This is a genomic window from Micromonospora sp. NPDC023737 (assembly GCF_040639715.1).
GTDB lineage: Bacteria > Actinomycetota > Actinomycetes > Mycobacteriales > Micromonosporaceae > Micromonospora.
In genome coordinates this window covers 1-115343 of the sequence record NZ_JBFAAL010000013.1, presented here as the reverse complement: position 1 = coordinate 115343, position 115343 = coordinate 1, and the positions used below count along the sequence as shown (strand labels likewise).

Annotated in this window: 103 protein-coding genes, 1 pseudogene and 1 riboswitch (1 of these 105 running past the window's edge); of the genes and pseudogenes, 50 read left to right on the top strand and 54 right to left on the bottom strand. The window is 73.3% G+C overall.

Features of this window, described 5'->3' with window-relative positions:
* Positions 1-37, bottom strand: the beginning of a protein-coding gene (locus AB0F98_RS24390; protein ID WP_357739288.1) for a MarR family transcriptional regulator. 413 nt of this gene lie to the left of the window's left edge; 37 of the gene's 450 nt are visible here — the first part of the coding sequence; its start codon is at positions 35-37; the stop codon falls past the left edge of the window.
* Between the two features lie 138 nt (positions 38-175).
* On the opposite strand from AB0F98_RS24390, the gene AB0F98_RS24385 reads away from it, so the two are divergent.
* The 4 genes from AB0F98_RS24385 (at position 176) to crcB (ending at position 3359) form a co-directional block, all read left to right on the top strand.
* A complete protein-coding gene (locus tag AB0F98_RS24385) occupies positions 176-1402 on the top strand; it encodes an MFS transporter (RefSeq protein ID WP_357739285.1) in 1227 nt (408 codons plus the stop codon).
* 173 nt (positions 1403-1575) lie between these two features.
* Positions 1576-2334: a class I SAM-dependent methyltransferase gene (locus AB0F98_RS24380; protein ID WP_357739281.1), complete on the top strand. Its 759-nt coding sequence runs from the start codon at positions 1576-1578 to the stop codon at positions 2332-2334.
* Between the two features lie 192 nt (positions 2335-2526).
* Positions 2527-3000 (top strand): CrcB family protein, encoded by a 474-nt coding sequence (locus AB0F98_RS24375; RefSeq protein WP_357739278.1) that lies wholly within the window; start codon positions 2527-2529, stop codon positions 2998-3000.
* Positions 2997-3359, top strand: a complete 363-nt coding sequence (crcB, locus tag AB0F98_RS24370; RefSeq protein ID WP_357739275.1) for a fluoride efflux transporter CrcB — start codon at positions 2997-2999, stop codon at positions 3357-3359. The genes AB0F98_RS24375 and crcB overlap by 4 nt, the downstream gene beginning before the upstream one ends.
* Positions 3360-3431: 72 nt before the next feature.
* Here the strand turns inward: crcB and cobA are convergent, their stop codons facing one another.
* The 12 genes from cobA to cobN all read right to left on the bottom strand — a co-directional run bounded on the left by cobA (position 3432) and on the right by cobN (position 20020).
* Complete coding sequence (gene cobA / locus AB0F98_RS24365; RefSeq protein WP_357739272.1) at positions 3432-5099, bottom strand: uroporphyrinogen-III C-methyltransferase; 1668 nt, start codon at positions 5097-5099, stop codon at positions 3432-3434.
* The gene (locus AB0F98_RS24360; protein WP_357739269.1) at positions 5096-5686 is read right to left on the bottom strand and encodes a precorrin-8X methylmutase; all 591 of its coding nucleotides are present in this window, start codon (positions 5684-5686) and stop codon (positions 5096-5098) included. The genes cobA and AB0F98_RS24360 overlap by 4 nt, the downstream gene beginning before the upstream one ends.
* A gap of 58 nt (positions 5687-5744) precedes the next feature.
* Positions 5745-5942 carry a 4Fe-4S binding protein gene (locus tag AB0F98_RS24355; protein ID WP_357739266.1) on the bottom strand — a complete coding sequence of 66 codons (198 nt, stop codon included), beginning with the start codon at positions 5940-5942 and terminating at the stop codon, positions 5745-5747.
* A complete protein-coding gene (gene cobJ / locus AB0F98_RS24350; RefSeq protein WP_357739263.1) occupies positions 5930-7705 on the bottom strand; it encodes a precorrin-3B C(17)-methyltransferase in 1776 nt (591 codons plus the stop codon). The genes AB0F98_RS24355 and cobJ overlap by 13 nt, the downstream gene beginning before the upstream one ends.
* A complete protein-coding gene (cbiE, locus tag AB0F98_RS24345; RefSeq protein WP_357739260.1) occupies positions 7702-8985 on the bottom strand; it encodes a precorrin-6y C5,15-methyltransferase (decarboxylating) subunit CbiE in 1284 nt (427 codons plus the stop codon). The genes cobJ and cbiE overlap by 4 nt, the downstream gene beginning before the upstream one ends.
* A 421-nt stretch (positions 8986-9406) precedes the next feature.
* A complete protein-coding gene (locus AB0F98_RS24340) occupies positions 9407-10558 on the bottom strand; it encodes a cobalt-precorrin-5B (C(1))-methyltransferase (protein ID WP_357739257.1) in 1152 nt (383 codons plus the stop codon).
* Positions 10555-11376 (bottom strand): precorrin-4 C(11)-methyltransferase, encoded by an 822-nt coding sequence (cobM, locus tag AB0F98_RS24335; RefSeq protein ID WP_357739254.1) that lies wholly within the window; start codon positions 11374-11376, stop codon positions 10555-10557. The genes AB0F98_RS24340 and cobM overlap by 4 nt, the downstream gene beginning before the upstream one ends.
* Positions 11373-12122, bottom strand: a complete 750-nt coding sequence (gene cobI / locus AB0F98_RS24330) for a precorrin-2 C(20)-methyltransferase (RefSeq protein ID WP_357739412.1) — start codon at positions 12120-12122, stop codon at positions 11373-11375. The genes cobM and cobI overlap by 4 nt, the downstream gene beginning before the upstream one ends.
* Positions 12123-12130: 8 nt before the next feature.
* A complete protein-coding gene (locus AB0F98_RS24325) occupies positions 12131-13465 on the bottom strand; it encodes a cobyrinate a,c-diamide synthase (RefSeq protein WP_357739409.1) in 1335 nt (444 codons plus the stop codon).
* Between the two features lie 71 nt (positions 13466-13536).
* Positions 13537-14148 (bottom strand): cob(I)yrinic acid a,c-diamide adenosyltransferase, encoded by a 612-nt coding sequence (cobO, locus tag AB0F98_RS24320; RefSeq protein WP_355151038.1) that lies wholly within the window; start codon positions 14146-14148, stop codon positions 13537-13539.
* Entirely contained in the window at positions 14148-16355 is a 2208-nt protein-coding gene (locus AB0F98_RS24315) for a magnesium chelatase subunit D family protein (RefSeq protein ID WP_357739250.1), read from the bottom strand. The genes cobO and AB0F98_RS24315 overlap by 1 nt, the downstream gene beginning before the upstream one ends.
* Positions 16352-20020 carry a cobaltochelatase subunit CobN gene (cobN, locus tag AB0F98_RS24310; RefSeq protein ID WP_357739247.1) on the bottom strand — a complete coding sequence of 1223 codons (3669 nt, stop codon included), beginning with the start codon at positions 20018-20020 and terminating at the stop codon, positions 16352-16354. The genes AB0F98_RS24315 and cobN overlap by 4 nt, the downstream gene beginning before the upstream one ends.
* A 339-nt stretch (positions 20021-20359) precedes the next feature.
* Positions 20360-20489: riboswitch (cobalamin riboswitch) on the bottom strand.
* 327 nt (positions 20490-20816) lie between these two features.
* Between cobN and AB0F98_RS24305 the strand changes: the two genes are divergently transcribed.
* Positions 20817-21524: an MBL fold metallo-hydrolase gene (locus AB0F98_RS24305; RefSeq protein ID WP_357739244.1), complete on the top strand. Its 708-nt coding sequence runs from the start codon at positions 20817-20819 to the stop codon at positions 21522-21524.
* Positions 21525-21552: 28 nt separating this feature from the next.
* Here AB0F98_RS24305 and AB0F98_RS24300 read toward each other — a convergent pair whose 3' ends face one another.
* Complete coding sequence (locus tag AB0F98_RS24300; protein ID WP_357739406.1) at positions 21553-21891, bottom strand: hypothetical protein; 339 nt, start codon at positions 21889-21891, stop codon at positions 21553-21555.
* A gap of 142 nt (positions 21892-22033) precedes the next feature.
* Here AB0F98_RS24300 and AB0F98_RS24295 point away from each other — a divergent pair, with 142 nt between their 5' ends.
* Positions 22034-22714, top strand: a complete 681-nt coding sequence (locus AB0F98_RS24295; RefSeq protein ID WP_357739241.1) for a hypothetical protein — start codon at positions 22034-22036, stop codon at positions 22712-22714.
* Between the two features lie 389 nt (positions 22715-23103).
* On the opposite strand, the gene AB0F98_RS24290 is transcribed toward AB0F98_RS24295, so the two are convergent.
* Positions 23104-24345, bottom strand: coding sequence for an MFS transporter (locus AB0F98_RS24290; RefSeq protein WP_357739238.1), 1242 nt, complete (start codon positions 24343-24345; stop codon positions 23104-23106).
* Positions 24346-24564: 219 nt separating this feature from the next.
* Between AB0F98_RS24290 and AB0F98_RS24285 the strand changes: the two genes are divergently transcribed.
* Complete coding sequence (locus tag AB0F98_RS24285) at positions 24565-25278, top strand: phospholipase (RefSeq protein WP_357739236.1); 714 nt, start codon at positions 24565-24567, stop codon at positions 25276-25278.
* 90 nt (positions 25279-25368) lie between these two features.
* Here the strand turns inward: AB0F98_RS24285 and AB0F98_RS24280 are convergent, their stop codons facing one another.
* Positions 25369-26511 (bottom strand): FUSC family protein, encoded by a 1143-nt coding sequence (locus tag AB0F98_RS24280; protein WP_357739233.1) that lies wholly within the window; start codon positions 26509-26511, stop codon positions 25369-25371.
* 136 nt (positions 26512-26647) lie between these two features.
* Positions 26648-27076 (bottom strand): NUDIX domain-containing protein, encoded by a 429-nt coding sequence (locus AB0F98_RS24275; RefSeq protein ID WP_357739230.1) that lies wholly within the window; start codon positions 27074-27076, stop codon positions 26648-26650.
* A gap of 64 nt (positions 27077-27140) precedes the next feature.
* Here AB0F98_RS24275 and AB0F98_RS24270 point away from each other — a divergent pair, with 64 nt between their 5' ends.
* Positions 27141-27872 carry an HD domain-containing protein gene (locus tag AB0F98_RS24270; RefSeq protein WP_357739227.1) on the top strand — a complete coding sequence of 244 codons (732 nt, stop codon included), beginning with the start codon at positions 27141-27143 and terminating at the stop codon, positions 27870-27872.
* Positions 27873-28682: 810 nt separating this feature from the next.
* Positions 28683-29684 (top strand): hypothetical protein, encoded by a 1002-nt coding sequence (locus AB0F98_RS24265; RefSeq protein WP_357739224.1) that lies wholly within the window; start codon positions 28683-28685, stop codon positions 29682-29684.
* A 58-nt stretch (positions 29685-29742) separates the two neighbouring features.
* Here AB0F98_RS24265 and AB0F98_RS24260 read toward each other — a convergent pair whose 3' ends face one another.
* Positions 29743-31191: a Gfo/Idh/MocA family oxidoreductase gene (locus AB0F98_RS24260; RefSeq protein ID WP_357739221.1), complete on the bottom strand. Its 1449-nt coding sequence runs from the start codon at positions 31189-31191 to the stop codon at positions 29743-29745.
* Positions 31192-31430: 239 nt separating this feature from the next.
* Here AB0F98_RS24260 and AB0F98_RS24255 point away from each other — a divergent pair, with 239 nt between their 5' ends.
* Genes AB0F98_RS24255 through AB0F98_RS24240 form a run of 4 tightly spaced genes read left to right on the top strand, consistent with a single transcriptional unit; the run spans position 31431 to position 34973 of the window.
* A complete protein-coding gene (locus tag AB0F98_RS24255; protein ID WP_357739218.1) occupies positions 31431-32309 on the top strand; it encodes a sugar isomerase in 879 nt (292 codons plus the stop codon).
* On the top strand, positions 32306-33262 hold the full coding sequence (locus AB0F98_RS24250; RefSeq protein ID WP_357739215.1) for a 1-phosphofructokinase family hexose kinase: 957 nt from the start codon (positions 32306-32308) through the stop codon (positions 33260-33262). Before AB0F98_RS24255 ends, AB0F98_RS24250 begins: the two co-directional genes overlap by 4 nt.
* Positions 33262-34146, top strand: coding sequence for a class II fructose-bisphosphate aldolase (locus AB0F98_RS24245; protein ID WP_357739213.1), 885 nt, complete (start codon positions 33262-33264; stop codon positions 34144-34146). Before AB0F98_RS24250 ends, AB0F98_RS24245 begins: the two co-directional genes overlap by 1 nt.
* Positions 34143-34973, top strand: a complete 831-nt coding sequence (locus AB0F98_RS24240; protein ID WP_357739210.1) for a DeoR/GlpR family DNA-binding transcription regulator — start codon at positions 34143-34145, stop codon at positions 34971-34973. The genes AB0F98_RS24245 and AB0F98_RS24240 overlap by 4 nt, the downstream gene beginning before the upstream one ends.
* 94 nt (positions 34974-35067) lie before the next feature.
* On the opposite strand, the gene AB0F98_RS24235 is transcribed toward AB0F98_RS24240, so the two are convergent.
* Positions 35068-35307, bottom strand: coding sequence for a winged helix-turn-helix domain-containing protein (locus AB0F98_RS24235; RefSeq protein ID WP_357739208.1), 240 nt, complete (start codon positions 35305-35307; stop codon positions 35068-35070).
* Here AB0F98_RS24235 and AB0F98_RS24230 point away from each other — a divergent pair.
* Positions 35306-35476, top strand: coding sequence for a type II toxin-antitoxin system VapB family antitoxin (locus AB0F98_RS24230; RefSeq protein ID WP_357739205.1), 171 nt, complete (start codon positions 35306-35308; stop codon positions 35474-35476). The genes AB0F98_RS24235 and AB0F98_RS24230 overlap by 2 nt on opposite strands.
* A 180-nt stretch (positions 35477-35656) precedes the next feature.
* Here the strand turns inward: AB0F98_RS24230 and AB0F98_RS24225 are convergent, their stop codons facing one another.
* Together AB0F98_RS24225 and AB0F98_RS24220 are read right to left on the bottom strand one after the other, a co-directional pair.
* Positions 35657-37282 (bottom strand): anibiotic ABC transporter, encoded by a 1626-nt coding sequence (locus AB0F98_RS24225; RefSeq protein WP_357739202.1) that lies wholly within the window; start codon positions 37280-37282, stop codon positions 35657-35659.
* Positions 37279-38211: an ABC transporter ATP-binding protein gene (locus AB0F98_RS24220; RefSeq protein WP_357739199.1), complete on the bottom strand. Its 933-nt coding sequence runs from the start codon at positions 38209-38211 to the stop codon at positions 37279-37281. The genes AB0F98_RS24225 and AB0F98_RS24220 overlap by 4 nt, the downstream gene beginning before the upstream one ends.
* 121 nt (positions 38212-38332) lie before the next feature.
* On the opposite strand from AB0F98_RS24220, the gene AB0F98_RS24215 reads away from it, so the two are divergent.
* Entirely contained in the window at positions 38333-39139 is an 807-nt protein-coding gene (locus tag AB0F98_RS24215; protein ID WP_357739197.1) for a TetR family transcriptional regulator, read from the top strand.
* Positions 39140-39147: 8 nt separating this feature from the next.
* Here the strand turns inward: AB0F98_RS24215 and AB0F98_RS24210 are convergent, their stop codons facing one another.
* On the bottom strand, positions 39148-39654 hold the full coding sequence (locus AB0F98_RS24210; protein WP_357739194.1) for a MarR family winged helix-turn-helix transcriptional regulator: 507 nt from the start codon (positions 39652-39654) through the stop codon (positions 39148-39150).
* A 140-nt stretch (positions 39655-39794) separates the two neighbouring features.
* Between AB0F98_RS24210 and AB0F98_RS24205 the strand changes: the two genes are divergently transcribed.
* Positions 39795-40355 (top strand): NAD(P)H-dependent oxidoreductase, encoded by a 561-nt coding sequence (locus tag AB0F98_RS24205; protein WP_357739191.1) that lies wholly within the window; start codon positions 39795-39797, stop codon positions 40353-40355.
* 70 nt (positions 40356-40425) lie between these two features.
* Here the strand turns inward: AB0F98_RS24205 and AB0F98_RS24200 are convergent, their stop codons facing one another.
* Positions 40426-42219 (bottom strand): ABC transporter ATP-binding protein, encoded by a 1794-nt coding sequence (locus tag AB0F98_RS24200; RefSeq protein WP_357739188.1) that lies wholly within the window; start codon positions 42217-42219, stop codon positions 40426-40428.
* A gap of 80 nt (positions 42220-42299) precedes the next feature.
* On the opposite strand from AB0F98_RS24200, the gene AB0F98_RS24195 reads away from it, so the two are divergent.
* Together AB0F98_RS24195 and AB0F98_RS24190 are read left to right on the top strand one after the other, a co-directional pair.
* On the top strand, positions 42300-42722 hold the full coding sequence (locus AB0F98_RS24195; protein ID WP_357739185.1) for a MarR family transcriptional regulator: 423 nt from the start codon (positions 42300-42302) through the stop codon (positions 42720-42722).
* A 176-nt stretch (positions 42723-42898) separates the two neighbouring features.
* The gene (locus tag AB0F98_RS24190) at positions 42899-44683 is read left to right on the top strand and encodes an N-acetylglutaminylglutamine amidotransferase (RefSeq protein WP_357739182.1); all 1785 of its coding nucleotides are present in this window, start codon (positions 42899-42901) and stop codon (positions 44681-44683) included.
* A gap of 3 nt (positions 44684-44686) precedes the next feature.
* Here AB0F98_RS24190 and AB0F98_RS24185 read toward each other — a convergent pair whose 3' ends face one another.
* Both AB0F98_RS24185 and AB0F98_RS24180 read right to left on the bottom strand, forming a co-directional pair.
* Complete coding sequence (locus AB0F98_RS24185) at positions 44687-45820, bottom strand: glutamate--cysteine ligase (protein ID WP_357739178.1); 1134 nt, start codon at positions 45818-45820, stop codon at positions 44687-44689.
* A gap of 499 nt (positions 45821-46319) precedes the next feature.
* On the bottom strand, positions 46320-47519 hold the full coding sequence (locus AB0F98_RS24180; RefSeq protein ID WP_357739175.1) for an ROK family transcriptional regulator: 1200 nt from the start codon (positions 47517-47519) through the stop codon (positions 46320-46322).
* 149 nt (positions 47520-47668) lie between these two features.
* On the opposite strand from AB0F98_RS24180, the gene AB0F98_RS24175 reads away from it, so the two are divergent.
* The 6 genes from AB0F98_RS24175 to AB0F98_RS24150 all read left to right on the top strand — a co-directional run bounded on the left by AB0F98_RS24175 (position 47669) and on the right by AB0F98_RS24150 (position 54462).
* Positions 47669-48970, top strand: a complete 1302-nt coding sequence (locus AB0F98_RS24175) for a sugar ABC transporter substrate-binding protein (RefSeq protein WP_357739172.1) — start codon at positions 47669-47671, stop codon at positions 48968-48970.
* Between the two features lie 75 nt (positions 48971-49045).
* Positions 49046-50041, top strand: a complete 996-nt coding sequence (locus AB0F98_RS24170; protein WP_357739169.1) for a sugar ABC transporter permease — start codon at positions 49046-49048, stop codon at positions 50039-50041.
* Positions 50034-50873: a carbohydrate ABC transporter permease gene (locus tag AB0F98_RS24165; protein ID WP_357739166.1), complete on the top strand. Its 840-nt coding sequence runs from the start codon at positions 50034-50036 to the stop codon at positions 50871-50873. Before AB0F98_RS24170 ends, AB0F98_RS24165 begins: the two co-directional genes overlap by 8 nt.
* Positions 50874-50902: 29 nt before the next feature.
* Positions 50903-52273, top strand: a complete 1371-nt coding sequence (locus AB0F98_RS24160) for a GH1 family beta-glucosidase (protein WP_357739163.1) — start codon at positions 50903-50905, stop codon at positions 52271-52273.
* A gap of 130 nt (positions 52274-52403) precedes the next feature.
* Positions 52404-53090, top strand: coding sequence for a TMEM175 family protein (locus AB0F98_RS24155; RefSeq protein WP_357739160.1), 687 nt, complete (start codon positions 52404-52406; stop codon positions 53088-53090).
* A gap of 142 nt (positions 53091-53232) precedes the next feature.
* Entirely contained in the window at positions 53233-54462 is a 1230-nt protein-coding gene (locus tag AB0F98_RS24150; RefSeq protein WP_357739157.1) for a family 16 glycosylhydrolase, read from the top strand.
* A gap of 52 nt (positions 54463-54514) precedes the next feature.
* On the opposite strand, the gene AB0F98_RS24145 is transcribed toward AB0F98_RS24150, so the two are convergent.
* Positions 54515-55099 carry a nucleotidyltransferase family protein gene (locus AB0F98_RS24145; protein ID WP_357739154.1) on the bottom strand — a complete coding sequence of 195 codons (585 nt, stop codon included), beginning with the start codon at positions 55097-55099 and terminating at the stop codon, positions 54515-54517.
* A 69-nt stretch (positions 55100-55168) separates the two neighbouring features.
* On the opposite strand from AB0F98_RS24145, the gene AB0F98_RS24140 reads away from it, so the two are divergent.
* The 6 genes and pseudogenes from AB0F98_RS24140 to AB0F98_RS24115 all read left to right on the top strand — a co-directional run bounded on the left by AB0F98_RS24140 (position 55169) and on the right by AB0F98_RS24115 (position 60699).
* Entirely contained in the window at positions 55169-55720 is a 552-nt protein-coding gene (locus AB0F98_RS24140; RefSeq protein ID WP_357739151.1) for a 2Fe-2S iron-sulfur cluster-binding protein, read from the top strand.
* Positions 55717-56706 (top strand): xanthine dehydrogenase family protein subunit M, encoded by a 990-nt coding sequence (locus AB0F98_RS24135; protein ID WP_357739148.1) that lies wholly within the window; start codon positions 55717-55719, stop codon positions 56704-56706. The genes AB0F98_RS24140 and AB0F98_RS24135 overlap by 4 nt, the downstream gene beginning before the upstream one ends.
* 34 nt (positions 56707-56740) lie before the next feature.
* Complete coding sequence (locus AB0F98_RS24130; protein WP_357739145.1) at positions 56741-58837, top strand: xanthine dehydrogenase family protein molybdopterin-binding subunit; 2097 nt, start codon at positions 56741-56743, stop codon at positions 58835-58837.
* A 27-nt stretch (positions 58838-58864) separates the two neighbouring features.
* Positions 58865-59194, top strand: a pseudogene (locus tag AB0F98_RS24125) (metalloregulator ArsR/SmtB family transcription factor); the annotation flags it as partial.
* Between the two features lie 170 nt (positions 59195-59364).
* On the top strand, positions 59365-60003 hold the full coding sequence (locus AB0F98_RS24120; RefSeq protein WP_357739142.1) for an SRPBCC family protein: 639 nt from the start codon (positions 59365-59367) through the stop codon (positions 60001-60003).
* Positions 60004-60183: 180 nt separating this feature from the next.
* On the top strand, positions 60184-60699 hold the full coding sequence (locus tag AB0F98_RS24115) for an NUDIX domain-containing protein (protein ID WP_357739139.1): 516 nt from the start codon (positions 60184-60186) through the stop codon (positions 60697-60699).
* Positions 60700-60750: 51 nt separating this feature from the next.
* On the opposite strand, the gene AB0F98_RS24110 is transcribed toward AB0F98_RS24115, so the two are convergent.
* The gene (locus AB0F98_RS24110; RefSeq protein WP_357739136.1) at positions 60751-62208 is read right to left on the bottom strand and encodes an ATP-binding protein; all 1458 of its coding nucleotides are present in this window, start codon (positions 62206-62208) and stop codon (positions 60751-60753) included.
* A complete protein-coding gene (locus tag AB0F98_RS24105) occupies positions 62205-63872 on the bottom strand; it encodes an FAD-dependent oxidoreductase (protein ID WP_357739133.1) in 1668 nt (555 codons plus the stop codon). Before AB0F98_RS24105 ends, AB0F98_RS24110 begins: the two co-directional genes overlap by 4 nt.
* 168 nt (positions 63873-64040) lie before the next feature.
* On the opposite strand from AB0F98_RS24105, the gene AB0F98_RS24100 reads away from it, so the two are divergent.
* Complete coding sequence (locus tag AB0F98_RS24100; RefSeq protein WP_357739130.1) at positions 64041-66266, top strand: hypothetical protein; 2226 nt, start codon at positions 64041-64043, stop codon at positions 66264-66266.
* 152 nt (positions 66267-66418) lie between these two features.
* Here AB0F98_RS24100 and AB0F98_RS24095 read toward each other — a convergent pair whose 3' ends face one another.
* Positions 66419-66838, bottom strand: a complete 420-nt coding sequence (locus AB0F98_RS24095) for a RidA family protein (protein ID WP_357739126.1) — start codon at positions 66836-66838, stop codon at positions 66419-66421.
* Complete coding sequence (locus AB0F98_RS24090; protein ID WP_357739123.1) at positions 66835-67653, bottom strand: NAD(P)-dependent oxidoreductase; 819 nt, start codon at positions 67651-67653, stop codon at positions 66835-66837. Before AB0F98_RS24090 ends, AB0F98_RS24095 begins: the two co-directional genes overlap by 4 nt.
* Positions 67654-67748: 95 nt before the next feature.
* Here AB0F98_RS24090 and AB0F98_RS24085 point away from each other — a divergent pair, with 95 nt between their 5' ends.
* Positions 67749-68642, top strand: a complete 894-nt coding sequence (locus AB0F98_RS24085; protein ID WP_357739120.1) for a LysR substrate-binding domain-containing protein — start codon at positions 67749-67751, stop codon at positions 68640-68642.
* A gap of 195 nt (positions 68643-68837) precedes the next feature.
* Positions 68838-69332, top strand: a complete 495-nt coding sequence (gene smpB / locus AB0F98_RS24080; RefSeq protein WP_357739118.1) for an SsrA-binding protein SmpB — start codon at positions 68838-68840, stop codon at positions 69330-69332.
* A 41-nt stretch (positions 69333-69373) separates the two neighbouring features.
* Here the strand turns inward: smpB and AB0F98_RS24075 are convergent, their stop codons facing one another.
* Positions 69374-69784, bottom strand: a complete 411-nt coding sequence (locus AB0F98_RS24075) for a type II toxin-antitoxin system Phd/YefM family antitoxin (protein WP_357739115.1) — start codon at positions 69782-69784, stop codon at positions 69374-69376.
* A gap of 98 nt (positions 69785-69882) precedes the next feature.
* On the opposite strand from AB0F98_RS24075, the gene AB0F98_RS24070 reads away from it, so the two are divergent.
* The gene (locus AB0F98_RS24070) at positions 69883-70470 is read left to right on the top strand and encodes a TOPRIM nucleotidyl transferase/hydrolase domain-containing protein (RefSeq protein ID WP_357739112.1); all 588 of its coding nucleotides are present in this window, start codon (positions 69883-69885) and stop codon (positions 70468-70470) included.
* Here the strand turns inward: AB0F98_RS24070 and AB0F98_RS24065 are convergent.
* The 3 genes from AB0F98_RS24065 to AB0F98_RS24055 form a co-directional block, all read right to left on the bottom strand.
* Positions 70441-71034 (bottom strand): GNAT family protein, encoded by a 594-nt coding sequence (locus tag AB0F98_RS24065; protein ID WP_357739110.1) that lies wholly within the window; start codon positions 71032-71034, stop codon positions 70441-70443. The two genes, AB0F98_RS24070 and AB0F98_RS24065, sit on opposite strands and share 30 nt — an antisense overlap.
* 146 nt (positions 71035-71180) lie before the next feature.
* Positions 71181-73688 (bottom strand): DUF4132 domain-containing protein, encoded by a 2508-nt coding sequence (locus AB0F98_RS24060; RefSeq protein WP_357739107.1) that lies wholly within the window; start codon positions 73686-73688, stop codon positions 71181-71183.
* Positions 73688-74080, bottom strand: coding sequence for a hypothetical protein (locus AB0F98_RS24055; protein WP_357739104.1), 393 nt, complete (start codon positions 74078-74080; stop codon positions 73688-73690). The genes AB0F98_RS24060 and AB0F98_RS24055 overlap by 1 nt, the downstream gene beginning before the upstream one ends.
* Positions 74081-74252: 172 nt before the next feature.
* On the opposite strand from AB0F98_RS24055, the gene AB0F98_RS24050 reads away from it, so the two are divergent.
* Positions 74253-74738: a GNAT family N-acetyltransferase gene (locus AB0F98_RS24050; RefSeq protein ID WP_357739102.1), complete on the top strand. Its 486-nt coding sequence runs from the start codon at positions 74253-74255 to the stop codon at positions 74736-74738.
* A 35-nt stretch (positions 74739-74773) separates the two neighbouring features.
* Here AB0F98_RS24050 and AB0F98_RS24045 read toward each other — a convergent pair whose 3' ends face one another.
* The 6 genes from AB0F98_RS24045 to AB0F98_RS24020 all read right to left on the bottom strand — a co-directional run bounded on the left by AB0F98_RS24045 (position 74774) and on the right by AB0F98_RS24020 (position 82058).
* Entirely contained in the window at positions 74774-75274 is a 501-nt protein-coding gene (locus AB0F98_RS24045) for an anthrone oxygenase family protein (RefSeq protein ID WP_357739099.1), read from the bottom strand.
* A 61-nt stretch (positions 75275-75335) separates the two neighbouring features.
* Positions 75336-77234 carry an IucA/IucC family protein gene (locus AB0F98_RS24040; RefSeq protein ID WP_357739097.1) on the bottom strand — a complete coding sequence of 633 codons (1899 nt, stop codon included), beginning with the start codon at positions 77232-77234 and terminating at the stop codon, positions 75336-75338.
* Positions 77231-77812 carry a GNAT family N-acetyltransferase gene (locus AB0F98_RS24035; RefSeq protein WP_357739403.1) on the bottom strand — a complete coding sequence of 194 codons (582 nt, stop codon included), beginning with the start codon at positions 77810-77812 and terminating at the stop codon, positions 77231-77233. Before AB0F98_RS24035 ends, AB0F98_RS24040 begins: the two co-directional genes overlap by 4 nt.
* A 74-nt stretch (positions 77813-77886) precedes the next feature.
* Complete coding sequence (locus AB0F98_RS24030; protein WP_357739094.1) at positions 77887-79182, bottom strand: SidA/IucD/PvdA family monooxygenase; 1296 nt, start codon at positions 79180-79182, stop codon at positions 77887-77889.
* 36 nt (positions 79183-79218) lie between these two features.
* Complete coding sequence (locus AB0F98_RS24025; protein WP_357739091.1) at positions 79219-80829, bottom strand: aspartate aminotransferase family protein; 1611 nt, start codon at positions 80827-80829, stop codon at positions 79219-79221.
* 200 nt (positions 80830-81029) lie between these two features.
* Positions 81030-82058 (bottom strand): ABC transporter substrate-binding protein, encoded by a 1029-nt coding sequence (locus AB0F98_RS24020; RefSeq protein WP_357739088.1) that lies wholly within the window; start codon positions 82056-82058, stop codon positions 81030-81032.
* Between the two features lie 209 nt (positions 82059-82267).
* Here AB0F98_RS24020 and AB0F98_RS24015 point away from each other — a divergent pair, with 209 nt between their 5' ends.
* The 5 genes from AB0F98_RS24015 (at position 82268) to AB0F98_RS23995 (ending at position 87776) form a co-directional block, all read left to right on the top strand.
* The gene (locus AB0F98_RS24015; protein WP_357739400.1) at positions 82268-83227 is read left to right on the top strand and encodes an iron chelate uptake ABC transporter family permease subunit; all 960 of its coding nucleotides are present in this window, start codon (positions 82268-82270) and stop codon (positions 83225-83227) included.
* Positions 83224-84252 carry an iron chelate uptake ABC transporter family permease subunit gene (locus tag AB0F98_RS24010; protein ID WP_357739085.1) on the top strand — a complete coding sequence of 343 codons (1029 nt, stop codon included), beginning with the start codon at positions 83224-83226 and terminating at the stop codon, positions 84250-84252. The genes AB0F98_RS24015 and AB0F98_RS24010 overlap by 4 nt, the downstream gene beginning before the upstream one ends.
* 98 nt (positions 84253-84350) lie before the next feature.
* Positions 84351-85139, top strand: coding sequence for an ABC transporter ATP-binding protein (locus AB0F98_RS24005; protein WP_357739397.1), 789 nt, complete (start codon positions 84351-84353; stop codon positions 85137-85139).
* A complete protein-coding gene (locus AB0F98_RS24000) occupies positions 85136-87184 on the top strand; it encodes a penicillin acylase family protein (protein WP_357739083.1) in 2049 nt (682 codons plus the stop codon). The genes AB0F98_RS24005 and AB0F98_RS24000 overlap by 4 nt, the downstream gene beginning before the upstream one ends.
* A complete protein-coding gene (locus AB0F98_RS23995; RefSeq protein ID WP_357739080.1) occupies positions 87174-87776 on the top strand; it encodes a GNAT family N-acetyltransferase in 603 nt (200 codons plus the stop codon). The genes AB0F98_RS24000 and AB0F98_RS23995 overlap by 11 nt, the downstream gene beginning before the upstream one ends.
* A 140-nt stretch (positions 87777-87916) precedes the next feature.
* On the opposite strand, the gene AB0F98_RS23990 is transcribed toward AB0F98_RS23995, so the two are convergent.
* The 10 genes from AB0F98_RS23990 to AB0F98_RS23945 form a co-directional block, all read right to left on the bottom strand.
* Positions 87917-88795, bottom strand: coding sequence for a S1 family peptidase (locus AB0F98_RS23990; RefSeq protein ID WP_357739077.1), 879 nt, complete (start codon positions 88793-88795; stop codon positions 87917-87919).
* A gap of 176 nt (positions 88796-88971) precedes the next feature.
* Positions 88972-89808, bottom strand: a complete 837-nt coding sequence (locus AB0F98_RS23985; protein WP_357739074.1) for a metallophosphoesterase — start codon at positions 89806-89808, stop codon at positions 88972-88974.
* 215 nt (positions 89809-90023) lie between these two features.
* Positions 90024-90596 (bottom strand): nucleosidase, encoded by a 573-nt coding sequence (locus AB0F98_RS23980; protein ID WP_357739071.1) that lies wholly within the window; start codon positions 90594-90596, stop codon positions 90024-90026.
* A 194-nt stretch (positions 90597-90790) separates the two neighbouring features.
* Complete coding sequence (locus tag AB0F98_RS23975; RefSeq protein WP_357739068.1) at positions 90791-94063, bottom strand: S8 family serine peptidase; 3273 nt, start codon at positions 94061-94063, stop codon at positions 90791-90793.
* 257 nt (positions 94064-94320) lie between these two features.
* On the bottom strand, positions 94321-95211 hold the full coding sequence (locus AB0F98_RS23970; RefSeq protein ID WP_357739065.1) for an SMP-30/gluconolactonase/LRE family protein: 891 nt from the start codon (positions 95209-95211) through the stop codon (positions 94321-94323).
* A gap of 65 nt (positions 95212-95276) precedes the next feature.
* On the bottom strand, positions 95277-95921 hold the full coding sequence (locus tag AB0F98_RS23965) for a bifunctional 4-hydroxy-2-oxoglutarate aldolase/2-dehydro-3-deoxy-phosphogluconate aldolase (RefSeq protein ID WP_357739062.1): 645 nt from the start codon (positions 95919-95921) through the stop codon (positions 95277-95279).
* On the bottom strand, positions 95918-96841 hold the full coding sequence (locus tag AB0F98_RS23960) for a hypothetical protein (protein WP_357739059.1): 924 nt from the start codon (positions 96839-96841) through the stop codon (positions 95918-95920). Before AB0F98_RS23960 ends, AB0F98_RS23965 begins: the two co-directional genes overlap by 4 nt.
* On the bottom strand, positions 96835-97980 hold the full coding sequence (gene dgoD, locus AB0F98_RS23955) for a galactonate dehydratase (protein ID WP_357739054.1): 1146 nt from the start codon (positions 97978-97980) through the stop codon (positions 96835-96837). Before dgoD ends, AB0F98_RS23960 begins: the two co-directional genes overlap by 7 nt.
* A 108-nt stretch (positions 97981-98088) precedes the next feature.
* Positions 98089-98799, bottom strand: coding sequence for a FadR/GntR family transcriptional regulator (locus AB0F98_RS23950; RefSeq protein ID WP_357739051.1), 711 nt, complete (start codon positions 98797-98799; stop codon positions 98089-98091).
* Between the two features lie 38 nt (positions 98800-98837).
* Positions 98838-99596, bottom strand: coding sequence for an SDR family NAD(P)-dependent oxidoreductase (locus AB0F98_RS23945; protein ID WP_357739048.1), 759 nt, complete (start codon positions 99594-99596; stop codon positions 98838-98840).
* A 142-nt stretch (positions 99597-99738) separates the two neighbouring features.
* On the opposite strand from AB0F98_RS23945, the gene AB0F98_RS23940 reads away from it, so the two are divergent.
* From AB0F98_RS23940 to AB0F98_RS23915, 6 genes are all read left to right on the top strand, one after another.
* On the top strand, positions 99739-101034 hold the full coding sequence (locus AB0F98_RS23940) for an extracellular solute-binding protein (RefSeq protein WP_357739045.1): 1296 nt from the start codon (positions 99739-99741) through the stop codon (positions 101032-101034).
* Between the two features lie 10 nt (positions 101035-101044).
* Positions 101045-101980 (top strand): sugar ABC transporter permease, encoded by a 936-nt coding sequence (locus tag AB0F98_RS23935; RefSeq protein WP_357739042.1) that lies wholly within the window; start codon positions 101045-101047, stop codon positions 101978-101980.
* The gene (locus AB0F98_RS23930; RefSeq protein ID WP_357739039.1) at positions 101977-102801 is read left to right on the top strand and encodes a carbohydrate ABC transporter permease; all 825 of its coding nucleotides are present in this window, start codon (positions 101977-101979) and stop codon (positions 102799-102801) included. Before AB0F98_RS23935 ends, AB0F98_RS23930 begins: the two co-directional genes overlap by 4 nt.
* Before the next feature lie 114 nt (positions 102802-102915).
* Positions 102916-105012: an alpha-galactosidase gene (locus AB0F98_RS23925; protein ID WP_357739037.1), complete on the top strand. Its 2097-nt coding sequence runs from the start codon at positions 102916-102918 to the stop codon at positions 105010-105012.
* A 198-nt stretch (positions 105013-105210) separates the two neighbouring features.
* Entirely contained in the window at positions 105211-105903 is a 693-nt protein-coding gene (locus tag AB0F98_RS23920; protein WP_357739034.1) for a response regulator transcription factor, read from the top strand.
* Positions 105896-106918 carry a HAMP domain-containing sensor histidine kinase gene (locus AB0F98_RS23915; protein ID WP_357739031.1) on the top strand — a complete coding sequence of 341 codons (1023 nt, stop codon included), beginning with the start codon at positions 105896-105898 and terminating at the stop codon, positions 106916-106918. The genes AB0F98_RS23920 and AB0F98_RS23915 overlap by 8 nt, the downstream gene beginning before the upstream one ends.
* Positions 106919-106939: 21 nt before the next feature.
* Here AB0F98_RS23915 and AB0F98_RS23910 read toward each other — a convergent pair whose 3' ends face one another.
* The 3 genes from AB0F98_RS23910 to AB0F98_RS23900 are packed head-to-tail and all read right to left on the bottom strand — an operon-like array spanning position 106940 to position 108953.
* Positions 106940-107590 carry a class I SAM-dependent methyltransferase gene (locus AB0F98_RS23910; protein ID WP_357739028.1) on the bottom strand — a complete coding sequence of 217 codons (651 nt, stop codon included), beginning with the start codon at positions 107588-107590 and terminating at the stop codon, positions 106940-106942.
* Positions 107587-108267, bottom strand: coding sequence for a DUF2064 domain-containing protein (locus AB0F98_RS23905; protein ID WP_357739025.1), 681 nt, complete (start codon positions 108265-108267; stop codon positions 107587-107589). Before AB0F98_RS23905 ends, AB0F98_RS23910 begins: the two co-directional genes overlap by 4 nt.
* Entirely contained in the window at positions 108264-108953 is a 690-nt protein-coding gene (locus AB0F98_RS23900; RefSeq protein ID WP_357739022.1) for a glycosyltransferase family 2 protein, read from the bottom strand. Before AB0F98_RS23900 ends, AB0F98_RS23905 begins: the two co-directional genes overlap by 4 nt.
* Before the next feature lie 145 nt (positions 108954-109098).
* On the opposite strand from AB0F98_RS23900, the gene AB0F98_RS23895 reads away from it, so the two are divergent.
* Positions 109099-110487 (top strand): hypothetical protein, encoded by a 1389-nt coding sequence (locus tag AB0F98_RS23895; protein WP_357739020.1) that lies wholly within the window; start codon positions 109099-109101, stop codon positions 110485-110487.
* A 284-nt stretch (positions 110488-110771) separates the two neighbouring features.
* On the opposite strand, the gene AB0F98_RS23890 is transcribed toward AB0F98_RS23895, so the two are convergent.
* Positions 110772-111836: an NAD-dependent epimerase/dehydratase family protein gene (locus AB0F98_RS23890; protein WP_357739018.1), complete on the bottom strand. Its 1065-nt coding sequence runs from the start codon at positions 111834-111836 to the stop codon at positions 110772-110774.
* A gap of 184 nt (positions 111837-112020) precedes the next feature.
* On the opposite strand from AB0F98_RS23890, the gene AB0F98_RS23885 reads away from it, so the two are divergent.
* The 3 genes from AB0F98_RS23885 to AB0F98_RS23875 all read left to right on the top strand — a co-directional run bounded on the left by AB0F98_RS23885 (position 112021) and on the right by AB0F98_RS23875 (position 115189).
* Entirely contained in the window at positions 112021-113373 is a 1353-nt protein-coding gene (locus AB0F98_RS23885) for a molybdopterin-dependent oxidoreductase (RefSeq protein WP_357739015.1), read from the top strand.
* Complete coding sequence (locus tag AB0F98_RS23880) at positions 113366-113908, top strand: hypothetical protein (RefSeq protein ID WP_357739013.1); 543 nt, start codon at positions 113366-113368, stop codon at positions 113906-113908. The genes AB0F98_RS23885 and AB0F98_RS23880 overlap by 8 nt, the downstream gene beginning before the upstream one ends.
* 180 nt (positions 113909-114088) lie before the next feature.
* On the top strand, positions 114089-115189 hold the full coding sequence (locus AB0F98_RS23875; RefSeq protein ID WP_357739011.1) for an L-dopachrome tautomerase-related protein: 1101 nt from the start codon (positions 114089-114091) through the stop codon (positions 115187-115189).
* The last annotated feature ends 154 nt before the right edge of the window (positions 115190-115343 follow it).

Sequence of the window (115343 nt, the reverse complement as noted above, 5' to 3'; positions counted from 1 at the left end):
GTGCGCGGATCTCGACCGCGTCGTCGCCGATGCCCATGCCGCTTCCCTTCGGTGGTGCCGGCCACCGGAAGGCTAGCACGCTTGCGCCGGTATAGCGCGTGTGCAACTATCTCGTTGTTCACGCGTGTAGTTGCACACGCTTGCCATTTCCCTCCTCGCCTGACCGGAAGGACTCATGTCCGCACGTTCCCAGTCCCTGCCCGCCGGCCTGATCGCGCTGGCCATCGGCGCCTTCGGCATCGGGCTCACCGAGTTCGTGATCATGGGCTTGCTGCCCGAGGTGGCCGCGGACTTCGCCGTGACCGAGCCGGTCGCCGGCTGGCTGATCTCCGGTTACGCGTTGAGCGTCGCCATCGGCGGGGTCGCCCTGACCGCCGCCGTCACCCGGCTGCCCCGCAAGCAGGTGCTGCTCGGCCTGATGGTGCTGTTCATCGTGGGCAACCTGCTCTCGGCCGTGGCCGGCAGCTACTCGATGATGATGGTCGGCCGGGTCGTCGCCGCGCTCTGCCACGGCGCCTTCTTCGGCATCGGCGCGGTGGTCGCCGCCGGGCTCGTCGCCCCCGCCCGCCGGGCCGGCGCCATCGCGATGATGTTCGCCGGGCTCACCATCGCCAACGTGCTCGGCGTGCCGTTCGGCACGCTGCTCGGTCAGCACCTCGGCTGGCGCTCGACGTTCTGGGCGATCACCGCCATCGGTGTCGTCGCGTTGATCGGCCTGGCCCTGCTCGTCCCGGGGCGGACGGCCGGGACGGCCGACGCCCCGGCCGGCGGGCTCCGCGGCGAGTTGCGCGCCTTCACCCACCCGCAGGTCTGGCTCTCGCTGGTGATCACCGTTCTGGGCTTCGGCGGAATGTTCGGCGCTTTCACCTACATCGCCTACACCCTCACCGAGGTGAGCGGCTTCGCGTCCAGCTCGGTCCCGTGGCTGCTGGTGCTCTTCGGGGTGGGCCTGTTCGCCGGCAACCTGCTCGCCGGCCGGGCGGCAGACGTCTCGCTGTCGCGGACCCTGGTCGTCGTCCTCACCGCGCTCACCGTGGTGCTGGCCGCGTTCGCCCTGACGGCCGACAGCAAGGCGCTGACCATCGTCGCTCTGCTGCTGATGGGCGGTTTCGGCTTCGCCACCGTTCCGCCACTGCAGATGCGGATCATGCACTACGCGCAGCAGGCGCCGACGCTGGCCTCCGGGGCGAACATCGCCGCCTTCAACGTCGGCAACGCGCTCGGCGCCTGGGTCGGTGGACTGACCATCGCCGCCGGGCTCGGTTACACCTCGCCGATCTGGGCGGGTGCCGCGCTCACCCTGGGCGGCTTGGCGGTGCTGCTCTTCTCGCTGCGACTGGCCGCCCGGCGACCGGAACGATCGACCACGGCGGAGTTGCGGGAACCGGTCGGCGCGGCGTGACGGCTCGGCCGGCGGCGAGGCGAGGCGACGCCCCACCGCCGGCGGGCGCGCCCCGCCGGGTCAGGACGGAACGACCCGACGGGTGATCATCGCTCCACCATCATCCCCTTGTTGCCAATTATTGGCAACAAGGTCTGGACGGTCGCCGCGCGACGTAACTAGCCTCGTGGGCTATGAGCCCTTACATCACTGACGCCGCCGCCTGGCAGGAGAGCTGGGACCGGCAGCAGGAGGCGTACCTGCCGGACCGTGAGCATCGGTTCACCACGATGCTCGACGCGGTCGACGCGGTCACCGACGGCGTGCCCCCGCGGGTGCTCGACCTCGCCGGCGGCACCGGCACCATCTCGCTGCGAACGCTGGCCCGTTTTCCCGACGCCGGGGTCACCGTGCTCGAGCTCGACCCGGCGCTACTGGCCATCGCCGAGGCCTCGCTGGCCGGGCGGGCCACCGTGGTCACCGCGGATCTGGGCCGCCCCGACTGGGTGGCCGCCCTCCCCCACCGGGCGTACGACGCCGTGCTCACCGCCACCGCCCTGCACTGGCTGCCGGCCGACCGGCTCGCCCGGCTCTACCGCGAGATCCGCGAGGTGCTGCGGCCGGACGGGATCCTCGTCAACGCCGACCACATGCCCGACGACGCCCTGCCGGAGCTCACCAAGCGGCTCGCCGCCCGGGCCCACGCCCGGTACGCCGCCCGGTACGCCGCCGGTGCGGCCCTCTCCTGGCCCCAGTGGTGGGAGCGGGCGGGCGAGGACCCGGCCCTCGCCCCGCTGGTCGAGCGCCGGCACGCCATCTACCCCGCCGGTCACAGCCCCGAGTGGACGCCGCCCGTCTCGTGGCACCTGGCCGCGCTGACCGACGCCGGCTACCACGAGGTGGGCACTCTGTGGCGCGGTGGCGCGGACGCCGCCGTCGTCGCCCTCCGCTGACCCCGCGCGGCTGCCCGGGCGTATCCTGAAACTCCTTGATCTTGCAGAACGCAGGGCAGCGTCGCAGGAAGGGGGCCCTCGCTCCTCACATGGCGGGGCTCTCCTCACGCCCACGGCGGTATCACCACCGGCTCACGCCGACGCACCGGCGGGCCAGGCGGACGTGCCCGGTGGGCGACGGGAGGGTGGCAGGTGACGGAGCGGGCGGGTCGGCGGGTCGACCCGGACGTCGACCTGCGGGTACCCCGCGACCGGCGGGAGCTGGCCCGGCACCCGGCGGCGGTGGTCGGCGCGGTCGCCGTCGGCGGGGTGCTCGGCTCGTTGGCCCGCGCCGGCCTCCAGGCGGCCTTTCCACACGGGCCGGACACCTTCGCCTGGGCGACCTTCGGCATCAACCTCACCGGGTGCCTGCTCATCGGGGTGCTGATGGCGGTGCTACGGGCGGCCGGCGGCGGGCCGCCGCTGGCCCGGCCGTTCCTCGGCGTCGGCGTGCTCGGCGGTTACACCACCTTCTCCACGTACATCGTCGACGTGCACCAGGCGCTCGTCGCGGGGGCACCGGGCGTCGCCCTCGCGTACCTGGTGGGCACCGTCGTGGGCGCGCTGCTCGCCGTCTGGGCCGGCGACACGGCCGCCGGGCGGCTGCTCCGGCGGAGCGGCCGGTGAACGTGCTCCTCGTCGCGCTCGGCGCGGCCCTCGGCGCCCCGCTGCGTTACCTCACCGACCGGGCCGTGCAGGCCCGCTTCGGCTCGGCCTTCCCGTGGGGCACCCTGACGGTCAACGTGGTGGGCTCGCTGGTGCTCGGCGTCGTGGTGGGACTGCCGATCCCCCCCGCGGTCAGTGCGCTGGTCGGCACCGGGTTCTGCGGGGCGCTCACCACCTGGTCCACGCTCAGTTACGAGACGCTGCAGCTGGCCCGGTCCGGCGGGGGGCCGCGGTCCCTGGCCAACGTGCTGGGCAGCGTCGCCGCCGGCCTGGCCGCCGCCACCGTCGGCTACGCACTCGCCCGCGCCCTCACCGGCTGACCCCCTGGTCGATCACGAGGTTGGCGGCGTGTCCGATCTCCGAACCCGCCGTCAACCTCGTGATCGCCGAGATCAGGGCGCGGGTTCACGCAGGGCGGCCACCGGGCCGACGACGAAGAGGGCCGGCGGGCGGAGACCGGCCCGCGCGGTGACGGCGGCGATCTCGTCGAGGCACCCGGGCACGGTCCGCTGGTCGGCGTGGCCGGCGTCCTGCACCGCCAGCACCGGGGTGTCCGGCGTCCGGCCGTGCTCGATCAGGGTGGCAGCGATCTTGCCGATCGTCTCCACCGCCATGAGCAGGACCAGGGTGCCCCGGGCACGGGCCAGCGCGGCCCAGTCGACCAGCGACTGCGGATGCCCGGGTGGCAGGTGCCCGGAGACCACGGTGAACTCGTGCGCGACCCCCCGGTGGGTCACCGGCACCCCGGCCAGCGCCGGGCCGGCGAGGGCGCTGCTCACACCGGGCACCACCGTGACCGGCACACCGGCCGCCACGCAGGCCTGGACCTCCTCGTGACCACGACCGAAGACGTACGGGTCGCCACCCTTGAGCCGGACCACCCGACGTCCGGCACGGGCGTGCTCGACCAGGGTCGCGTTGATGTCGTCCTGCTCCATCACCGGTCCGCGGGGCACCTTGGCCGCGTCGACGACCAGCACGTCTGGGCGCAGCCCGGCGAGCAGCCCGCGCGGGGCGAGGCGGTCGACGACGACCACGTCCGCCGCGTCCAGCAGCGCCTGCCCCCGTACGGTGATCAGGTCGTCCGGCCCCGGACCGCCGCCGACCAGGGCGACGCCGCCGCGACCGGCGCCGTCGTGCTGATCGTGGTCGTGGTGGGCCTGGTCGTGGTGCGCGTGGTCGTGCGGGCCGTGGTGATGGTGGTGGCCACCGACCGGGTCGTCGGGATGGTCGTGCGGGGTCTGCGGCCGGCCCACCTTGTCGGCGAAGCCGGGCATCAGCACCCGGTACGCGCAGGTGTCGCAGTTCATCCGGATGTCACCGCGCAGCGCCTCGGCGTACCGCTCGAGCACCAGGTCGGCGAGCGGGTCGCAGTCGCCGATCAGGTCGGCCACCCGCACGTCCAGGTCCGGATGCGCGGCGGCGTACGCGGCCGACTGGGCCACGATCCGGTCGGGCAGCACACCGGCGAACAGGAAGTACGGCGCCACCACGATCCGCCGGGCGCCGAGCCGGCGCAGCCGGTCCAGCACCGCCGGCACCGACGGCTCGGCGAGGGAGATGAAGCCCGGCTCGACCCCGGCGTAGCCGCGCCCCTCCCAGAGCAGCCGGGCCACCTTCGCCACCTCGGCGTTGGCGTCCGGATCGGTGGAGCCCCGGCCGATGAGCGCGACCCAGGTGCCGCCCCGGTCCGCGCCGGCGAGGGCCGCGTCGACGCGCTGCTCCAGCACGTCGTGCAGGACCGGGTGCGGGCCGAGCGGGCGGCCGTAGGAGTACGCCAGACCGGGGTGCCGGTCCTGCTCGCGGGCCATCGCGGCGGGGATGTCGCCCTTGCCGTGCCCGGCGGCGGTCAGCACCAGCGGCAGCGCGACCAGCTTCCGATGCCCCCGCCCGACCAGCGCGCCGACCGCGTCGGTGAGCGGCGGGCGGGACAGCTCGATGAAGCCACCCTCGACGTCGATGCCGGCGGCCCGCCGCCGGACCCGCTCGACGAGCGCGGTGAACTGGTCGACCCCGGCCGTGCTTCGGGTACCGTGCCCGACGATGACCAACGGCGTCATGGCTGCTCCGAGGTGTAGAGCATGGCGTTCACGGCAGCGGCGGCGACCGCCGAGCCGCCCTTCTCGCTGCGGTTGGACACGGCCGGCAGACCGCTGGCCCGCAGCGCCGCCTTGGCCTCGGCGGCGCCGACGAAGCCGACCGGAAGGCCGACGACCATCGCCGGTTCGGCGTCCAGGCCGATGAGCTCGGTCAGCGCGGTGGGGGCACAACCGACCGCCCACACAGCACCCCGGCCGACCCGGTCGTACGCGACACGGACCGCCGCCGCAGACCGGGTGATCCCCGCCGAGCGGGCCAGCTCGGCGACCGCCGGCTCGGCGACCGGGCAGATCGCAGCCCGGCCGGTGATGCCGGCGGCGACCATCGCCACGTCGGTCACCAGCGGCGCGCCGCCGCGCAGGGCGGCCAACCCGGCGGTCAGCGCCGCCTCGTCGCAGACCAGATCGGTGACGTAGTCGAGGTCCGCGCTGGCGTGCACCACCCGCTCGGTCACCGCGCGGCTCAACGGCGGCAGGTGGCTGAGGTCCACCCGCTCCCGCAGGATCTGGTACGACAGTTGCTCGATCGGGTGCACGACGCGACTCACCGGTCCCGCCCCGCGTCCCGGCCGCCGCTCGGGGTGGCAGACGTGCAGGGAGTGGAACTCATCGGACTCCTTCGAAAGGCTCGGGCCCGGTGACGCGGATTGCGTCCACCGGGCAGATCTCCAGGCATTCCAGGCAGCCGGTGCAGCGATCGGGGCCTACCTCGAGACCGCCGGGAACCGGCCGGATCGCGTGCACCGGGCAGGTGAGCAGGCAGGCGCCGCAGCCCTGGCAGGGGCCGATGGTCACGACCGCCACCGGTACCCCCGCGGGGTGACCATCCGGCCCGCGACGACGCGGGTGTCGCTGTTGCCGACCACCACGACGCCGTACATGTCGACCACTGTCACGTCGAGGTCGGCGAGGGTGGCCAGGTGCACCCACTCATCGGGTCGGCTGGCGTTGCGGACGACGCCGACCGGGGTCGACGGTGGACGGTGCCGGCCGAGGATCTTCAACGCCGCGCCGAGCTGCCAGTCCCGAGCCCGGCTGCGCGGGTTGTAGAGCAGCACCACGAAGTCGCCCTCGGCGGCGGCGGTGAGCCGGCGCTCGATGACCTCCCACGGGGTGTGCAGGTCGGAGAGGCTCAGGTAGGCGTGATCGTGGCCGAGTGGGGCGCCGAGCAGCGCGCCGGCGGCGAGGGCGGCCGTCACCCCCGGCACGCCGACCACGTCGATCCGCTCGTCGGCGTACTCGAGCGCAGGGCTGGCCATCGCGTACACCCCGGCGTCGCCGGAGCCGACCAGCGCCACCGCCCGGCCGGCGGCGGCCTCGGACACCGCGGCCCGAGCGCGGGCCTGCTCCGCGCCGAGGCCACTGGCCAGCACACGGGTGCCGGGTCGCAGCACGTCGCGCACCTGATCGAGGTACTGGTCCAGACCCACCACGACGGCGGCCCGACGCAGTTCGGCGACGGCCCGCGGGGTACGCAGGTCGGGCGCGCCCGGGCCGAGCCCGACGAGGGCGAGCCGGCCGCGTGGGGCGTGCCGGGCCACGGCGACGGTGGCCATGGCGGAGGCGGTCTTCGGCACCAGCAGCTCCGCGTCGGCGGGCCGGTCGGCGGTGCCGAGCAGCGCGGCGGCCTCCGCGACGCTCGGTGTGCCGACCGCCGCGCGGACCACCTCGCTCGGATGCGGCACGTCGACCGCCGCGAGCTGCGCCGCCGGCCGGGTCACCAGCGGTACGCCCAGCGCCTGCGCGGTCGCCACGATGCCCGCCTCGTCGGCCTTCACGTCGGCGCTGGCCAGGCAGCGCAGGCTGGCCGGGCTGAGTCCGGCGTCGGTGAGCACCCGGCGCAGCAGGTCGGCCACCTCGGCGGCCGGTACGCCCCGGCTGGCGCCGACCCCGGCGACCAGCGACGGCGGCCGCAGCACGGCGGTCCGCCCGTCGAGCGGCACCACCCGATCGGTGACCAGCAGCCGGTACGCGGCACCCTCGCGGCCGCGACCGGCGCCGTCGTCGGCGGGGTCGGGGGTGTCGGCGGTGTCGGCGTGGACGTTCTCCGGCAGAGCGGGCAGCGGCCAGGCGGCGTCGGCGATCAGCCGAACCGGCTCACCGTCCAGGATGGCGCGGGCGACCGCGGCGACCGCCCCCTCGACCGGCCAGCCGAGCGTGTCCAGCCCCGGCAGGCCCACCGCGTCGGTGGCGGTGGTGACGACCGGCTCGGCGTCGAGCAGCGCGGCGACCCGCACGGCCAACGCGTTTGCGCCGCCGGCGTGCCCACCGAGCAGCGCCACGGCGTGCCGCGCCGCCTCGTCGACCACCACCACGGCCGGGTCGGTGCGCTTGTCGCCGAGCAGCGGAGCGAGGATTCGCACCACCGCCCCGGTGGCCAGGAACGCCACCACCGCGTCGCACTCGGCCCAGGCGGCACGCAGCGCGTCCGCGACGCTCGCCCCGGGCACGAGGTGGGCCTGCGGCCACGCGCGGGCGAGGACGTGGGCGTGCCGGCGACCCGCCGCGGTGGCCGCGACCAACCCGATGCGTTCGGGGGTCGACGTGTCGGTGCTCGGATCGGTCACTGGCGCTCCCCGGTGAGGACGACCACCGGGTTGGTGGCCGCGAGGCGGATCGAGCCGCCGGGCAGGTCGGCCAGGCGGGCGGCGGAGAGTTGCACGCCGTCGACGGCGTACCCGGCGGCGCGGAGCAGGGTGACGGCCGGTCCGACCCGGTCGACGGCGGCGAGGGTCACCACGATGCGCGCGGGGCGACGCTCCGCCACGGCGGCGAGCACGCTCGGTCCGCCGCCGCCGACGAAGACCGCGTCCGGTTCCGGCAGGCCGGCCAGCGCCGCCGGGGCGGCGCCGGTGACCACCCGCACGTCGACCCGGTGCGCCTGGGCGTTGCGCCGGATCAGCGCGGCCGCGTCCGAATCCCGCTCCACGGCGACGACCGCGGCGCCGAGCAGGCCGCACTCGACGCCGATCGAGCCGCTGCCGGCGCCGATGTCCCAGACGAGGCGGCCCAGCCGGGGACGCAGGCGGGCGACCGCCAGGGCGCGCACCTCGGACTTGGTGATCATCGAGGCGCGGTGCGCGTACGCCGATTCGGGCAGCGCCCAGCCGCCCGTGGGAGCCGCGGCCGGCTGGTTGTCCCGCCGCGGGCCCGTCGCGACGACCGGCGTGGTGGCGTCCGCGCCGGGCGAGCGGTCGTCGGCCGGTTCGGCGAGGCAGAGCAGCACGTGCGGGTCGGACCAGGTCCGCGCGGCGGCGTCGGCGGGCGTGGTCTCGACGACCCGTTCCGCATCGGTGCCCAGCTGCTCGGCCACCACCAGCCGTCGGGACCACCCGAGCAGACCGGCGCCGATCTCGGCCGCCCCGGCGCCGGGCGCGGTGAGTACCGCCACCGCCGGCAGCGCGCGGCAGGCGTTCAACGCCGGCCGCAGGTCCCGGCCGTGCGCGCTGACCACTGCGGCGTCGTCCCACGACCGTCCGGCCCGGGCGAACGCGGCGGCGACGCTGGACACCGCCGGCAGTACCCGTGGCGTCAGGCCGGCGGCGCGCAACCGGCGGACGATGCCGAAGAGGCCGGGGTCGCCGCTGGCGAGGACGACGACCGGAATGCCGTCGGTGACCGCGCGGGCGATCCGCTCCAGCGCGGGCGCGAGCGGACCCAGGGTGACGGTGGCGCAGCCGGCCGGCACCGGCACGGCCGCGAGGTGCCGGGCCGCGCCGACCACCAAGCCCGCCCCGTGCAGCGCCTCGGCCAGCCCCGGACGTGGTGGACCGCCGGCCGCGTCGATGCCGACGACGGTCAACATCGCCGGTGCCGGGGGCTCCGCCGGCACGGATGCGTTCCTCACGCGACCCACCGCCGCGCCCGACCAACCGCCGGGCGGCCACCGCACCGGGCGGGACGGCAGCGCGCCACGGCTACCGCCCCGCGCGAGACGGCAACGCCGCGCGGAACGGCAACGCCGCGCGGAACGACGACACTGCGCGGAACGACGGCCCCACGCGAGACGACGGCACCGCGCGAGACGACGGCACCGCGCGAGACGACGGCACCGCGCGAGACGACGACGCCGCGCGGAACGACGGCCCCGCGCGAGACGGCGGTGCCTCGCGAACGCCCGGCGTGTCGTGCCGACGCCGCGACCACGCCGACGAGCCTGATACCTCTCAGGCATAAATATGCCTGAGAGGTATCAAGCTCGTGAGCCACCTGCCACCGTCCGGGCTCACGCAGCGTCACAGTCTCGGGGCCGGGAACGAAGCTGGGCCTCACCCGTCCCACCGCCCGGACGACGCGACCAGCGCCGAACCCGCGAAGTCCACCATGGCCACGTCGACGTCGACGGCGTCCCCGGCGAATCGGCGCAGCACCTGACGGACCCGACGACAGAGCAGGTCCCCGGCCGGGCGCAGCAGCCCGGCGGCCTCCCACAGCTCGTACGCGTGCCGCCCGGTGTTCGCCTCGGTCACCGCGGCGACCAGTTCGGGCGTGCCCCCGGCCTCCGCGGTGACGGCACCGAGCAACGAGAGGTCCACCTTGGAGCGGGTGTAGTGGGTCATCAGCACCCCGGCGGCGAGTTTGGCCAGTTTGCCGGCCATGCCGACGAAGACCACCCGGGTCATACCGTCGGCGACGGCGGCCGTCACGGCGGCTCCCGTGAAGTCGCCGACCTCGACGAAGCAGACCTCCGGCAGGTCGGGCAGCAGGGTCCGGGCACCCCGCTCGGTGCGCCCGCCGGTGCAGAGCACCACGGTCCGCTCCCCCTGGGCGGCCATCACGTGCACCGCCTGTACCACACTGGCCCGCCAGGAGGCGGTGGAGAACGGCCGGACGATCCCCGTCGTGCCGAGGATCGAGATGCCACCGAGGATGCCGAGCCGCCGGTTGGTGGTCTTGCGGGCCATGATCTCGCCACGCGGGACGCTGATCACCACCCGTACGCCTACCGTGCTCAGGTCGACGACCTCACCGACAGCCGCGGCGATCATGCGACGTGGTGTGTCGTTGATCGCGGGCCCGCCGACCGGCAGGCCCAGCCCGGGCTTGGTGACGACGCCGACGCCGGACCCACCGGCCAACCGCAGTCCCGGTTCGCTCTGCCAGTCCACCGTCGCGGTCAGCTCCGCGCCGTGGGTCACGTCCGGGTCGTCGCCGGCGTCCTTCACCACCACGGCCTCGACGCGGGCGGGCGGACCGGCGGTGAGCTCGCAGCGGGCAACCGGGAAGCGGACCCGGCGGCCGGCGGGCAGACCGATCTCCACCTCCCGCTGCGGCACCCCGCTGACCAGGGTGGCCACCGCAGCCTTCGCCGCCGCAGTGGCGCACGCCCCGGTCGTCCAGCCGGTACGCAGCGCGGTGGGCCGGACCTTGGCGGTACGCGGCAGGTCCGGCTCGCGCAGTGGCGGCTCGGCGTACGTCACGCCGGCTCCCCGGCCGCGCCGCGGGACCGGCGCAGCTCGGCGCGGGCGGCCGGCTCGGCCCGACGGAACGTGTGGAAGTGCCCCGGATGGTAGAGGTGCGAACGAGTGCCGGCCGCGCCCAACGCGGGACCGACCAGGAAGAGCGTGTGCTTCCACAGCCGGTGCTCCTTCACCGTGGCGGCGAGGGTGCCGACGGTGCAGCGCACCACCAGTTCGTCCGGCCAGGTCGCCTGGTACGCGACCACGGCCGGGGTGTCGGGCTCGTAGCCGCCCGCGAGCAGCTCGGCCTGCACCTGCCCGGACCGGGCGGCGGAGAGGAACAACGCCATGGTGGTGCCGTGCCGGGCGAAGTCGCGTACCCGCTCGCGCGGCGGCATCGGAGTCTTACCACCCTCCAACCGGGTGAGGATGACCGACTGGGCGACCTCGGGGATGGTGAGTTCCCGCCCGACGATCGCCGCGACCGCGGTGAACGACGACACGCCGGGTACCACCTGCACGGCCAGGCCGAGCGCCCGGCACAGGTCGAGTTGTTCCTGCATGGCGCCCCAGAGCGCCGGGTCGCCGGAGTGGATCCGGGCCACGGTCAGCCCTTCGGCGGCGGCCCGCCGGTAGAGCGGCAGCACACCCTCGATGGGCAGTTGCGACGAGTCCACGATCTCCGCGTCGGGCCGGGCGTGTTCGAGCACGTCGGCGTGCACCAGGCTGGCCGCCCAGATCACGATGTCGGCCACGCCTATCGCGCGAGCTGCGCGCAGCGTCAGCAGGTCCGCGGCGCCGGGGCCGGCGCCGACGAACCACACGGTGCCGGTCTTCACAGTTTTCCTCCCCGGCGGTCCCGGCGGGCCGGGACCAGCAGCGTCGACAGGTAGGGCAGCTCCTCGTGGGGCCCGGTGACCGGGCCGATCCGCTCACCGGGCAGGCCGAGGGCCTCGCCGAGCACCGCGTCGGCCAGGCGGTCGTGCCGGCGCAACGCGGCCGCGAGTTCCGCGTGCCGGCGCCAGCCCTTGTAGGCGACCACGGTGCCCGGGCCGGCAAGGCACGCCTCGAAGGCCGCCACCCCGGCGGTGGCGGGCAGCAGCGTGAGCGATTCACGGCCCTCGCACAACGGCACACCGGCGCGTGCCGCGAGGTCCTGCATCGCGGTGACGCCGGGCACCGTGCGTACCTCGACGGTGGGCCGCCGCTCCCGAACCCCCTGGGCGAGGTACCCGAAGGTGGAGTAGACGTTCGGGTCGCCGATGGTGGCGAAGGCGACCGAGCGGGCGCCGGCATCCATCGCGGCCACCACCGCGGCGGCGGCCTCGTCCCAGGCGCGTTCGCGGCGGGCGGTCACCCCGCCCCGGTCGTCGAGGGCGAACGGCAGCCGGCGAAGGCGCGCCGGATCGGCGTACGCGCGGGCGGTCGTCTCGGCCCGGCCCGGCGGCGCGGCGCCGTCGGCCGCCAGCCGGTCCAGCACGGGTACGAACACCACGTCGGCTTCGCGCAGCACCCGTACCGCCTTGACGGTCAGCAGTTCGGGGTCGCCCGGTCCCACGCCGACCCCGGTCAGCGTGGCGCTCACCGGGGCGCTCACCGGGCCGCCGCCTGGACCAGCCGCCGGGCGGCGTCCGGGTGACCCGCCCAGTGGGTGTGCAGGTAGGACGCGTGCACCCGGTCGTCCGCGAAGCCGTGCGCGGCGCCGTCCCAACGCCACGCCGGGCGTTCGCCGTGGCCCGGGTCGGTGACGGTGCGGTGGAACTCGTGGCCGTTCACCGGCGCGCCGGAACGGGCGAGCGGGGAGTCGGTGGCGGCGACCGCCGCCCGGTAGCCGAGGGTGAGCCGGCCGGTCATCCGCGCGGTGAGGTCGAGCCGCCCGCACATCGGCACCCCGTCCAGGGCGCGGCCGAGGTACAGCAGGCCGGCGCACTCGGCGACCACCGGGCCGCTGAAGTCGGCGAGCTCGGCGCGGAGCGACGTGTTCGCGGCGAGCTGCTCCGCGTACGCCTCGGGGAATCCGCCGCCGATCACCACCGCGCGGGTGCCGGCGGGCAGCGCCGGGTCGTGCAGCGGGTCGACGACGGTGACGTGCGCGCCCGCGGCGGCGAGCAGCTCGCCGGTCTCCGCGTACGAGAAGGTGAAGGCGGGCCCGCCGGCCACCGCTACGACCGGGTGAACGCCGGTCGGGCCGCCGACGGCCGCGGCCGGGTCCCAGGCGGGTGCGGTCAGCGGTGGCGCGGTGCGCGCCAGCTCCAGCACCGCTTCGAGGTCCACGGTGGACTCTACGAGGTCGGCCAGCGCGTCGACGACGGCCACGGACTCCGGCGCGCGCTCGGCGACCGGCACCAGCCCGAGATGCCGCGACGGGGCGGCGACCTCGGCGGCTCGGGCGACCGCCCCGAGCACCGGCACGTCCACCTCGGCGAGCGCGTCGCGCAGCAGCCGCTCGTGCCGGGGCGAGCCGACCCGGTTGAGGATCACGCCGCCGATGCGCACGGCCGGGTCGAAGGCGGCCATGCCCAGCGCCAGCGCGGCGGCCGACCGCCCCTGGGCGGTGGTGTCCAGCACCAGCAGCACCGGGGCGTCGATCAGCCGGGCGACGTGCGCGGTGGAGGCGTAACCACGTCGGCCGACCGCGCCGTCGTGCAGCCCCATCACTCCTTCCACCACCGCGATGTCGGCCGGCGTCGGGGTGCTCGCCCCGTGCCGCAGCAGCGGCGCGATCTGCTCCTCACCGACCAGCCAGGGGTCGAGGTTGCGGCCGGGCCGGCCGGCGGCGAGCCTGTGGTAGCCGGGGTCGATGTAGTCCGGGCCGACCTTGTGCGGGCTCACCGTCAGCCCGCGCCGGCGCAGCGCGGCGAGCAGCCCGGTGGCCACCGTGGTCTTGCCGTGCCCGCTGGCGGGCGCGGCGAGAACCACCCGGGGCAGCGCCCACGGCGTCGCGGGTCGCCCCGTCGGTACGCCCGAGCTGTCCGGGGTCGGGACGGCCGGGGCGGGCGTCACCACTCGATGCCCTTCTGGCCCTTCTGACCGGCGTCCATCGGGTGCTTGACCTTGGTCAGTTCCGCGACCAGATCGGCCGCCTCGACGAGCCGCGGGTCGGCGTCCCGGCCGGTGATCACCACGTGCTGGAAGCCGGGGCGGTCGGCGAGCGTGCCGACCACCTCGTCGACGTCCACCCAGCCCCACTTCATCGGGTAGGTGAACTCGTCGAGCACGTAGAACCCGTACCGTTGCGCGGCGAGGTCGCGCTGGATCTGCCGCCAGCCCTCCAGCGCGTCGGCGGCGTGGTCGGCCTGGTCGCCGCGCTGGATCCACGACCAGCCCTCGCCCATCTTGTGCCAGGTCACCGGGGCGCCCTGGCCGGTACGCTCGTGCACCTCGCCGAGCGCGCGGAGGGCGTTCTCCTCCCCCACCCGCCACTTGGCGCTCTTGACGAACTGGAACACCCCGATCGGCATTCCGGCGGTCCACGCGCGCAGGGCCATGCCGAACGCGGCTGTCGACTTGCCCTTCATCTGTCCGGTGTGGACGACGAGCAGCGGGCGGTTCCGGCGCTGCCGGGTGGTGAGCCCGTCGGCGGGCACGTTGGTGGGCTTTCCCTGCGGCATCAGGCGGCGCTCCTTGGGCGGATGGTGGACGAGCTGCCGGTCTGCCCCGGTGCCGGGGTGCCCGGCGCAGCCGGGCGGGCGGTGGCGAGGCCGACGAGCGGGTCGGTGGCCACCCGGTCCAGCGGGTGGTGGTCACCGCCCAGCTGGGTGGCGAGGCGCTGGGCGAGGCCGAGACGTACGGGACCGGACTCGCAGTCCACGACGACGCAGGGAGCGCCGGTGGCCGCCAGCACGGTCGCCGCGCGGGCGGCCCGATCGAGGGGACGCTCACCGCTGGTGGCCCGCCCGTCGGTGAGCACCAGCACCAGGGGGCGGCGACGCGGGTCGCGCAGCCGCTCCACCCGCAGCAGCTCGGTGGCCGCGAGCAGACCCTCGGCCAGCGGCGTACGCCCGCCGGTGCGCAGGTCGGCCAGGCGGGCCGAGGCGGCGAGCACCGACGACGTGGCGGGCAGCAGGGTCTGCGCCCCGGTGCCGCGGAACGCGACCACGGCGACCTTGTCGCGCCGCTGGTAGGCGTCGGTCAGCAACGCGAGCACCGCCCCCTTGACGGCGGACATCCGCTGCCGGGCCCCCATCGACCCGCTGGCATCGACCACGAAGAGCACCAGGTTGCCCTCGCGTCCCTCGCGGACCGCCTCGCGAAGGTCCGTCGGGTGCAGCCGCAGCGGCCCGGTGCGGCGGCCCCGGCCGACCTGGTGCGGGGCGGCGGCGCGCAGGGTCGCCGGCAGGTGCAGCGCGCCGGGACGACCGGCCGGCAGCCGGGCGCCGGTGGTGCGACCGCGTCCGGTGCGGGCGCGCGAACGCCGGCCGGGCACGCCGTCGCCGACACCGGGCGCGGTGAGCAGCCGGGCCTTCAGGCCCGGAACCGGTACGGCGACCGGCTGACCGCCGGAGCGCGGGTCACCGTCCGAGGTGCCGGTCGCCTCGACGGGCCCCGCTCCCTCCGCGGGGCCGGACTCGGCCCGCGCGTCCGGGTCCGGCGCGGACGGCTCCTCCCCGCCGTCCGCACAGGCCTCGGCCTCCCCGCCGGTCGGGCCGTGCCCGTCCCGGCCGGCCGTTGCGTCGCCGCCCGCCGGTCCGGTCGCGTCGCCCGGCGGATGCCCGTCGCCCGGGCCACCACCGGGCCCGCCGCCGGACGGTCCGCCGTCCGGAGCGCCGCCGGACGGTCCACCCGGCGGATCGTCGTCGGGTTCGTCGTCGCCGGCGCGTTCGAGCGCCTCGTCGAGCCGTTTCTCGTCCAACCCCGGCGTGTCGAACGGGTCGCGGCGCCGCCGGTGCGGCAGTGCCAGCCGGGCGGCCGCCCGCACGTCCTCGACGCCGACCTGGTCCCGGCCGTGCCAGGCGGCGTGTGCGATGGCGGTACGCGCGGTGACGATGTCGGCCCGCATGCCGTCCACGTCGAACGCGGCGCAGACCTCGGCGATCTGCCGCAGCGCGGCGTCCGGCAGGCGTACCGCGCCGAGCCGCCGCCGCGCCCCGGCCACCCGGCCGGCGATCTCCGCGTCCGCGTCCGCCCAGCGAGCGGCGAAGCCGGCCGGGTCGGCGTCGGCGGCGAGCCGGCGGCGGACGACCTCGGCCCGGATCGCGGGTTCGCGGCTCGCGGCCACCTCGACGGTGAGACCGAACCGGTCGAGCAGCTGCGGACGCAGCTCCCCCTCCTCCGGGTTCATCGTGCCGACCAGCAGGAACCGCGCGGCGTGGCTGACCGAGACGCCTTCCCGCTCGACGTGGCTGCGGCCCATCGCGGCGGCGTCGAGCAGCAGGTCGACCAGGTGGTCGTGGAGCAGGTTGACCTCGTCGACGTAGAGCACCCCGCGGTGCGCGGCGGCGAGCAGTCCCGGCTCGAAGGCGCGCACGCCCTCACCGAGCGCCTTCTCCAGGTCCAGCGAACCGACCACCCGGTCCTCGGCGGCGCCGACGGGCAGCTCCACCAGCCGCGCCGGACGCCGCTCGGCGACGGCGTCGGCCGGGTGCGGACCGTCCGGGCAGCCGGGGTCGGAAGCGCCCGGGTCGCACTGGAACCGGCAGCCCGCCACCTGGTCCACCGGGGGCAGCAGGGCGGCCAGCGCCCGCACCGCGGTGGACTTGGCGGTGCCCTTCTCGCCGCGTACCAGCACGCCGCCGATGGCCGGGCTGACCGCGTTGAGCAGCAGGGCGAGCCGCATGTCGTCCATGCCGAGCACGGCGCTGAACGGGAACGTGGTCATGCCCGGTCCTCCAGATCACCCTCGCTGGTCAGGTACGTCTCCCGGAGCCGTTCCAGGGTCGCGGGGTCGGGCTCGGCCCAGAGCCCCCGATCGGCGGCCTCCAACAACCGCTCGGTGATGCCGCGCAGCGCCCACGGGTTCGACTCGGTGAGGAACTCCCGCGTGGTCGGGTCGAAGACGTACGCGGCGGCGAGCTGCTCGTACATCCAGTCGTCGACCACACCTGCGGTCGCGTCGTAGCCGAACAGGTAGTCCACGGTGGCGGCCAGCTCGAACGCGCCCTTGTAGCCGTGCCGGCGCATCGCGGCGATCCACCTCGGGTTCACCACCCGGGCGCGGAACACCCGGCGGGTCTCCTCGCCCAACGTCCGGGTACGCACGTCGTGCGGCATCGCCGAGTCGCCCACGTACGCGGCCGGCGCGGCGCCGGTGAGGTGACGCACCATCGCCACCATCCCGCCGTGGTACTGGAAGTAGTCGTCGGAGTCGACGATGTCGTGTTCGCGGGTGTCCTGGTTCTTCACCGCGACCGCGATGCGGGCGAAGGAGCGTTCCATGTCGACCCGCGCCTCCCGCCCGTCCAGCCCCCGGCCGTACGCGTACCCGCCCCAGACCGCGTACACCTCGGCCAGGTCGGCGTCGCTGCGCCAGTTCCGGGCGTCGATCAACGGCAGCAGGCCGGCCCCGTACGCGCCGGGTTTCGAGCCGAAGATGCGGGCGGTGGCCCGGCGCTCGTCGCCGTGCTCGGCCACGTCGGCGGCGACGTGGGCGCGGACGAAGTTGTCCTCGTGCGGCTCGTCGAGGGCGGCGACCTGCCGGACCGCGTCGTCGAGCAGGGCGACCACGTGCGGGAAGGCGTCCCGGAAGAAGCCGGAGATCCGTACGGTGACGTCGACCCGGGGGCGGCCCAGTTCGGCCAGCGGCACCACCTCGACGCCGGTGACCCGGCGGGAGCGGTCGTCCCAGGTGGGGCGGCAGCCGATCAACGCGAGGACCTCGGCGATGTCGTCGCCCTGGGTACGCATGGCGCTGGTGCCCCAGACGGTGAGCCCGACCGAACGCGGGTACTCGCCGGTGTCGGCGAGGTGCCGGGCCAGCAGCGAGTCCGCGAGCGCCACCCCGACGTCCCAGGCGTTGCGGCTGGGGATGGCCTTCGGGTCGACGGAGTAGAAGTTGCGCCCGGTGGGCAGCACGTTGACCAGGCCACGCGTCGGCGAGCCGGAGGGCCCGGGCGGCACGAACCGGCCGTCCAGGGCGGCCAGGGTGTGCGCCAGCTCGTCGGTGGTCCGGTCGAGCCGGGGCACCAGTTCGGTGGCGGCGAAGCGCAGCAGGGCGGTCGCGTCCGGCAGATCCCGGCCGGTGACCTCCGCGACCACCGCGTCGGCCTTCTCGACGTCCCAGCCGAGGGTCTCCATGCCGACGACGAGCCGACGCGCGAGGGCCTCGATGAGGTCGACCGCGTCGGCGGCGGTGACGGCCGGCCCGGTCACCGTGTCGGTCAGCGCGGCGGGGACGTCCAGCCGTGCGCCCGGCGCGGCGAGCAACGCCGCCTCGTCCAGCCCGTAGCCGGCGGCCAGGGCCTGCCGCAGCCCGGGCAGGGCGCGACTGCCGCCCCACACCTGCGGCGCCCGCAGCACGGCGAGGACCAGGTTCACGCGGACGTCGCCGGTCGGCGCGGCGGCGAGCACGTGCAGACCGTCGCGGATCTGCACGTCCTTGACCTCGCAGAGGTACCCGTCGAGGTGGAGCACGAAGTCGTCGAAGTCCTCGGCGGCGGGCATCTGTTCGGTGTGCAGGTCGTGGTGCAGCTCGGCGGCGCGCACGAGCTGCCAGATCTGCGCCTGCACGGTCGGCACCTTGGCCGGGTCGAGGGCCTGCACTGTCGCGTACTCGTCGAGCAGCTGCTCCAGCTTGGCCAGGTCGCCGTACGTCTCGGCCCGCGCCATCGGCGGTACCAGGTGGTCGACGACCACCGCGTGTGCGCGGCGCTTGGCCTGCGTACCTTCCCCGGGATCGTTGACGATGAACGGGTAGACCAGCGGCAGGTCGCCGAGGACGGCGTCCGGGGCGCAGTCGGCGGCCAGCCCGAGGCCCTTGCCGGGCAGCCATTCGAGGGTGCCGTGCTTGCCGAGGTGCACCACCGCGTCGGCGCCGAAGCCACCGTCGGTGGGCGGGGCGGCCAGCCACCGGTACGCGGCCAGGTAGTGGTGGCTGGGCGGCAGGTCCGGGTCGTGGTAGATGGCGATGGGGTTCTCGCCGAAGCCGCGCGGCGGCTGGATGAGCAGCACCACGTTGCCGAAGCGCAGCCCGGCCAGTACGACGTCGCCGCCGTCGGTGTACAGCTCGCCGGGCGGCTCGCCCCAGTGCGTGCGCATCCGCTCGCGCAGCGCGGCCGGCACCTCGTCGAACCAGCGTCGGTAGACCTCGCCGGGCACCCGCGCCTCGGCGGCGGCGAGCTGCTCGGGGGTGAGCCACTCGACGTCGTGGCCTCCGGCGGCGATCAGGGCGTGGATCAGGGCGTCGCCGTCGTCCGGTGGTGGCGCGTCGCCCAGGTCGTAGCCGGCGTCGGCCAGTGCGCCGAGCAGCCGCACCGCCGAGGCGGGGGTGTCCAGGCCGACGGCGTTGCCGACCCGGGAGTGCTTCGTCGGGTACGAGCTGAGCACGATCGCGAGGCGCTTGTCGGCGTTCGGCAACCGGCGCAGCCGGGCCTGCCGCACCGCGATGCCGGCGACCCGGGCGGCGCGCTCCGGGTCCGCGGCGTAGACGGAGAGGCCGTCGGCGTCGATCTGCTTGAACGAGAACGGCACGGTGATGATCCGGCCGTCGAACTCCGGTACGGCCACCTGCATGGCGGCGTCCAGCGGGGTCAGCCCGGCGTCGGAGCCGGCCCACTGCTCGCGGGTGCTGGTGAGCAGCAACGCCTGGACCACCGGCACGTCGAGCGCGGCGAGCGCGCCGACGTCCCAGGCGTCCTCGTCGCCGCCGGCGGAGGCGTCCGCCGCGACCGCGCCGCCGGCCGCGAGCACCGTGACCAGCAGTGTGTCGCAGCGGGCGAGCAGCGCCAGCGGACCGGCGCCTTCGGTCAGGCCACGCAGCGATCCGCAGTAGACGGGCAGCGCGTTCGCGCCGGCCGCCTCCACCGCGTCGGCGAGGGTGTCCACGAAGGCGGTGTTGCCGGCGAGCGCGTGCGCCCGGTAGAAGACGATGCCGACGGTCGGCCGGTCCGGTTCGGTGGCCCGGTCCCCGTGGACGCCGTACGCCGGGGTGGGCGCGGGCGGCGCGAAGCTCTCGCCGGTGAGCAGCACCGTGTCGGAGAGGAACCGGGCCAGCTGGGCGAGGTTCTCCGGGCCACCCTCGACCAGGTACGCCAGGGCCTGGGTCGCGACGCCGGCGGGCAGGGTGGAGGCCGCCATGAGCTCCGCGTCCGGCGTCGGCTCGCCGCTCAGCACGACCGTCGGCACGCCGGAGCCGAGCACCGTGGCCAGGCCGTCCGGCCACGCCGGTCGGCCGCCGAGGAGCCGTACGACGGCGACGTCCACCCCGTCGAGCAGCGCGGGCACGGACTCGGCGTCGACGCGGGCCGGGTTGGCCAGCCGGTAGTCGGCGCCGCTGGCGCGGGCGGCGAGCAGGTCGGTGTCGGAGGTGGAGAGCAACAGGGTACGCACGGATGGCTCCGGAGAGTGACGCCCGGGTCGCCGTACCGGCGGTCGGGCTGAGGGAGTGGATGGTGCGGGGTTCAGCGGAGGCGGCCAGCCGGCCGGGGCCGGCCGTTCACCGTCGACGTGCCGTACGGGTCAACCGGCGCGGCCGGAAGCGCCCGCGGACCGTCCGATGTGGTCGGTCGAGGTGGCAGCGCCGGGGTCGGCGGCGCGGCGGGCGCGATATCGCAAGGGTGCGCTGATGGCTGCGGGCCGGTCACGGCAATCGCCGTCGGCGCGGTGGACGCGGTGCGTCATCGGGTCCTCCTCGGGTTTCCACGCCCTGGGGTCACATCCCGACGGCCGAAGTATCCTGGCTCCCGGATCGATGCTCACCCCCGGCCTTCCAACCGCGCACGCACGGCCGTGACTCACGAGGGGGGATCGCTCCCCGGTGACAGTGGCGGGACCGCGCCGGAATCGCACCGGCTTCCTTCACTGCCGTCAGGCCGCGAATGCTGCCACACCCGTCGCGGCCGGTCAACGCCGCCCCGACCGGGCGACCAGCACCGAGCGCATCCCCACACGTCGGCGAAAGGCATCGAGGTTCGTCGTCCTGACGTAGTGTCCGACGCCTATCGCCTCGACGCTCGCGGGACCTCCGCCACCGACCTCCGGCGGCCTCCTCCGGTACCGACGCCGACAGCGGCGGGGCGGCGCGTAACCGCTGGCCGGTCGGCAGATGACGGGCCGCACGGCCTACGATCGACCGTCGAAGGGCAAGCGTCCACGGTCGATCCGGGGGGAGATCGCCATCATCGGTATGCGGTTCCACCGTCTCGCCGGGCGGGTGTGGGTCTGCCCCGGCGATCCCGACCCGGCGGCCGTCCAGGCCGGCGTCGCAGTGGTGGCCGACGAACGCGGCAGTGTGATGATCGACGCGGGGCAGAGCCCGGCACACGCCCGCGAGATCCGCGCCGCCCTGCGCGAGGCGGGGCTGCCGGAACCGCGCTGGCTCGTCTACACCCACCACCACTGGGACCACGTGTGGGGCGCCTGCGCCTGGCCCGGCGTGGAGATCGTCGGGCACGTGACCGGCCAGGAGCTGCTACGCGCGGAGGCCGCCCGGCCCTGGAGCCACCGTTACCTGCGCGAGCAGGTCCGGGCCAACCCACGGCTCGCCCCGAGTTTCCGGGCGCGCGCGTTCGCGGTGGACTCGTGGGACGACTTCGCGGTACTGCCTCCGACCCGTACGTTCACCGACTCCGACGAACTGCCGGTGGGGGTGCTCCTGCGCCATGTCGGTGGCCGGCACGCGCCGGACTCGACGGTGGTGCTGGTGCCGGACTCGCGGGTGATGCTCCTCGGTGACAGCTTCTACCCGCCGCCGGCGCACCTGCGCGAGCCGGACGACGGCCCCGACCTCGCACTCGTCCGCCGGCTGCTCGACGACGACTACGACTGGTACGTCGACAGCCACGGCGAACCGATGACCCTCACGCAGGCCCGGTCCGAGGCCGGCGCCGGCTGAACCGTGTCGACAGGTACCGGATCCGCCGTCAGCGGAGCCGGCGCTCGGGGTGGGCCCGGTTCCAGGCACGCATCCGCTCCGGGTAGCCGGTGCGGGCGGCCTCGTACAGCGGAACGGCGTGCCGTCGTGCGATGGCCGCCGCCGCCCGGGGTGAGCCGGTACGGCGGCGGATCCACTCCCCGTCGTAGGCGACGGCAACCACTGTGGTGTCGGTCGCGGTGGTCTCCGGCTCCAGGTAGAACTCGACGCCGCGGCGGCTGGCGATGAACGCCTCCAGCGCGGCGAGGTCGTCCCGGGTCGCTTCCCGGTCGAGCTTCGTCGGGGTCCCCCCGTTGGCGGCGCGGGGCCGCCGGTTGAACCAGCCCATGCCCGGCTCCTCTCCCTCGGCGTCCCTCCAGTTCAGCACCGCCACCTGTCAATACGCTGCGAGCGGGATGGGAGGACGCTGGCCGCCGACGGCGGGTCGGGGGGTGCCCCGGGTAGCGCGCGGCGGCGGTTAGGGTCGGGCGGTGTCCGGGAAGCGCGCGGCGGCGGCGCGCAACAACGCCGAGTGGTGTGACATCGTCTGCGAAAGTCATGGCCTGCCCGGCCGCACGGACGCCGACGCCTGGTCGGTGCCGCGCCGCTCCCCGCCCTGGTACCCGGACGCAGTCACCCTGCGGCCCGGCGTCGCCGCCGAGACGCTGCTCGGCCGGATCGACCGGGGGCCGGGCGCATCGGTCAAGGACAGCTTCGCCGACCTCGACCTGCGGCCGTACGGCTTCCGGGTGCTCTTCACCGCCGACTGGATCCATTCGCCGGCCGCTCACCGGCCGACCGAGCCGACGGGTGAGCCGGGATCGCCGCTGACCCCGGTCGGCACGCCGGACGGGCTGGCCACCTGGGCGGCGGCCCACGGCGGGGGTGAGCTGTTCCGCCCGGCGCTGCTGCGCGACCCCCGGGTGACCGTACTCGCCCGGTACGCCGACGACGGCACGGTGACCGGTGGCGCGATACTCAACCGCAGCGGCCCGGTGACCGGCGTGTCCAACGTCTTCACCGTCGCCGGCGACGTGTCGCCGATCTGGGCGCGCCTCCGCGCCGCCGCCGGTACCGCGTTGGTGGGTTACGAGGCCGGCGACGACCTCGCCCCGGCGCTGCGGGCCGGCTTCATGACCGCCGGGCCGCTGCGGGTGTGGGTACGCGACTGACCCGCACCGCCCTCCTTGAGGAGCCCCGGCACCACCGTTCGGATGAGCCCGACGCCCCAGCGTCCCTGCCCTCATGAACCCGGCACCGCCGGCGCCGCTGCCCCGACGAACCCGACACCGCCAACGCGGTACGTCCTGCTGCGCTTCCCGACGCCGGGCACGCCACCGTCCTCACGACCGTGATACCTGAGAGGCATATATATGCCTCTCAGGTATCACGGTCGTGGGCATCCCCGGCCCGAACGCCGCCACCCTGCGCGCGGGCCACGGACTCCACCGCCGCGTTCTCCGCAGAGCCGGACGAATCCGTCGTCCTCCCGGTAGGCTGTGGTCCCCCCGGCGTCAGGTGCCCGCGGCGGCGGTGGTCTCGTCGATAGGCATCGGTGACCCTAACCAGCGCTCGGGCGGGGCGGGCGCATCACCGGCACCAACGCCAGCGCCGGCACGAGCAGCAGCGGCACCACGAGCAATGCGTGCAGGATGCCGACCCGGTCACCGAGCATGCCGAGCAGCGGTGGCCCGCCGAGGAACGCCGTGTAGCCGATCACCGCGACCACGCTGACCCGTACGGCCGCCTTCTCCTCCTCGTCCGCGGCGGCGCTCATGCCTACCGGGAAGCCCAGCGACGCCCCGATGCCCCAGAGCGCGACCCCGACGATGGCCACCGGCCCGGAGCCGGCTAGGACCGCGAGGACGGCCCCTACCGCCGCGAGCAGGATCGTCGCGATCAGCACCGGCACGCGGCCCCACCGGTCGAGGGCGATCGTGCCGACGGTGCGCCCGAGGGTCATGCCCACCACGAAGACGCCGAAGACCGCGGCGCCGGCCGCCTCGCTGAGGTCGTGGCCGTCCACGAAGGCCACCGCGAGCCAGTCGTTGGCGCTGCCCTCGGTGAACGCCATCACCAGCACCAGCAGGCCGATCAGCAGGGTTCGCGGCTCCCGCCACACGGCGAGCAGGACACGGCGTCGGGCCGCCGCGCCGGCCTGCGTCGCGGCGCCGACTCCGGTCTCCGCCGGCGGCAGGAAGAGCCCTGCGGCGTACAGCGTGCCGGCCAGCACCAGCACGGCGATCACGGCGAGGTGCGCGCCGACCGGAACGTCGAGCCGCGCGGCACCGGCGCCCAGGCCCGCCCCGGCCACCGAGCCGAGACTCCAGGCGGCGTGGAAGCGGGGCAGGATCGTACGGCCCAACCGCCGCTCGACCGCCGCGCCTTCGACGTTCATGGCGACGTCGCAGGTGCCGGAGCCGTAGCCGAAGGCGAACAGACCGACCGCGACGGCGAGCGCCGAACCGGTCAGGCCGGCGGCCAGTCCCGCCCAGGCGAGGCCGAGCGCCACCACGAGGGTGGCCAGCCGTACCGATCGGGCGGTGCCGAGCCGCTGGGTCAGCAACCCGGCAGTGGGCATCGCGAGCAGCGCGCCCGCCGAGACGGCCAGCAGGAGCAGCCCGAGGCGTCCGGCGCTGAGCCCCAGTTGCTCGCGGGCGGCGGGCACCCGGGAGAACCAGGTGGCGACGGCGAGACCGTTGAGGGTGAACACGATGGCCACCCCGTTGCGCGCGGACCGGACCACCCGCGGCACGGCCGACGTGGTCGCCGGATCGGCTGGGGATGCGGTGGCGGCACTCACGGGGGTCTTTTCCTTCCATCGGACGGCGTCTCGGCTCGATCGGACACCTGAGAACGCTCTCACCACAAGCCGGTTCCGACCGTACCGGCCGTCACATCCGTAGGGGGAGCCCTGCGCTCGATGCCGACGAGGCGACAAGGGGGCCGTGGTGGGGCGGTTAACCGGCAACTCGACGGGTAACCGCCGCGCACATTCGCCGACAGCGAGGAGCGGTGACCCGTGTCCGAACCCGCGCCGCCGCACCGGCAGCCGGAGGAGAACCACCGGCACGGTCGGCTCACCGCCCGACCCGGCCTGCCGGTCGGTCCGGCCACCATCGGCCTGATCCCGATGACCGACTCCGACGGCGGGATGCTCGCCCTGCTGTACGCCCCGGCACCGTCCGAGGACCGGCCGTACCGGCTGGTGGTGATGATGCACGGGGCCGGCGGGTCGGCACGCCAGGGGCTGGACCTGCTGCTCCCCGTCGCGGACGCGCACCACCTGCTGCTGCTCGCACCGCAGGCGGCGGCGAGCAGCTGGGACCTCATCGCCGAGGGGTTCGGGACCGACGTACGGCGCATCGACGGCCTGCTGGAGTCCGTCTTCGCCGGTTATCCGGTCCAGGACGTCGTGCTCGGCGGTTTCTCAGACGGCGCGTCGTACGCTCTCTCGCTGGGGTTGACCAACGGCGACCTGGTCGCCGGCGTGGTGGCCTTCTCCCCCGGTTTCTCGGCGCCGCTGGTCACGCACGGCCGGCCACGAGTGTTCGTCTCGCACGGCGTCGACGACCGGGTGCTTCCGATCGACGTGTGCAGCCGCCGGCTCGTTCCTCGCCTGCACGACCTCGGCTACGACGTCACCTACCAGGAGTTCCCCGGCGGCCACGAGGTCCCTCAGGAGATCCGCACCGCCGCCGCCGACTGGTTGACCCCCCGCCGCGACACGCGTTGATCATGAAGTTGTTGCCTCGACACACCGGGCTGGAGCGCAATAACTTCATGATCACCGGAGTGGAGCGACCGGGGGGATGGTGGGGGTGGGTTAGAGCGGGGGGAGGCCGACGGCCTCGTCGACGCGGCCGAGGACGGTGCGGTCGTCGTCGGCGCTGACGCCACGGAGCAGGTCGATGGCGGTCGCGCGGACCTGCCCGATGATCATGACCAGGGGCAGGGATCGGCCCGGAGTGAAGAGACCACCGGCGGTGCGTACGGCGACGAGCGCCGCCCGGTCGGCCCGCGCGGCGTGCCGGTCGGCGACGTCGTCACGCCCCTGAAGGTCGGCGGCGAGCGCCTCTCCGGCCGCGCGGACCGCCGCCGCCAGCGAGCGCAGCGCCACACCCAGATCGGCCGGCACCGCCGTGGGCTGGCGGGTGAGCGTCACCCCGGCTCGGGCGAGCACCCGGACGTTGCGTACCGCGTAGTCGACCTGCCGGATCGAGGTGTCCACCGAACGCAGCCGGCCGATGTGCCGACGTCGGCGCAGGTGCAACCAGAGCGCCTCCCCGGCGGCGAGCACCTCTTCGCGCAGCCGGTCCACCCGGGCGTCCATCTCGCGGGCGTGGCCCAGCGCGGCTCGCGCGGCCGGCTCGTCGTGCCGGTTCAGCGCGTCGGCGATGTCGGTGAGCAGCCCGGCCATCTCGTCGAACGTGCTGCGGACCTCGGCGACCAGCGGAGCCAGCGGGCGGCGGGCGTCGACCAGTTGGCTGGCGGCCAGCGCGATCCCGCCCCCGATCAGCGCGTCGACGAACCGGAACGGCACGAGCCCCTCGGTCGGCGGCGCGACGACCACCAGGTAGAGGGCGGAGACGGCGGCCTGCACCAGGCTCACCCCGGTCGCGCCGACCGCTGCGGCGAGGACGACGGTGAGCAGGATGACGGTGAAGACCGTCCCGGTACTGCCGCGGCCGAGGGCCTGGATCACCAGGTCGGCGACGAGCACGCCGCCGGCCACCCCGAGCACCACCTCGACGGCCCGGCGCAACCGCTGCCCTCGGGCCTGACCGAGAACGATCAGGGCGGCGGCGGGTGCGAAGAACGGCTCCGGGTGCCCGAGCAGCCGGGTGGCGAGGATCCAGGCGACCGTGGCGGCCAGGGTCGCCTCCACCACCGGGCGCCAGCCGTGGCGCAGCCGTCCGACGGCCACCCGCAACCAGCCCATCCGGGCCATCACCGTCCCCTCGCCCACGCCCGTAAACCGACACCTGATCGTCCACCAACCGGACGGTGACCGCCCACCGGCCGGGCGGGCAGGCCGCGGTGGGTGCGGCGCAGCTCACCAGGCGCACGGGCCCGGGCGGCCGCGGCCGCGGCCGCGGCGCAGGTCAGCCGATGGCGGCGGCGGTCAGGCGGGCGTGTTCCGGTGAGGCGAGGAAGCGAGCCAGCACCTCGGCGGTGCCCGGGGTGTACGGCCGCCCGTCGAACAGCTCGGCGGCCGGCACGAAGACGATCGCGGCGCCCTCGCCGAGCACGACGTCCTCCTGCCGGGCCCGGGTGGCACCGCAGAAGTAGTGCTTGACCCGGCCGACCTCGGGCACCTCCTGCCGGGCGAAGTGGCGCAGCCCCTGCTCGGCGCGGAGCCCGGTCTCCTCCCACAGCTCCCGCTCGGCGGTCTGCTCCGGCGTCTCGCCCGCCTCCGCGTGCCCGCCGGGCAGGCCCCACGCGTTCGGGTGGAACGTGGCGTTCCCGTCACGTAGTTGCATCAGCAGCCGCCCGTCTCGGTCGACCAGTAGTACGCAGGCGATTGTGATCACGACGCGAGCCTAGCGAGCGCGCTGCGGGACAGCCCGCCCGATGGTGATCGGCTATAAGTGACGCATGGATTTCCCCCCGTACCTGGGCAGCATGCCGATGCACGCGATCACCGAGATCCACGGTGAGCCGGGCCTGCTGGAGCGCTTCCGGTTGGAGATCCGGTCCTTCGACGAGGCGGCTCGGGAGCGGTTGACCGCCGCCCTGGACCTCGCCGCCGAGCTGCACCGCGACGACCGCCGGGTCCGCGAGCCGTACCTGAACCACCTCCTGCGGGTGGCGATCCGGATGATGCACCACTACCAGGTGCGCGACGTCGACGTGATCGTGGCGGGGCTGCTGCACGACACGGTTGAGGACCACCCGGCCGAGCTGGCCGGGGACGTCGCGGCCGGCGACGACCTCACGCCCGCGGCGCTGGCCACGCTCGCCGCCCGGTTCGGGCCGCGGGTCGCCCGCCTGGTCGCCGCGGTCACCAATCCGCGGTACGACCCGACGCGCGACCGCGACGAGCAGTACCGCGAGCACGTGGCCGCCAGCCTCGACCGGGATCCCTGGGCACGGGTGATCAAGGTGTCGGACTTCACCGACAATGGAGTGGGTGTGATCCACACGGTGGGGCCGAAGGTGGAGTCCTCCGCCCGCAAGTACCGGCCGCTGGTCCCAGTCTACCGGGAGCTGGTCACCCGACCCGACACTCCCCTGTCGGCCGAGGTGAAGGCGCACATCCTGGGCCAGCTCGATCTGGCCGAGGAGCGGTTCAGCGCGATCCTGGACCAGCCCGCCCACAACCACTGACGCGCTGACCTGCCGTTGCGCTCGGCACTCGCATTGCGCCCGACGCCGCCCTCCACCCGGCACGGTCTTCCGCCCCACGCCGGCCAGCCCGGCGCGGCCTTCCGCTCCACGCCGGCCGGCCCAGCACGGCCTTCCGCCCCACGCCGGCGGGGCCGACCGGACGCAGAGCCCGTCTCGACCCGACCTGGCAACGCGCGCCGCTCGCCTGAAACCCGGCCCGTCGTGTCCGGTCGGCACCATCGCCGGGTCCTGTCGAGCTGCCCCAGATCTGGGGCAGCCACGATCAACTCGCCTTCACTGATGTCGGGGTCTCCTTGGCGGCGGGACACCCCGACTTCAAGGACTCCGAGTCGATCACCGCGGATCCCGAGTCGATCCTGCGGATCCCGAGTCGATCCCTGCGGGTCCGGAGTCGATCCCTGCGGATCCCGAGTCGATCACCGCGACCCGCCCGTGGGATGTCGCGTACCTAGATCCGGGTCGGCCGGCCCGCCCCACATTTGGGGCAGCTCGACAGGGTCCGCACAGTACAGGTCCGGCAGGCTGCGGTAACTACTCCATGACGTCCGATGGACCGGAGATGCTCGCTGATCGGCCGCTTCAGGCACTGAACGACGGAGACCGGTCGACCGGACCGGGCGTACCGCATCGCCAGGTCCGCCGATGCCGGTCGGGAGCCCGTCACTTCGTGGGGTCGACCGACCGTTGTTCACCTTGAGGACGGAACCCTCACCGAGCGGGTCGGTGGCCGACTGCGTTCGGCGCGCGTCCGCGCGAGCCTCCTCGTCGATCGCGTTGGAAAGGGGTGACATGACGGACGCCCCCGACCCGAAGCCGGTGCCCGGCAACCGGTGGCGGCGGGCCACCGCGAGCGCGCTCGACCGGAGCCGCCGGACCGGGGCCCGCGCCGGGAAGTGGCTGGCGCAGCGCTGGCAGCAGACCGTGGACCTGCTTCGGGGCTTGGAGCCCACGACGGCGTACGCGCCTCCGCCCCAGGCCGCGCCCGTGCGGCTGACCCAACGGCGGGACGCGGAGATCGCCGTGCCCGCGCAGGGTTACATCTACGCGTTCGTCATCCGGGCCAGCTTCGCCTGGTCTGCCGAGAATCTCCGCCCGGAGCTGCTCAGCTGGCACGCTCAGCACCTCCAGCCGCTCGCCGTGCAGCAGCTCACCCGCCTCGCCGCGGACCTCGCCCGCACCACCGCGCCACACCACGCCGGCGAGCTCGAGGTGGAGCTCCAGCGGGCGATCGCGGGCGCGGGCTGGACCTGGCCCCACGCACAGGGGACAGTGACCGGCAAGCCGGACGCCTGGGTGCGGCTCGACGAGCGGGTCCAGCAGGCGCTGCTGCCCTACTCGCAACGGCGGGTCACCCTCGAATCCGAGTACGAGCTGCACCTCGCGCGGGCCCGCAGCGCGCAGCAGCTCGCCGACCGTTGGGCGACCATTCTGCGCGAGTACGCCGACACCGCCGCCGAGGCCGGCCCGGAGACGCAGGAGGGGCTGATCGACGCGGCCCGCCGGATGATGGGCCTGCAACGCATCGCCGCGCAGTGGATCGAGGATCTGCTCGCCGAGCGACCTCGCGCCGCCAACTGGTTCGACCAGTTGCCACCGCCCGTGCCGGAACCGCCTCCGGCACCGCCTCAGGCACCGCGCCGGACCCGGCACGAGCCCCGCGACGCACCCCGTGACGTGCCCCGCGAGGCACGCCGCGACACGCCCCGTGACGTGCCCCGGCAGCCGGCGCCGCCATCGGCTTCGGCGCAGAACGACGCCCCGGCCGACGGCGATCCGACCGTCCAGACGTGATCGCGTACGGCTGGGCGCCGCGCCGTTCAGCGGGACGGCGCGGCGCCGGTAGGCCGGTTCAGCCGTTCTTCAACCACGGGTCCTCGGGCTTCGGCCGGTCGAACGTGGGCCGCGCCCGCTGCCAGTGCCCGCGGGTGAAGTCGGGCATCTTGACCGGGCGCATCCGGCCGGTCTTCAGCGACTCGTGGCTGAGTGGGATCACGGAGCACCAGGCCGCCGAGTCGTACACGTCGATGTCGGGGGTCATGCCGAGCCGCATCAGCTGGACGAGACGCCAGATGGAGACGAAGTCGCCGCCACCGTGACCGCCGTACTGGTCGGCCAGCTCCTCCAGCGTGGGCCAGAGCCAGTGGTCGTGCTGCCGCAGGATGGCGTTGTAATCGTTGCCCGTCCGCCAGGTGTGGTTGTCGTGGCCGAGCGACTCGAGGTAGACCCGGGAGTTGTCCAGCTCGATCGAGCCTCGGGTGCCGGTGAGGGTGGTCTCGCGGCTGTACGGGTGCGGCGAGTTCACGTCGTGCTCGACCCGGATGAACCGGCCGCTGGTGGTGGTGACGAAACAGGTGTGCCGGTCACCGGAGATGTAGGGCCGGTCGTCCCAGGACGAGTGGTCCGGCTCGACCCGCGGGTCCTCGGAGCGGAACAGCGCGAGCGCCTTGGGCACGGACGCCACGGCCAGCAACTCCTCGAACCGGTCGCCGCGGTTGATGCCCAGGGCGGCCGAGACCGGACCCAGACCGTGCATCGGGTAGTGCAGAGCGTTCATCCGGGTCTGCCAGCGACGCCGCCAGTGCTCCGGGTAGTACGCGCCGCCGAACAGGTACGGCCAGCGCAGGTCGTGCACGTAGCCGCCGGAGGCGTGCTGGAGGTCGCCGAAGATCCCCTGCCGGGCCATGTTGAACATCGCCATCTCGGGCCGGAAGTAGTTGACGTTCTCCAGCAGCATGCAGTGCTTGCGGGTCCGCTCCGAGGTGCGGACCAGGTCCCAGATGTCGTCGAGGTGGGGGGCGATCGGCAGTTCCACGGCGACGTGCTTGCCGTGCTCCATGGCCGCCTTGGCCATCGGGTGGTGCCACTCCCAGGGAGTGGCGATGTAGATGAGGTCGATGTCGTCGCGCCGGACGAGGTTGAGGAAGTCCTCCTCACCGTCGGAGTAACCGGCGGGAGGCTTGTCCTGGAAGCCCTGCTGCATGATCCGGCTGATCGTGCGCTCGACCCGGTCGGGGCGGATGTCGCAGACGGCGGTGACGGTGGCCACCGCACCGAACCGGCGGTCCTGGTCGCCACCGCGGTTACCGAGACCGATGAGCCCGACGCGAACCTGTTCGAAGCCCTCGAACGGTACGTCGACCATGCTCTTCTCGTCGCGGCCGCGGGCAGGTTCGTGTCCGCCCGGGTCGGCGTCGGCGGGGGCGCCCACGGCACCGGTGAGACCGGCTGCGGCGCCCAGCACGGCACCGGACCGGAGCAGGTCACGGCGGGACGGATTGAACTGGGCTGGCGGGGTCACGTGATCACTCCCTACCTGAAGGGGACCTGATCGAACTTGCCTGCTTGCGTCGTTCAGTGAGCAGTGTCGATCAGACAGGCATCGATGGCAAGGGGTGGTCCGCCGCCTTCAGCGTGACCTGACTGGATAAGAATTCGTGGATTGCCATGCATGAGGATGACCGTTTACGCTCGCATGGCCGTCAGATCGCGCGATTTCGCGCCGGGCGAGATGCGCCGTGGGCAGCGGTTCGGAGCGCCATGACACACGTCGAGCAGGAGATCGCCAGCCAGCCCCGATGCTGGCAACGAGCAGTCACACAGGCCGACGGTCACGCCGGACGGTTGCCACGCCACGGCGAACGGGTCGCCGTCGTCGGCTGCGGCACATCGTGGTTCATCGCCATGGCGTACGCCAGGCTCCGGGAAGGAGCCGGCCTCGGCGAGACCGACGCCTATCCGGCGTCGGAGTTCCCGGCGCGGCGCCGCTACGACCGGGTGCTGGTGATCAGCCGCTCCGGTACGACCACCGAGGTGCTGGACGTGCTGCGCGCCGTCCGGGGCCGTACGCCCAGCTCCGCCGTGCTCGGCGATCCCCGGTCGCCGGCGGTGTCCCTGGTGGACGAACCGGTCTGCCTGCCGTACGCCGACGAGAAGTCCGTCGTGCAGACCCGGTTCGCGACGACCACGCTGGCGGCGCTGCGGGCGCACCTCGGCCAGGACATCGACCAGGCGGTACGCGACGCGACCGAGGCCCTGACCGCTTCCCTGCCGCTGGATCCGGCGGCCCTGGAGCAGGTCACGTTCCTCGGCCGGGACTGGACGGTCGGCCTCGCGCACGAGGCGGCGCTCAAGTGCCGCGAAGCCGCCGGCTTCTGGGCCGAGGCGTACCCGGCGATGGACTACCGGCACGGCCCGATCGCCGTCGCCGGCCCCGGCCGCGCGGTTTGGGCATTCGGAGCCGTTCCGGCGGGACTTGCCGAGCAGGTGGCCGCCACCGGCGCCACCTTCGTGCACAGCGCGCGCGACCCGATGGCGGAGCTGGTCCTCGCGCAGCGACTCGCCGTCGGCCTGGCCACGCGACGGGGGCTCGACCCGGACGAGCCTCGGCACCTGACCCGCTCGGTGATCCTGACGTGAGCCGCGAGGACGCGGACAGCAGCGGTACGCCGGCCGGACGGATCCTCACCGTCACCCTCAACGCGGCGCTGGACGTGACGTACCACGTGCCCACCCTGACGCCCGGCACCACCCACCGAGTGGCCAGGGTGGACGAACGAGCGGGCGGCAAGGGCGTCAACGTCGCCCGCCTGCTGCACACCCTCGGCGTCCCCGTCGTGGCCACCGGCCTGGCCGGCGGCGCGTGCGGCACACGGGTCCGGTCCCTGCTCGCCGACGAGGGGGTGCCGGAGCGGTTCGTGCCGATCGCGGCCGAGTCCCGGCGCACCGTGGTCGTCGCGGAGCCGAACTCGGCGACGGGGCTGTGGGAACCCGGGCCGACGGTCACCCCGGACGAGTGGGACGCCTTCCGCACCCGGTTCACCGAACTCGTACGCGGCGTCGCGGCGGTTGTGCTCTCCGGCTCCCTGCCCGGCGGGGTGCCGGTCGACGCGTACCGGACGCTCATCGAGGCGGCCCGGCGTGCCGGCGCGCGGACCGTGCTGGACAGCAGCGGGGAGGCGTTGCGCGACGGTCTGGCCGCCCGACCGGACCTCGTCAAACCGAACGCCGAGGAGCTCGCCGGCCTCGTCGGGGCCGCACCGCCCTGGCCGGCTGCCGCGCTCGACGCGGTGCGCGCGCTCGACGCCCCTACCGTGGTCGCCTCGTTCGGCCCGGACGGGCTGCTCGCGGTGACCGGCGAGGGCGCCTGGCACGCGTACGTGCCGCAGCCGGTGGCCGGCAACCCGACCGGCGCCGGAGACGCCTGTGTCGCCGCGCTGGCCCGCGGTCTGCTCCGGCAGCGTCCCTGGCCGGAACGGCTCGCCGAGGCGGTCGCGCTGTCGGCCGCCGCGGTCCGGGCGCCGGTGGCGGGAAGCGTGGACCTGTCCGACTACCGGCAGCTGCGCCGGGCCGTGATCGTCAAGGAGATGTGATGCCACTCGTCCCGACCGGGCAGGTCGTCGCCACGGGACCGGTCTGCGCGTTCAACGTGATCACTCTGGAGCACGCCGAGTCGATCGTCGCCGGTGCGGAGGCCGCCGGTCGGCCCGTCGTGCTCCAGGTCAGCGAGAACGCCGTACGGTTCCATCGTCGGCTCGCACCGGTCGCCGCCGCGGCGCGGGCCGTCGCGGCGACCGCCACCGTCGACGTGGCGCTGCACCTCGACCACGTCGTCTCGGCCGACCTGTGGCGCCAGGCGCCGGAGCACGGCTTCGGCTCGGTGATGATCGACGCATCCCGGTTGCCGTACCAGGAGAACGTCGCGGCCACTCGGGAGGCGGCCGACTTCGCCCATGCGCACGGGCTCTGGGTCGAGGCCGAGCTGGGCACGGTCGGCGGGAAGGACGGTGAGCCTCCGACCGACCCGCACGCTCCCGGCGCCCGTACCGAACCGGCCGAGGCCGTGGCCTACGTGGCGCAGACCGGTGTGGACGCGCTCGCGGTCGCGGTCGGCTCCGCGCACGCCATGACCGTGCGCAACGCCGTGCTGGACCATGACCTGATCGGGCGGCTGCGGGCGGCGATCGCGGTGCCGCTGGTGCTGCACGGCTCGTCCGGGGTCCCCGACGAGGAGCTGCGCCGGGCCGTCGCCGGCGGCATCGGCAAGGTGAACATCGGTACGGCGTTGAACGTGGCCCTCACCGGCAGCGTGCGCGCCACCCTGGACGTACACCCGGAAATGGTCGACCCGCGGCGCTGGCTGGCACCGGCCCGCGAGGCGATGGCCGAGTGCGTGGCGCGCTTCTGCCGGATCGTGTCCGCCGACGCGGCGGCCGGGGCCGACAGCGGGCTGGCGTCGACCGGGGTCGTGCCGTGACCTCGACCGAGACCACGCCGGGGGCCGCCGCAGGTGGGATGGCCGACCGGTCCCGCCGGTTGCAGGCGCTGCTGGAGCTCCTGGCCGCGCGGGATGGGCGGCTCTCCGTCGCCGAGGGCGCGGCCGCCCTGCAGGTCTCCGAGGCGACCGTCCGTCGCGACTTCACCGCCCTCGCCGAGCAGCAGCTGGTGACGCGCACCCACGGCGGGATCGTGGCCAGCTCGGTCGCCTACGACCTACCGGTGCGCTACCGGTACCGCGGGGACCGCAGCACCAAGGAGCGCATCGCGGCGACCGCCGCCGGGCTCGTCGAGCCGGGCAGCGTCGTCGGGTTGAACGGGGGCACCACGACCTCGGCCACCGCCCGGCACCTCGCGGCCCGGCCCGAGCTGACGCAGGTCACCAACCGGCCGGCCCTGACGGTGGTGACCAACGCCTTGAACATCGCCACCGAGATGGTGCTCCGGCCGTCCGTACGCACCGTCATCCTCGGTGGGGTCGCCCTGCCTCAGTCGTACGAGCTGACCGGGCCGTTGACCAGCATGGTGATGCGGTCGCTGTGGCTGGACGTGCTCTTCCTCGGCGTCGACGGCTTCTCAACGGACGGGACGTCGTGCCACGACGAGAGCGAGGCGGGCATCGACGCGCTGATGGTCAGCCGGGCCCGCCAGGTGGTCGTGGTGGCCGGCTCGGAGAAGCTGGGGCGGCACTCCTTCGCCAAGATCTGCGACGCGTCCGCGGTGCACACCCTGGTCACCGACGACGCCGCCGACGAGCGGATCGTGGCGGACCTGCGCACGGCCGGCGTGACCGTCCTGCTGGCCTGACCTTCGGCCGCACCCGCCGCCAAGCTGAGCGGTCACTGCCAGCCGTCAGTCCGGTGCGACGATCGCACACCCAAGGTCGCGTGCGCACACGCAATCAGGGCTCGCGCATCCAGGTCTTCGGGTCGGTGACGAAGACGCCCTTGCCCTGCTGTCGCCGGATCACCCGTAGCGCTTCGAGCCGGGCGTAGGCCATCTGAACGGTCCCATGACTGACGTCGTAGCGGTCGCGCAGCTCGGCGATCGAGGGCAGCTTCTCCCCCGGCTTCAGCTTGTTGGATCTGACGTCGGCGATCACATCGTCGGCGATGCGCCAGTAGTCCGGCACTTCTCGCATGGCACCCCTCGGGACAACGACGAAGACGGCGACGGTCAACGCGGCTCTTGAGGCTGTGGTCAATCGGGAGAAGCGGCGCGAGCTCGCCGACTGGCTCAAGAACGGTGGTCTTCCCGATCTGACCGGTGGAACGGCACGGCCAGCCCGCCGACGTCCAGGCCGCATGTAGGCCAGCAGCCAGCAACGGATGCACCGACGCCCTGAGGTGCAGCCAACGCGTTCATCGAGATGCGGCGCGTGCCCAACAACTTCAGGGAAGTTGTGGCCTCCAGGGGCGCTGGAGGGGACAACATCCCTGAAGTTGTGCGGATCATGGGCGCGCGGGCGCAGCGGGCGCGGGCGGGGCTGGTCAGCGGGGGACGTCGCGGTGGCGGAAGGCGGCGACGCCGGTCGCCAGCAGGGCCGCCGCCACGGCGGCGAGGATCAGCAGGGGCAGCGCCGTCGGGTCGACCGCGGGGGCGGACGGCACGTGGGTGTACGGCGAGAGGTCGAGTGTGGCCTGCGGCAGCTCCAGCACCGCGCCGAGCTGCCCGAGCAGCAGGAACGCCATCAGCGCCGCCCAGGAGAGCACCACCGACCAGCGGGGCAGCAGTCCGAACAGGGCGGTCACCACACCGGCGACGACGAGCAGGGCCGGTAGGCGAAGTGCGGCGGCGCCGCCCAGCGTGAGCGCCTTCCCCACCGGGTCGCCGTCGACCAGGCCGTAGCCGAGGCCGGTGGTGATCCCCCCGAACAGCAGCAGCGCGGTCGCGCCGAGCACGGCCGCACCCACCTGCGTGCCCAGCCATCGGCTGCGGCTCACCCCGGTGGCGAGGACGGCCTCCAGCACCCCGTCGGCCTCGTCGGCGCGTACCCGCAGCAGGGCCTGCACGACGTACGCGCCGATGGCGAGCGCGTACAGGCCGAGCATCGCGGCGAGGTACGCGTCGACGAGGTCGGCGCCGCCACCCATCGCGGCGATGGCCTCGGCGGCGGCCGGGTTCTCAGCGATCATGGCGTTGAACTCGTCGGCGGCGACGCCCATCGAGATGCCGAGGATGCCCACCCCGACCGCCCAGCCGAGCAGCGTGCCGCGTTGCAGCCGCCACACCAGTCCGGCGGGGCTGAGCAGCCACGTCGCGGCGCGCGCCGGTCCGCGGCGGGCGGCGAGCAGGCCGGCGCCGAGGTCGCGGCGTTGTGCCAGCGCGTACGCGAGCGCCACCGTGGCCACCAGCAGGGCGACCGGCAGGGCGAGGGTCCACCACTGCTCGCCGGTGTAGGCGCGCACCTGGTTGCCCCAGCCCAGCGGCGTCAGCCAGGACGGCCAGGCGCTGTCCACCCGAGTGCCGCCGGCGTCGACCTCGCCGAACACGTCGCCGGCGGCGCGCAGCAGGAAGGAGAGGCCGACGGCTGCGGAGGCGAGCGCGTTGGCGCCTCGGGAGGTGACCGTGAGCTGGGCGGTGACGGCGGCGACGCCGGTGAAGGCCACCCCGACGCCACCGATCGCGGCGGCCGCGGCGACGGACCCCGCGAGGGGCAGCCCGGCGCCGGTGAGGGCGACCGCGAGCAGGGCGGCGGCGAGCACGTTCGCCCCGACGACGACCAGCAGGGCGGCGGTGAGCAGCGCGTACCGGCCGACCACTGACGCGCCGAGCAGTTCGGCGCGGCCGGTCTCCTCGTTCTGCCTGGTGTGCCGGACCAGTGCGAAGGTGCTCAGCAGCGCGACGAGGACCGCCAGCGTCGCGTACGTCTCGGCGACCACGACGGCGCCGAGGTCGGTGCCGGCGATGGGGCCGTTGAACGCGCGGGCGACCAGGCTGGACGCCGAGGTGGTGGCGTAGCCGTGCCGGGCCGCCTCGTCGGGGTAGACGCCGGCCACGCTGGCGGCGAGGGCGTACCCGAGCAGGGGTGTGCCGAGGACCCAGATGCCGAGCCGGATCCGGTCGCGGCGCAGCGCGAGCCGGGCGAGCCGTCCGGTGCCGGTGAACGCGCTCATCGCAGGGCCGCCCGGGGTTCGGTGTCGCGGTGACCGTCCTCGGTGGTCTCGCCGGCGCCGTAGTGGCGCAGGAACAGCTCTTCGAGGGTGGGTGGGGCGCTGGTCAGCGAGCGTACGCCGAAGCGGACGAGGTGATTGAGCAGCCCGTCGAGGTGGGCGGGCTCGACCTCCAACTGGGTGCGCCCGCCGGCTTCGCGTACGGCGTGCACGCCGGGCAGCTCAGCGACGCCGGTGAGCGGGCTGGCGGTCTCCACCGTCACCGCCGTGCGGGTGAGGTGACGCAGCTCGGTGAGGCTGCCGGATTCGACGGTGCGTCCCTCGCGGATGATGCTGACCCGGTCGCAGAGCGCTTCGACCTCGGCGAGCACGTGACTGGAGAGCAGCACGGTGCCGCCCTCGTTCCGGATCCGCCGGACCTGGTCCTGGAACACCGACTCCATGAGCGGGTCGAGACCGGAGGTCGGCTCGTCGAGCACGTACAGCTCCACGTCGGAGGCGAACGCGGCGACGATGGCGACCTTCTGCCGGTTGCCCTTGGAGTAGGTGCGGCAGGTGCGGGTGGGGTCGAGGTCGAAGCTGTCCAGCAGCTCGTCGCGGCGGCGCCGGTCGAGGCCGCCGCGCAGCTCGCCGAGCAGGTCGATGGCCTCGCCGCCGGTGAGGTTCGGCCAGAGGCTCACGTCACCGGGCACATAGGCCAGCCGGCGGTGCAGGCGTACGGCGTCGCGCCACGGGTCGGCGTCGAGCACCCGCGCCTCGCCCGAGTCGCCGCGCAGCAGCCCGAGCAGGATGCGGATGGTGGTGGACTTGCCGGCGCCGTTGGGGCCGAGGAAGCCGTGCACCTCCCCCGCCTCCACCCGCAGATCGAGCCCGTCGAGGGCGCGGACGGCGCCGAACGTCTTGACCAGTTCGTCGATCGCGATGACGGCCATGGCCCCTCCCCGGGCGGGTGACACATCGACAACCACACTGTACTGACCGATGGTCAGGCGGATCAACGGTGTTCGCCCGTCGGTCGGAAGCGCGACCGAAAGCTCCCTCTAAGCTGGCGGGATGACGGCCGAGCCCGCGGACGACACCCGGTCGCGGATCCTGCGCGCCGCGCTCGACCTCTTCGCCGAGCACGGTTACCAGCGCACCTCGCTACGGCAGATCGGTGAGCGGCTGCGGCTGACCAAGGCCGCCATCCTCTACCACTTCCCCGCCAAGGAGCACCTGCTCGCCGCGCTGGTCGAGCCGCTGCTGGCCGATCTAGAGGGGTTGCTGGACGCCGCGGAGGGGCTGCCTGCGGAGCGGGCCCGCCAGGCGGTGCTGGAGGGTTGGGTGGACACGATGCTGGCCCACCGCCGTCCGCTCGGCATGCTCTTCCACGACATCGCCCTGATCACCCGTGGCGACACGTACCACCGTCTGATGCGGATCGCCATGCACGCCATCGACGTGATCGCCGGCCCGCGGGCGGGACGCTGGGAACGGGTGCGCGCGGTGCAGGCCGTCGCCATGTGCAGCGACCCGGTCGTCTTCTTCACCGACGTGTCCGACGAGGTGCTCCGTGCCGACATGCTCGACGGCGTACGCCGGCTGCTGGCCGCGCCGACGGACACCGCCGGGGCCGGCCCGACGACCGCGTCCCCGACGTGGGGCGTGGCAGGGTCAGGCGCGCGCCCGGTGGCCGGGGCCGGTCCGCGACGGAGGCCGGGCCGACCGCGCGCGCTGGGTGGCGAGCAGATCGAGGCGGCACGGCGGATGTACGCCGCCGGCAACCACTCGGTGGATGCGATCGCGGCCGCGTTGAACGTCTCCCGCGCCACCGTCTACCGTCATTTGGCGCAGGCCGGGGACAGTAACGAGACTGTTTAGAGACAGTTTCAAGACTGTTCCGCGACGGGCGCATCGGTGCTGCCGGAGAACTCGTCGGCGGCTCCCACCCGCTCGAACACCCGAGCCAGGCGGGCGAGGTCGATGCCCTCGAAGTGGTCGAGGAACCGCCGGCGGACGGCGGCCAGGTGACTCGGCCAGGACTCGGTGAGCCGCGCGAAGCCGGCGTCGGTGAGGACGGCGTTCCAGCCTCGGGCGTCCTCCTGGCTGCGCACCCGACGCACCAGGCCCTGCGTCTCCAGGCGGGTGATGGTCCGGGTCATCCCACTCAGCGAGAGGTGACAGGCGGACGCGAGCTCGCTCATCCGCAGCTGCCGCTCGGGCGCCTCGGAGAGGTGCATGAGAGCGGTGTACTCGGTGAGCGGCAGTTGCCGGTCGCAGACCATGTCGGCGTCGATCGCCCGGGGCAGGAGATACATCACCCGGTACAGGTTGCGTACCAGTGCCTCCTCGTCCTGGTCGAGAGGCTTCAGGGGTTCGCCGGGGACACCGAGCATGGTCACCATCCTAGTTCCGGGCGCGGGCATGCCGTCCGAGCCGGTGTGACGCCAACCATAGCTCGCATATTTGCTTGACCAAACAATGACTGTCTAGCGTGTGGTGCCGTAACACCACGACTTCTGGAGGCACCACACCCATGACCAGGATCGGCATCATCCTCGGCAGCACCCGCCCCGGCCGCAACGGCGAGGCGGTTGCCCGCTGGGTCCTCGAGCACGCCAAGCAGCGCTCGGACGCGGAGTTCGACCTCATCGACCTGCTCGACCACCCGCTGCCGCACCTCGACGAGGCGATCCCGCCCTCGATGGGCCAGTACAGCCAGCCGCACACCAAGCGCTGGGCCGAGACCATCGCCCAGTACGACGGCTTCGTGATCGTCACCCCGGAGTACAACCATTCCACCTCGGGCGCGCTCAAGAACGCCATCGACTACCTCTTCGCCGAGTGGAACAACAAGGCCGTCGGCTTCGTCAGCTACGGCTCCGTCGGCGGCGCCCGCGCGGTCGAGCACCTGCGCCTGGTCGCCGGTGAGCTGATGATGGCCGACGTGCGGGTCCAGGTGGCGCTGTCGCTGCACAGCGACTTCGAGAACTACAGCGTCTTCAAGCCGAACCCGGTCCACGAGCCCGCGCTCAACACCATGATCGACCAGGTCGTCGCGTGGAGCACCGCGCTGGCCCACCTGCGTAAGAACTGAACACTCACCTGAGCGCACCGAAGGTGGCCGCGGGCTCGCCCTGCGGCCACCTTCGCGTACTCGCCGGCATTCAGGCCGCCAGGGCGGCGTAACGGCCGTTGCGCCCCAGCAGGTTGTCGTGGGTGCCGCACTCGACGATGCGACCGTGGTCGAGCACCGCGATCTGGTCGGCGCCCCGGACGGTGGAGAGCCGGTGGGCGATGGTGATCGTGGTGCGGCCCCGGGCCAGCTCGTCGAACGCCCGCTGCACGGCCCGTTCCGTCTCGGTGTCCAACGCGCTGGTGGCCTCGTCGAGGATCAGCACCGGCGGGTTCCGCAGCAGGGTGCGGGCGATCGCCAGCCGTTGCTTCTCACCACCGGAGAAGCGGTGGCCCCGCGAGCCGACGACTGTGTCGTACCCGTCCGGCAGGCTCGCGATCACGTCGTGGATCTGCGCGGCGCGCGCGGCGGCCTCGATCTCCGGGTCGGTGGCGTCCGGCCGGGCGTACCGAAGGTTCTCCCGCACGGTGGTGTGCAGCAGGTAGGTCTCCTGGCTCACCACGCCGACCACCGCGGCCAGATCGGCCAGGCGCATGTCACGCAGGTCGATCCCATCGACCGTGATCCGACCGCTGGTCGGGTCGTGCAGCCGGCTGACCAGGGCGGCGAGGGTGCTCTTGCCGGAGCCGGTCTCCCCGACCAGGGCCAGTCCGGTGCCGGCGGGCACGTCGAGGGTGACCCCGACGACCGCCGCGGTGTCGCTGCCCGGGTAGCTGTAGGTGACCTCCTCCAGGCGCAGGTGGCCGCGGACCCGGCCCGGGTCGACCGGTACCGGCTCGGCCGGTTCGGCGACCTCGACCGGCAGGTCCAGGTACTCGAAGATCCGAGCGAACAGCGCCAGCGACGAGGTCACCGAGACACCCACGTTGAGCAGCATCATCAGCGGGCGGAACAGCCCGTTCTGCAGCGCGGTGAAGGCGACCAGGGTCCCGATGCTCAGCGTGCCGGCGGTACCCGGCAGACCGGCGCCGAGGTAGATGAGCGCCGGGACGGCGGCGAACACGATGCTCATCGAGGCCATCCGCCAGCGTCCGGCCAGCTCGCTGCGCAGCTCCAGGTCGACCAGGCGGGCCGAGGAGGCGGTGAAGCGCTCGATCAGCGCCGGCGCGGTGCCGAGGGTCTTGGCGAGCTGCACGCCACTGATCGACAGGCTCTCCTCGACGGTGACGTTCAGGTCGGCGAGTTCCCGCTGACGTCGGGCGGTGATCTCACGGCGCAGCCGGGCGACGCGGCGGGTGAGCCAGATGGCCGGCGGGAGGATGACCAGCGAGACCAGGGACAGCCGCCAGGAGAGCGCGACCATGGCCGCCACGGTGGCGACCACCGTCGTCAGGTTCGACGCGATCGAGGTGGCGGTGGAGGTGACCACCGACTGCATGCCACCGATGTCGTTGGTGATCCGCGACTGCACCTCGCCCGTCCGGGTGCGGGTGAAGAAGTTCAACGACTGCCGCTGGAGATGGGTGAACACCTCGGTGCGCAGCCGGTGCATGACCTCCTGCCCGACCCGGGTGGAGATCCAGGTCTGCACCACGCCGAGCACGGCGGTGACCGCCGCCACCGCGACCATGCCGAGGACCAGCCAGACCAGCAGGCGCAGGTCGCGCTCCGGCAGAGCGCTGTCGATCACGTGCCGGAGCAGGAACGGCGATGCCATGGCGATGACCGAGGAGGCCACGATGATCGCGGTGACCACGGCGAGGGGCGCCCGATGGGGGCGGAAGAGCCCGGCGACGCGCCGCAGCGGCACCTGCCGGGCCTGCGCCTTCTCCGCCGAGCTGACGGTGCGGGGGCCGCGGTCGCGGCCGAGGGGGGTGGGCTCCAAGAGCGGCTGCCTTCCGTCGCACTTTACTGAGGTTGCCTCATCATGAGGGAACAACCGTAACTCCTGCTACCGTATTCCGCGTGATCGAGGCGGACGGCGACGACGACACCCTGGCCGAGGCGTTCTGGAAGGTCGCGCGACTGCTACGTCATCGCACCCGGGCGGCCCTCGCGCCCTGGGACGTCAGCCCGAGCCAGGCACGCGCCCTCGGCGTCCTGGCCCGGCACGGCGTACTGCGTCCCGGCGCGCTCGCCGAGCACCTGCGCATCGCACCCCGCTCCGCCACCGAGGTGGTCGACGACCTGCAGCGGCGCGGGCTGGTCGAACGCCGCCCCGACCCGAACGACAGGCGGGCCACCCTGGTCGCGCTCACCGCCGAGGGCGTACGCACGAGCACCGCCATCCGGACCACCCGCCAGGCCGAGGCGGAGCGGCTGTTCGCCGAACTCACCCCCGGCGACCGCGACGAGCTCGCCCGCATCCTGCGTACGCTGCACGGCTGACCGCCCGGCGTGCGGCGCGTCCCGGGATGACCGGCGGCGCGGGCCGTGGCCGGCCCCTGGCCGGGTTTGGTCACCGGCCGGGCGGGTAGCCGAGCCCGTCCGATCGACGGGACCGGCGGGTGACGGGAGGGCCTCGTGGTACGCCTGCTCAACGGTGCGACCGGCGGCCGACGCTGATGTGCGGCATCGGTGGGGAGGCCCGGTTCGACGGGTCGAGGCCCGACGACGCGGCGGTGACCCGGATGACCGAGGCCATGCGCTCCCGCGGTCCGGACGGCGAGGGGCTGTGGAGCGACGGCTGGGTGACCCTCGGGCACCGGCGGCTCACCATCATCGACCTCTCCGACGCCGGCGCCCAACCGATGGTCCGCGAGGACCTGGGGCTCGGCCTGGTCTTCAACGGCTGCATCTACAACTACCCCGAGCTGCGCGAGGAACTGCGCAACGCCGGCTACGAATTCCGCTCCACCAGCGACACCGAGGTGATCCTGGTGGCGTACGCCCACTGGGGTGAGCGGTTCGTCGACCATCTGGTCGGCATGTTCGCCTTCGGCCTGGTGGACCAGGTGCGGCGGCGACTGGTGCTGGCCCGCGACCGCCTCGGCATCAAACCGCTCTACCTCGCCGAGACACCCGATCGGCTACGGTTCGCCTCCAGCCTTCCGGCGCTGCTGCGCGCCGGGGACGTGGACACCGGCATCGACCCGGTGGCGCTGCACCACTACCTCTCCTGGCACTCGATCGTGCCCGCGCCCCGGACCGTCCTGCGCGGCGTGCACAAGCTGCCACCGGCCACCCTGCGCATCGTGGAGGCGGACGGGCGCAGCCGCGACGAGCGGTACTGGCAACCGGACTACGTACGGGAACCCGCCGAAGCGGCCATGGGCGCGCGGGACTGGCAGGCCGCCGTCGGGGAGGCGCTGCGCACCGCCGTACGCCGGCGGCTCGTCGCGGACGTCCCGGTCGGAGTGCTGCTCTCCGGCGGCCTGGACTCCAGTCTCATCGTGGCGCTGCTCGCCGAGGCGGGGCAGCGACACCTGCGCACGTTCAGCATCGGCTTCGACAGCCGGGGCGACGAAGCCGGCGACGAGTTCCACTACTCCGACCTGGTGGCGCGCGCCTTCGACACCGACCACCAACGCGTCCGGCTCGCCGACGACGACCTGGTCCCCGCCGTACGCCGAACCGTGCTGGCGATGACCGAGCCGATGGGCAGCCACGACGTGGTCGCCTTCCACCTGCTCTCCGAACAGGTGGCCCAGCACGTCAAGGTGGCCCAGTCCGGGCAGGGCGCGGACGAGGTGTTCGCCGGCTACGGCTACCACCAGCCGCTGGCGGAGGTGCCCCGGGAGGCTGCCGCGGACGAGTTCGCCGCCGCGTTCTTCGACCGGGACCACGCCGAGCTGAACCGGGTGGTCGGCCCGGCGTACGCGTTGGACCGTGACGTCAGCCGCGACCTGCTCGACGCGCACCTGGCGGCGCCCGGGGCACAGACAGCGCTGGACGCGGTGCTGCGGCTGGACACCCACCTGATGCTCCCCGACGACCCGGTCAAACGGGTCGACAGCATGAGCATGGCCTGGGGCCTGGAGGTGCGTACGCCCTTCCTCGACCAGGACCTGGTGAGCCTCGCGGCGCACTGCCCACCGGAGTACAAGCTGGCCCGGGGCGGTAAGGGCGTGCTCAAGGAGGTGGCCCGGGAGGTGCTGCCGGCCGAGGTGATCGACCGGCCGAAGGGCTACTTCCCGGTGCCCGCGCTGCGCAACGTCGACGGTGCCGTGCGCGAGTTGGTGGTCGAGGCGTTGCAGTCCCCCGTCGCCCGCGAACGTGCCCTGTTCCGTCCCGAGTACGTGGCGCAACTGTTGGCCGAGCCGGACCGGGCCGCCGCGGCCGCCGGCAGCAACAAGCTCTGGCAGCTCGGCCTGCTCGAACTCTGGCTCCAGTCCCACGACATCCGCTGACTATCAGCTGGCGGTGGTCCAGGCGGCCAGTTCGGCGAGGACCGCGCGCAGGTCGCCGGTCTCGTCGAGGATCCGCCGCTGCCGGGTGGCGCCGGTGCCCTCTCCACGCAGCCGGGTCAGCTGGTCGAGCACGTAACCCAGGTCGCCGTGCCGGACCAGCGCCGGCGAGACCGTGGCGAAGAGTTCGTCGACCAGCTCCCACGCCGGCCGGGCACCGCCGCGGCGCAGGTCGATGAGGGTACCGTCCAGGCCGTCGTGGGCGGCCCGCCAGTGCGCCGCGGACACCAGGCAATCGCGCACGGGTGACGCCGGCACGCCGGCCCGCGCCTCGTCGAGGACCGTCGCGACCAGGGCGCGCAACAGCGCGGCGACCAGCACGGTGTCGTCGACGGTCGGGCACACGTCGCCGACCCGGATCTCCACTGTGGGGTACGCGGCGGACGGCCGCGCGTACCAGTAGACCATCGCCGAGTCGAGCATGACGCCGGCGGAGATCAGCTCCTCCACCGTACGGTCGTAGTCCGCCGCCGAGGCGAAGTAGGGGGTGGGGCCGAGGCTGGGCCAGCGTTCCAGCTGCATCGAACGCCAACTGGCGTGCCCGGTGTCGGCGCCGTCGTGCAGCGGCGAGTTGGTGGCGATCGCGTGCACCACGGGCAACCAGGGACGCAGGTGGTTGCAGACCTGGATGGCGAGTTCCCGGTCCGGCACCCCGACGTGCACGTGACAGCCGCAGACCGCCGGGTCGTGCGCCACTGGTCCGTACCGCCGGGACATGGCGTGGTAGCGCGGCTTGTCCGGGACCGTCCGGTGCGGCTCGTGCATGGGGGTCGCCCCCACCGCGACCAGCCGGGCGCCGGCCGACTCGGCCGCCTCGGCGGCGGAGCGCCGCAGCGCCACCAGGTGCGCGCGCAGCTCGGTCAGGTCGGCGGTGACCGGGGTGACCATCTCGACCATGCTGTGCCGGAACTCCTGCCGGCTCTGGTCGCGCGCCGGGCCGCGCAACGCGGTCAGCACCCGCTGGGCGACCGGCAGGTTCTCCCCGGACCGCAGGTCCAGCAGCAGGAACTCCTCCTCCACGCCGAGGGTCAGCATGGTGAGGTCGGGCACCGCGGTGGCGACCATCGGACGGTACGACATGCGTTCGGCGTCCGTTTCGTCGGGCGACGCCCCGGGCGTCGCGTTACCGGCTGCCCCCGCGTTCCCGCCGCACCCGACCGGCAAACGCCCTGGCCCGGCTGCTGCCGCAGGTCGCGGCGGCAGCCGAGCGAGGCCCGGACGGGACGGTCCTCCGCGGCCGGGTTCCCGAGGTCCGCCGGGGTGCGCCTCGCCTGCGACTGGACGTATCGCGCTCCCTGTCGAGCTGCCCCATTCCTGGGACCAGGTCCGGGACCACGAGCACCACCGCGCCGGCGGAGAGGCCGGCCACCGGGATGCCGCCGGATCGGACGACACCGCCAGCCCGGGAGGACACCGCCGACCCGGACCACACCACCAGCGCGGACGACCAACAGACGTTGCCCCAGATCCGGGGCAGCTCGACAGCGTCGCGGCACACCCGCCCTCACCCCGTGGGCCCGCCCCGAACCTCCGGACTGGGACAGCGTTCCGGCCGACAGTCGTGGCCGGAACACCAGGGTCAGCGGCGTACGCCGCCGTCGGCGAGGAAGCGGGCGACCGGCAACGTCGCCGCGCCGAGGGCGACGGCGTCCACACCCAACCGGCACAGCTCGATCGATGCCTGTTCGTACGGCTGGCGTAGTGCCTGCCGGCCGGCGGCCTCGCGTACGGCCGGCAGCAGGTCGCCGAGCGCCATCGCCGCCCAGCCGCCCAGCACGACCCGCTCCGGGTTGAACAGGTTGATCAGGTTGGCCACGCCGGCGCCGAGGTAGGCGGCGGTCTCGTCGAGCACCCGGCGAGCGGTCGCGGAGCCGGCAGCCGCCTCGATCAGCGCGTTGAGCTGGGACTCCTCGTCGTCGCCCGGCACCGGGCGGCCACCACGCGCCTCCCGGTAACGGTCGATGATCGCCTCGGCGCCCACGTACGCCTCGAGGCAGCCGCGGGCGCCGCAGCGGCACTGCCGCCCGCCGTACACCAGGGTGGTGTGGCCCCACTCCCCCGCGCTGCTGGAGGCGCCGCGATAGGTGGCGCCGCCGGCCACCACGGCCGCGCCGACGCCCGAACCGACCAGGGCGAAGACCGCGTGCCGGGCGCCCTTGCCGGCGCCGAACCACATCTCGGCCTGGCCGAGCGTCTTCGCCCCGTTGTCGATGTGCAGCGGAAGGTCGGTGCCGGCGGCGATCAGCCGTTCCAACGGCACCGCGTCCCAGCCGAGCGCCTGGGCGTGCACCACGGCATGCTCGCCCTGCGAGACCACGCCGGAGACGCCGATCCCGACGCCGAGCACGTCGGTGGGCGAGACTCCGGCCGTGCCGGTGACCGCGTCGATCCCGGCGAGCACGTGGCCGGCCACCTCGGCGGGTTCGGTCCGGGCCGGGTCGAGCGGGTACTCCACGCTGGCCAGCAGGGCCATGGCGAAGTCGAACAACTCGACCCGGACCCGGGTCTCGCCGACGTCCACCCCGACGAGGAACGCGAACCGAGGTGCGATCCGGAGCAGCATGCTGGGCCGGCCTCCGTCGGACTCGGCGGCGCCCGCCTCTACCACGAGCCCTTCCTCGACCAGGTCGCTGACCACGTTGCTCACTCCCGGCTGGCTCAGGCCGGTGCTGCGCACCAGGTCCTGCCGGGTCAGCGGCCCGTCGAGGAAGAGCTTCGTCAGGAGGGCCCCCCGGTTGCGCAGTCGCACGCTCCGGTTGGTGGCTCGCGCCAGCTCCACTCGTCACCTCGATCTCGTCGGTCGTCCGGAGCGACTGTACGGCTCCCCGTGCTTGACGACCCAACCGGCGAACACTTTAATGACGACATAATTTAAGGCTTTATGTAACCCCCACCTCCACCCCCACCATTGCATCGGAAGGGCTGATCGTGTCCACGAGACGTCACCTCGGGATACTCACCGCCGCCGTCCTGGCGGCCGCATCGCTGACCGCCTGCGGCGGCTCCGGCGACGACGCCGGTGGCTCCGGCAAGACCCTCACCTACTGGGCCAGCAACCAGGGCGCCAGCATCGAGGCCGACAAGACGATCCTTCAGCCGGAGCTGGACAAGTTCGAGAAGCAGACCGGCATCAAGGTCAATCTTGAGGTCGTCCCCTGGTCGGACCTGCTCAACAAGCTGCTCGCCGCGGCCACCTCGGGTCAGGGCCCGGACGTGGTGAACATCGGTAACACCTGGTCGGCGTCGTTGCAGGCCACCGGGGCGCTCGTCGAGTTCGACGACGCCACGCTGCAGGCCGTCGGCGGCAAGGACCGGTTCGTGCCCGCCGCGCTGGCCGCCGCCGGAGCGCCCGGCAAGCCGCCGGCCGCAGTGCCGCTCTACAGCCTGGCGTACGCGCTGTACTACAACAAGAAGGCGTTCGCCGACGCCGGCATCACCGCCCCGCCGACCACCTGGGAGCAGCTCGCCGAGTACGGCAAGAAGCTCAGCACCGGCGACAGGTGGGGGCTCGCGATCGAGGGGGCCAACCCGAACGAGAACGCCCACCACGCCTTCGCCTTCGGCCAGCAGTACGGCGGCGAGTGGTTCGACTCGTCCGGCAAGCCGACGTTCGACACGCCGCAGAACGTCTCGGCGGTGAAGCGGTACGTCGACTTCATGGCCACTGACAAGATCACCAACCCGAGCAACGCCGAGTACGCGCAGAACCAGTCGGTCTCCGACTTCGCCAACGGCAAGGCGGCGATGCTGCTGTGGCAGGCCGCCGGGTCGAACCTGAAGACCCAGAACATGCCGGCCGACGCGTACGGAGTCGCACCGGTGCCGTTCCTGGCCACCCCGCCGGCCGGGGGCAAGAAGGTGAACAGCATGGTCGCCGGCATCAACATGGCGGTCTTCAAGCACACCAAGAACAAGGACGCGTCGCTGAACTTCGTGAAGTTCATGACCAGCGACGAGGAGCAGACCATCCTCAACAAGACGTACGGCTCGCTGCCCGCGGTGAAGACCGTTGGTACCGACCCGGCGTTCAGCGCCCCGGAGCAGAAGGTGCTCCAGGAGACGCTGTCCACCACCGCGGCCCCGCTGCCGCAGGTGCCCGACGAGAGCACCTTCGAGACCCTGGTCGGCACCGCCATCAAGGAACTGTTCGCCGACGCGGCCAGCGGCCGCCCGGTCACCGAGGAATCGGTGAAGAAGAAGCTGAGCGACGCGCAGCAGAAGATGCGCTGATCCCGGCGTCACCGGTGGCCGTGGCAGGGCGCCCCTCCGTGCCCGCCACGGCCACCATCTGGCGAGAGGACCCTGATGGCAACCAGCACCACCGCGCCGGGTGCCCGCCCCGACCGGCGCGATCCCCGGGCCGGCAAACCGGTACCGGCCCCTGCCCGGCGGCCGCGCCGGCCCCGGCGTTCGTTCCTGCCGTATCTGCTGCTCGTTCCGGCCGTCGTACTGGAGCTGGGCATCCACGTGATCCCGATGCTGGTCGGGGTCTGGATGAGCCTGCTGGAGCTGACCCAGTTCCACATCCGGGACTGGTCCACCGCGCCCTTCATCGGGCTGGACAACTACAAGCCGACGCTGAACTTCCACACAGCTGCCGGCCGCGAGCTGCTGCACTCGTTCTGGATCACGCTGCTCTACACCCTGCTCTCGGTGGGACTGGCCTGGCTGCTCGGGATCGCCGGCGCGGTCGTGTTGCAACGACCGTTCCGCGGCCGGGCGATCCTGCGGGCGCTGTTCCTCACCCCGTACGCCCTGCCCGTCTACACCGCCGTGATCACCTGGAGCTTCCTGCTCCAGCGCGACACCGGTCTGGTCAACCACGTCCTCGTCGACCAGCTCGGGCTCCTGGACGACAAGCCGTTCTGGCTGATCGGCGACAACAGCTTCTGGTCGCTGCTGATCGTCTCGGTCTGGCGCAACTGGCCGTTCGCGTTCCTGTGCCTCATGGCCGGTCTGCAGAACGTCCCGGACGAGCTCTACGAGGCTGCTGCCATCGACGGCGCCGGGTTCTGGCGCCGGCTGCGCTCGGTGACCCTGCCGATGCTGCGGCCGGTGAACCTGGTCCTGCTGCTCGTGCTCTTCCTCTGGACCTTCAACGACTTCAACACGCCGTACGTGCTCTTCGGCGGCTCGGCGCCGGAACAGGCGGACCTGATCTCCATCCACATCTACCGCAGCTCCTTCAAGACCTGGGACTTCGGGTCGGGCTCGGCGATGTCCGTGGCGCTGCTGTTCTTCCTGCTGGTCGTCTCGGCCGGCTACCTGCTGATCACCAACCGACGGAGGGACCATGCGTGAGACCGCCGGTGAGCGCTGGGGCCGGCGGATCGTGCTGACCCTGCTCACCCTCTTCGTCGTCATTCCGCTGTACGTGATGGTCACCTCGGCCGCGAAACCGTTGCAGGACGTGCAGAACGGCTTCACCTGGTGGCCGAGCCGCCCGACGCTGCAACCGTTCATCGACATGTGGAGCACCGTGCCGCTGGCCCACTACCTGGTGAACAGCCTGGTGGTGTCGAGCATCGCAGCGGTCTGCTCGGTGGCCGTCGCCATCTTCGCCGCGTTCGCGGTGAGCCGGTACCGCTTCCGCGGCCGGGGCGTCTTCTCGGTGACCGTCCTGTCCACCCAGATGTTCCCGGGCATCCTGTTCCTGCTGCCGCTGTTCCTCATCTACGTGAACCTGGGCAACGCCACCGGGATCGAGCTGTACGCCAGCCGCACCGGTCTGGTCATCACGTACCTGACCTTCTCGCTGCCGTTCTCGATCTGGATGCTCGTCGGCTACTTCGACTCGATCCCCCGCGGGCTCGACGAGGCGGCCCAGGTCGACGGGGCCGGTCCACTGCGGACCTTGTTCCGGGTGATCCTGCCGGCGGCCGTGCCCGGCGTGGTCGCGGTGACCGTGTACGCGTTCATGACCGCCTGGGGTGAGGTGCTCTTCGCCTCGGTCATGACGGACGAGGGCAGCCGCACCCTGGCGGTCGGCCTGCAGGGCTACTCCACCCAGTTCAACGTCTACTGGAACCAGGTGATGGCCGCCTCGCTGGTGGTGAGCGTGCCCGTCGTCGCCGGCTTCCTGGCGCTGCAGCGCTACTTCGTCGCCGGCCTCACCGCCGGCGCGGTCAAGTGATTCGATCCACCGCAGAGGAGAACCGACCCGTGCCGGACCTGTCCAAGCTGCCGCCCGACTTCCTCTGGGGCGTCGCCACCGCGGCGTACCAGATCGAGGGGGCCGTCGACGTCGACGGACGATCCCCGTCCATCTGGGACACCTTCTCGGCCATCCCGGGGAACGTCGACAACGGTGACACCGGGGCCGTGGCCTGCGACCACTACCACCGTTGGCCGGAGGACGTGGCGCTGCTGCGCCGGCTCGGCGTCGACGCGTACCGGTTCTCGGTGGCCTGGCCGCGGGTGCTGCCCGAGGGGACCGGCACGGTCAACGCGGCCGGGCTGGACTTCTACGACCGGCTGGTCGACCGGCTGCTCGCGGAGGGGATCCGGCCGTTCGTCACGCTCTACCACTGGGACCTGCCGCAGGCCCTGCAGGACCGGGGCGGCTGGCCGGAGCGGGCCACCGCCGAGGCGTTCGCCGACTACGCCGCGATCGTCGCGTCCCGCCTCGGCGACCGGGTGACCGACTGGTGCACGGTCAACGAGCCGCTCTGCGTCTCCTGGATCGGCCACCTGGAGGGCAACATGGCCCCCGGGGAGCGGGACCTCGGCCGCGCGGTGCGCACCTCCCACCACACGTTGCTCGGGCACGGCCTCGCCACCCAGGCCGTACGGGCGAACGCCACCCGACCGGCGTCGGTCGGGCTGGTGCTCAACCTCAGCCCGATCGAGGCGGCCACCGACCGGCCGGAGGACGTCGCGGCGGCCCGCCGGATGGACGGCCACGTCAACCGCTGGTGGTTGGACCCGATCCACGGGCGCGGCTACCCGACCGACATGATCGCCACGTACGGCATCGAGCCGCCGGTGCGCGACGGCGACCTCGCGGTGATCGCCACCCCGACCGACTTCCTCGGTGTGAACTACTACTTCCGTCAGCTGGTCGTGGACGACCCGGCGGGGCCGGCGCCGTACGCCCGGCAGGTGCCGGTCCCCGGCGCGGTCGAGACCGCGATGGGCTGGGAGGTCTACCCGCCCGGGCTCGAGCAGCTGCTGGTCTCGGTGAACGCGGAGTACCGGCCCGCGAAGATCATCGTCACCGAGAGCGGCTCGGCGTGGCCGGACGAGGTCACCGCCGAGGGCACCGTGGAGGACAAGGAACGCACCGACCACCTGGAGGAGCACCTGGCGGCCTGCTCCTCGGCGGTGGCGCGGGGCGTACCGCTCGCGGGCTACTTCGTCTGGTCACTGCTGGACAACTTCGAGTGGGCGTACGGCTACGACAAGCGCTTCGGGCTGGTGCACGTCGACTACGCCACCCAGCGGCGGACGATGAAGGCGAGCGGACACCGGTACGCCGAGTTGATCCGCGGCCACCGGTCGGCGGGTACGGGCGCCGCCGCGCCGGGGGCCTGAGCGGGTACGACGTGCCGCCTCTCCGGGCGCCGCACCAGCGGTTGCCCGGGGAGGCGGACCGGCACCTGCGGCCCGATCATGTCCGGGCGAACCGCCGCCGTCCCCGGCCCGGGGCGGATAGCCTGCGGCAATGGCCGCAGCGGAAGAGGGCTCCCGGCCGCCCGAGGGCCAGGTCGGGGTGTCGGAGACCGATCGCGTGAAGGCCTTCAGCGACGGGGTCTTCGCCATCGTCATCACACTGCTCGTGCTGGAGCTCCGCGTCCCGGACTACCACGCGGGCGGCCTGCTGACCGGGTTGCGCCATGAGGGCGCCTCATATCTCGCGTTCGTGGTGTCCTTCGGCTACATCGGAGTGATCTGGCTCAACCACCACGCGCTGATCCGCCTGGTGCGCGGAACCACGCTGGCGCTCAACTGGATCAACCTCGCCATCCTTTTCGGCGCTGTCATCATCCCGTTCCCCACCGCGGTGCTGGCCTCGGCCTTCAGCGAGGGTGACAGCGCCGACCAGCGAACGGCCGTGGCGTTCTACGCCATCGCGGCGGCCCTGATGTCCGCTCCCTGGCTGGCGTTCTTCAGCTATCTGCACCGTCATCCCACCCTGCGGGCCCGGGAGGTCGGCCCCGAGCATGTCCGGAGCCAACGCGTCCGGCCGATCACCGGCCTGATCCTGTACGGGCTGAGCGGCCTGCTCGGTTGGTTCGTCGATCCGGTGGTCGGGCTGATCGGCATCATCGTCATGATCGTCTACCACGCCGTCACCAGCGAGGGATTCCGGGCGGGGCCGCTCGGCCGGTTGTTCCCGCGCGGCGGGTGAGAGGGCGCTTTCTTGACACCGTGGAGGCCCACCAATAGATTGGTGACAATCTATTTCCCCGGTTTCCTTAGAGTTCCCGTCCGGGGTCGGCGCGTCGGATGGGGCGAGGGCCCTGACAGCCGAGACCGCAGGGAGGCCTCCCATGCGCAGACTTCGTGCCGCCGCCGCACTGGCGCTCGCCGTCGTGGGGCTGAGCGCCGCACTGACGGTGCCCACCACCGTGCCCGCCACCGCCGCGCCCGGCGCGGTGACCTGGTCCGACGACTTCAACGGCCCCGCCGGCACAGCACCGGATCAGAACAAGTGGAAGTACGACATCGGCGGTGGCGGCTGGGGCAACAACGAGTTGCAGTACTACACGAGCAGCACCCGCAACGCGGCGCTCGACGGTGACGGCAACCTGGTGATCACCGCCCGCCGGGAGAACCCGGCCAACTACAACTGCTGGTACGGCAGCTGCCAGTACACCTCGGCCCGACTGCTCACCGCCGGCACGTTCGCCCAGGCGTACGGCCGGTTCGAGGCGCGCATCAAGATCCCTCGGGGGCAGGGGCTCTGGCCCGCCTTCTGGATGCTCGGCACCAGCAGCGACTCCTGGCCTGACCGGGGCGAGATCGACATCATGGAGAACGTGGGGCGTGAGCCGTCCACGGTGCACGGCACGCTGCACGGGCCGGGCTACTCCGGCGGCAACGCCGTCACCGGGCAGACCTCGCTGCCGGGCGGCCAGGCGCTCGCCGACGCGTTCCACACGTACACCGTCGACTGGGCGCCGGACTCGGTCACCTGGTACCTCGACGGTGTGCAGTACTCCCGCAAGACCCCGGCCGACCTGCGGGGCAACCGGTGGGTCTTCGACCACCCCTTCTTCATGATCATGAACGTCGCGGTCGGCGGGAACTGGCCCGGCTCCCCGGACGGCACCACGGTCTTCCCGCAGCAGATGGTCGTCGACTACGTGCGGGTGCAGGCCTGGGACACCGGCGGCGGGGGCGGCGGCGCGCCGATCGTCGGGTACGGCGACAAGTGCGTGGACGTGGCCGGCGCGAACACCGCGAACGGTACGGCGGTGCAGCTCTGGACCTGCAACGGCACCGCCGCGCAGCGCTGGGCCTGGGCCGGCGACAGCACGGTGCGGGCACTGGGCAAGTGCCTCGACGCCACCGGTGGCGGCACCGCCAACGGCACACCGGTGCAACTCTGGGACTGCAACGGCACCGGCGCGCAACGCTGGGTCTTCACCGCCGCCGGGGACATCGTCAACCCGCAGGCGAACAAGTGCCTCGACGCCACCGGAGTGAGTTCCGCCGACGGTACCCGCCTGCAGATCTGGGAGTGCACGGGCGGCCCCAACCAGAAGTGGCGCCGCTGACCGGCGCTCATCCGGGCCGCCGCGGACGGGTTCGCGGCGGCCCCGGCGCTCGTCACGGCGGGGTGACGCGGGCGAGGTCGGCCGGGGTGTCGAGGTCCAGTGGGACGCCGACGCCGTCGCAGGGCACCCGGACCACCAGGTCGGGCTGGGCGCGCAGCAGGTCGCGCGCGCCCCGGTCCCCGGTGGCGTACCGCCCGAGCAACGGCCAGGTGTCGCGCCCGAGCAGGACGGGGTGCCCGGGGCGCCCGGCGTAGGTGGCCGTCGCGACCACCGCGCCGCCGGCGTACGCGGCCCGCACCCGGCGTACCGCCGCCGGGGTGAGCAGCGGCTGGTCGACGAGGACGACCACGGCCGCGGTCACGTGCGTGGGCAGCGATGCCAACCCGAGGCGCAACGACAGGCCCATCCCCTGACACCAGTCGGGATTGCGGACGAGGACCGCCTCCGGCAGCGGCGGCAGGTCGTCCGCCCCGGCACCGACCACGACGTGCACCGGGGCGCAGCCGCCGGCGGCCAGCAGGCGCAGGGCGCGGCGCACCAGCGGCTCGCCGTCGAACTCGACGAGCGCCTTCGGCCGGCCGAAGCGGCGGCCGCCTCCGGCGGCGAGCAGGAGCCCGGCCACGATCCCCTGTTCCACACCGCCCCCACACCGTGAACGATTCGCCGGTTTTCTTCTGATTAGTACGAACAAAGCTACTATGGGCGGGTGCAGAACGGCTCCGGTAGCGCCACGGTCGCCGGCGACGAACGCTCGTCCCGGGTCGCCTTCACCGTCAACGGCACCCGTCGAGAGCTGACGCTGGACAACCGCACGACGTTGCTCGACGCGCTGCGCGAGCACCTGGACCTCATCGGCGCGAAGAAGGGCTGCGACCACGGCCAGTGCGGCTCCTGCACCGTGCTGCTGGAGGGCCGGCGGGTGAAGAGCTGCCTCATCTTCGCCGTCACCCTCGACGACTGCTCGATCACCACCGTCGAGGGGCTGGCCGGGTCCGACCCGCTCTCCCCGTTGCAGGACGCGTTCATCGCCCATGACGCCTTCCAGTGCGGCTACTGCACGCCGGGGCAACTCTGCTCCGCCCGCGGCATGCTCGACGAGGTCGCCGCGGGGTGGCCGAGCGCGGTCACCGACGACCTGACCGGCGCGGCCCGGCTGACCGACGCGGAGGTACGCGAACGGATGAGCGGCAACCTGTGCCGGTGCGGGGCGTACCCGCACATCGTGGCCGCGATCCGGGAGACGGCGGGAGAGCGATGAGGGAGTTCCGGTACCGTCGCCCGGCCGATGTCGACGAGGCCGTGGCGCTGCTCGGCGGGGACCCCGAGGCGGCGTACCTGGCCGGCGGCACCAACCTCGTCGACCTCATGAAGCTCGGCGTGCAGCGACCCGACCTGCTGGTCGACGTCACCCGGCTGCCGCTGGACGCGATCGAGCCGCTGCCCAACGGCGGCCTGCGCGTCGGCGCCACCGTACGCAACAGCGACCTCGCCGCTCACCCGGTGGTACGGCGGGACTATCCCGTGCTCGCCCGTGCCCTGCTCGCCGCCGCCTCCGGCCAGGTGCGCAACATGGCGACCACGGCCGGCAACCTGTTGCAGCGCACCCGGTGCTACTACTTCCAGGACACCGGCAAGGCGTGCAACAAGCGGGAGCCCGGCAGCGGCTGCGCGGCCCGGCACGGGCAGAACCGCGACCTGGCCATCCTGGACTGGTCCGAGCAGTGCGTCGCCACCCACCCCTCGGACCTGGCGGTGGCGCTGGCCGCGCTCGACGCGGTGGTGGAGGTGGCCGAGCCCGACGGTACGCGGGACGTACCCTTCGTCGAACTGCACCGGTCCCCGGGGGAGCACCCGGAGCGGGAGACCACCCTGCGGCGGGGCGCACTGATCACCGCCGTACGGCTCCCGGCGCTGCCGGCCGCGCGCCGGTCGGCGTACCTCAAGGTGCGCGATCGGGCCTCGTTCGCCTTCGCGGTCGGTTCGGTGGCCGCCGTGCTCGACCTGGACGGCGACGTGGTGCGTGACGTCCGGCTCGCCTACGGTGCGGTCGCGCACCGGCCGTGGCGGGCCTACCGGGCCGAGGCGGAGCTGCGTGGCCGGCCGTTCACACCGGAGCTGGCCGGGCAGGCCGCCGACGCCGAACTCGCGGTGGCACGCCCACTGAGCCACAACGGCTTCAAGGTGCGGCTAATCCGCGCCGTCACCGTCCGCGCGCTCACCGAGCTGGCGGAGTCGCGGGCATGATCCGGGCCGCCGACGTGAACGCCGGAGCACGCGCGTGAGCGCGGGTGCGGTCGGCCGGGCCCATCCGCGGCTGGAGGGCCGCGAGAAGGTCACCGGCACGGCCCGGTACGCGGTCGAGTACCCATTGGACGACGTGACGTACGGATGGGCGGTGCCCGCCGCGGCGGTGCGCGGCCGGATCACCCGGATCGACCCGGACCCGGCGCTCGCGGTGCCGGGCGTGCTCGCCGTCCTGCACCACGGCAACGCCCCCCGGCTTGCCTCCGGCGTCGAAGCGGAGCTGCACCTGTTGCAGGATCCGACGGTCCACTACCGCGGCCAACTGGTGGCCCTGGTCGTGGCGGAGAGCATCGAGGCGGCCCGAGAGGGGGCACGGCACGTACTGATCGAGTACGACACCGAACCGCACAGCACCGTGCTCACCGCCGACCATCCCGGGCTGTACCGGCCGGAGAAGGTCAACCCGAGCTATCCGACGGACACCACCGACGGGAACTTCGACGCCGCGTTCGAGGCCGCCGAGGTGCGGGTCGACGCCACCTACCGGACTCCGGCCTACCACAACAATCCGATGGAGCCGCACGCCACCACGGCACAGTGGCGGGACGGGCAACTGCTCCTGCACGACAGCAATCAGGGTTCGACGGCCGTGCAGGCCGCGCTCGCCGAGCTGTTCGAGATTCCCCGCGAGTCGGTCCGGGTGATCAGCGAACACGTCGGCGGCGGGTTCGGCAGCAAGGGCTACCCGAAGGCCGCCGTGGTGCTCGCCGCACTCGCGGCCCGGCAGGTGGGCCGGCCGGTCCGGCTCGCCCTGACCCGTCAACAGCTCTTCGGCCCGATCGGATACCGCACTCCGACGATCCAACGGGTACGGCTCGGCTCCGACGCGGACGGCCGGATCGCGGCGATCTGCCACGACGCGATCAGCCAGACCTCGACGCTCACCGAGTTCGCCGAGCAGACCGCCGTCTACACCCGCAGCATGTACGCGGCCCCGCACCGACGCACCACGCACCGGCTGGTCCGCCTCGACGTGCCGACTCCGTTCTGGATGCGGGCACCGGGCGAGTGCCCCGGCGCGTACGCCCTGGAGTCCGCGATGGACGAACTCGCCTCCGCCTGCGGGATCGACCCGATCGAGCTCCGGATCCGCAACGAGCCGACGGTCGACCCGGACCAGGGTCACCCGTTCAGCAGCCGAAACCTCGTCGCGTGCCTCACCGAGGGGGCCCGCCGGTTCGGTTGGGCCGACCGCGACCTGCGCCCCGGCACCCGCCGCGAGGGCCGGTGGCTGATCGGCACCGGAGTGGCCGGCTCCAGCTACCCCGCTCGTGCGCGCGCCTCCGCGGCCACGGCGACCGCGTTCCCGGACGGCCGTTACCTGGCCCGGATCAACGCGACCGACATCGGCACCGGCGCGCGCACGGCGCTCTGGCTGGTCGCCGCGGACGCGCTGGGCGTGCCGCCGGAGCGGGTGGACATCCGGATCGGCGACAGCGACCTGCCGCCGGCCGGGGTGGCCGGGGGTTCGATGGGCACCTCCTCGTGGAGCTGGGCGGTGGTACGCGCCTGCCAGGAGCTGCGCGACCGCCTCGGCCACCACTCCGGCACGCTGCCAGCCGAGGGGTTGACCGTCGCGGCGAGCACCGCCGACGAGGTGCGGGCCCAGCAGCCGATGGCCCGTTACGCGTACGGCGCCCAGTTCGCCGAGGTGCGGGTGGACGTGGACACCGGCGAGGTGCGGGTGAACCGCATGCTCGGTGTGTTCGCCGCCGGGCGGGTGGTGAATCCGACGACCGCGCGCAGCCAGCTCATCGGGGGCATGACCATGGGGATCTCCATGGCGCTGCACGAGGAGGGGCTGCTCGACGAGCGGTACGGCGACTGGGTCAACCACGACCTCGCCACGTACCACATCACCGGGTGTGCGGACGTCGAGCAGATCGAGGCGTACTGGGTCGACGAGGAGGACCCCGACCTGAACCCCGCCGGGGTGAAGGGGCTCGGGGAGATCGGCATCGTGGGCACGGCCGCGGCGATCGCCAACGCCGTCCGGCACGCCACCGGCGTACGGGTGCGGGACCTGCCGATCCGGCTCGACAAACTCATCGGCACATCACCCTTTACTTAATTAATAGATCGCTGATATAACTTCCGGGTGCATGCCTTCGACGTGTTGGGCGACCCGGTGCGGCGCCGGATCCTGGAGCTGCTCGCCGAGGGCGAGACGAGCGCGGGCGACGTCTGCGTCGTGATCCAGCGCGAGTTCGGCATCTCCCAGCCGGCCGTCTCCCAGCACCTGAAGGTCCTCCGGCTCAACGGGTTCGCCACCGTCCGGCCGGACGGCACGCGGCGGCTCTACGCGGTCGACCCGCGCCCGCTGCGCGACGTCGACGAGTGGCTCGACCACTTCCGCCGGTTCTGGACCCCACCACTGAACGCGTTGGCCACCGAGCTCGCCCGCGGCAAGCGCGAGCGGCGACTGCGCGAACAGTCCGGCACCACGCCCGACGGGGCGCCACCGCAGGAGTCCGACCACCACGGCCACGCCGAATCAGCGGCGCGGGCGGACGAGCGGCCACGCCGGTCGGCACCCGCCGACCCCGACGAGCGGGCACGCCGGCGGGCCACGGATTTTCCCGACAAGAGGAGAGAACGATGATCGATGCCAGCGAGCAGATCAACGCGGTCCGACGGCAGGTCGGCAGCCGGACGCTGGAGGCGGGCGAGGCGCGGGTGACCACGATCAGCCAGACGTACGACGCGCCGATCGAGGACGTCTGGGACGCCTGCACGAACGCCGAGCGGATCCCCCGCTGGTTCCTCCCGGTCTCCGGCGAGCTACGGCTGGGCGGGCGCTACCAGTTGCAGGGCAACGCCGGTGGCGTCGTGGAGACCTGCGACCCGCCGCACAGCTTCACGGCGACCTGGGAGTACGGCAACGAGGTCAGCTGGATCGAGGTCCGCCTGACCACGCAGGAGGGTGACCGCACCCGCTTCGAGTTGGACCACATCGCACACGTCGACGACGACCGGTGGGCGCAGTTCGGCCCGGGCGCGGTCGGCATCGGCTGGGACCTCGGACTGCTCGGCCTCGCGACGTACTTCGGTGCGGCCGGGGCGGGCGTACGCCCGGAGGACGCCGAGGCGTGGTCGGCCTCGGCGGAGGGGCGAGCGTTCATGACGCTGGCCAGCGAGCGCTGGTGCGAGGCGAGCGTCGCCGCCGGCACCGACCCCGACGCCGCCCGGGCCGCCGCCGACCGGGTCACCGCCTTCTACACCGGCGTCCCCGCCTGAGCTACCGCACGGCACGGCGCGCGGCCCGCGCGGCGCGGGCGGCGCGGGCGGCGCGGGCGGCGTGATCGACTCGTCCTTCATGAAGTCGGGCTGTCCTGCGCGCCCGGACAGCCCGACTTCATGGATATCGAGTCGACCTTGGTCGAAGTGGACGGCGGACCGCGGGTAACGTGCTGCGGCATGACCGGTGCGCCGTACTCCCACTGTTCCTTCTGCGGAGCCGCCTACCCGGCGTCGGCCGGATGGCCGCGGGTCTGCCCGGTCTGCGGGCAGACGGTCTGGCGCAACCCGCTCCCGGTCGCGGTCGCGGTGCTCCCGGTCCGCACCGCCTCCGGCGTCGGCGTGGTGGTGGTCCGGCGGGACATCGAGCCCGCCCGCGGGCAGCTCGCCCTGCCCGGGGGTTTCATCGAGTACGGCGAGGAGTGGAACGAGGCGCTGGTCCGGGAACTGCGCGAGGAGACCGGCCTGATCGCGGCGGCCCAGGACGCCACGCTCTTCGCGGTGCACTCCGCGCCCCGTGGCGGCACGATGATGGTCTTCGGCGTGCTGCCCGAGCAGCGTGCCGAAGACCTGCCCGCCTCGGCGCCGACCGAGGAGGCCACCGAGTGGCTGGTCCTCACCGAACCGATCGAGCTGGCCTTCGACACGCACACCCGGGTGCTCGCCGACTTCCTGGCCGCCCACCGCGCCGGCTGAACCACCCGCCGCATCGGCCCGGCTGAAACCGCGTCCCGCCCGGACGGACGGTCAGGGCGCGGGAAGCGGATCCGGCGTGGGCGGGCGTTCGACGGTCAGCGGCAGCAGCACCCGGAAGACCGTGTCGCCCGGCTCGCTGCGTACCCGAATGTCGCCGTGGTGCTTGTGCACGACGATCCGGTACGAGATGTCCAGCCCGAGGCCCGTGCCGCTGCCCACCGGTTTCGTGGTGAAGAACGGCTCGAAGATGCGCGGACGCACCTCCGGCGGGATTCCCGACCCGGTGTCGGCGATCTCCACGGCGAGCAGGTCACCCGCCCGCTCGGTGCGTACGGTCAGCGTCCCCTTGTCCCCCATCGCGCCCAGCGCGTTGTCGACCAGGTTGGTCCAGACCTGGTTCAGCTCCGCCGCGTACGCCGGCACCTGCGGCAGGCTCCGGTCGTACTCCTTGACGAGCTTGACCCCGGCCGGGATCTTCGCCTTGAACATCACGAGCGTGGCGTCGAGCAGGTCGTGCACGTCGACCACCTGGAACGGCGCCCGGTCCAGCTGCGAGTACTGCTTGGCGGCACCGACCAGGCCGGAGATCCGGGTGACCGCCTCGCCGATCTCCCGCATCAGCAACTCGGTCTCGACCGTGTAGGTGAGCCACCGGATGGCCGCCTCCAGGTCGGCCGACCCGACGATCGTCTGTACCCGGGTCAGCCACTCGGTGTCCGCGCCGCCACCGACCAGGATCGGCGCCAGGTCCCAGGCCGCCCGTACCCCACGTTCGTCCAGCCAGTCGGTGAGCGCGTCCTCGGCGTCGGAGGCGGCCATCGGGCTGAGCTTCGGCGCGGTCACCACCCGCGCCACCGCCTCCTCCTGCAACTCCACCAGGCGGTGCAGGGCGCTGCCGTCGAGGCGACCGTCGGCGATCATCGCGAGCTTGCTCCGCATACCGGCCACCCGGTCGCGCAGCACCGAGGTCGCCCGGACCGCCGCCGCGGCCGGATTGTTCAGCTCGTGGGTGAGGCCGGCCGAGAGCGAGCCGAGGGCGAGCAGCCGCTCCCGCTCACCGACGAGGGTCTGGCTGTTCCGCATCCCGATGAACAGCCCCTCCAGCAGGTGCATCGCCATCGGGAACCAGGTGCGCACGGCCCGCGCGAAGTTCTCCGCGGGGAGCACGAAGAACTCGGCGTCGGTGATCGCGCGCATCGTGTTGCGGTAGACCTGCTCGGTCTCTTCGACGATGTACGCCTGGGTGGCTCCGCCGTACACCCCCCGCTGCGAGGTGCGGTTCAGCTCGACCTCGTCCTCGGCCACCCGCCGGCTGAGCGTCACCGTGCCGGAGAGCAGGACGAAGAAACAGGTCGCGGCCTCCCCCTCGCCGTAGACCAGCGTTCCGCCGGCCCGTTGCTCCACCCGGCCGCACTCCGCGAGCCAGGCCAGCTGGTCGTCGTCGAGCGTCTCGAACAGGAACAGGGTACGCAGTTGCTCCGGCCCCAACCGGCCGTTCGGGGTGGTCACTGCGCCTCCAGGTAGCGGTGCACCAGCGAGACGGCCATGGCTCCCTCGCCCACGGCGGAGGCGACCCGCTTCACCGACTGGGAGCGCACGTCGCCGGCGGCGAAGACCCCCGGCAGGCTGGTCTCCAGGTGGTACGGGTCGCGCGACAGCGACCAGCCGGATGGCGGTTTCCCATCGGTGACCAGGTCGGGCCCGGTGACGATGAAGCCGCGCTCGTCACGCGCCAGCACCCCGTCCAGCCAGTCCGTCCGCGGTTCCGCGCCGATGAAGACGAACAGCCAGGAGGTCTCGGCGGTACGCACCTCGCCGGTACGGGAGTCGCAGAGCGTGATCCGCTCCAGGTGGTCGCCGCCCGCCGCGCCCACCACCTGCGTGTGCGGGTGCACGGTGATCCGGTCGCTCTGCTCCAACTGGTCGATCAGGTAACGCGACATCGACGCGGTCAGGTCGGGCCCCCGGACCACCAGGTGCACCCGGGCGGCGTAACGGGAGAAGAACACCGCCGCCTGACCGGCGGAGTTCGCCCCGCCGACGATGTAGACCTCCTGGTCGACGCAGTTCGGCGCCTCGGTGGAGACGGCTCCGTAGAAGATCCCCCGACCGGTGAAGTCGCCCACGCCCGGGGCGTCGAGCACCCGGTAGGAGACGCCGGTGGCGAGCACCACGGTGTGCGCCGCGATCTCGGTGCCGTCGCCGAAGCGGAGCAGCCGGGCCCCGCCCGCCTCGGTCAACCCGGTCACCTCCCGGGTGCTGAGCAGCTCGGCGCCGAACTTGAGCGCCTGCCGGCGTGCCCGGTCGGTGAGCTGGGCACCGGAGACGCCGTCGGGAAAGCCCAGGTAGTTCTCGATCCGGCTGCTCTGCCCGGCCTGCCCGCCGGTGGCGCGGCGTTCCACGAGCACCGTACGCAGGCCCTCCGACGCCGCGTACACGGCCGAGCCGAGGCCGGCCGGGCCGCCGCCGACCACCACCACGTCGTAGAAGTCGGTGGTCGGTTCCACGGCGAGCCCCACCACACTGGCCAGCTCGGCCGCCGACGGGGCGATCAGCGTCTTGCCCTCGGCGGTCACCACCAGCGGCACGTCCGTCTCGCCGGCGCCGGCGGCGGCGAGCAGTCGGACGCCCTCCGGGTCGTCCGTGAGCAGCCAGCGGTACGGGATGAGGTTGCGGGCCAGGAAGTCACGGATCTTGAACGAGGGGGCGGACCAGCGGTGTCCCACCACCCGGATCTCGGTCAGCGCCGCGTCGGGAGTGGCCGCCCACGCCTCCAGCAGCCCGTCCATCACCGGGTAGAGCTTCTCCTCCGGCGGGTGCCAGGGCTTGAGCAGGTAGTGGTCCAGGTCGACGACGTTGATCGCCTCGATCGCGGCGTCCGTGTCCGCGTACGCGGTGAGCAGCACCCGCCGGGCGGCGGGGAAGAGGTCCATCGCCGCCTCAAGGAACTCGATGCCGGTCATCTCCGGCATCCGGTGGTCGGCGAGCAGCAACGCCACCTGCTCACCGCGCAGCTTGATCTCGCGCAGCGCGTCCAGCGCCTCCGGGCCCGACCCGGCACGGATCACCCGGTAGCGCTCGCCGTAGCGTCGACGCAGGTCGCGCGCCACCGCACGGGAGACCACCGGGTCGTCGTCGACGGTCAGGATCACCGGATTCGCCATGGCGCCCATGAAACCACCTCGCTCACCATCGGTCACCGGCACCTCGGCGAGGCGCACCCGGAAAGAGGCGTGATAGCGGGGCGGCACGACGATTGGCGGGCGTCCGGGCGGGTAACCGGGGCCGGGCGCCGGCGGGGCGCCGCGGCCCGGGCCGCCGTAGACACCTCCGGGGGGCCTATGTCGGAGACGCCGTCAACGGCCGGGCCGGCGGAGACCGGCGAGGTCGTGGAGCTGCGGGTGCACGGGGTCTCGGGGGCGGGCCCCGAGCAGGTGTTGGACCGGCCGCACGCGTACCAGGTCGCCGGGGACAGCAACGGCGGCTTCTTCCGCCCGCGGCCCGGCTACCCGGACAGCTCCGGCCCGGGCGGCGTCACGGTGGAGGCGTACCGCTGGAGCGATCTGCCCTCCGGCACCGCGGTGCGGACGTTGTCGCTGGTCTTCCTGCTTCCGTTCATGCTCTGCAACGTGGCGGCCTGGATGCGTCCGACACCTCCCGAATCCCATGCCCTGATGAAGACGCTGTGCCGGGTACTCGGGCTCACCCTGACCGCGCTCTACGTGCTCTCCATCGTCGGGGTCGCACTGGATCTGGTCGCCTGGCAGTGCATGGCCTCCCCGCGCTGCGTCCGGGACCGGGACTGGCTCTCCTGGCTGGGCGCACAGCCGACTGGGCTGCGCCTGGCGGTGCTCAGCCTGGTCCCGGCCGGGGCCATCGCGCTGATCTGGTGGCTCGGCGCACGGCCCGGCCGGCCGTTCAGCGCATTCCGCCCAACCACGCGCACCGAGTCCGGAAAGTATCAGCTCGGTGCGGCGGGCAAACAGAATTTCGCCCCGATCGTCGGACGGCTGCGCTCGATCCACGTCGCGACCGCGTTCGCCACACTCGACGCGAGCCTGCTCGCCGCCCGCGCCGGGCCCGGCGCCTCCGTCGCGTCGCTGGTGCTGGCGGTGCTGGTCGGAGCGGTCCTGGTGGCCTGCGTGGTGCTGGTTTGCGCCCACAACCTGATAGAAAGGCCAAAAGTCGGCCCTAGGGCGAACCTCGTCATGCGGGCCCTGCGCACGATCGCCTGCGGGTTGACCGTGTTGGTCGTGGTGGTCGTCCTGGTCGACCCGACGCCGTGGCCGGCGGGGATCGGTCTGCCCCGCTACGGGGCCACCCTGGCGTGGATCTTCGCCGCCCAGACGTTGCTGCTGGCCGGCATCGGGCTCGTCGTGCTGCGCGGTCGGGGCATGCGGGCCACCCGGAGCGGTTGGGGAGCACCGGCCATCGCGGCCGTCGCCACCGGGCTGGCGGTGGCGTTCTCCTCCGAGCTGGTCTACCGGGTGGCGGACCTGCTGAACCGCGACCAGCCGACCGCGGCACGCCTCCTGATCAGCCCACCACCGGCGTACAAGTGGGCGATCTTCGGATTCGTGCTGGCGGTGCTCGGCACGTTGCTCGTCGCCGGGCTGGTGACCGTCATCTCCGTCCGGAGCAGGTACCGCATCGCCGCCGAGATCGTCGCTCGGGACTTCCCCAACGCTCCGCCGGAGGCCGGGCCACGGCTGCGGCAGGTCGAGCGAACCATCGCCCGGGCCCGATTCACCGAGCACCTGGAGCCGATCACCATGGCCTACGCCTGCCTCATCGGGCTGGGCCTGGCCACCAGCATCTTCGGACTCATGGGGCGGTACCCGGCGGACATCGTCCAGGGCTACATCGGGGTTCCCGGCGACCTGGTGAACTTTCTCCTCGGCACGGGCAGCTACGTGATCGCCGCCATCCTCCTCGGCCTGCTCGTCGGCGGCATCTTCGCCTACCGGACCGTCGAGTTCCGCCGGTACGTCGGCGTGATCTGGGACCTGGGCACGTTCTGGCCCCGCGGCACCCACCCCTTCGCCCCGCCCTGCTACGCCGAGCGGGCGGTACCCGAGCTGACCCAACGGATCACCTACCTGGTCGGGCGCGGCGACCGCGTGCTGCTCTCCGGGCACAGCCACGGGTCGGTGCTGCTCGCGGCGACCGTGCTGCAACTGCCGGAACGGGTGGGGAAGCGGGTCGCCCTGCTCACCTACGGCTCGCCGTTGCGCCGGCTCTACGGCCCCCTGTTCCCCGCGTACGTCGACGAGGACGTGCTCCGGGAGGTGGGCAGGCGGGTCGGCTGGCGGTGGATCAACATCTGGCGGGACACCGACCAGATCGGCAGTTGGATCTTCTCCCTTAACCGGCCGGGCGACCCGACACGCCCGGACGACCCGGCGGCGACGGTGGACCGGCGGCAGATCGACCCGCGCGACGTGGTTCCTCCGCCGAGCGACAGCGTGCCACCGCCGATCTTCGGGCACTGGCCGGGCGAATCCGACGACCGGCTCACCGAGTCGGTTCGGGAACTCGCCGAGCGGCTGCGCACCGAGACCTCCTGACCTTCCCCGTCTCCACCGGCCCGTCGCCGGGCAGGTCGGCGCCGCCGTGATCAACTCGGGTTCCTCGAAGGCGGGTTGTCGTGGCGTGTCCAGGACGCCCGGCTTCAGGGAAGGCGAGTCGATCAGCGGCGGGGCGACGGTCACGGGCCGGGTCAGCGTGGCCGCTCGGCCGGTACGGCGGCGGTCACCTCGACCTCGATCACCGCTCCGGGCAGAAACAGCCGGCTCACCTCGACGGTGGTGCTGGCCGGTGGCGGAGCCCCGGTGAAGAGCCGCCGCCGGACGGCCGCGTACCCGGGCAGATCATCCAGGTCGGTGAGGAAGCTGCGGACGTGCAGCACGTCGGCGAGGCCGGCGCCGTGCGCGGCGAGCACGCCGTCGACGATCTCGAAGATCCGCTCGGACTGCGCGACGACGTCACCCAGCGCGACCACCCGGCCGTCGTCGTCGACGCCGACCTGCCCGGCGAGCAGCAACAGGGTGCCGCCGGCCAGGTCGAGCCGGGCCACGTGGGCGAACCGGTCCCCAAAGGGCGCGGCGACGGTGTTCGGGTTGTCGAGGGTGAGCTTCACGGACGCTCCAGGGTGGTGAGGGCGGCGATGTCAGCGGTCGGGTCGGGTGCGGCGGCCAGCACCGCCCGGGCGGCACGGACCAGAGGGGCGGCAGTCCCGGCCAGTTCGTCCAGCACCAGGCCGAGGTCCTTCTCGGCCAGCGCGACCGGAAAGTCGGCGTCGGCCGTGGTGGCCCGAGCGAGCGCCGCGCCGAGTGGACCGGTGCCGAGTAGGTCGAGTGCGACGTCCCGGTCGACCCCGACGGATCGGGCGACGGCGAGCGTGTCGGCGACGCCTCCCACCCCGATCAACAGCGCCGCGTTGAGCACGAGTTTGGCCGCCGCGCCACTGCCGACGGGACCCAGGTGGCGTACGGTGCCGAGAGTTTCCAGCAGCGGGCGGACGTGCTCGACGGCCACGGTCGGTCCACCGGCGTACACCCGGAGTCGCCCGGACGACGCGGCGGTGACGCTCCCGGCGACCGGGGCATCGACGAGGGACCCCTCGGGGAGTCGGTCGACGAGGGCTCGGACCGCAGCCGGACCGATGGTGGACATCTCGACGAGGCAGGCGCCCGGCGCGAGAGCCGACGCGGCGCCGCCCGGCCCGAACAGGACGGTGTCGACGGCTGCCGGGTCGGCCAGCATGGTGAGGGCGACGTCGACCCCGCCGACGGCGTCGGCGGGTGAGCCGGCGACCGCCACGCCGATGCGGCTCAGCGGTTCGGTACGGGCGGCCGTGCGATTCCAGACCGTCAGCGAGTGCCCGGAGGCGAACAGGCGGTGAGCGATGGCCGCGCCCATCCGCCCGGTGCCGAGTACGGCGATCTTCCACATGCCTGGAACCGTAGGCGGGTGCCTGACATGCGACCAGCGAATAGTTGGAATGCCTGACATGCGTATCTCGCATGTCATCGGCTACCGTGCACCGCATGCAGATCGAGGCGCTTGACGTGCTGCGAACCGTCGTACGGCACGGGTCGATCACGGCAGCCGCAGAGGAGCTTCGCTACACCCAGTCGGCGGTGTCCCGGCAGATCGCCGCGCTCGAGGCGGAGTTCGGGGTGGTGCTCTTCGACCGGCTGCCGCGGGGTGTGACCTTGACCGAGGAGGGCCGGCACCTGCTCCCGCACGTCGAGGCGGTGCTCGACCGACTGACCACCGCCCGCCGAGAGTTGGACGCGCTGCGCGGGCTGGGTGGCGGCCGCCTCCGGGTCGGCGCGTTCCCGACCGCGGTGGCCGCGTTGGTACCCCGTGCCCTGGCCGCCTTCCGTGCCGCACACCCCGAGGTCGGCCTCTCACTGCTGGAGGGCCGTACGCCCACCCTGCTGGAGCGACTGCTCGCCGGCGACACTGACCTCGCCGTGGTGAGCGCGCCACCCGATCAGCCACTCGACGGCGTACGGTTCGACCTGCACCACCTGCTCGATGAGCGCCTGCTGGTGGCGGTACCCCGGCGGCACGCGCTGGCCGGGCGCGACACTGTACGCCTGGCGGAACTGGCCGGGGAGTCCTTCATCGCGGGATCCGCGGACTGGGCGGACCCGTTCATGCGGGCCACCATGCCGCCCGGCTTCCGGCCGCGTATCGACATCGTCGCCGCTGACTGGACCGGAAAGCTGGGCTGCGTGAGCGCGGGCCTCGGCGTCGCGCTGGTGCCCGCGCTGGCTGTCCGGGCCGCCCCGACCGATCTCGCCCTGCTCCGACTCCACCCCGACGAGGCGCCGACACGGCGGGTGTACGCCGCCACGGTCGCCCACCGCCACCGCTCCCCCGCGGTGGCCGCGCTGCTCCCCGTCCTGGCCGAGGTGGCCGCCACGCTCTGACCCCACCGGACCCGACCGGGCGGGCCGCCCGCAGCCGCCGGGCCCGGCCGGCCACACGACCCGGCTGACGCCAGCGGCGCGGCCGCTGGCGCGACGTCGGGGTGTACCGGGCCGACTCCTCCCTGCGCGCGGAACCGAGGCGGCTCGCCGCTGACGATTCGAGCGGCGGCACCGCGTCCGGATATCCTCGGCCGGGTGAACGCCTCCAGGCAGCCCGAGCGCCGGCTGATCGCCTCGAACAAGAAGGCGCGGCACGACTACACGATCCTCAAGACGTACGAGGCCGGGATCGTGCTGGCCGGCACCGAGGTCAAGTCGCTGCGGGAGGGGCGCGCGTCGCTGGTCGACGCGTTCGCCCAGGAGCGCGATGGCGAGATTATGTTGTACGGGCTGCACATCGCCGAGTACGGCTTCGGCAGCTGGACCAACCACCAGCCGCGGCGCACCCGCAAGCTGCTGCTGCACCGGGTGGAGATCGAGCGCATTCTCGCCAAGACCCGGGAGGGCGGTTTCACGCTCGTGCCGCTGTCGATGTACTTCGAGAACGGCTGGGCCAAGGTGGAACTCGCGCTCGCCCGGGGCCGCCGGTCGTACGACAAGCGTCAGGCCCTCGCCGAACGCGACGCCAACCGGGAGATCGCCCGGGAGTTGGGCCGCCACCTCAAGGGCCGGACCACCCGCCGGGCCTGACCCCATCCGGCGCCCTTCGCCCCGGTGACGTGGCGACTGGATCAGTCGGCGAGCAGGTCGGCGTGGGCGGCCCGGAGCCGGGCGAGGACCGGATCGCCAGCAGGCGTGCGGCGGTCGAGCTCGGCCCACGCCTGCGCCAACGCGGCACGAACCGCACGCAGCTCGGCGGCGTGCCGGCGGCTGCTCTGCCGGCGCTGCTCGTCGAGGCGACGGGCCCAGCCGGAGGTGACCGTGGCGAGCCGGTCGGCGTCGGCACTGGCCTGCGCCAGGGTGCGCGCGGCGCCGGCCGGCACGATCGCGGCCACCGGACGCGGATCGCCGTCGCGGGTCACCACCGTGACGGTGTCGGTCAGCTCGGCGAGCGCGACGAGCTGGGTGAACCGGGTGCGCGCCTCGCGCAACGGCAGGGAGCGCGGCTGATCGGAGTGAGGGGTCAGCGCGGAGACAGCCATGGATGCATGTTGCCGCGGGGGTACGACAGAAACTCACACCGGAAAACCGTTGGGTCGTCGACCGGCCGCCACGCGATGATGTGCCCGAGGAGGTGGAGGTGCCCGTGCTGCTCGACGCGACGGTGGCCCGCGACGCACACACCGTGGTCCTCGTCGAGGGCGAGAGCGACCGGGTGGCCCTCGAGACGCTGGCCGTCCGGCGCGGACGGGATCTGGCCGCCGAGAGCGTACGGGTGGTGCCGATGGGTGGTGTCACCAACATCGGCCACTTCCTCGACCTGCTCGGCCCGGCCGGTCAGGGGCTGCGGCTGGCCGGGCTCTACGACCACGCCGAGGAGGGTTACGTCCGGCGCGGACTGCATCGGGCGGGATACGGGGCGGAGCTGTCCCGCGACGCGATGACCGCGCTGGGCTTCCACGTCTGCGTCGCCGACCTGGAGGACGAACTGATCCGTGCGGTCGGCGTCGAGGCGGTGCAGGAGGTCGTCGCCGCCGAGGGCGAGCTGCGCTCGTTCCGGCTCTTCCAACGGCAGCCGGCCCAACAGGGACGCCCGGTGGACGCCCAGCTGCGCAGGTTCCTCGGCACCCGCTCCGGACGCAAGAGGGGGTACGCCCGGCTGCTGGTCGACGCGCTCGACCTGGGCCGGGTGCCCCGGTCACTCGACGGGGTGCTGGCCTGCGTCTGAGCCACCGCTCCCGGCGGTAAACGTCGCCCGCCACTCGTCGGCGAGCACCGACCAGATCTGTATGTCGATCCGGCCGGACGGGCCCGGGTAGACCTCGCGGAGCGTGCCGTCGAGACGCAGGCCCAACCGGCGCGCCAGCGCGATGCTGCGTACATTGTCGGGCTTGGTACGCCACTCGACTCGGTGGATGCCACGCTCCCGCACCGCCCAGTCGACGACGTGACGTACGGCCCGGAAGACCAGCCCGTGGCCCTGGGCGGACGGTTCGAGCCAACAGCCCACCTCGCACAGGCCGAGCGCGACGTCGAACGAGACGAACATGACCCCGCCGACGAGCGTGTCATGACGCCACAGTCCCCAGATGCCCCCGGCGTCGCGCGCCCGACGGTCCGCGTACCGCTGGAGCACCGCCCGGGCCGACTCCAGGTCGGTGGCCACGAAGGACGGCCCCACCCAGGGAGCGATGTGCTCGCGGGCGCGGTCGAGGTGGGCGAGGAACTCTTCGGCCCGCCAGGGCTCGATCGGACGTAGCTCGACGTCGGTGGTCAGCGGCAGCGCGAACACGGCTCTCCCGTAAGTATCGCTGGTCGGGGCAGGGTGATCCGATCATGTCGTCCGCGGGCCGCCCCGACCAGCCCTCTTCGGCCTGGGTCGTTCCCGGGGACCGTGCCTCCGGCGGCTCGCCGCGACCACCGGAGGCACGGCGCCGGCTACCGGTGGCGGATCTGGGAGACGATCGTCGAGTCGGTGATCTCGGTGTCCCGGGCGAGCAGCAGCGCCTTGCTGAGGATGACGCCGAGCATCCGGTCCCCCTCGAACGGCAGGAACAGCTGCCCGTTCCCGGCCGTCGCCGACTGCTGCGGCACGATGCAGAGGTACTCGTCGTTGGGGCTCATCAGGATGTTCCCCGAGCCGAGGTGGATCTTGTATGTGCGCAGGTCGCCACGGACCACGAGGAAGCGCCCCACCAGCTGGCACCGGTCGGCGACGGCCAGCCGGGGCACGAGCCGCGTGAGCAGGTCCCGCCGGGTCTCCGCGGTGGCCGACAGCTCGCCGAAGCCGTACAACTGCCAGTACTCCCGGTACCGGCCCTCGGGGCCGCCGTCCTGCCAGGTCGGGTCGTTGCCCACGCTGGCCACCCCGACGAAGAGGTCGACGTCGCGCATCACCTCGCTGAACACCAGCGGCGGGATCTGCTCCAGCGGCAGCGGGCCGGGCGGCTGGCCTTCCGCGGGTAGCCATTGCGCGTACCCGCCACCGCCGGCGTGCGCGCTGTTCTCCGCCGCGTCGAGTGGATAGAAGCGGACCTGGTCGGTGACCAGCCGCAGATAGGTGCCCGTGTCGGTGGCGTCCGTGTCGTAGTCGTCACCGGCTCCCTCCACCCAGTACTCGGCGCGTAGCCCCCACTCGGGCAGCTCACGGGTGGCCGGGGGGTACTCGTCGTCGACCATCAACCGCAGCCGGTTGCGCCAGCCACGCACCGCCGCGAGCGCGTGGAACTGGTGCTGACGCAACACATGCGCGGCGAACCGGTTGGAGTAGACGCCGGTGCGTTCCTCGGCGGCGGTGAGCAGGTAGACCTCCCGGTGCGCCTGCTTGAACGGCTGCACCACGGCGTGTCGTTCCAGCCAGTCGCGCCAGCCGAGCACCTCGGTGAGGTCGCGCCCGATCGGGTGCCAGATCGTCACCTCGGCGTCGTCGGCCGCCGTGACCGGCACGTCGTCGACCGTGCGCAGCGCGCCGTCGGCGTACCCGCACGGCACGCCGTCGACCAGCCAGATCAGCCGCCGCCCCAGCGTGCCGACCAGCGGATGGTCGAGATACCGCGCCCGCCAGGCGGCGTACCGCCAGCGTCGCTGGGCGAGGAACTGCCGGTCCAGCCGCTCGGCCTGGGCGGCCAGCATCTTCTCGACGTCCTTCGCCGTCGCCTTCAACTCCCGCAGCTGCTCGGGGTGCTCCCGGCGGACGGCGGCGGGCACCGTCCGGACCGGACGGCCCGCGGCGTTACACCAGTGCAGTGCCACCACGCCGCCGTCGATGACCAGTTCCGCGGTGACCTCGCCGAACGTCTCGATCCGCCGACCCGTGCCGGTCAGGCCGTACGTCGGGACCGCCAGCTCCTCGACCTCCGCCCGGGACAGCCCGAGATCGGTCGCCCGCTGGTCGAGGGCCTTGTTGAGTTCCTTGAGCGTGCCCTTGTAGGTGACCCGGGCGGTCAGTCGGGCGAGCTGGGCGAGCGCCGGTTCACCGTCCAGACGGGAGAGCGCGTGCACGGCGGCGTTGGCCACCTTGGGGTTGCGCGGGCCGAGGCCCGGCACCTTGCGCAGCGAGGTCTCCACCAGCCGCCCCAGCTCACGCGCGACCTCGGTGTCCGCGCCGTCGGCGGTGAGGGTGAGCAGCCAGATGAGGCCCCGCAGCGCCGTCGCGTTGTACGGGTCGTACGCCTGGGAGAAGTCCTGCTCGTACTCGCGGGGCCGGACCGGGACGGTGCGCGGGCGACCGACCTGCGCCAGCCAGGTGAGCGCCCTCTTGCGGTAGGTGTCGTTGCCCACCCGGTCGAGCAACGCGCGCGCCTGCCGTTCCCACCGGGCGGCGGGACGGGCGGAGGTGGCGGTGACCGCGTGCGCCACCAGGTCCGGCCAGCCGTCGCCGAGCGCGGGCAGCTCGGCCAGCACCTGGTCGCTCCACGCCTCCCCCGGGTTCAGCAGAGGCTCACGGACCCGTTGGAGCAGCTGCCGTACCAGGCCGGTGGAGGTGTAGCCGGTGACCTCCGTACGACGCAGCGCCGCCACGACCTCGCCGGGCAGGACGCCGTCGGCCTCGTACACCACCTGACACAGCTCGGCGTACTCGTCGACGAGCCACCAGGTCCACCGACCGGTGGCGTGGCCGAGCAGGCGCCGGATGTCGGCGACGGCGACCGCCGCGCCGAACCTGCGGAGCAGCACCGTCACGAGCGTGGTCAACGCCTCATCGTCGGCCTCGTCGTCGACGCCGGGCGGGTCACCCGCCTCGAGCCGGTCGACCAGGGCGCTCGCGAGCCGGGCACGCCGGTCGTCGGGCAGCGCGTCGAGGGCGTCGGCGATCCGGGGGCCCTCGTAGTGCCAGCCGCCGTGGAAGTGACCGGCGATCCAGACCAGCTCCGTGACGATCGCGGCGATGTCGTCGCCGGTGGCGAGCCGCCGGAGCGCGGCGACGTGCTTGCCGTAGGCGCTCATCAGCCACCGACCAGCGGGACGAGCTTGAGGAAGCAGACCTCCGCGCCGGCGTGCAACTGCACCTCCGCGTCGAGGTGGTCGACCTGCCGGTCGTCGACGAGCACCACGAAACCGTTGCGACCGAACGCCTCGATCGCGCGTTCGTACTGCTCCTCGGCGTCGACCCGGCGGGGCTCGCGCAGCCGGTAGCCGTTGAGCGTGCGCTCGGCGTCGCTGGGCTGCACCAGGCCGCGGAAGACCTCGGGCCGCCCGGCGTTGTACTCGGCCACCTCCTGGAAGACCCGGCGGCGGATCAGCTCGCGCAGGGCGAGCCGCTCCTCGAAGATCTCCAGGTGCCACGCGTCGGCCTTGGCGCCGCTGGTGGTCTCGTCGACGAACTTCACCATCACCATGGCCGCGGAGTCTAGGTTCGGGCACCGACAACGATCTGCCGCCCGGCCACTGTGGACCTTCGGTTTCCCGCATCGGGGCGGCAGGTCACCACGCCGGCCGGAGAGCAACCGCCGACCGGCGTCTCGGGGAAAGCCGGTTGCCTCGCCGTGCCGGCGTCCCTAGCCTGCGCTGGTGCGGATCCGAGCGTTCGCGCCGCAGGACTGGGCGCAGGTGTGGCCGATCATCTCCGAAGTCGTCCGGGCGCAGGACACGTTCGCCTACGACCCCGCGATGAACGCCGACGAGGCGTACGCGGTCTGGGTGGAGGCCCCGCCCGGGCGCACGGTGGTGGCCGTCGACGGCACGCGGGTCCTGGGAACGGCGAAGATGGGTCCCAACCGCCCCGGGCCCGGCTCGCACGTCTCCACCGCGAGCTTCATGGTGGCGGCGGACGCCCGCGGCCGAGGTGTCGGCACCGCGCTGTGCCGGGAGGCGCTGGCCTGGGCCCGGCAGCAGGGGTACGCGGGCATGCAGTTCAACGCGGTCGTGGAGACGAACCGGGCGGCCGTCGAGGTGTACCTGCGGGAGGGCTTCACGGTGGTGGGGACCGTGCCCGGAGCGTTCCGGCACCCCAGTCTCGGCCGGGTCGGCCTGCACGTCATGTACCACGAGTTCTGACCGGCGGGCCGAGCCGGCCGAGTCGGCCTGCCGGGTCAGCCGGCGACCCGGCCGTGCACCACCAGCGCCCAGCCGAGCAGCGCGAACCCGGCCACCGAGGCGACCGCACGTAGCAGGTTCCAGCGGATATACGCCGGGGCGAACCGGTCCCGCACCCCGACGACGTCGGCGAGCCGGTCAGGGTCGCCGGCCCGGGCGAGAGCGTTGTTCAGCGGCACGTTGAGCGCCATGGTGACCACCAGCACGACCAGGTAGAGCACCAGCGCCGCCACGATCCAGGGCAGCACCGCGGTCCAGCCCGGCGAGACGTGCAGCGCAGCTGCCGCACCGGTGAAGGCCAGCGCGCCGAGGAAGCAGGCGAAGAACCAACCGTTGAGGATGGCCTCGTTGATCCGCTGCATGGCGAGGACCAGCGTTCGGGCATCGGCGCGCACCAGGCCGGGCATGACGGAGTAGGCGAACGCGGCGAAGAGACCGGCCATCAGTCCCATGGTCACCGTCGCGGCGAGCAGGCTCAGGGTGCGCAGGGTGGTCATGTCGTCATTAGACGTGCCGTCGGGGTGCCCGGGCGACCCCGGACACCCCGGCGGCTCCGGCTCACCGGGCGGGCGTGTACGGTGCCAGCGGGTTGGCCAGCGTGCCGACGAGTTGCAGCGCCGCCGACGGGTCGGCGAGGTCGACCATCTGCTGGTTGTCGCGCAGCTGCAACCGGTTGAGGCAGGAGAGCGCGAACTCCGGGGCGAACAGGTCGTAGCGCTCGATCCGGTCGGCCAGGTGCGGAACGCTCGCCAGGTAGTCGGCGGCGCAGCCGGCTACCGTACGCCAGAAGCCCTCCTCGGTGAGCGTGCCGGTCTCGGCCAGCACCGCGCCCAGGTGCCGCAGGTAGCAGTCCAGCACGTCGGTGAAGATGGACAGCAGCCGCTCCTGCTCCGGCACGTCCGCCCGGATGCGTTCGACCGCCGGTGGCAGTGGTCGGTCGGGGCTCATCACCACGATCTCCTCGGCGATGTCCTTGAAGATCGCCCGCTCGACGGTGTCCTGGTCGTCGAGGACGAGGATCACGTTCTCGCCGTGCGGCATGAAGGCCAGGTCGTAGGCGTAGAACGCGTGCAGCAGCGGGGTCAGGTAGGCGTCCAGGTAGCGCCGCAGCCACGTCTCCGGCGCCAGGCCGGAACGGTCGATCAGCGCGGCGGCGAGGGAGCCGCCGTCGCGATCGACGTGCAGCAGCGAGGCCATGGTGGCCAGTCGCCGGCCCGGCCCGAGCTGCGGCACGGGACTCTCCCGCCACAGGGCGGCGAGCATCTTCCGGTACGGGGAGTGCCGGTCGGTGGCCGCCTCGTACTGCGGGTGCCGGTAGCCGACGGCGGCCCGCTCCCGCAGGACGGTGAGGCCGGTCGCGGTGAAGACCTCGTCGGAGGCGATCAGGTCGGCCAGCCAGTCGTTGATGGCCGGCGTCCCCGCCATGTACGTGGCCGACAACCCGCGCATGAACCCCATGTTGAGCACCGAGAGCGCGGTCTTGACGTAGTGCCGCGTCGGGTCGGTGAGGTTGAAGAAGGTCCGGATGGACTGCTGAGCGAGGTGTTCGTCGGCCCCGGGACCGAGCCAGACCAGGCGACGCTGCGCCACCTCGCCGGCGAAGGTGACGGCGATCCGGTTCTGCCACTGCCACGGGTGGACCGGGATCAGCAGGTAGTCGTCGAGATCCAGGCCGAGGCCGACCATGACGGCCTCGAACCGGGACAGCGTCTCCGCACCGAGTTCCCCGGCGATGAGGGTGTCGTAGTCGAGGTCCGCGCAGTGGCTGAACTGCGCGTGGTCCCGGTGCGCGGCGAGCCAGACCAGCCGGACCGGCCGGGCCGCCTCCGGGGCGTACCGGTGGTATTCGTCGATGCCGAAGCCGAGCCGGCCGTTGTTGGCCACGAAGCAGGGGTGGCCCTCGGTCATCGAGGTCTCGATGGTCTGGAAGTCGGCCGCCGCGAGTTCCTTGGCGGTCGTCGGCGGACGGTCCAGCTTGTAGGCGATACCGGCCAGCGTGGACGTGATCTCCTCCAGATACACCGGGAGGACCTGATCGGAGAGCCCGAGGGTCCCGCGCAGTTCGATGATCAGGTCGACCGCGTCCAGCGGCAACTCCTCGTCACCGCGATGCCGGGTGATGCTCTCCGCGTCGATCTGCCAGTGCTCGAGGGTGCGCAGGAGGGCGGCGAAGCGGTACGTCACGGTGTCGTCCTCGCTGCGCACCACGTACCAGCGCGGGGCGTCGCCGGCAGCGGCGGCGGGCGCGGCGGCGGGCGCGGCGGCGGCGGGCTCGACGGCGGGCGCGGCGGCGGCGGGCTCGACGGCGGCGGGCTCGGCGAGTGCGGGGGCGGTCGTCGGCTCCGGGGTGAGCAGCCGCTCGTGGGCGAACTCGGCGAGGGCCTTGCGCACCAGTAGCCGGTTGGCGCGGGCCCAGTGCGCGGGTGCGAGGTGGGCGACGGGGTCGAACACGGTCACGCCGAGGCTCCGTCCATGCTGGGCGCTCCGGTCGCGGAGACCGTGCCGGCGTCGAGGCCGGTGGCGCGGTGGAAGCCGGCGCGGGTGCAGATGCTCAACAGTGCGTCCTTCTCGGGTTTGGTGATGGTGCCGACGACCTGGAAGCCGACGGCGGCGTTCAGCGCGTGCACCGCGGTGTTGCGCACATCCGGCTCGACCACCACCCGTTCGGTCGACGGGTCGGCGAAGAGCCAGGCCAGCACCGTGGTGATCACCGCGCGGGTGAAGCCGTGCACGGGGGCGTCTGCCGGCGCGCAGAGGAAGTGCATGCCGACGTCACCGGGGCGTGCGTCGTACCGGCCGACGAGTTCGACACGCGCGGGGTCGTAGCGCTCGGCCAGGAAGGCGGGCCGGCCGCGCCAGTGGCCCAGGTACGCGTCGTGGTGCGGGTGCGCTGCGATGCGCCGGTACTCCTCGGCGACCCGAGCCACGTCGGCGTCCTGCATCAGCCAGAACACGGCCTTCGGATGGGTCACCCAGTGGTGCAGCAACGTGGCGTCCGCGTACGGATCGACCGGGCGCAGGGTGAACTCGCCCAACGAGGGGTCGAACCGGGTGAACTCGACGCCCCGCCGCGGCCGGAGGCCACCAGCCGTCGGCTCGTTCCGCCCGCTCACGGCGCCGATCCCGCCGGCGCGCCGAACTCCTGGAAGGTGATGCTCTTCTCGATCGGGTAGTGCTCCCGGCCGAGCAGCTCGCGGATGATCCACGAGTTGCGGTACGGACCCATGCCCAGGTCGGGCGAGGTCACACTGTGGGTGTGGGTGCCGCCGTTCTGGAGGAAGATCTCCCGGCCGGCGCGGTCGATGCTGTAGTTGCGGGCGACGTCGAAGCGTCCGTGCGCGTCCCAGCGGATCCGGTCCCGGACCGGTTCCAGGAAGCCCGGCGGCAGATAGCGGTAGCCGGTGGCCAGCACCAGCCCCTCCGTACGCAAGGTGAAGTCCCGCTCCTGCTCGACGTGCCGCAGCCCGAGGGTGTACGTGCCGGTGGCCGGTTCGTACGCGGCGCTCGCCAGCTCGGTGTTGGTGAGCAGCCGGGTGTTCACCGGCCCGGCCACGCTGCGCTCGTAGAGCAGGTCGAAGATCCCGTCGACGAGGTCCCCGCTGATGCCCTTGAACAGCCCCTTCTGCTCGGATTCCAACCGGTAGCGGATCGACTCGGGCAGGGCGTGAAAGTAGTCCACGTAGTCGGGTGAGGTCATCTCCAGGGTGAGCTTGGTGTACTCCAACGGAAAGAACCGGGGCGAGCGGGTGACCCAGTTCAGCTGGTAGCCGTACGTGTCGATGTCGCCGAGCAGGTCGTGGTAGATCTCCGCCGCGCTCTGCCCGCTGCCGATCACCGTGATGCTCCGTCTGGTCCGCAGCGCCGTGCGGTGCTCCAGGTAGCGGGAGGTGTGCACCGGGTCGCCGCCGAGCCCTTCGCACGCCTCCGGCAGGTACGGCGGGGTCCCGGTGCCGAGCACCAGGTGCCGCGCCCGGTAGGTGATCGTCTCCCCCGCGCCCACCCGGGCCCGCACCACGTACCGGCCGTCGGCCGGGTCGTACTCGACGGAGGTGACCTCGTGGTTGAACCGGAGGTTGGGCAGTTTCGCGGCGGCCCACCGGCAGTACGCGCTGTACTCGCTGCGCAGCGGGTAGAAGCTCTCCCGGATGTAGAACGGGTAGAGCCGGCCGGTCTCCTTCAGGTAGTTGAGGAACGAGAACGGCGAGGTGGGATCGGCGAGGGTGACCAGGTCGGCCAGGAACGGTGTCTGCAGGCGGGCCGAGGACAACAGCATGCCGGGGTGCCAGTCGACGCCCGGTCGGGCCTCCAGGAACACCCCGTCCAGTTCCGGAATCGGTGCGGTGAGGCAGGCCAGGCCCAGGTTGTACGGGCCGAGGCCGATGGCGATGAAATCGTGCGTGGACATGCGGCCCTCCCGGGCGGGTTCGCGAGCCTTCGGTGGTCAGCCGACCCGGCAGGCCAGGTCGGCGGTGCTCCGCTCGTGCACGTACCGGCCCGCGTGCTCGGCGATGAGCCGCAGCACGTGCCCGACGTCGTCGAGGGTGGTCTCGGGGTTGAGCAGGGTGAACTTGAGGAAGTGCCGGCCGTCCACGGTGGTGCTGGCGACCAGGGCGGCGCCGGAGGCGGCCAGCGCCTCCCGCGCGTACAGGTTCGCCGCGTCGGCGAGTCCCCGCCCCGGTCCCGTGGGCAGGTAGCGGAAGACGACGGTGCTCAGCGGTGACCTGGTCACCACCTCGAACCGGGGGTCCTCGCTGATCAGTTCCCAGGCGTCGGCGGCCCGGTCCACCACCTCGTCGAAGAGGTCACCGAGCAGGTCCGGTCCCATCACCCGCAGGGTCAGCCAGAGCTTGAGGGCGTCGAAACGCCGCGTGGTCTGCAGGCTCTTGTCCACCTGGTTGGGGATGCGCTGCTCGACCATGCGGGCCGGATTGAGGTAGTCGGCGTGGTAGGTGGCGTGCCGCAGCACGCGTCGGTCGCGTACCAGCACGGCGCTGGAGCTGACCGGCTGGAAGAAGGACTTGTGGTAGTCGACGGTCACCGAGTCGGCCCGCTCGATCCCGTCGAGCAGGTGCCGACGGGTGGGCGAGACCAGCAGCCCGCAGCCGTACGCCGCGTCGACGTGCAGCCAGACGCCGGTGGCGGCGCAGACCGCGGTGATCTCGTCGAGTGGGTCGATGGAGCCGAAGTCCGTGGTGCCGGCGGTGGCCACCACGGCCATCACCACCAGCCCGTCGCGCCGGCAGCGCTCGATCTCCCGCCGCAGCGCGGCGGGGATCATCCGCCGCTGCGCGTCGGTCGGGATGGTCAGTACCGCGTCCGGGGCCAGGCCGAGCAGGTTCGCCGACTTCTGCACGCTGAAGTGACCGGCCGTCGAGGTGAGCACCCGCAGCCGGGGCAGCAGGTCGGCCCGGGCCTCCCGGCCGCGCGCGGCCTGGCACGCCTCCTCCCGGGCCAGCAGCAGCGCCTGCAGGTTGGACTGGCTACCGCCGCTGGTGAACACCCCGTCGGCGGCGGGACCGAGGCCGATCCGCTCAGCCGTCCAGTCGATCAGGCGGCGCTCGATCAGCGTCGCCCCGATGCTCTGGTCCCAGGTGTCCAGGGAGGAGTTCACGGCGCTCAGCACCGCCTCGCCGAGCAGCGCCGGGATCACCACCGGGCAGTTCAGATGCGCCAGGTAGCGGGGATGGTGGAACCAGACCGCGTCGCGCAGGTAGACCTCGTCGAGTTCGTCGAGAGCGGCGGCGGTGTCGCCGAGCGGCCGGTCCAGGTCGATGCCGGCGACCCTGGGGGTCAGCTCACCCGGGGTCACCCCGGTGAACGGCCGCTCCACACCGACCACTCGCCGGGCCACCCGGTCGACACCACGGGTGAGAACCGTCCGATACCGCGCGGCCGTCCCGCCGTTGAACAGGTGCCTGCGGGCGGCGGTGGCGCCGGACCGGGCCTCGGCCGGTGAATCGGCCGGGGCCGCGGCGGAGGGGCCGGGCGGAGTCGGGGTGGGCGAACCGGGCGGGTTCTGGACGGCCTCGACGGTGTACGCCGGCAGACTCATTGGGAAGGTCCTCCACGCTCGTTGCGGACGGAGCGGATCTCGGGGCAGCCGGAACCCGCCGCCGTGGTCGGGCGGCCGGACGGCAGGGGGAAACGGCGTCGCGGACGACGTGCCGGACATGCGCGGCCGATGCCGCGCGAGATGTCAGGAAGGGGCCCCGCAGACAGCGGATCCGTCGGCGGGGGCCCGTCCTCGCCTCGTCAGCTCAGCTTCTTGGCGGCGCGGATGGTGCTGGCGAGGTTCTCCAGCAGCGGCGCGGCGCCGGCGTACGAGAAGCGTGGGACGGCGTCCCACGGCGCTACCTGGTCGGCCTTGACGGCGGGCAGCTGCGCCCAGGTCGGCTTGGCGGCCAGGTCCTTGGGCTGCAGCGCGGTGCTGCGGTTGTCCAGCAGGATCAGGTCGGCCGGGAACTTGCCGGCGTTCTCCCAGCTGAGCGCCTCGAAGTAGTCACCCGCTTCGAGCTTGGTGGGCACCACGATGTCGACCCCGAGCTCGGCGAAGTACATGAGGTCGGTGCTGACCTTCGGGTTGGAGACGTAGAACAGGTCCGGGCTGCCGGAGGCGGCCAGCACCCTGATGCCCGGGTTGGCCTTCACCGCCTGACGGACCGACTCGGCCGCCGCCTCGAAGCGCGCCTTGGCGTCGGTGACCTTCTTCGCGGACAGGTCCGCGCCGAGGGACTCGGCTAGCTGGGCGTAGCGCTCGATCGGCTTGGTCATCGGCACCCGAGCGGTGGTGACCGCCACGGTGGGCGCGAGTGGAAGGATCTTGTTCTTGCTCTCGTCCGGGACGTACCAGAGGGCGCCGGGGTCGTACATGTGGGTGACGAGCAGTTCGGGGCGGAGTGCGGCGTACTTCTCGACGCTGAACTCGCCCCAGACGTTGCCGAGGATCTCCACACTCTCCACATTCAGGTCGCCGGCTTGCGGGTCGATCGTGCCGTCGGCCCGCTTCGTCTCGCCGAACACCCCGACGATCTGCTTGTCGAGTCCGAAATCGACGAGCGCGGCGGCGGTGCCGGTGAAGGCCACGACCCGCGTCGGTCGGCTGTCGGCGGTCAGTTTCTCGCTCCGGTCGTCGGTGAACGTCCAGGGGCCACCACTGTTGGTGGACGGTTTCGCGGAGTCACCACCGTCGCCGCAGCCGGCCAGTAGGAGGCCGAAGGCGGCGGCCCCGCCGGCCAGCAGGCCGCGGCGGGAGAGGCGACGGGTGGACGTGGAATCGAGCATGGCGTCGTCTTTCGATCAGGGTCCAGGATGACCGTGGACAGCGCGGTTAGGTTAACCTAACCTAATTCGCTGTCAAGTCTCGTCCGGCGTTTCTCCCCCTACCGGAGCCCACACTGTCCGTTCTCCAGTCATCACCGTCCGGCGTCGCCGCGGCCGCCTCCCGACCGGCCCCACCGCGGCGCGGGCGCGCGAGCGTACGGGCCGTCGGCCTGGTCGGCGCCGTGGCGCTGCTCGCCGCCGTCGTCGTGCTCAGCATCACGGTGGGCGCGAAGCAACTGCCCCTCGCCGAGGTCTGGTCGGGCCTGCGGGATCCCGCCTCGGCCGAGTACGCGGTCGTCCACCAGATGCGTCTGCCGCGTACGCTGCTCGGCCTGCTCGCCGGCGCGGCCCTCGGCGTCGCCGGCGCGGTGATGCAGGCGCTCACCCGCAACCCGCTCGCCGACCCGGGTCTGCTCGGCATCAACTCGGGCGCCTCCGCCGCGGTGGCCACCGCCGCCGTGCTCGGCGTGACCGCGCTCAACGGATACGTGTGGTTCGCGCTGCTCGGCGCGGCGGCGGTGACCGCGCTGGTCTACGCCGTCGGAGGCGGGCGCGGCGCCACCCCGGCCCGGCTCGCGCTGGCCGGCGCGGCCCTCAACGCCGCGCTCTACTCGTACGTCAGCGCGGTGATGCTGCTCGACGCCGCCTCGCTGGACCGGCTGCGCTTCTGGACCGTCGGCTCGCTGGCCAGCGCCGATGCCGCGACGGTCACCCGGGTGGCGCCGTTCATCGGGGCGGGGCTGCTGGTCGCGCTCTCCACCGCCCGTCCACTCAACGCCCTCGCTCTCGGCGACGACGCGGCCCGGGCCCTCGGCGCGCGCCCGACGCTGATCCGGGCGGCCGTCATCACGGCCGTCACCCTGCTGTGCGGGGCGGCCACCGCCGCCTGCGGTCCGATCGTCTTCGTCGGCCTGCTCGTGCCGCACCTGGTCCGCGCGCTCACCGGGCCGGACCTGCGCTGGCTGCTGCCCTACTGCGCGGTGCTCTCACCGGTGCTGCTGCTCGGCGCGGACGTGCTGGGCCGGGTGCTCGGCCGCCCCGGAGAACTCCAGGTGGGGATGGTGACGGCCGTGCTCGGTGGGCCGCTCTTCCTCTGGCTGGTGCTGCGCAGGCGGGTGGCCCGACCGTGACCGTGCTGCGTACCCCGGGCGGATACTCGCTGCGGTTCCGTCCCCGCGCGCTCGCCGTCGGAGCCGGCTGTGTCCTGCTCGCCGCGGGTCTCGGCGTGCTGGCCATCGCCGGCGGCGACTACCCGATGACGCCCGCCGACGTGCTGCGCACCCTGCTCGGCGGCGGCACCCCGGCCGAGCGGTTCATCATCCACGAACTGCGGCTGCCGCGGCTGGTAACCGCGCTGCTGGTGGGCGCGGCCCTGGCGCTGGCCGGGGCGGTCTTCCAGTCGCTGGTGCGCAACCCGCTGGGCAGCCCCGACATGCTCGGTCTCACCCAGGGCGCGTCGACCGGCGCGCTGGTCGTGGTGGTGCTCGGCGGCAGCAGCCTCGCCCTCTCCGGCGCGGCGGTGGCCAGCGGCCTCGCCACCGGACTGCTCGTCTACCTCCTCACCTGGCGCAACGGCGTGCACGGCTACCGGCTGATCCTGGTCGGCATCGGCATCACCGCCATCCTCACCGGCGTCAACGGTTACCTGCTGACCCGGGCGCCACTGATGGACGCCGCCCGGGCGGTGCTCTGGCTCACCGGGAGCCTGGACGGGCGGGGCTGGTCCGAGGCGCTGCCGCTGCTGATCGTGCTGGCGATGCTCGGCCCGCTGGTGCTGCTCGGCTGCGGGCCGGCGCTGCGGATGCTGGAGATGGGCGACGACACCGCCGCGGCGCTCGGCGTCCCGGTGCGGCGGCTGCGGATGGCGCTGCTCGCCGCGGCGGTGCTGCTGGTGTCCTTCGCGGCGGCGGCCGCCGGGCCGGTGTCGTTCGTGGCGCTGACCGCTCCGCACCTGGCCCGGCGTCTCACCCGCTCGCCCGGGCCGAACCTGCTTCCCTCGATGTGTGTGGGCGCGGCACTGCTCGTGGCGGCCGATCTGGTGGCGCAACGGGCGTTCACCGGTCACCAGCTTCCGGCCGGCGTGATCACCGGCGCGATCGGCGGGACGTACCTGGTCTGGCTGCTGGCGATGCAACGACGGGCGGGCCGGCTGTGAGCCGGTCAGCGAGGGGCGGCGGAGCCGCCGGGAACACCAGCGACGAGAACGGAGCACCACCCATGCAGGCCGGCACCTCCAGGCTCCACGGCACCGGGATGACCCTCGCGTACGACCGGCGCACCATCGCCGAAGACCTGACCGTCGCCGTGCCGGACCACTCCTTCACCGTGGTGATCGGGCCCAACGCGTGCGGCAAGTCGACGGTGCTGCGGGCGCTGTCGCGGATGCTCAAGCCGACGAGCGGATCGGTGCTGCTCGACGGGGCGGACATCCACCGCCGGCCGGCCCGCCAGGTCGCCCGCACGCTCGGTCTGCTGCCGCAGTCCTCGATCGCGCCGGACGGCATCACGGTGGCCGAGCTGGTGGCCCGCGGCCGGTACCCGCACCAGGGCCTGCTGCGGCAGTGGTCACGCGAGGACGAACGGGTGGTCGAGGAGTCGATGACGGCCACCGGCGTCGCCGACCTCGCCGACCGGGTGGTGGACGAACTCTCCGGTGGGCAGCGCCAGCGGGTGTGGATCGCCATGGCGCTGGCCCAGCAGACACCACTGCTGCTGCTCGACGAGCCCACCACCTACCTCGACATCGCCCACCAGATCGAGATCCTCGACCTGTGCGCCCGGCTGCACGAGGAGCAGGGCCGGACCCTGGTCGCGGTGCTGCACGACCTGAACCACGCCGCCCGGTACGCCACCCACCTGATCGCGATGCGGGACGGTCGGGTCGTCGCCGCCGGACCGCCCGGCGAGGTGGTCACCGCGGAACTGGTCGCGGAGGTGTTCGGGCTGCCCTGCCGGGTGATCGAGGACCCGGAGAGCGGCACCCCGCTGGTCGTCCCCGCCGCCTGGCGTCCGGCCGCACGACCCGCCCCGGAGCCGGCGTGACCGCCCGGGTGTTCCGCGACGCCTGGGGCGTCCCGCACCTGCGGGCCGACGATGAACTGGCGCTCGTCGCGGCGCAGGGCCGGATGACCGCGTACGACCGGGCCTGGCAGCTGGAGGTGGAGCGGCACCGGGCCCAGGGCACCAGCGCGGCCTTCCTCGGCGTCGACGAGCTGGACTGGGATCGGTTCGTCCGGCGCGCGCGGCTGGCGGACACCGCCCGCCGCTGCCACGCCGCGTTGGATCCGGTCACCGCCGAATGGGTGGGCGCCTACGTCGACGGGGTCAACGACGGCCTGGCCGCCGGGGCGTCCCGGTCACCACAGTTCGCCGCCGTCGGGTTGCGGCCCGGCCGGTGGGAGCCGTGGACCCCGCTGGCCGTGTGGCTTTCCCACCACGTCCTGTTCGCCAACATGCCGATGAAGCTGTGGCGCGAGCACGTGGCCCGCCGGCTCGGCGAGCGGTGGATGACGCTCTTCGCGGCCGACGCCCCGGCCACCGCCGGCAGCAACGGCTGGCTGCTGGCCGGTGACCGCACCGCCGCCGGGGCGGCGCTGCTCGCCGGGGACCCGCACCGTTTCATCGAGGACCCCGGCGTGTACCAGCAGATCCGGCTGGCCTGCCCGGAGTACGACGTGGTCGGGCTCGCGGTGCCCGGCGTGCCCGGCATCGCGCACTTCGGACACACCGGCGAGGTCGCCTGGGCCATCACCAACGCGATGGCCGACTACCAGGATCTGTACGCGGAGCGGCTGCGCCGCCGCGGCACCGCCGTCGAGGCGTACGGACCGGACGGCTGGGAGCCCGCAGCGACGCACACGGAGACCGTCGAGGTGGCCGGCGGGAACCCGGTCGAGGTCGAGGTGATCGAGACCCCCCGGGGACCGGTGGTGATCGGCGGCCCGGACGACGCGACGGCGATCAGCCTCCGCCATCCGCCCCGGGTGCTGGCCGAGCTGGGCTTCGCCACGCTGCCGGCGCTGCTGCGAGCCCGGACCGTCGCCGACGTGGACGCCGCCGTCGACCGGTGGGTCGAGCCGGTCAACGTGCTCCAGGCGGCCGACACCTCCGGCGGGCTGCTGCACCGCGTCGCCGGAGCGGTGCCGGTGCGGCACCCGGCGAACCGGCTCCGGGTGGTCCCCGCCTGGTCGGCCGAGCACGCCTGGCAGGGCTGGTACGCGCCGATGCCGCGCGCCGAGGTGGACGGCCGCGCGGTGATGGCGAACGCGCGCGAGCTCGCCGCACCGCTCGGCGTCGAGTTCGCCCCGCCGTACCGGGCCGACCGGATCCGGGAACTGCTCGACGCGGGCGGCGACTGGACGGCCGAGGCGATGGGGACGGTCCACACGGACACGTACCTGGCCTCGGCGGGCCCCCTGATCGCCCGGCTGGCCCGGCTCACCGGGCTCGGTCCCGCCGCCACCGCCCTGCGTGACCGGTTGCTGGGCTGGGACCGCCGGATGGCCGCCGACAGCCGCGACGCCGCCGCGTACGCGCTGGTGCGGGCGGCGCTGGTGCGCCGGATCGCCGCCCACGAGGCGCTCGCCCCGCTCGCCGACCCACCGGCGTACCCGCAGGTGTTGCGGCCCTGGCTGGCGCTCACCCCGCGGGTGGGGCGAGCGATCGAAGCGGTGCTGGGCAGCGGGCTCCTGCCCGACGGCGATCCCGAGGCGCTGCTGCGCGCCGCCGTCGAGGAGGTGGCGGACGATGAACTGCCATGCTGGGGTGAGCTGCACCGGCTCACGCCGTGGCGGGCGCTGCCGGAGGTGGACGCCGATCCGGTGCCGGGCCTCGCCGGCGACCACGACTGTGTGCTCTCCACCTCGAGCGTGCCGGGACTCACCCACGGCTGCCTGCGGGGGCCCGCGGCGCGCTACGTCTGGGACCTCGGCGACCGCGACCGCAGTCGCTGGGTCGTGCCGTTCGGCGCCTGCGGGGTGCCCGGCGACGCGCACCACCACGACCAGACGCCGGCCTGGCTGGCCGGCGACCTGCTGCCCGTGACCACGGACTGGGAGCAGCTCACCGAGGAGCGAGATGACCACTGACCGGGACACCACCGCGACCGGCCTGCACCACTACGACCGCGACGTGGCCGGGTTCGGCCGGCTGACCGTCCGCCCGGTCGACCCGGACGGCGATGTCGACCTGCTGCACGGCTGGGTGACGCAGGAGCGGGCCCGGTTCTGGGGGATGCTGGACGCCGACCGCGAGCGGGTGCGGGAGATCTACGCCTACCTGGATTCGCTGACCACGCACCACGCCTACCTGGTGCACCGGGACGGGATGCCGGTGGCGCTGTTCCAGACGTACCAGCCGGAGGCCGACCCGGTCGGCGAGTGCTACCCGGTCCAGCCCGGCGACTTCGGCCTGCACCTGTTCGTCGGCCCGGCGGCCACGGCCGAGCCGGGATTCACCGGTGAGCTGCTCGGCGCGCTGCTCGACTTCGTCTGGGCCGACCCGAACCGGCGACGGCTGTTGGCCGAGCCGGACGCGCGCAACGAGAAGGCGATCGCCCGGCTGCTGCGGAGCGGCTTCCACCTCGGGCCGATCGTCGACAAGCCGGAGAAACGGGCCCGACTGCTCTTCCTCGACCGGCCGGTGGTCGCCGCGGACCAGCCCCCGGCCGACGATCGGTGACGGCCGGCGAGCCGGATTCGCACCCTACCTACCCGAGGACGCCAACCCGGCGGGCGGGCCGCCGCGGAGCGGCGGGCGGGCGTGGGTGACCGGACGCCGGCGGGCCGCGCCGTGCTGCCGCCCGCCGGTCGCCGGACCGGTCAGGGAATGCTCAGACCGTACGCGGCGAGGATCTCCCCGATCGGCTGGTAGTAGGTGGTGCCGCCGCTGGTGCAGTTGCCGCTGCCACCGGAGAGGATGCCGACGATCCGGCCGGTCGCGGCCACGTAGAGCGGGCCACCGCTGTCACCGGGCTCGGCGCAGGTGTTGGTGCGGATGAGGCCGTACACCACTCCCGTGGCGTAGTTGACCGTCTGGTTCAGACCGGTGACGGTTCCGCAGCGCACGCCGGTGGTCGAGCCGCTGCGGCATACCGCCAGGCCGATGGTGGCGGTGGCGGTGCCGGGTACGGAGAGCAGGCCCGGGTAGGTGTTCACAGCGCTGGGGCGCGGGATCGTGCCGGTGTAGCGCACCACGCCGTAGTCGTTGCCGGGAAAGCTGGTGCCCGCCCGGATCCCGAGCACCGTGGTGCCGGCGGCGTCCGCGTACCAGGTACCGGCCGCGTTGGTGCAGTGCCCGGCGGTGACGAAGTAGGAGGTACTGCCGCTGCGGACGTTCGCGCCGAGGGAGCAGCGCCCGCCGCCGCCGTAGATCGCGTCGCCGGCGGCGATCAGTGTGCTCAGCCGGCCGGACTCCCGGCGCAGGTCGGCCCCGGCCCGGGCCGCCGTGTCGCGCAGCGCCGCCAGGACGGGTCCGGTGACGGTGTCGTCGACGGTGAGAGCCATCCGTCCGGTGGCCGGGTCGAGCCCCCAGGCGGTGCCGGCGGTACGTACCTGCGCGAGCACCCGTGCCGCGGCCGTGGAGTCGGAGCGCGCGATCGCGTCGGCGGAGGCCGGTGCGGCGGGCTGCGCCTGCGCGGCGGTGGAGGCGCCGAGGAACAGCGTGGTCACGATGAGGGCGACGAGCGGAAGACGGGGCATCCGAGCCTCCGATTGGATCGGCAACTGTCGATGAACTCCCAGCATCCGCCGAGTCCGCTTCACCTTCAACCCAGACCAGGTTCCCGCCGGGACGCCGGCGGGCGGACCGGGCTCGGCGAGGCGTCACACCTCGCCCGGTGTTCGACCGACCGGATGTGCCGCCGGGTGACCTCGCCTCAGGTCGGTGGGGCGGGCAGCACCACGCGGGGCAGGACCGGCTCGCCACGGGGTTGCCACTCCCTCGGATAGCCCAGCGACACCTCCTCGAAGCGGACCCCGTCGTACCAGGTGGTGCGTGGGATGTGCAGGTGGCCGTAGACCACCGCGGCCGCGCGGAAGCGCAAATGCCAGTCCGCCGTCCGCGTGGTGCCGCACCACTGCGCGAACTCCGGGTGGCGCAGGATCCGGGTCGGCTCCCGGACCAGCGGGAAGTGGTTCACCAGCACCGTCGGCCGGGCGGGGGCGACGGCCGCCAGCCGCCGCTCGGTGTACGCCACCCGGACCGCGCACCAGGCGTCGCGTCCCGGGTACGGGTCGGGATGCAGCAGCATCTCGTCGGTGCACACCACCCCGGCGTCGTACGCCCGGCGCAGCGACTCCTCCTTGTTCGTCGTGCCGGGGGCGTGGAACGAGTAGTCGTAGAGCGTGAACAGCGGGGCCACGGTGACCGGGCCGTCCGGACCGGGCCAAACCGGATAGGCGTCCTCCGGGGTGAGTACGCCCAACTCACGGCACATCGCGACCAGCTCCCGGTAGCGCGCCGCACCGCGCAGCTGGACCGGATCGTCGCGCAGCGTCCACAGCTCGTGATTGCCGGGAGCCCAGATCACGGTGGCGAACCGGTCGCGCAGCAGCGTCAGCGTCGCGCGGACGTCCGCGAAGTACTCGGCCACGTCGCCGGCCACGATCAGCCAGTCGTGGTCGGAACCGGGGTGCAGCCCGTCGACGATCGCGCGGTTCTCGGCGTACCGGACGTGCAGGTCGCTGACCGCGAGCAGCCGGCCGCCGCTCACCCTGCCGGACCACGGGCCGGGGCGGTCACCCGGCGGCCGAACGTCCGCACCCCCACGGCCGCACCCCCTGCTCCACCGACGGTCCGCAGTAGATTAACGCCACTGCCGACCCGTCGCGCCCCACTGTGGTCGATCATGAGGTCTGCGGGTGCGACCCACCGACGGGCCGGCCACCGACCTCATGATCGACGTGGAAGGGCGCCGGGAGCCGAGGGTCAGGAGAATTCCTTGCGGATCCAGGCGGCGAGGTCTCGGGCGCAGACGTCCACCGACTCCTGCCAGCTCCGCACCGCGCCGTCGCCCGCCTCGTCGCTGACCCGCTTGACCAGCCGGCACGGCACCCCCGCCTGGGTGGCGGCCGAGGCCACCGCGTACCCCTCCATGTCGACGAGGTCCGCCCGCTGTGCGAGGCGGGCCCGGGTCGCGTCGTCGGAGACGAACGTGTCGCCGGTGGCGAGCACCGCCGTCTGCGTGCCGAGCGTCAGCGGCGCGCCGCAGATGTGCCCGGTGAGGTTGCGCAGCAGCTCGGTGTCGAGGTCGTGCTGGAACACGCTGCCGATCTCGTGGAGGCCGTCCCAGCCGGGTCGCAACGCACCGGCGGTGCCGAGGTTGAGCACCAGACTCGGCTTCACATCGGCGGCCAGGACCGCCGCCACGGCCGCCGCCGCGTTGACCTTGCCCATCCCGGTCAGCAACACCGGAAGGTCGCCGCCCAGATGCGCGGCCTCCTCCTCGAGAGCCAGCACCAGCAGCGGCGCGTCGGACCGGATCTTGCCGCGAAGAATCACCGAGGCAGCGTACGGAGCCGCCGGACCGCGGCGGCCCACGGGCCGAGCCGCAATAATCTTCGTCACCTCCCGCCCAGGCCTGTCGCGGGGCTCGCCGGACGGGCGCACGGCGTGGCCGCGACGCCCGGTGCTGCGGCCGCAGACGGTGGTGGGGCCGTCCCGACCAGGACGGCCCCACCAACGTTCGATCGGCGTCAGCGGATCTCGTACGCCCGGATCACGGTCGTGGTCACGACCGCGCCGGCCGAGTCGGTGACGCGGGCGCGCAGCGACACGAATCCGGCCTGGCCCGGGTGCTTGACCTTGGCGGTTTGGCCGCCCGGCAGCGACAGCACCTGCGTCCTGCTCCAGTGGGCGCCGTCGTCGAACGAGGCCTCGACCTCGACCTTGGCGACCTTGCCGGCGCCGGCCTGCCGCGTGAAGGTCAGCGGCACCGCCAGCATGCCGTGCTTCTTCGCCGTGTTGGTGTCGTCCAACTGCGGCGCGAAGCCGACCGCGGTCAGCGGCAGGGCCGTACCGGTCGCGGTGTACGCCGAGTCGAACTCCCACACGGTCTCGACGCTGGTGGAGAGCCGCGCCGGCGCCGGCTGGGTGAAGCCGTACGACAGCCGGTACCGGGACCGTCCCGGCTCGCCGACGTCGATCCCGGCGTACGCCCCGGCCCGCTCCTCGACCAGCGTGTCACCGCGGTACAGCGCCAGCTTCCCGGTGAGCCCGGCCGCCTCCGAGTAACCCCGGTGACCGGCGGCGTCGGCGTAGCCGTCGAGCCGGAGGAGGAACTCGTTGCCCCGCCGCTCGACGATCGGGTACTCAGGGAAGGCCGGCGTCATCGGCGTGCTGAAGACCCCCTGGTTCCACTGCTCGGTGTAGTCCTGCCCCGCCCGGTAGTCCGACCGCTGCGCGGCGAGCTCCGCCACCCGCCGGTAGTCCGCGCCCGCGCCGACGCCCTCCTCGAAGGTCGACTCCCAGCCGAGGTTGCCGGCGTAGTACTCGGTCCGCTGCGCCGGCAGCGGCGTGGACGGCAGGATGAAACCGTCGGGGTAGTCGACCCCGGGGATCACCGGGTAGTTGGCCCGGGTACCCACCCCGTCGGTCGCCGCGGACGCGTAGCCGACCCGGACCTCGGCCACGTCGCGCTTGCTGAGCTCGCGGGTGAAGCCGGTGACGAACGAGCCGGTCTGGTACCAGCCGGTCTGGTAGGTGTACGGGCTGGCGTTGAAGCCACCGTCCCCGTCAGGACGGGCGAAGAGCGCCGTCAGCGACGTGATCAGACCGTCGACGTTCTTCGGGCCCAGGTCGGCGGTGTAGATGGAGCCGGGGTCGCCGGCGAGGCTCATGGCGAACAGCTGCGGGGCGCCGACGTGCTGGACCTCGACCTCACCGAGGACCGGAGCGGCGCCCGGCTCCGGAAGCCGGATGTCGACCCGCCGGGCCTGGCGGCCGTCGAGCGCCAGGGTCGTCGTCCGGTCGACGGTCAGCCGACCGTTGGCCAGGATGGTGCCCGTGCCGTCGGCGCTGATGCCCATGCTGAGCACCACGTAGTCGCCCATCGGCACCCGGAGGGTGTCCACGCTGTCGTAGCTGACGACGAACTCGCCGGTGGCGAGGTTGCCGAGCTGGGTGACCACCTCCTGCGGGGCGTCGGTCCGAGCGGTGACCTTCAGGTGCACGTCGGCGGAGGGCTGTTCCCGGAAGACGCTGAACGGCGTCTGGACACTCACCCCGTCCGCGGTGGCGACCAGCCGACCGCCGAAGGTGCCGTACGAGTCGCCGCCGGCCCGGGTGTCGGCGGTGAGCCGGACCGTGGCCTGCCCGTGGGCGGGCACCGTCACGGTGCCGCCGTCCAGGGTGATCACGCCCGCCGGCACGTCACCGGTCACGGCGAGCCGCAGGGTGATCGGCGCGTCGGCGTCGTTGCGGTACGTCACCGGCCGGGTGACCACGTCCTGCGCGTCGTGCGGATAGGACCGGAAGCCGAAGTTGACCGCCGGCGGGTCGGCGGCGACCGGCTGGGCGAGCGCCCGGGCCACGTCGAGCTGGCCGGCGCCCTGGCCGAACAGGTCGATCGTCGCGCTGGGCCGCGCCGAACCCATCAGCGCCGACTTGAGCTGGCCGGCACGCCAGTCGGGGTGCGCCTGGGCGAGCAGCGCCGCCGCGCCCGCGACGTGCGGGCTCGCCATCGACGTGCCACTGAACGAGACGTACTGCTCACCGGGCGGGGCGACGTCGGCGGTGGAGGAGCGGGCCGCGGTGATCGCCGTACCGGGAGCGGTGATCTCCGGCTTGACCGCGTAGTCCTCCAGCCGCGGGCCCTGGCCGGAGTCCCAGCTGCGCGCACCGGTCTTGTCGACGTTGCCCACGGCGAGGGCGGCGTCGGCCGAGGCCGGTGAGCCGACCGTCTGCGGCGCCCAGCCACTGTTGCCCGCGGCGGCGACGAAGAGGGTGCCGTACTCGGCGGTCAGCTCGTTGACGGCGGCCTCGATCGGATCGACGCCGGGCTGATCGTCGGCGCCGAGGCTGAGGTTGACCACCCGGGCGCCGGATTCGGCCGCCCAGCGCAGCCCCTCGAGGATCGCCGAGTCGGGGCAGGCCGCGCCGAGACCGTAGTAGCTGAAGCAGACCTTGCCGATGAGCAGGTCCGCCCCGGGCGCCATGCCCCGGTAGCGGCCGTCGGAGGCCGCCCCACTGCCGGCCAGGATGGAGGCGACGTGGGTGCCGTGTCCGGCGAGGTCGTCGTCGGTGGTCTCGTAGTCGGTGACGAAGTTCCGCTCGGCGGCGACCCGTCCGGCGAAGTCGGGGTGGGTGTCGTCGATGCCGCTGTCGAGCACCGCCACCTTGACTCCCGAGCCGTCGTAGCCGGCGGCCCAGACGGCCGGGGCGCCACTGGCGGGCACGCTGACGTCGAGGGCCGGCTTGCGGATCCCGTCCAGCCAGAGCTTCCCCGCGCGCAGCGAGTCTCGCAGCGTCGGCCAGTTGCGCGCCAGGTCGGCGACCGGGATCTCGGCGGCGAAGCCGTCGACCGAGGCGAGACGTCGCTGCGCGGTGAGCCCGCGCATGCCGGTCAGGTCGGACGCGATCAGCGGTAGCCCGTCACGCCGGTCGAAGCCGTCGGCGAGGAGTTGCGTCACGTTGAACAGCCGCTCGTCGAGCCGGTCCTCGCGCAGCAGGCCGAGGGCATCGGAGGGCACGACGTACTCGTCGTCGCCGTGCCGGTAGCGGAGGAACTGGATGCCGTGGCGCGGAACGATCGCGATCCGGCCGGCCGAGGACTCGATCCGGTCGCCGGTGATCAGGGTGAGGGTGCGGGCCGGTTGCCTGGCCGGTTCGGCCGGGGCCGGCTCGGCGGGCGAGGTGGCGGCCGGCGTGGGGGGTGTGGTGGCGGCATCGGCCGGGCCGGCCCCGATCAGCAGCCCGGCGACGGTGACGAGGGCAAGCGCGCCGTAAGGGGATGAACGGCGACGTCGCATGCGTGCTCCTTTGCATGGCGACAGGGCGTGCCACCGGCTGGGTCACAGGGGCCGGCGGTACGTCGTGTCCGAATAGGATCCAGGTGGTGTTTTCGCACTGCCAATGCGAGAACCCGCCCGGACGCCAATGCTTGTGGATCATCGACCGGCTGTCGACCCCGTCAAGATCACGTAATGGCAACCGTTCGTCGGGCGGGCCGACACGAAGGAGCGCCCGGCGAGGTCGCCGGGCGCCCGTCACAGCTGGCTGGTACGCGCTATGCGCGGCCGGCCCACCCGGCCGCGACCGGCGCGGCTGGTCGACCGGCGACCGGCACGTCGACGGCGAGCAGCGCCCCGTCGAACGGACCGGGATCGCGCAGGCCGTACGAGGCGGTGGTCACGAAGAGGCGGCGCAGGCCGGGACCACCGAAGCAGACACTGGTCGGCTGCACCGCCGGCAGCCGGATCTCCCGGTCCAGCGTGCCGTCGGGCCGATAGCGGCGTACCGCCGAGCCACCCCAGAGCGCCACCCAGAGGTGGTCCTCCGCGTCGACGGTCATGCCGTCCGGCGCACCCTCGGCGGGGTCGAGCCGCAGGAACGGCGTCCGACCGCCGAGGGCGCCGGTGCCGGCGTCCACAGTGAACCGGTCGACGTGCCCGCGCGGGGTGTCGGCCAGGTACATGGTGGTACCGGCGCCGTCGAAGGCCGGCCCGTTGGCGATGGTCAACCCGGTCACGACCGGCACCGGCGCGGCTTCCGGATCGATCCGGTAGAGCGAGCCGCCGCCGAGTGTCCCGGCGTACGTCATGCTGCCGGCCCAGAACCGGCCGTGCGGATCGGCCACGGCGTCGTTCATGCGGGCCGGCTCGGTGTGCCCGCCCTCCAGGTCCGCGACGGCACGCTGCCCACCGTCGGCGGTGAGCCGAGCGACGCCGGTGCCGGCGACGGCGAGCCACTCCCCCGGGTGCCCGTCGACCGGGGCGACCGCGCCCAGCGGGACGTCCAGCCGGCGCAGCTCGACCAGCAGCGCGGGGCCGTCGCCGTCGGTGCTGAGCAGTCGTCCGGCGAGCAGGTCCACCAGCACGAGGCGGTCGTCCACCCAACGGGCGCCCTCGCCCAGCTCCAGCCGGTCGACGCTCCACGCGGTCGGCTCGGTCAGCTCCATCTCTCCTCCTCGATCGACTGGCGGTACGTCCAGCAACACGGCGGTGGGCAGGTCCGGCGCCCTGATCAGCGCGGGGACGGTCCGGCCGGCACGTCGGCCACCGCCGCGCGGAAGGCGGCCGCCCGGGCGCGGAGCGCGTCGAGATCCCCGCCGCGCACCGCGTCACCGAGCAGCGGGGAGCCGACTCCGACGGCCACCGCACCCCGGGCCAGGTACTGGCGGGCGCTCTCGGCGTCCACCCCGCCGACCGGCACGAACGGGACGTCGGGCAACGGGTCGCGCAACGCCCCGAGATAGCCGGGCCCGCCGATCGAGGCGGGGAAGAGCTTGACCGCGGCGGCGCCGGCCGCCAGCGCGCCGAGCACCTCGGTCGGGGTCAGCGCTCCGGCGAGCACCGGCAGCCCGAGCCGGGCGCCCTCGTCGAGGCTCTCGGCCAGCGCCGGGGTGACCAGGAAGGTCGCGCCCGCGTCGGCGGCGGCGCGGGCGTCGGTGGCGCTGAGCACGGTACCGGCGCCGAGACCGAACTCGGGGCCGAGCGCGGCCCGCGCGCGGCGCAGCGTGCCGAGGGCGTCCGCGCTGGTCAGCGACACCTCGATCAGCGCCACGCCGCTGTCGGCGAGGGTCAGGACGGCGGCGAGCGCCGCGTCCGGGTCGGAACCGCGCACGATGGCGAGGAGCCGGTGCGTACGCAGGGCGTCGGTCAGGTTCACCGGTGGCCTTTCTGTCGATGGGCGGAGACGGTCAGCCGCCAGGCGACCTCTCCGGCCGAGGGGACGACCGCCGCGTCTGCGGGCCCGGCCTCGGCCAGGTCGAAGGCGGCGCCGAGCATCGGCTCCACGCCGAGACTGCGGTAGGGGTTCGTGTCGGGCCAGCCGCGCAGGTTGCGCCAGAGCCCGACGCCCACGGGTTGGCCGTCGCACTCCAGCTCGAAGGTGAGCACATCGGGCGCGTCCACGACCCGGACCCGGCGGCAGTCCACCAGCACGGCTCCGACGGCGGTGCCGTCGTCCGGGCCGAGGGCGTCCAGCGCCAGACCGGCCGGCGCGGGCCAATCGCCCGTGAGCCAGGGCTGCCCGGCCGGCCAGACGCCCGGCGGCAGCAGCGCGGCGGCCTCCGGGTGCAGCCGCGTCGAGGTGCCGACAGGAGCATCCAGCCGGGCCGCCGGCGACAGGTCGAGCAGGGCGTGCGCGGCCCAGAGGAAACGGTAGCCGGGGTCGGCGGCGAGCCGATAATCGGCGACGATCGCGCCGGAACGCTCGGCGATCCGGCGGGTGAGGGTGAACTGCGGGCAGTCGACGACCGCGGCACCGGGACCGACCTCCCGCCAGGGGCGGGACCAGACGTCACCGTGGTCGGGGTTGCCCCGGACGGTGGGCAGGCACTCCTCCAGCCCGCCGGCGTCCACGAAGGCCGCCCCCGGCGAGACCGTCTCCCGGCCCGGCTCGGGCCCCTGCCAGAGCCATTCCCGGCCGCCACCGCGCAGGCTGGTCCAGCGTCCGCCGCACGCGAGATCGACCTCGGCGCGCAGCGCAACCGGCCACTGCGCGTCGGTTCCGGTGACCGCGGTAGGCGTCAGGTGCGGGCGCGAACCGGCCGGTTCGTCCGCTCGCGACCCGGTCGACGTCACCATTCGGCGAACGACCCGTCGGGGTGGTGCCAGACCGGGTTGCGCCAGGCGTGCGGGCTCTTCGCGGCCCGCCGCACGGCCGACTCGTCGATGGTGATGCCGAGGCCGGGCCCGTCGAACCGCAGGATGTGCCCGTCGGTGAACCGGAACGGCTCCGGGTCGAGCATGTAGTCCAGCAGCTCCGAGCCGGCGTTGTAGTGGATGCCGATGCTCTGCTCCTGAATGAGGAAGTTCGGCGTCGCGAAGGCCACCTGGAGGCTGGCCGCGAGCGCGATCGGGCCGAGCGGGCAGTGCGGCGCAAGAAGAGCGCCGTACGTCTCGGCGAGCGCGGCGATGCGCCGCACCTCGGAGATGCCCCCCGCGTGGGACAGGTCGGGTTGCACCACCGACACCCCGGCCTGCAGCGGCGCGAGGAACTCCGACCGCGAGTAGAGGCGCTCGCCGGTGGCGACCGGCACCGGGGAGCTGCTGACCACGTCCCGCAGGTGGTGGGCCTGGTCCGGGAGCAGTGGCTCCTCGACGAAGAACGGGCGCAGCGGCGCCAGCTCGGGCAGGATGCGGCGCACCGCGGCGAACCCGGCACGGCCATGGAAGTCCAGCGCGATGTCGCGCTCGTCGCCGAGCACCGCCCGGGCGGCGGCGACCCGGTTGACGATGTCGTCGATCTCGGCCGGAGTGGGAATCGGGGAGAGCTGGCCGCAGGCGTTCATCTTCAGCCCGGTGAGCCCGGCGGCGACCTGCTCCGCGGCGGCGTCGGCGATCTCGCCGGGTTCGTCCCCGCCGATCCAGGAGTAGATGCGCACCCGGTCGCGGACCGGCCCGCCGAGCAGAGCGTGCACCGGAACGCCGTACGCCTGCCCGGTGATGTCCCACAACGCCTGGTCCAGCCCGGCGACAGCACTGGACAGGACCGGGCCGCCACGGTAGAAGCCACCCTTGGTCAGCACCTGCCAGTGCTGCTCCACGCGGAGCGGATCCTCCCCGACGAGGTACTCGGCGAGCACCTCGACGGCGGCACGGACCACTTCGGCCCGCCCCTCCACCACCGGCTCACCCCAGCCGACCACACCGGTGTCGGTCTCCACCCGACAGAACAGCCACCGCGGCGGGACCAGGAAGGTCTCAATGCGTTCGATCTTCACTGGACCGCCCTCCCGATCGCGACTGCGGGGCTCGCAAGCTCACTCCTCGCGCTCACCGAACCAACCCTTCGTTCGCGACTGCGGGGCTCGCAAGCTCACTCCTCGCGCTCACCGGTCACCCTCCTGTCCGCGCAGCTTCTCCACGTCCCGGACGGCCTTGGCGAGCAGTTCGCGCATCGCCGTCTCGGCGGCGCGCTCGTCGCCGGCCCGGATCGCGTCGACCACTGCGCGGTGGCTGGGGACGGGGTCGTCGTCGCTGTCGCGGCCGTGCACCAGCCGGTCGCGCTCGGCGAGCCCGGTCTTCATCACCACTTCCATCCGGACCAGCAACTCGTTGTGGGTGGCGGCGAGCAGCGCCCGGTGGAACGCGAGGTCGGCGGCCACGGCCGCCGAGGGGCGGCCCTTCGCCTCGGACATCGCCGACAGGGCCGCGTCGAGCGCCGCCACGTCCTCGGCGCTGGCCCGGGAGGCCGCGAGCCGGGCGGCCGCCGGCTCGATGATCGCCCGGACCTCCTGCAACTGGTCGATGAGCAGCGGATCCGCGCCGTCGGCGAACTGCCAGCGGATCACATCACCGTCGAGCAGGTTCCAGTCGGCACGGGGCCGGACGAAGGTGCCGCGCTTCTGTCGGGCGTCCACTATGCCCTTGGCGGTGAGGACCTTGAGCGCCTCGCGGAGGGCGGTGAGACTGACGTCCAGCTCTTCCTGAAGCGCGGCGAGGTTCAGGGTGGCGCCTTCAGCGAGCTCCCCGGTGAGGATGCGCCGGGCGATCACCTCGACGGTCTGTCCGTGGACGCCACGGCCTGCGTACTGTGCCAATGCTCTTCGCGCCTTCTTCGCTCGTCGGTCTCGACCTGTCAGGCCGAGGCTTTCACCGCGGTCCATCCACCGTCCACCACCAGGCTCGTGCCGGTGACGAAGGCGGCGTCCGGCGAGGCGAGGAAGGCCACCACGGCGGCGACCTCGTCCGGCGTGCCGAACCGCTTGGCGACCGTCTCCGCGACGCTGCGTCGGCGGTCCTCCTCTCCGATACCGTCCCAGGCACCGGTGAGGATCGGGCCGGGCAACACGCTGTTGACCCGTACGCGTGGTCCGTACTCCACGGCCAGTTGACGGCCGAGCGCGACCAGGGCGCCCTTGGCGGCCGCGTAAGCGGGCCTGCCGGGCAACCCGATCAGGGCGTGCACGGAGGAGATCAGCACGACCGCGCCGGCGCGGTCGAGCAGGTCGTCCAGGCAGGCCCGGACGCCGAGGAAGGCGGCGGTGAGGTTGACACCGAGCTGGCTGTCCCAGGATGCGCGGCTGGTCAGGTGGGCGGGCGCGACCTCGACGGCCGACGCGTTGCTGACCAGGATGTCGACCGGGCCGAGTTCGGCGCGCACCCGGTCGATCGCGGCGGTCCAGGACGCCTCGTCGGCGACGTCGGCCACGATGGACAGCGCCTGCGCTCCGGTGGCGGTCAGCTCCTCGACCACCGGGGCGGGATCGCGGACGTCGAGCAGGGCGACCCGGGCGCCTTCCGCGGCGAGGCGACGGGCGGTGGCCGCGCCGATCCCGCCGTAGGCGCCGGTGACCACCGCTGTCTTGCCGTCCAACCGGCGTACGACCGGACTCATCGACCCCCCAGGCCCGTTTAACCATTAATTACGAATACATCTTGACAGTGAGAGTACGCCGGATGCAACCTTCTGGTCACACCGTTAACAAGACCGACACCGAGCGCCGCGTCGCAGCGTGTCGATGAGGAAGGGACCACCTGTGACGGACTTCGATCCCGGTCGCCGCCGATTCCTCGGCCACCTCGGGCTCGCGGGCCTGGGCGCGCTCGGCGCCGGCTCGTTGCTGAGCGCCTGCGCCAGCTCCGCCAGCGGGCCTGCGAAGAGCGGCGGCTCCGGCGCCGTGACGATCCAGTCCAACCTCTCCTCGCCGCAGGCCAAGACGGCGATCGAGAAGCTCGTCGAGAACTTCAACAAGCTGGGCAAGGGCACCGCGTCGGTCAACACGATCGCCTCGGAGACGTTCCGCACCCAGCTGCCGACCTACCTGACGTCGGCCAACCCGCCGGACCTCTACACGTGGTACGCGGGCTCGGTGGCCAACGACTACGCCAGCAAGGGCCTGCTGCTCGACGTCTCCGACGTGTGGCAGGGGCTCGGCGAGTACCCGCAGTCGCTGAAGACGCTCTCCACCGACGCCAGCGGCAAGCAGGTCTTCGTGCCGATGACCAACTACTGGTGGGGCTTCTTCTACCGCAAGAGCAACTTCGCCAAGTGGGGCGTGCAGGAGCCGAAGACCTGGGCCGACTTCCTCGCCCTCTGCGAGACCCTCAAGAGCAAGGGCGTCCCCCCGATCGGCATCGGTCTCGGCGACACCCCCTGGGTCGCCTCGGCCTGGTTCGACTACCTCAACATCCGCATCAACGGTGCCCCGTTCCACCGCGAGCTGCTCGCCGGTAAGCAGCGCTTCGACGACCCGAAGGTCAAGGCCGTCCTCACCCGCTGGCGCGAGGTCCTGCCGTACTTCGACCCGAAGGGCAAGGCGTACCCGTTCCAGGAGGCGACCACCGCGCTGCTCGCCGGCAAGACCGGCATGTTCCTGATCGGCACCTTCTTCGCCGACGCCGCACCGAAGGACGCCCTGGGCGACCTGGACTTCTTCCGCTTCCCGATCATCGACCCGGCGGTGCCGGTGGCCGAGGAGGCGCCGACCGACGGCTTCTTCGCCAGCGCCAAGAGCGCCAACCCGGCCGGCACCAAGGAGCTGCTGAAGTACTTCGCCTCCGTCGAGGCGCAGGAGGAGTACGTCAAGTCCAGCTCCGGCATCGTGCTGCCGGTCCACCCGAAGGCCAAGGCCGCCGACTCGCCCCTGGTGACCAAGGGCAAGGCGATGCTGGAGAGCGCCGCCGAGCTGACCCAGTTCTTCAACCGTGACTCCAGCGACGCGCTCCAGCCCACCGCGGACACGGCGCTGACCAAGTTCATGGACAAGCCCGACCAGATCGACGCGATCCTCCGCGAGTGGCAGGCATCCGCCGAGAAGGTCTTCAAGGGCTGACGTGTCAAACGTGTCCACAATCGCCGAGACATCCGGGACGGCGGCGTCCACGGTGGCCGGCACCCCCCGGCGGCGGCGACGGTCGGACCGACTGTCGCCGTTGCTGGTGGCGTTCGTGCTGGTGCCGTTCGCGGTCGAGAGCATCTGGGTGTTCTGGCCGGCGTTGCAGGGCTTCTGGTTCTCGCTGACCCGCTGGGACGGCCAGACCCCGCCCGAGTTCATCGGCGTCGACAACTACGTCGAGCTCGTCGGGGACGCCACGTTCCGCGGTGCCCTGCTCAACACGGTCATCTGGTTGGTCCTGTTCGGCGGGCTCTCCGTCGTGGGTGGCTTCGGGATGGCGCTGCTGCTGCAGCGGGAACGGCGGGGTGTCGGCTTCTACCGGGCCGCGCTCTTCACCCCGGTGGTCTTCTCCCTCGTGGTGACCGCGCTGGTCTGGCGGGTGTTCTACCAGCCGGACGGGCTGGCCGACCAGATCCTGCGCACGGTCGGGCTGGAAGATCTCATCCGGCCGTGGCTCGCCGACCCGGAGACCGCCCTCTACGCGGTGATCCTGCCGGCCCTGTGGCGGCAGATCGGCTACGTGATGGTGCTCTTCCTCGCCGGTCTCAAGGCGATCGACCCGGCGCTGCACGAGGCCGCGCGGATGGACGGGGCGAACGGCTGGCAGCGGCTCTGGTACGTCACGGTCCCCCAGCTCAAGGGCGTCAACGCGGTCGTGCTCTCGGTCATCGTGATCGACTCGCTACGCTCGTTCGACATCGTCTGGTCGCTGACCAAGGGCGGGCCGTACCACTCGTCCGAGCTGCTCAGCACGTACATGTACTCGGCCGCCTTCCAGAGCCTGCGGCTCGGGTACGCCTCGGCCATCGCCGTGGTGATCTTCGTGCTCGCGCTCGCCGTCATCCTCGGCTACCTCGTCCGTGCGTTCCGGGAGGAAGCGTGATCCGCAAGCTCCGCACCGGGACCTTCCACACCGGGATGGTCCTGCTCTCGCTGCTCTGGCTCGGGCCGGTCATCTGGGTGGTGGTGATGTCCACCCGCACCTTCGACGACATCGCCGCCAACGGGGTGGGCAGCCTGCCGCACTCGTTCACCCTCGACACCTACCGGCAGGCGTGGGTCGACGGCGGGGAACTGCAGGCGCTGGTCAACAGCCTGCTGGTGACCGTGCCCTCGGTGCTGCTGAGCCTGGCGCTGGCCGCCGTCGCGGCGTTCGCGCTGAGCCGCTACCGGATCCCCGGCCGACGGACCATCCTGCTGCTGATGCTCGCCGGCAACCTGCTGCCACCGCAGATCCTGCTCATCCCGGTACAGAAGTTCAGTGAGCTGACCGGCCTGTACGACACGCTCTGGGCGTTGATCGCGGTGCAGGTCGGCTTCGGGCTCGGCTTCTACACGTTCGTGCTGCACGGCTTCATGCGCGACCTGCCCGGCGAGATCCAGGAGGCGGCGACGATCGACGGCGCGGGCCCGGCGCAGATCTTCGCCCGGGTGATGCTGCCGCTGACCCGGCCGGCCCTGGCCGCGCTCGGCGCGCTCTCCTTCACCTGGATCTTCAACGACCTGCTCTGGGCGATCACCGTGCTGCGTACCGACGACCGGATGCCGGTCACCCCGGCGCTGCTCGCGCTCCAAGGCCAGTTCGTCTCCTCGTGGAGCGTCATCGCCGCCGGCACGGTGATCGCGGCGGTGCCGACGGTCGCGGTCTTCCTGCGCTTCCAGCGGCACTTCATCGGTGGTCTGGCGATCGGCGCGGTCAAGTGAGCGCGAGGAGTGAGCCGGTCCTGCGAGCCCCGCAGCCGCGAACGAAGGAGAACCGGTGAGCGCGAGGAGTGAGCCGGTCCTGCGAGCCCCGCAGCCGCGAACGAAGGAGAGCCAGTGAGCGGGCACGGTACGGACGCCGCGCAGCGGTGGACGCTGCGCGGCGCGCACACCGAGTACGTGGTGACGGTGCCGGCGCACGGGCGCTGGCTGGAACTCGTCGCGTGGGGGCCGCACGGGGTCGGCGACGGCCCCTCCCCCGTCGCGTACGACGGGCCGGTGCCGTTCCTCACGGCCGGGGACGCCGCCCCGATCGAGTACGCCACCGATGCGGACCGCCCGTTCACGGGCGCCGACCTGGTGGTGGAGACGATGACCGGGCACCGGCGGGTGGCCTTCGGCTTCACCGAGGCGGCGCACGATCCGGCCGCCGGCACGCTGGCGGTCACCTTCGCCGACCCGGCCACCGGGCTGCGGGCGGTGCTGCGCTACGCCGTACCGGCCGGCGCCGACGTGGTCCGCCGCTGGGTGGAGCTGACCAACGCCGGCAACGAACCGCTGCGACTGGCCCGCGTCGGCACGGGCGGTTTCTGCGTACCCACGCCGCACGGGGCGCTGCTCAGCCACCAGTGGGGCCAGTGGGCGCAGGAGTTCCAGCTCGAGCACGTCGACCTGAAGCACGGGGCGTTCAGCATCGGCAGCAGCCAGGGCGTACCCGGGCATCTGCACGTGCCGTGGCTGGCCGTACGTGACGGGGCCGAGCCGGACGGACCGGCCTGGGGGGTGGCGGTGGCCTGGACCGGTTCGTGGGAGATCACCGCGGAGCGGGACACCGGCGGGCTCACCCGGATCCGGGCCGGGCGCCGGTTGCCGGACGGCCCGCTGGAACTGCCGGCGGGTGGCACGCTGACCCTGCCGGAGGTCGCCGGGGCGTACAGCACCGACGGGCTGGACGGGCTGGCCCGGGTCTGGCACCGCTACCAGCGCCTGCTCGCCGGGGACCGGCTCGTCCCCCGGCCGGTGCTCTACAACTCGTGGGAGGCGACCTACTTCGCGGTCGACGCGAAGAGCCAGCTGGAACTGGCCCGGATCGCCGCCGACCTCGGGGTCGAGACGTTCGTGGTCGACGACGGCTGGTTCGTCGGCCGCAACGACGACACCGCCGGACTGGGCGACTGGACGCCCGACCCGGCCGGCTTCCCCGACGGTTTCGAGGCGTTCATCGCCGAGGTCCGCGGGCTGGGGCTGCGCTTCGGGCTCTGGGTGGAGCCCGAGTGCGTGAATCCGCGCTCACGGCTCTACGCCGAGCACCCCGACTGGGTCTACCAGGTCGACGGGCGACCGCTCACCCCGATCCGCAACCAGTACCTACTGGACCTGGGCCGGCCGGAGGTCGCCGACTTCGTCCAATCCACGCTGGACGGCCTGCTGCGCCGGTACGACATCGCGTACCTGAAGTGGGACTTCAACCGGCCGCGGACCGAACCGGGCCGCGCCGGCGCGGACGGACCGCTGGACCTCGACGGCGCGCACGTGTCCGCCCTGCACCGGATCTACGACCAGCTCCGCCGGGACCACCCGGACGTGCTGATCGAGTCCTGCGCCGGCGGTGGCGCCCGCACCGACCTCGCCATGGCCGGTCGGGCCGACATCTTCTGGCCCAGCGACAACACCGCGCCCATGGACCGGCTGGCGATCCAGCACGGTTTCCTGCACGCCAACGCTCCGCACCTGCTGAGCTCGTGGGTGACCGACGCGCCCGGGATCTTCGATCCGCGGCCCCGGTCGCTGGCGTTCCGGTTCGTCCTCGCCATGGCGGGGGTGCTCGGCATCGGCGCCGACATCCGGCACTGGACGCCGCAGCAGCGCGTCGAGGCGGCCGGGTGGATCTCCCGATACAAGGAGATCCGGGAGGTCGTCACACACGGCGAGGTGCACCTGATCGGCGGGCCGAACCAGGCCCGCTGCGCGGTGCAGTACACCTCCCCCGACGGGCGGCGCGTGGTCGTGCTGGCCTGGCACACCGGCCGGTCGGACGGCCCGGGACTGCTGCCGTCGCGTCCGGTGCGGCTGCCGCTGCGCGGCCTCGCCCCGGACGCGCGGTACCGGCAGGGAGATCAGAGCTACTCGGGCAGCCACCTCAGCGCGGTCGGCCTCCCCGTCCAGTGGACGCCGACTCACGACGCCGACCTCATCGTCCTCGACCGGGACTGACCTCGAACCCGTCCGCCCGGCCACCTCGGGTGGTCGGGCGGACGGGTTCGAGGCGTCCTGCCCGGTCCCGCGTCGTACGCGGCCGCCACCGCACCGCTGACCGGCCGGTCAGCCACGCTGGTCGGTAAGGAACCCGCAACATCCCGGGCCCGACTGCTCGGCGGCGACCCTGGCTAGGGTTGGCGCGGGGAGGTGCACGTGAGTCATCGGGTGCTGGTGGTGGACGACGACCGGACGGTCAGCGACGTGGTCTGCCGCTACCTGGAACACGCCGGCTACGAGGTCGAGCACGTCGGGGACGGCCTGGCGGCCCTCGACGCGGTACGGGAACGCAGGCCGCACCTGGTGGTGCTCGATCTGATGCTGCCCGGGCTGGACGGGTTGCAGGTGTGCCGCCGGCTGCGGCAGGGGTCGGAAGGCGTACCGATCATCATGCTCACCGCACGCGGCGACGAGGCCGACCGGGTGCTCGGCCTGCAACTGGGCGCCGACGACTACCTGGGCAAACCGTTCTCGCCACGGGAACTGGTGCTGCGAGTCGGCTCGGTGCTGCGCCGCGCCGGGGAGCCCGCGCCGCCGGAGGCGGAGATCTTCGTCGACGCCGGCCTCGAGGTGGCGACCGGTCCCCGGGTGGCCCGGCTGCACGGCCGGGAACTGACCCTCACCCTGCGTGAGTTCGACCTGCTGGCTCACCTGTTGCGGCACCCGGCGCGGGCGTTCCGTCGCGCCGAACTGCTGGAGCGGGTCTGGGGCTGGACGTTCGGCGACGAGTCCACGGTGACCGTGCACGTACGCCGGCTGCGGGAGAAGATCGAGGACGACCCGGCCGCACCACGACGCATCGTCACGGTGTGGGGTGTCGGTTACCGCTACCAGCCCGCCGATGCGTGACCTCATTCTGATCTTCGCCATGGCGCTGGTGGCGGCGCTGGGCGTCGGACTGGCCGGCGCGCTCGCGCTCCGGCTGCTGCGGCACCGGTCGATCACCGTGCACGTCTGCGTGCTGCTCGCGGTGACCGTGGCCGCCGTGGTGGCCGGCGTGACGGTGGTCGCCCGGGCGATGTTCCTGTCCCGGCACGACCTTCAGGTCGTGCTGCTCACCGTGGCCGCCGCCGCGGCGGTGAGCCTCGCCATCGGCTGGTACTTCGGCCGGCGGCTCGCCGCCGCCGCGGTCTGGGCCGACCAGGCGCGCGAGCGGGAACGCCGGATCGAGAAGGGTCGTCGTGACCTGGTCGCCTGGGTGTCCCACGACCTGCGTACACCGCTCGCCGGCCTGCGGGCGATGGCCGAGGCGCTCGAGGACCGCGTGGTGGACGAACCGGCGACGGTCGCCGAGTACCACCGGCGCATCCGGGTGCAGACCGACCGGATGACCCGGCTGGTGGACGACCTGTTCGAGCTCTCCCGGATCAACGCGGGCGCGCTGCGGCTCTCCCTGGCCTCGGTGCCCCTCGGTGAGGTGGTGTCCGACGCCCTCGCCGGCGCCGCGCCGCTCGCCGCCGCCCGAGGAATCAAGCTCGTCGCCGCCGAGTCGGGCTGGCCCATCGTGCTCGCCAGCGAGCCCGAGCTGGCGCGGGTGGTGGGCAACCTGCTGCTCAACGCGGTGCGCTACACCCCGGAGGACGGCACCGTGCACGTCGACGGGGGCCGGGACGACGACGAGGCCTGGCTGGCGGTGGCGGACACCTGCGGCGGCATCCCGGAGGAGGATCTGCCGCGCCTGTTCGACGTGGCGTTCCGGGGCGAGCCGGCACGTACGCCCCGCCCGGGCGGCAACGGGGAGGGCTCCGGCGGGCTGGGCCTGGCCATCGTGCGGGGGCTGGTCGAGGCGCACGGCGGTCGGGTCACCGTACGGAACACGGCCGACGGATGCCGGTTCGTGGTCCGGCTCCCCGCCGTGATCTGACCGGGTCACTCGGCGGGACGGTCACCCGTCCGACACGGTCAGCTCGCCGAACCACCGCCGGCCGTGCCGGAACACGTCGCGCACCGTGAGCCGGGCGCGGGCCGCCACCTGGTGCACCGCCTGGGTGTCCAGCCGGGCCCAGCGGAATGCCGGTCCGAGCATGGTCAGCCCCGGCCGGCGTGGCGAGGCCACCCGGACCTGTCCCTGCCACAGCCCGGGCCCGGGCGCTTCCAGCTCGACCAGCACCGTGCCGGCCGCGCCGAGCAGGGCCCGGCAGCGGGCCAGCAGCGCGACCGGGTCGCCGCCGATGCCGATGTTGCCGTCGAGTAGGACGGCGTGCGCCCACCGGCCCTCGGCGGGCAGCGGCTCGAACAGGTCGCCGTGCAGCGCCACCGCGCCGCTGGCCCGGGCGGCGGCCACCGCGTACGCGGAGATGTCCACTCCGACGGCGGTGACGCCGGCGCGGGCCAGCGCCACCGTGAGCCGACCGGGACCGCACCCGAGGTCGAGCGTCGGGCCGGCGCAGCGGGCCACCACCTCGGCCGTGGCCGGCTCGGCCGGACCGTGCCAGCGGCGCACCGGCAGCCGGTGCCGCACGCCGTCGCCGTGCACGAGCCAGTGGCCGTCGGCCGCACGGTCGCGCAGCGCCATGGCGAAGCCGTCGACGCTCATCGGCGGCCTCCGGACACCAGGGCACGGCGGACCGTGCCGATCTGCCGGGCGAACCTGCCGGACGTGGCCTCGGCGGCGACCGCCAGCGCGTCGGGCCACTCGTCGACGTCGCGCAGCAGGGGCAGCGGGGCGACGCGCAGGCCGCGCTGCGCCAGCGCCGACCAGGTGAGCCAGCCGGTGCGTGGGGTCGACATCGGCACCGTACGCAGCAGCGCAGCTTCACGCGGCTCGCGCAGCCCCAGCGCCCACCAGCCGCCGTCGACGGCCGCGCCGAGCACCGCGTCGGCGCTCGCCAGCCGCAGTACCGCCGCGGTGAGCCCGGCCGGGGTCAGCTGCGGGGTATCCATGCCGATCTGGAGCACCGGGCGGCTCGGAAAGGCATCGGCCACCTCGGCGTACGCGTTGGCGAGCCGGTCACCGAGCCCGTTGCCTCGCTGCGGCAGTACGGTCCAGCCGCGCAGGGACGTGACGAGGCCGGCGGCGTCCTCCGCGTCGGTGAGCCGGCCGGCGCAGGCGAGCACCGGGGTGACCCCGGGGGTTGCCCGTACGGCGTCCAGGGTGTCTCGCAACGCGGCGGCGGCGATCCGGGCCGCCTGCACGGGGCTGACCGGTGGGCAGAGCCGAGTCTTGACGGCACCGGGCACCGGTGCCTTCGCCACCACCAGGAGCACGGTCACCGGGAACCGTTCACGGTACGCAGCACCCCGGCGAAGTCGCGGGTCGCCCGCAGCGTGCCGCGCACCGAGCCGGAGACCTTCGAGCGGGTACCGGCGGCGCGGGGCGCGTACCGCACGTCGAGTTCGTGGATGCGCCACCCGGCGGCGGCCGCCCGGATCAGCAGTTCGAGGGGGTAGCCGAAGGCCCGGTCGGTGACGCCGAGCGCGAGCAGCGCCTCACGGCGGGCGACCCGGATCGGGCTGAGGTCGCGCAGCGGTACGCCCCGACGGCGCAGCAGCGCCGCGACCAGGGCGTTCCCGACCCGGGCGTGCCACGGCCAGGCGCCCACACCGACCGGGCGGCGGCGACCCACGGCCAGGTCGGCCGCGCCGGCCGCCACCGGAGCGACCAGCGCCGGCAGTTCACCGGGGTCGAACGAGCCGTCGGCGTCGAGTACACAGACCAGTTCGGTGCCGGCGGCCTCCAGTCCGGTGTGCACGGCGGCGCCGTAGCCTCTGCGCGGCTCGTGCACCACCCGGGCGCCGTACCGGGCCGCGACCTGCGGCGAGCCGTCCCGGGAGCCGTTGTCGACCACGATGGCCCGGTAGCCGGGCGGCAGGGCGGTGAGCACGTGCGGCAGCGCGGCGGCCTCGTCCAGACAGGGCAGCACGACGTCGATCGGAACGGGGTCAGTCTGGGTCGACATGAGGCCGACGCTAGGTCGCGACCAGCGCGTCCGGGGGCGGAACGTCCTTACCGAAGGCTTACCGCGCGGCCGATTCTTACCGGACGGTGACGGTGCGCCCGTTCGGCCCCCGCGGGGCGTCACACCGCCGTACGGTTCCAGGGTCATGGCCTCCGCAACCACGCTCACCACCGCGCCCCGCCGGACTGCGAAGCCCCGGCACCGCGCCGACCTGGCGGTGCTCGCGGTGGAGGTCGTGCTGCTCACGGCCGCGGCCGGCGTGGGGTTCATGCTCAACGCACGCGGTGTGGGCCTGTACGCCGACGCCGCCCCGCTCTACGCCACGTGGCAACCGCACGTCGGCTGGGGCACGCCGGCCGCGCTGCTGGTCGCGGTCACGGTGTTGTGGTGGGGTGTGCGCTGGGCGCGGACCGCCCGTTGGGGTGCCCTGCTCACCGCCGGCTGGTTGGCGTCGGTGGCCTGGACGCTGTCGTTGGCGTTGGTGGACGGCTGGTCGGCGGGGCTGACGAATCGGCTGACGGTGCAGGCGGAGTACCTGACCGAGGTGCCGGGGGTCACCGACGTCCCGGCGATGCTGGCCGGTTTCACCGACCGGATCCTCGATTTCCGGCCCGACTCGTGGTCCACCCACACGTCCGGGCATCCGCCGGGCGCGCTGCTGCTCTTCGTCGGGTTGGACCGGGTGGGGCTGGGCGGCGGCACCGTCGCGGGGCTGGCCTGCGTGCTGGTCGCGGCGACGGTCGCCGTGTCGGTGCCGGTCACCCTGCGGGCGCTCGGCGCCGCCGACGCGGCGCGCGCGGTGCTGCCGTTCCTGGTGCTGCTACCGGGCGCGGTCTGGATGGGCGCGTCGGCCGATGCGATGTTCGCCGGGGTGGTCGCCGCCGGTCTCGCCCTGCTGGCGGTACGCGGCCCGGCCGCCGCCGCGCTCGGCGGGGTGCTGCTCGGCTTCGCGCTCTACCTGTCGTACGGCTTCGTACTGGTCGGGATGCTCGCGCTGGCCGTGCTGGTGCTGCGCCCGACGGCACGGCTGCGGGCGCTGCTCGCCGGCGGGGCCGGGGTCGTCGCCGTCGCGGTGGCGTTCAGCCTCGCCGGTTTCCACTGGTGGGAGGGGTACCGGCTGGTCGTCGAGCGCTACTACCAGGGCTGGGCCGCCGAACGCCCGTACGCCTACTGGGTGTGGGCGAACCTGGCGGCACTGCTGCTCTCCGCCGGCCCGGTGGTCGGGCCGGCGCTGTACCGGGCGGTGGTGGCGGCCACGGGGCGAGCGCGCGCGGGCTGGCGGCGGGCGGCGCTGGCCACGGCGGTGCGGGACGCCGGTCCGGCCGTCGTGCTGCCGCTGGCCGCCGCCGTGGCGGTGCTCGGCGCCGACCTGTCGGGGCTGAGCAAGGCCGAGGTGGAGCGGATCTGGCTGCCGTTCGCGGTCTGGCTGCTGGCGGCCGCCGCGCTGCTGCCCGCCGGCGCGCGCCGCTGGTGGCTGGCGGGGCAGGCGGTCATCGCGCTCGCCGTCAACCACCTGCTCTGGACGGTCTCCTGACCGGTTCCGCACCAGCCACCGTGCTCGTTCCGGTCCGGTCACCGGTCCCCTGTTCGAGACGCTGTCGAGCTGCCCCACCTTTGGGACACCAATACCCGGACTCCGAGCGGGCCCCGAAGCGAACGCTCCCACAGACACTGTCGAGCTGTCCCACTTATGGAACGCCGACACCCCGGACCCGCGTGGTCTCAGATCTGGGGCAGCTCGACAGGGCTTACACCTCACCCCTCCAAGGTGACGACAGCCGGTTGTGAGAGCGCGGCCAGCGCGGACGTCGAGGCCGGTCAGGCCGGGAGCGCCGCCGGTTCGCGCAGCGGGTCGGTGGCGAAACCGGCGACACCCTCGGCGAAGCTGACCTGGGCGGTGTAGCCGAGCAGCTCGGCGGCGCGGCCCGGGTCGGCGACGACGTGCCGTACGTCGGCCGCCCGGGCACCGCCGACGACCATCGGGTCCGGCCCGCCCATCGCGCCGGCCAGGGTCTGCGCGAGCTCGCCGACGGTGTGCGGCTCGCCGGAGCACACGTTCACGGGCACCAGCGCCGCGGTGGGCGGCGGCGCGCCCAGTGCCAGCAGGTTCGCCCGGGCGACGTCGGTGACGTGCACGAAGTCGCGTCGCTGCCGGCCGTCTTCCAGCACCCGGGGCGGCAGGCCCGCCGCGAGCGCGGAACGGAAGATCGACGCGACGCCGGCGTACGGGGTGTCGCGGGGCATCCGTGGCCCGTAGACGTTGTGGTACCGCAGGGCCCACACTCCCCCGCCGGTCTGCCGGGCCCACGCCGCGGCGAAGTGCTCCTGGGCGAGCTTGCTGGCCGCGTACGTGCTGCGCGGCTCCAGCGGCGCGTCCTCGGGCACCAGTACCGGCGTCAGCGGGTCACCGCAGCGGGCGCAGGTGGGGTCGTAGCGACCGGCCGTCAGGTCCTCGGCTCGGCGCGGGGCCGGTCGCACCACCCCGTGGGCGGCACAACGGTAGCGCCCTTCCCCGTAGACCACCATCGAGCTGGCCAGCACCAGACGGGACACACCGGCCCGGTACATCGCGGCCAGCAGCACCGCGGTGCCCAGGTCGTTGTGGCCGGCGTACTCCGGCGCGTCGTCCGGGTCGAGGCCGTGCCCCACCATGGCCGCCTGGTGGCAGACCGCGTCCACGCCGGTCAACAGCCGATCGAGCAGCCGGCCGTCGCGGACGTCCCCGCGCACCAGCTCGTGCCGCTGCGCCCAGGGCGGCGGCTGCGCGCCATGCGCCTGGGGCAGCAGCGCGTCCAGCGCCACCACCTCGTGCCCCTCGTCGGCGAGCAGGTCGGCGACCTGCGATCCGATGAACCCGGCCGCGCCGGTGACCAGTACCCGCATGTCCGGTGACGGTAGGTCAACCGACCGGCGCGAAGGGCCGGTGCGGCGGGTCTGTAAGGAGTTCGCAACAGGTCGCACCCGGCCGGCTGGTCGGTAAGCCTCCGGTAATGCGGCAAACCCGGCCACCCGGCCCGGCGGTCGGCCACGATGGCCAGGAGATCGACCACTCGACCGAGGAGGGGTAGTGCCTGCGAGCGACCCGGCAACCGGGGAACGCGCCGAACCGACCGGCGGCTACGGAGCACCCCGGCGGCTCTGGCGGACCCTCGACCGACACCGGCCGCCCGGCGCCGACGCGGTCACGACGAGCTGGCGCAGCCCGTTGCGCGGCCCCTGGCTCACCTCTGTGTTCGGCCTGACGCTGCTCGTCACGCTGCCGCTGGTCATCGTCACCGGGCTGCTGGACTACGCCGCGTACAGCCCGCAGTTCGGGCAGGCGTTCCCGTTCGACGTGGGCTGGCTGCGGCTGCCGCCCTTCGACTGGCCGACCCGACCGGCGTGGCTGTTCCGCCTCACCCAGGGGCTGCACGTGGGGCTCGGGATCGTGATCGTGCCGGTGGTGCTGGCCAAGCTCTGGTCGGTGATCCCGAAGCTCTTCGACTGGCCGCCGGCCCGCTCGGTGGCGCAGGTGCTCGAACGACTCTCCCTGCTGCTGCTCGTCGGCGGGATCCTCTTCCAGATCGTGACCGGCCTGCCGAACACGCAGTACGCGTACGTCTTCGGTTTCGACTTCTACACGGCGCACTACTTCGGGGCCTGGGTCTTCACCGCCGCGCTCGTGGCGCACGTGGTGCTGAAGCTGCCCCGGATGGTGACGGCCCTGCGGTCCCGCCCGGCCGGCGCCGAGCTGCGTACGCCCCGCGCCGGCACCCGGCCCGAGCCGCCCGACCCGGACGGACTGGTGCCCGCCCGGCCGGTTCCGCCGACGGTGAGCCGACGCGGCGCGATCGCCCTGGTCGGCGGCGGTTCGCTGCTGCTGGCCGCGCTGACCGTCGGGCAGAGCTTCGACGGCCCGCTGCGTCGCACGGCCTGGCTGCTGCCGCGCGGACAGGACCCCGGCGAGGGACCGAACGGGTTCCAGATCAACCGCAGTGCCACGGCGGCGGGCATCCGGCCCACCGACGCCGGCTCCGGTTGGCGGCTGACGCTGCGCGGCGGCGGACGCACCACGACCCTCGACCGTCCCGGGCTGCTCGCCATGGCGCAGCACACCGCGCGCCTGCCGATCGCCTGCGTCGAAGGCTGGTCGACCACGCAGACCTGGACCGGCGTACGGCTGCGCGACCTCGCCGCCCTCGCCGGGGTGCCCGACCCGGCGGCGGCGCACGTCGAGTCGCTGGAGCGTAACGGGCTGTTCCGGCAGGCCACGCTCCAGCCGAACCAGGTCCTCGACCCGGATTCGCTGCTGGCGCTGCGGGTCAACGGGGCCGACCTCTCCCTCGACCATGGTTTCCCGGCCAGGATCATCGTCCCGGCGCTGCCCGGCGTGCACTGCACGAAGTGGGTGGCCAGCATCGACTTCCGTACCGATGCGTGAGGCGCTCGCCCGGATGCGGGCCACCTACGGCGCCGGGCCGCGGCACCTGCTCGTCCTGCTGCTCTGCTTCGTGGTCACCGGCTGGGTGGCCATGCGGGTGGCCGGGGAGGCCACGGCGGGGCGGATGCTGCTCTGGTTCATCGGCGCGGTGATCCTCCACGACCTGGTTCTCTTCCCCGTGTACGCGCTGGTCGACCGGGTGCTGCGCGGCGCGGTCGGCGTACCCGCCCGAGTGTCAGCTGCGGCCCCGGGCCGGAGCGAGGCGAGGCGGAGCGACGTCCGGCTCGCGCTGCTCAACCACGTGCGGGTGCCGGCGCTCGGCAGCGCACTTCTCTTCCTCGTCTACCTGCCGGGCGTGCTCGGCTGGGGTGCGGACACCTACCGGGCCGCGACCGCCCAGGAGCGGGTCCCGTTCCTGGGCCGATGGCTGGCGGTCACCGGGATCCTGTTCCTGATCAGCGCCGTGGTCTGGGCGATCAGGTGGGCCCGGTGGCGAACGCCTCGCCGGGGACGTGACACGGCCGAGCGGGCGTGACCTGCCAGCGGCCCACGAGACCGGAGAGTCGCGAACTCCGGTTTCAGCCGCGCCTTCCCGGGAAGCACGGGGGGCGGTCCTTGGCGGGACCGGCCCGCATCGCCACCATCTAGGGGGTACGTCCATGGGGAGCCTGGCGAGGCCCGCTATCCGGCACGGCGACTTCTCCGGGGACCCGGCATGAACGGGCCGGTGGGCGACGAGCCGGTCGGTGAACTGGAGCTGGTGCACACCTTCACCGGGCCGATGCCGACGGGGGTGACCGTTTCGCACACCGGGCGGATCTTCGTCAACTACCCGCAGTGGGGTGACGACCCGCCGGCCGCCGTCGCCGAACTGCGCGACGGCCGGGAGGTGCCGTTCCCGGACGAGCGGTGGAACTCCCCCAGCGGGGACGACGACGCGCAGGCGTTCGTGTCGGTGCAGTCCGTGGTGGTCGATCCGGCCGATCGGCTCTGGGTGGTGGACACCGGCAGCCCGATGTTCCGGCCGACGAAACCGGGCGGCCCGAAGCTGGTCCGCGTCGACCTGGACACCGACGAGGTCGCCCAGGTGATCACGTTCCCGCCCGACGTGGTGCTGCCCAGTACGTACCTCAACGACGTCCGGTTCGACCTGCGGAGTGGGCCGGCCGGGCTGGCCTACCTCACCGACTCCGCCACCAACGGCCCGAACGGCATCGTGGTCGTCGACCTCGCCAACGGCCGCTCGTGGCGGCGGCTGCACGACCACCCGTCGACGAAGGCCGAGTCGCTGCACGGCTACCGACCGATGGTCGAGGGGCGGCCGCTGCTGCAACGGCCGCCGGACGGCCCGCCGAAGCCGCTCTCGATGGGCTCCGACGGGATCGCCATCAGCGCCGACGGATCGCGGCTCTACTACTGCCCGCTGATGTCGCGGCGCTGGTACAGCGTCTCCACCGACGCCCTCGCCGACGCGTCGCTACCCGAGGACGAGATGTCCGACGCGGTCGTCGACGAGGGCGACAAGGGCACCGGTTCGGACGGGCTGGAGAGCGACGACGCGGGGCGGATCTACTTCACCTCGTACGAGCACAACGCGGTGTTCCGGCGGCTGCCCGACGGGCAGTTCGAGACGCTGCTGCACGATCCGCGCCTGCTCTGGCCGGACACCATGTCGGTCGCCAGCGACGGGCACCTCTACGTCACCGCCAACCAGCTGCACCGGCAGGCCGCGTACCAGGGCGGGCAGGACCGGCGGCGCAAGCCGTACGCCCTGTTCCGGACCCCGATCGACGCCGGACCGGTGCTGCTGCGTTGACGCCGGAAACGGCCGTGGGGGGGGGGGGGGGGGGGGGGCGCCCCCCCCCCGGGGGGGGCCCCCCCCCCCCGCCCCCCCCCCCCCCACCGGAGAAGGTGGGGGCGGGGGCCCCCGACCCGAGGCAGAGGCGCGCCACCCACACCCCGCGCACCCG

Coding starts and splice junctions, on each gene's coding strand:
- AB0F98_RS24385 (WP_357739285.1), top strand. CDS start 176: ATGTCCGCACGTTCCCAGTCCCTGCCCGCCGGCCTGATCGCGCTGGCC.
- AB0F98_RS24380 (WP_357739281.1), top strand. CDS start 1,576: ATGAGCCCTTACATCACTGACGCCGCCGCCTGGCAGGAGAGCTGGGAC.
- cobA (WP_357739272.1), bottom strand. CDS start 5,099: ATGACGCCGTTGGTCATCGTCGGGCACGGTACCCGAAGCACGGCCGGG.
- cobO (WP_355151038.1), bottom strand. CDS start 14,148: ATGCCGCAGGGAAAGCCCACCAACGTGCCCGCCGACGGGCTCACCACC.
- AB0F98_RS24315 (WP_357739250.1), bottom strand. CDS start 16,355: ATGACCACGTTCCCGTTCAGCGCCGTGCTCGGCATGGACGACATGCGG.
- AB0F98_RS24305 (WP_357739244.1), top strand. CDS start 20,817: ATGCGGTTCCACCGTCTCGCCGGGCGGGTGTGGGTCTGCCCCGGCGAT.
- AB0F98_RS24300 (WP_357739406.1), bottom strand. CDS start 21,891: ATGGGCTGGTTCAACCGGCGGCCCCGCGCCGCCAACGGGGGGACCCCG.
- AB0F98_RS24270 (WP_357739227.1), top strand. CDS start 27,141: ATGGATTTCCCCCCGTACCTGGGCAGCATGCCGATGCACGCGATCACC.
- AB0F98_RS24265 (WP_357739224.1), top strand. CDS start 28,683: ATGACGGACGCCCCCGACCCGAAGCCGGTGCCCGGCAACCGGTGGCGG.
- AB0F98_RS24255 (WP_357739218.1), top strand. CDS start 31,431: ATGACACACGTCGAGCAGGAGATCGCCAGCCAGCCCCGATGCTGGCAA.
- AB0F98_RS24245 (WP_357739213.1), top strand. CDS start 33,262: ATGCCACTCGTCCCGACCGGGCAGGTCGTCGCCACGGGACCGGTCTGC.
- AB0F98_RS24230 (WP_357739205.1), top strand. CDS start 35,306: ATGGCACCCCTCGGGACAACGACGAAGACGGCGACGGTCAACGCGGCT.
- AB0F98_RS24235 (WP_357739208.1), bottom strand. CDS start 35,307: ATGCGAGAAGTGCCGGACTACTGGCGCATCGCCGACGATGTGATCGCC.
- AB0F98_RS24225 (WP_357739202.1), bottom strand. CDS start 37,282: ATGAGCGCGTTCACCGGCACCGGACGGCTCGCCCGGCTCGCGCTGCGC.
- AB0F98_RS24220 (WP_357739199.1), bottom strand. CDS start 38,211: ATGGCCGTCATCGCGATCGACGAACTGGTCAAGACGTTCGGCGCCGTC.
- AB0F98_RS24215 (WP_357739197.1), top strand. CDS start 38,333: ATGACGGCCGAGCCCGCGGACGACACCCGGTCGCGGATCCTGCGCGCC.
- AB0F98_RS24210 (WP_357739194.1), bottom strand. CDS start 39,654: ATGCTCGGTGTCCCCGGCGAACCCCTGAAGCCTCTCGACCAGGACGAG.
- AB0F98_RS24205 (WP_357739191.1), top strand. CDS start 39,795: ATGACCAGGATCGGCATCATCCTCGGCAGCACCCGCCCCGGCCGCAAC.
- AB0F98_RS24190 (WP_357739182.1), top strand. CDS start 42,899: ATGTGCGGCATCGGTGGGGAGGCCCGGTTCGACGGGTCGAGGCCCGAC.
- AB0F98_RS24185 (WP_357739178.1), bottom strand. CDS start 45,820: ATGTCGTACCGTCCGATGGTCGCCACCGCGGTGCCCGACCTCACCATG.
- AB0F98_RS24170 (WP_357739169.1), top strand. CDS start 49,046: ATGGCAACCAGCACCACCGCGCCGGGTGCCCGCCCCGACCGGCGCGAT.
- AB0F98_RS24165 (WP_357739166.1), top strand. CDS start 50,034: ATGCGTGAGACCGCCGGTGAGCGCTGGGGCCGGCGGATCGTGCTGACC.
- AB0F98_RS24155 (WP_357739160.1), top strand. CDS start 52,404: ATGGCCGCAGCGGAAGAGGGCTCCCGGCCGCCCGAGGGCCAGGTCGGG.
- AB0F98_RS24150 (WP_357739157.1), top strand. CDS start 53,233: ATGCGCAGACTTCGTGCCGCCGCCGCACTGGCGCTCGCCGTCGTGGGG.
- AB0F98_RS24135 (WP_357739148.1), top strand. CDS start 55,717: ATGAGGGAGTTCCGGTACCGTCGCCCGGCCGATGTCGACGAGGCCGTG.
- AB0F98_RS24120 (WP_357739142.1), top strand. CDS start 59,365: ATGATCGATGCCAGCGAGCAGATCAACGCGGTCCGACGGCAGGTCGGC.
- AB0F98_RS24115 (WP_357739139.1), top strand. CDS start 60,184: ATGACCGGTGCGCCGTACTCCCACTGTTCCTTCTGCGGAGCCGCCTAC.
- AB0F98_RS24105 (WP_357739133.1), bottom strand. CDS start 63,872: ATGGGCGCCATGGCGAATCCGGTGATCCTGACCGTCGACGACGACCCG.
- AB0F98_RS24100 (WP_357739130.1), top strand. CDS start 64,041: ATGTCGGAGACGCCGTCAACGGCCGGGCCGGCGGAGACCGGCGAGGTC.
- AB0F98_RS24090 (WP_357739123.1), bottom strand. CDS start 67,653: ATGTGGAAGATCGCCGTACTCGGCACCGGGCGGATGGGCGCGGCCATC.
- AB0F98_RS24085 (WP_357739120.1), top strand. CDS start 67,749: ATGCAGATCGAGGCGCTTGACGTGCTGCGAACCGTCGTACGGCACGGG.
- AB0F98_RS24075 (WP_357739115.1), bottom strand. CDS start 69,784: ATGGCTGTCTCCGCGCTGACCCCTCACTCCGATCAGCCGCGCTCCCTG.
- AB0F98_RS24060 (WP_357739107.1), bottom strand. CDS start 73,688: ATGAGCGCCTACGGCAAGCACGTCGCCGCGCTCCGGCGGCTCGCCACC.
- AB0F98_RS24055 (WP_357739104.1), bottom strand. CDS start 74,080: ATGGTGATGGTGAAGTTCGTCGACGAGACCACCAGCGGCGCCAAGGCC.
- AB0F98_RS24045 (WP_357739099.1), bottom strand. CDS start 75,274: ATGACCACCCTGCGCACCCTGAGCCTGCTCGCCGCGACGGTGACCATG.
- AB0F98_RS24030 (WP_357739094.1), bottom strand. CDS start 79,182: ATGTCCACGCACGATTTCATCGCCATCGGCCTCGGCCCGTACAACCTG.
- AB0F98_RS24025 (WP_357739091.1), bottom strand. CDS start 80,829: ATGAGTCTGCCGGCGTACACCGTCGAGGCCGTCCAGAACCCGCCCGGT.
- AB0F98_RS24020 (WP_357739088.1), bottom strand. CDS start 82,058: ATGCTCGATTCCACGTCCACCCGTCGCCTCTCCCGCCGCGGCCTGCTG.
- AB0F98_RS24005 (WP_357739397.1), top strand. CDS start 84,351: ATGACCCTCGCGTACGACCGGCGCACCATCGCCGAAGACCTGACCGTC.
- AB0F98_RS23995 (WP_357739080.1), top strand. CDS start 87,174: ATGACCACTGACCGGGACACCACCGCGACCGGCCTGCACCACTACGAC.
- AB0F98_RS23990 (WP_357739077.1), bottom strand. CDS start 88,795: ATGCCCCGTCTTCCGCTCGTCGCCCTCATCGTGACCACGCTGTTCCTC.
- AB0F98_RS23975 (WP_357739068.1), bottom strand. CDS start 94,063: ATGCGACGTCGCCGTTCATCCCCTTACGGCGCGCTTGCCCTCGTCACC.
- AB0F98_RS23970 (WP_357739065.1), bottom strand. CDS start 95,211: ATGGAGCTGACCGAGCCGACCGCGTGGAGCGTCGACCGGCTGGAGCTG.
- AB0F98_RS23960 (WP_357739059.1), bottom strand. CDS start 96,841: ATGGTGACGTCGACCGGGTCGCGAGCGGACGAACCGGCCGGTTCGCGC.
- AB0F98_RS23945 (WP_357739048.1), bottom strand. CDS start 99,596: ATGAGTCCGGTCGTACGCCGGTTGGACGGCAAGACAGCGGTGGTCACC.
- AB0F98_RS23915 (WP_357739031.1), top strand. CDS start 105,896: ATGCGTGACCTCATTCTGATCTTCGCCATGGCGCTGGTGGCGGCGCTG.
- AB0F98_RS23910 (WP_357739028.1), bottom strand. CDS start 107,590: ATGAGCGTCGACGGCTTCGCCATGGCGCTGCGCGACCGTGCGGCCGAC.
- AB0F98_RS23900 (WP_357739022.1), bottom strand. CDS start 108,953: ATGTCGACCCAGACTGACCCCGTTCCGATCGACGTCGTGCTGCCCTGT.
- AB0F98_RS23895 (WP_357739020.1), top strand. CDS start 109,099: ATGGCCTCCGCAACCACGCTCACCACCGCGCCCCGCCGGACTGCGAAG.
- AB0F98_RS23890 (WP_357739018.1), bottom strand. CDS start 111,836: ATGCGGGTACTGGTCACCGGCGCGGCCGGGTTCATCGGATCGCAGGTC.
- AB0F98_RS23880 (WP_357739013.1), top strand. CDS start 113,366: ATGCGTGAGGCGCTCGCCCGGATGCGGGCCACCTACGGCGCCGGGCCG.
- AB0F98_RS23875 (WP_357739011.1), top strand. CDS start 114,089: ATGAACGGGCCGGTGGGCGACGAGCCGGTCGGTGAACTGGAGCTGGTG.